Raw genomic sequence first — 89,427 nt, forward strand, 5'->3', positions numbered from 1 at the left:
CCGTACTGAGGTACTGTCTCGGTGCTGCTCGCTTGCCTTCGCGTTATCCTGCCAAAATAACGTTACTAAATTAATTCGTAATGAATTAACTGTTGTTCACTCTTCAAGACTTTAAAACGTATTTTTTGTGATACGGTCTTGTGAGTGCCCACACAGATTGTCTGATTAATTGTTAAAGAGCAGGCTGAAATAAAACGTGATATTCTCGTTCAGCCGGGCTGCGTATACTACGCCTTTCGCCCGCAGAGTCAAGCGCTTATTAGCTTTTTCTCTGCCCGACCTCACAATGTTTATCAGCGTTGTGTCGGTCAGTGGTGGCGCATTATAGGGCGTTCTTTGGCGCTGGCAATAATTATTTTGAAAAAAGTTAACGACCGATGATTATTTCATCAAATTTAACTTAAGTTATCAATTTTTCTAGTTTTGAAAATCCATACTCCTGCAAAACGGGGATTAATGCATCAGTATCAGCATTCACTTTCATACAATAAGCAAGACTATCTGCTGAAGTGCAAACAAGATTATTCTGATGTTTAACCAACCAAGCCGTTCTTCGAGCAATAGCAACACCAGAATCAATTAAACGCGTGCCATCAGGTAATATCTGAACTAATTCTTCTGCTAATAGTGGAAAATGGGTACAACCCAATACCACTGTATCAGGTGGTTTTTTCATTCTAAGCCACGGTTTCAGTATCTTTTTTAAAATATCGGAAGAAACCTTACCACCATGCAGTTTAATTTCAGCTAATTCTACTAATTCAGAAGAACCTATAGATTCAATCCTGCAACCTGTCGCAAACTTTTCGATAAGTTCTTTTGTATAGGAACGATTAACTGTTGCTCTAGTCGCCAATAATCCAACGACACCATTACGAGTTAACTTTGCAGCAGGTTTTATCGCTGGAACCACACCAACAACCGGAAAGCTGAACCGCTCACGTAGAGCTGGCAAGCTGACTGTACTGGCAGTGTTACATGCAATAACCACTATTGTCAGAAGGTGTTTTTGCTGAACAGCACCAACAATTTGAACGACTCGTTCAACAATAAACTCTTCCGATTTTTCACCATAAGGGAATGCTTCGTTATCAAAAACATATATATAATGGAGATCTGGTAATAATTGTCGGATCTCTTGGTAAATAGATAAGCCGCCTACCCCAGAATCAAACACTAAAACTGTTGGGCGTGCGGCTTTATTTAAATCAGAAGTTATAGCTCCCAGTGAGGTAGTATTCACGTCCTGGAATGCGATAGCCATAAACTGTCTCGTAATCTTTATCAAGCAGGTTGGCTATTCTAGCACGAATTGTCAGATAAGAAGTGATTGGATATGAAACTGTTAAATCCCAAAAGCTGACGCCACCTAATTTCACACTCTTAGCCGGGAATGTACTGAAATCCTTGTCATAACGCCGCCCTAGATATTGATAAGTTAACCCCCAATCAAAATCATATAACTGCCAGTCAAGTTGATATTTCACTTGCTGCTTCGCACGACGAACTAAAATTTCATTAGTTTCACTATTACGGGGGTCAATATACTGTATTGTCAATTGATGCTGAAATATGCCAGTGTCTATTAAGCTAGTCCACTCAACACCTTTAATTTTTGCTTTACCAATATTGTAGTAGCGACTATTTGCATAATCGATCAATTGCTCAATCTCATTGCGATATACAGTCAGACGCCAATTTAGCTGGCCTGTGACGCCTTCAATACCGCCTTCCCATTGTTTACTTTCTTCCGGCTTCAAATCATGATTACCACCAAAACCATACATCTGGCTAAGCGTTGGAGCCTTAAATGCCGTACCATAAGAAGCGATCAAGCGATAATCTTTAATAAACTCCCAACCTAAACTGGCTTGCCATGTAGTATTCCAGCCAGCTTCTGAATGTTTATCTGAACGAATTGCACCTTCTAAAATAAAATCTTTCAGCTGTTGCTGTGCTGTCAGATACATTCCTGTATTACGTACTGTTTTACTCTTCGGAATATAACTGGTTCCAGCTTCTATCGATTGTTCTTGGAAATCCACACCGGTACTGACCATGCCCTGATATAGCTGAAAAGTATTCCCCCATTGCAAGTTATATTGTTCAGAATCATTAAGGCTAGCAGACTTATCATAGCGTCCATATTGAGGATCAAAGTTATAATCTTTTGTATGACTATAACTGGTAATTAACTGGGATGAGTAGATCCCTTGGTTAAATCTGACTCCCATGTCATAGTGGCGACTATAAAGTTCACGAGTATCAGGTCTGGCATATGGATAGCTCCAATTAATATCCGCATCATAAGATGTTCTATTGTTATAGCCATAAGCTCGAACAAATCCACTGACTTGCTCATTAAATTTTTGATCGACTCCCAACCAAAGCATTTTGCTCATGAAGCCATCACGATCAGGTTGTCTAAAACCACCGGTATTACCATCAGCAACAACATCGTATCCTTTGGTATAAGTATAGTTGGCTGCTGCTGTCAGAACTGTATTTTCAGCTATCGTTTGTTGAGTTGCACCATCATAAGTTTGATAACCATGTGAGCCGATACCTACATTAAGGCTGGTTCCTAGTTTCTCTCTAGTAGTGATGATATTAATAACACCACCAATAGCATCAGAACCATAAACAGCGGAACGTGGCCCACGGATATATTCAATTTTCTGAACCAATGATACAGGTATTTGGCTTAAATCAGAGGAGCCACTGATGCCCGCTTGATTCAAACGTATTCCATCTATCAGTACCAATACATGACTAGCATGAGTACCACGTATAAACAAAGAGCTTAACTGCCCAATACCTCCATGCCGCGCAATATCAACACCGGGTAGACGACGCAAAATATCGGCTACACTATTTGACTGCCAACGATCAATTTCATCCCGTGTTACAACAGTATAAGCAGCCAGTATGCTTGATACCGGCTGTTTAAAACGACTCGCCGTCACAACCAATGAATCCTGCGACTCCACCGCAACAGAGGCTTGATTCCAACCAGAAATTACCATGATTGAAACAGTGGATAATAATAACCGCTTTTTATTTATCATGAGAGAAAACATCCCACAATTTATTGTTAGAAGGACACGCTACGATGAAGCGTTGAACCTATTCATAATAGTAAGCATAGACAGGATCGTGTATGAGTAATAAGAAAACTGGACATTCTTTGCTCTTCCCCTACAATTTTGCACGAAAATTTTTCTTACTACAGATATAAGAGAACAAACATAATGCAAAATCTCCTGCCAACGGAAAGCTATGAACAGCAACTGACGGAGAAAGTCAGCCGTTTAAAAAACATGATGGCGCCTTTCCAACCCCCGGGGCCAGAGGTTTTCCGCTCACCGCTATCTCATTACAGAATGCGAGCAGAATTTCGAATCTGGCATGAGCAGGATGATTTGTACCATATTATGTTCGATCAACAGACGAAACAGCGTATTCGCCTTGTTCAATTCCCTGTCGCCAGTAAGTTAATCAACAAAATGATGGTAGTATTAATTGACTCCATTAGATCTGAACAGATCTTGCGTCATAAGCTATTTCAAATTGATTATCTGTCTACTTGCAGTAATAAAATCCTTGTTTCTCTGCTTTATCACAAAAAATTGGGTGATGAATGGACACAACAGGCATTAAGACTGCGTGAAGCGTTAAGAAATAAAGGATTTGACGTTGAGTTAATTGGCAGAGCCGCTAAAACCAAAATCACATTGGATCATGACTATATTGATGAGGTTTTACCTGTTGCAGGCCGAAAAATGATTTATCGCCAAGTGGAAAACAGCTTCACCCAACCAAATGCTAGCGTCAATATTCATATGCTTGAATGGGCAATTAATATTACCAAAGATTCAAAAGGTGATTTACTTGAGCTCTATTGTGGTAATGGCAATTTCTCTCTGGCATTAGCTCAAAATTTTGAACGAGTATTGGCAACAGAAATTGCCAAGCCATCCGTTGCTGCCGCTCAATACAACATTGCAGCCAACGGTATTGATAATGTACAAATTATCCGAATGTCAGCAGAGGAGTTCACCCAAGCAATGAATGGTGAACGCGAATTTAATCGCCTTCAGGGAATCAATTTAAAAAGCTATCAATGTGAGACTATCTTTGTCGATCCGCCACGTAGCGGCCTTGATGAAAAAACGCTTGAGATGGTCCAAACATATCCACGGATTCTTTATATTTCCTGTAACCCGGAAACCCTTTGCCATAATCTGGAAACATTAACCCAAACGCATAAAATTAGCCATCTGGCTCTGTTTGATCAGTTTCCTTATACTCATCATATGGAATGCGGCGTGCTTCTGGAAAAATTAAACTGATACTTGACGAACATATAAAACAAAAACGCCGGCAGATAGATCTCTCCGGCGTTTTTCATCAATTAATGGCAATTTTCTGTAATTGCTTTGTTTTTACGAATTTTTACCTTTCTGTAAATCCAAAATACCAGTACGGTACCCATTACTGCGGGCAGAAAATTAGAGCCAATTTCAGGGTATTCAACTCTGATAATCGCACTATAACTAAATAATCCTAAGAGGAAACAGGCGACAACCAACTTAGGCATCCCATCTGGCATTGAGTAATTCAAATAGCGCTGGTGGATACAATAAATTGATAAAATCAATGTTATCAATGGGAAAACTGAAAAAGAAACAACTGAGCTAAAAACTGCTGAAAACGTTCCATTCGTTGCTAATCCGACAATAAAAGCGAGTAACAATGTACTTTTGTCCTGGCGATATTGTTCCATCATTTCGTTCTCCTCCTTCATAGTTATTTAAGTTTAGGGTTCGGTGGGTTCATTTCTTTGCGATACCAATAATATGCACCTTTAGCAATCATCCGTAGCTGCAAGACTAAACGTTCTTCTAAACGCTGTCTTTTCTCCAAATCAATATCCAGTGCTTCTGCACCTGCACTGAATACTATTGTTACCATTGCCTCTGCCTGCACTTCAGTAAAATGCCTCGGCATACAGCTTTCCTGTTCTAAATAGTCTGCCAGCTCAGCAATAAAATGTTGTATTTCCCGTGCGACAGCGGCACGAAATTCAGCAGAAGTCCCTGAACGTTCACGTAATAATAATCGGAATGCATTTGGGTTATTACCGATAAATTCCATAAAAGTTGAAACAGACGTACGGATGACACTGCCACCTTTAGCAATACGTTGCCGGGCTTGCCTCATTAACTGACGTAACATCAAACCACTTTCATCCACCATAGTGAGCCCAAGCTCATCAACATCGCGGAAATGACGATAAAATGAAGTAGGTGCAATACCTGCTTCACGGGCGACTTCACGCAAGCTAAGGCTGGTAAAACTCCTTTCGGCACTCAACTGGCTGAAAGCAGCTTCAATCAGTGAACGACGAGTTTTTTCTTTCTGTTTCGCTCTGATGCCGATAATGTTACTCACACGAATCCTGACTCTTTATCTGAACTACATGTTAGGAAATATACCAAATTTTAACGCGTTTGCCGTAATGATATGCTTGTCATGTCATTTATAATGATCCATGTCATTTTCTCAGCGCATTTTCTTATTAGATATTAAGATGATAAAAGTGACTACGCGTAGTCAGAAAATCATTAAGGGAGCATTCCCCCTTTGTTAATTCGATCGTTAGATAATTATTTTTTTTCCAAAAACTTCATGGTATTAGCATAGCGAGTAAAACTATGTTCAATTCACCCTAAACGATGACATAAACTCCTTATGAGGATTGGGTTATTAAGTCAACCGATGTTAATATAGCGTTGTAATTTTGTGTAAAAACAGGTATTTCCTCTATGCAACATATTCATTTTGACGCCATTGTCATTGGTTCTGGTCCCGGTGGAGAAGGAGCAGCAATGGGATTGGTGAAACAGGGTAAAAGCGTTGCTGTTATTGAACGCTATAATAATGTCGGCGGTGGTTGTACTCATTGGGGTACCATCCCGTCGAAAGCCCTCCGCCACGCCGTCAGTCGTATTATTGAATTTAACCAAAACCCTCTGTACAGTGATAATTCCCGCATTCTTCGCTCTTCATTTGCTGAAATCTTACGCCGTGCTGAAATGGTAATTAATCAGCAAACTAGAATGCGTCAAGGATTTTACGAACGTAATGGGTGTCGTATGTTTTCCGGGGAAGCAACATTCATTGATGACCACCGGGTGAGTGTGCGCTATGCCGACGATAACCACGATATTTTAAGCGCAGATAAAATTATTATCGCAACGGGTTCTCGCCCATATTGTCCGCCAGATGTCGATTTCACTCATTCCCGTATTTATAACAGCGATTCCATTCTGAAACTGGATCATGAACCACGGCATGTCATTATTTACGGTGCCGGAGTGATTGGTTGCGAATATGCTTCAATCTTCCGTGGATTAGGCGTAAAAGTTGATTTGATTAACACGCGTAATCACTTACTCGCTTTCCTTGATCAAGAGATGTCAGATGCACTTTCTTACCATTTCTGGAATAGCGGTATAGTGATCCGCCACAATGAAGAATATTCTAAAATTGAAGGTGTTGATGATGGTGTTATCGTTCACCTTAAATCCGGTAAAAAAGTCAAAGCTGACTGTCTGCTTTATGCTAATGGTCGAACAGGTAATACGGATACTTTAGGACTAAAAAACGTTGGTCTAGAAGCAGATAGCCGCGGTTTACTGAAAGTTAATAAGATCTATCAAACTAGCAACGAAAATATTTACGCTGTAGGAGATGTTATCGGCTATCCAAGCCTGGCCTCAGCTGCTTATGATCAAGGTCGAATTGCCGCCCAAGCGATGACGAAAGGAAACGCCGAAGTTCATCTGATTGAAGATATTCCAACGGGTATCTATACCATTCCTGAAATTAGCTCTGTAGGTAAAACCGAACAACAATTAACAGCAATGAAAGTGCCTTATGAAGTTGGACGCGCGCAATTTAAACATCTTGCGCGCGCGCAAATTGCGGGGATGAACGTAGGAAGTTTGAAAATACTGTTCCACCGGGAAACAAAAGAGATTCTTGGCATTCATTGTTTCGGGGAACGTGCGGCTGAAATTATTCATATCGGCCAAGCGATTATGGAACAGAAAGGTGAAAGTAATACTATCGAATATTTCGTCAATACTACTTTCAACTATCCAACTATGGCTGAAGCCTATCGTGTCGCGGCTTTAAACGGGCTTAACCGGCTATTTTGATTGCCCGTAATAAGTGCCCATTTTAGCTCTAATAGCCTCTGCTAGTTGCTCATAGCGACCACGCAGAGGTGAACCAGGACGATAAATCAAAACAACAGACCGCTTAGGTTCAGGGCTGCTACACTCCAGATAACAGACGCCATCACGTTTTTTCTCTTGTGGCACTGCCAGATCAGGCAATAAGGTTATTCCACTACCGGCAGCAACCATATTACGCAGGGTTTCCAAACTGGTTGCACGAAAATGGGTATCTTCCTTCGCGCCCGCCTGAAAACAGAACCCCATTGCCTGATCACGCAAGCAATGACCATCTTCTAACATCAACAATTTTTCACCTGCCAATTCATCCATAGCGATTTTTTTACGCTCTGCCCAAGGATGACCATCATAGATAGCTAGTTTCATGGGTTCTTCAAACAATGGCACTTCAATGAAAGCTCTTGTCTCCTTAACCATTGCCAGAATCGCACAGTCCAATTTTCCACTATCCAACTGGGCTAACAGACTTTGAGTCTGGGCTTCATATAGATACATTTCCAACTTAGGAAACAAACTATGAAGCCCAGGGATAATATGAGGCAACAGATATGGACCAACCGTCGGGATCAAACCAATATGCAGAGGACCAGACATGTTTTCCCCTTGAAGTGACGCCATTTCCTGCAAAATCCTCACCTCGCGGAGAACTGTTCTGGCTTGTTCTACTAATAACATCCCTTGTTGCGTGAACAAAACTTTACGGCTGGTGCGCTCCAATAACATGACACCCAGATCATCCTCAAGCTTACGAATTTGCCCGCTTAACGTAGGCTGGCTAACGTGGCAAGAATCAGCAGCATGGCGGAAGTGCCGATGCTCCGCAAGCGCCACAAGATATTCCAGATCGCGGATATTCATTCCCACCTCAACATATTTAATATAAATGATAGAAACTACCAATAGATAATTATATCAATGTGAGGAAAAGACTATCAGATAATCCTTAAGAACTTATATATAAAGCTCTCATTTATTTTATAGGGGATAAATTAATCCCCCTACTATTATGATGACTAACTTAATTTTAGCCTCTGTTTAGCCTCTGCAATCGCTTTCATAACCTGTTTTTGCGACACTCCCCCCTTTGCAAGGCGTTTGTCCAGACAAGATTGCAAAGACAAAATATCATATACATCTTCACTAATTGCACTACTGAACTTCTGCAACTCTGCCAATGACAACGCTTCCAATGCCTGCCCCTGGGCAAGCGCCATAATCACAATTTCCCCAACAATATGGTGAGCTTCTCGGAATGGAACACCTTTTGCAACCAAATAATCAGCTAATTCGGTCGCGTTAGCATAGCCCTGTTTAGCTGCTTCCGCACAACGTGAACGCCTGACCTGAATACCATCTAACACCAACGCGGACATATGTAAACAATCCAGCCAAGTATCCAGCGCATCGAATAGCCCTTCTTTATCCTCCTGCATATCTTTATTGTAGGCTAGCGGCAAACCTTTCAAGGTCATCATCATACCGGTCAATGCCCCCTGCACCCGGCCACATTTCCCACGAATTAACTCCAGTGCATCCGGGTTTTTCTTCTGTGGCATCAGAGAAGAACCGGAAGTGACTCGATCTGACAGTTCAATAAACCCGGCTTCACCGCTATTAAAGAAAATTAGGTCTTCCGCAAAACGGGAAAGATGGATCATACTGATACTGGCATTAGATAGCAGTTCCAATACATGGTCACGATCTGAAACGCTATCCAAACTGTTACGCGTCGCTGAAACAAAACCTAGCCATGATGCTAGTTGTTCGCGGTCAATATCATAAGCGGCTCCAGCCAATGCACCACACCCAAGCGGGCTGGTATCCAGCCGTTTCAAAGTATCCTGTAACCGACTTTCATCTCGGACCAACATTTCTACATATGCCAAGCACCAGTGAGCAAATGTGATAGGCTGCGCTCTTTGCAGATGGGTATAGCCCGGCATCACTGCATCCTGATTATTCTCCGCAGTAATCACCAATGCCTGCTGTAACTCCACAATTGCCTGATGGAGATGTGATATGTATTCTTTACACCAAAGTTTGAGATCTGTTGCCACCTGATCGTTACGGCTACGACCAGTGTGGAGCTTCTTACCCAAATCGCCAACTTTACTGATCAACTGCCCTTCTACCCAACTATGGATATCTTCTGCACCACTTTGCAAGATGGCTTGTGGGTTAGCCTGAACCTCATTCAACAATTCATTTAATGCCAGCTCCAGTCTTTGTTGTTCTTCAACGGTCAGCACACCAACCGTTATCAACGCTTTCGACCATGCAACTGAACCGGTAATGTCCTGTTCCGCCAACCGATAATCAAAGCGAAGTGAATCGTTAAATTGTTTAAACCGTTGATCTGCTTTCTGACTGAAACGCCCGCCCCAGAGTGCCATATTTTCGTTCCTGATTATCTGATGTCTGAGTGATTGATTACCTTTCATAAACAGCAATTTCATTCGCAACATGGAGATAATAGACTCGATAAATCAAATACAAGGATGAATTCACGATCTGGTCATTACCTCCATAACTACGAACGATGAAATTACTCTTTACTATTTAATGCTCGAATGCGCGAAGGGAGAGAATACAGACGGATAAATCCTGCTGCATGGCTGTGATCGTAAACCTCATCTTCACCAAACGTTGCAAACGCTTCAGAATAAAGGCTATTTGTTGATCTTTTCTGGATCGCTGTTACCTGACCTTTATAGAGTTTCAGTACTACTTCACCGCTGACATCCGCAGCCAACGTCTCAGCCGCGGCCTGAATAGATTGACGTAGCGGGGCAAACCAACGTCCGTCATAAACGACATAAGACATTTCTAGCCCAAGCTGCTGACGCCATTTAAAGCTATCACGGTCCAGAACCAGTTGTTCAACACCACGCAACGCAGCCATCATGATGGTTCCTCCCGGCGTCTCATAACAACCACGAGATTTCATTCCCACCAGCCGGTTTTCCACGATATCGATACGGCCGATACCATGTTTTACGCCCAGAATGTTCAGCGCTTCAAGGCATTGATATGGAGACATCACCTTGCCGCTAACCCCAACAACCTCGCCTTTCTCAATAGTGACACTGACCAATTCAGCTTCATCTGGTGCCTCTTCTGGATCGACTGTCCACACCCAACAATCTTTATTAGATGCATTCCAAGTACTTTCCAGTACGCCACCTTCGGTAGAGATATGCCACGCATTCTCATCACGGCTGTAAATTTTCTCCAATGTTGCGGTGGTTGGAATATCTCGCGCTTTCAGATAATCCAGCAACGCTTCACGGGAACGCAAATCCCACTCTCTCCACGGTGCAACTACTTTTAGCTGGGGGGCTAATGCCGTATAAGTGCTTTCAAACCGAACCTGATCGTTACCCTTACCTGTTGCACCATGAGCAAGTGCATCTGCTCCCACTTTCAGTGCCAATTCAACCTGTGCTTTAGCAATAATGGGGCGTGCCATTGAAGTGCCCAACAAATAGCTACCTTCATACAGAGCACCGGTTTTCAGTACCGGATAAACATAATCTTTAATGAATTCCTCACGCAGATCCACAACGTGACATTCTGATGCGCCAGAACGCAAAGCTTTCTGCTCCACGCCTTCCAAATCTTCACGGCTTTGCCCCACATCGGCAACAAACGCAACAACTTCACAGTTGCCATAATGTTCCTTCAGCCAAGGAATAATGGCAGAAGTATCCAGACCACCAGAATAAGCAAGAACGATTTTTTTAATATCTTTAGTATGCATGAAGTTACCCTTTGAAATTCCGTTGTTATTTATCAGCAAAGATTTGCCGAAAATTAATCAAACTTAATTTAAGCCAGAATACGAGTACCGACGGGAACACCGTTAAATAGATCGGTCAGTTGATCTGCATGACGCCAACTGGCGATATCTACCGGACGATCTAATGTTCTAGCTGCATCTAGAGCGGCATTCACCTTCACAATCATGCCGTCAGTAATGATGCCGTGAGCAATAAGTTGTTCTGCTTTCTCAACATTTATGTCAGGGATTCTCTGCCCTTTACCATCCAAAATACCACTAACATCAGAGAGCAATATCAAATCAGCACCTAGTGTCTGAGCTATCGCCGTTGCTGCCTGATCGGCATTCACATTCATCAGCTCCCCTTTATCCGTTACACCAATCGAGCTGATAATAGGCATATAACCCGCATCCAATAACATTTTCAGCAACTTAGCATCGCCCGGCATCGCTTTCCCCACATGCCCCAACTCTTCACTCAGTTGGGAAACCATGACCACATTACCATCTCCTAAATATAATCCAACTGATGCAAGTTGATATTTAGTCGCCCACGACAACAAGGTCTTATTGGCGATACCAGCCAATGCGCCAGTGATAATCCCAATCTGATCAGCGGGTGTTACTCGTAATCCTTGTTCCTTCACTATCGGTAGCTGCAACTTTTCCATCAGCTCATCCACCAGATACCCCCCCCCATGAACAATAACCAACTGGCGTTCGTGTGTTTGCCGATATTCCTGTAATGCAGTAAACACACGTTCCAATGCTTCTTCATTGTCCAGTAACACGCCACCTAACTTTATGACTAAAGGTTCCATCTGCTCTACTCCTTCACGTCAATAATTAAAATAATGCCTGAGTTTCTTCAAACCCAAAACGTATATTCATACACTGAACTGCCTGAGCTGCCGCGCCCTTCAAAAGATTATCCTCAGTACCCACAATAATCAGATGGTCACCCTGTACAACAAAACCGATATCACAGAACGGTAACCCAACAACGGATTTCAATGCTGGCACTCCTTTGCTATAAAGCCTTACCAATGGCTTATCTTTGTATGCTTGACGATACACCTCATCTATCTGTCCTACGGTAACACCCGGCTTCAACTTACAGGTAATTGTGGCAAGAATACCCCGCGCGAAATTGCCAAGATGTGGAGTAAAAACCACTTTGGTTCCCAGATGTTCCTCAATCTCCGGTTGATGACGATGGGTAAATATTCCATAAGGTTGCAAACTGATTTCGCAGAAACTGTTGGTCATGCTGGCTTTCCGGCCTGCTCCACTTACACCACTAGTAGCATTAATCACCGGCCAATGGCTGGTATCCAGCAAACTATTTTCCAACAACGGTTTTAGGGAGAGTTGAGAAACTGTTGGGTAACATCCCGGTACAGCAACTAATTGGGCCTGTTTGATTTTTTCAGCCTGCCATTCGGCAAGTCCATATACTGCTTGTGCTAACCATTCAGTATGCTTATGTTTGAATCCGTAGTATTGTTGATAAATCTGAGCATTTTGTACGCGGTAGGCACCGGAGAGATCGAATACAATGCAACCTGCTGCCAGAAATAACGGCGCAATGTCATGACTAACTTCATGGGCGGTGGCAAGGAAAACCACATCAATCCCTTTAGCAGCATTAATAATATCAGTCAGCGGTTGCAGCGGTAGATCAACAATGCCTTTATACTGTGGATGTAAATCTGAGAAGCATTTATCTGCATCAACGCTCTGAGCAGAAACCATGAGTCTAATCAGATTCGTATGCGGATGACGATGCAGATATGCTGCCAGTTCTGCTCCGGTGTAACCACTTGCACCAACAACCAACGTATTCAACATAGGATATCTTTACCTTATGCTCAGTATTCAAACGGGATAATGTATTTTTATTCAAAAAAAATGCATGAATATTGATACTATCATGAATAAAGGCTGTCAACAGTGAATATTAAATTACCTCCATTTATTGAGCTATTTCGGCAATTAATCGCGACGCCATCTATCAGCGCCACCGATGTCAGTATTGACCAAAGTAACGAGTCTCTCATCAACCTATTGGCAAGTTGGCTGAAAGAAATTGGTTTCGAGATTGAGATACAGCCCGTCCCCGAAGCCCTCGGAAAATACAATCTACTAGCAACATTGGGGCGTGGCCTAGGTGGATTACTATTGTGTGGACACACTGATACCGTACCCTTTGACGAAGGGCTCTGGACGAAAGATCCGTTCACCCTGACAGAACGCGATAACAAACTGTACGGTTTAGGTACAGCAGACATGAAAGGCTTTTTCGCCTTTATTATTGATGCGTTGCGGGACATTGATGTCAGTAAAATAACCCGTCCGCTGTACATTCTGGCAACCGCAGATGAAGAGACGACAATGGCGGGAGCCCGCTATTTTGCTGCAAGTACCACTATCCGCCCAGATTTCGCTATTATTGGTGAACCCACTTCATTGCATCCTATCTGTGCACACAAAGGACATTTATCGAACGCTATCCGCATTGTTGGCCAATCCGGGCACTCCAGTGATCCAGACCGTGGTATAAACGCCATTGACTTGATGCACGAATCTATTGGTCACCTGATTGAACTACGCAATACGCTAAAAGAGCGTTACAACAACCCGGCATTTACCATTCCACACCCAACCATGAACTTCGGCTATATTCATGGAGGTGACGCAGTAAACCGTATTTGTGCCCATTGTGAATTGCATATGGATATTCGCCCGTTACCGGGACTAACGTTACAGGATCTGAACGGACTGCTAAATGAAGCACTGGAACCAGTGAAGCAACGCTGGCCTGGCCGCTTAACTATCGATGAATTACATTCCCCTATTCCCGGTTATGAATGCCCAACTGATCACAAGATGGTTGACGTGATTGAGAAACTGCTAGGCCGCAAAGCTGAAACGGTCAACTACTGTACCGAAGCACCATTCATTCAGAAAGTATGCCCAACTTTAGTCCTTGGCCCTGGTTCTATTGAACAGGCACATCAACCGGATGAGTTCATTGATATGTCATTTATTAAACCCACCAGAAAGATAATTTCTCAGTTAATAGATCATTTTTGTCTAAGCAATGATTAATTGCTTTACTCGTCCCCCAAAAGTCAGGGGGACTCAAGCATCATAACAATTAACAAAAGTACTCTTCCCAAGCTTCCTGATACATAAGTAATACTTATAGACCATGACCTACCATTAAATTTTAGAAATTTCGCCCAAACTGATTATTTTCTGATATGAATATGAGGGCTTAGGGTCAATGCAACACTGTGGCGCCACAAAAAATAACTTCCCGCCACTTAAATAAAATTTTTCTACAGGAACAGAATCAACATTCTGCCAGCAATAAAGGCTAAGAGTCACATGAACCAACAATATTCTGCAATGCGTAGTAATGTCAGCATGCTAGGTAAGCTGCTCGGAGACACGATCAAAGAAGCTTTAGGGGAAGATATTCTCGATAAAGTTGAGACTATCCGCAAATTATCCAAATCGTCCCGCGCAGGTAATGAAGCACACCGCCAGCAGCTATTATCTACATTGCAAAACCTATCTAATAATGAATTGCTACCCGTTGCCCGTGCTTTCAATCAATTTCTCAACCTGACAAACGTCGCAGAACAATATCACAGTATCTCCCCGCATGGTGAAGCTGCCAGCAACCCCGTTGCGTTAGCGAAATTATTCACCCGCTTAAAAGAAAAAAATTTCAATAATGACGATCTGAAAAAAGCGGTAAATGAACTGTCTATTGAACTGGTTCTCACCGCTCACCCAACTGAAATCGCTCGTCGTACATTGATCCATAAACTGGTAGCCGTTAACACCTGTCTATCGCAACTCGATCACGATGATCTGGCGGATTATGAGCGTAATAACATTATGCGCCGCCTGCGCCAGTTAATTGCCCAATCATGGCATACCGATGAAATCCGCAAAATCCGTCCTACCCCAATTGATGAAGCGAAGTGGGGGTTTGCTATGGTGGAAAACAGCTTGTGGGAGGCTGTGCCAGCATTCCTGCGTGAATTCAATGAACAACTGGAAGAGTCAATTGATTACAGCCTGCCAGTTGAAGCGGTACCTGTCCGCTTTACTTCCTGGATGGGCGGCGACCGAGACGGCAACCCGAATGTCACCTCTGAAGTCACTCGTCATGTATTACTGCTTAGCCGCTGGAAAGCAGCCGATCTATTCCTAAAAGACATTCAGGTTCTGGTTTCTGAGCTATCCATGTCTGAATGTACACCAGAAGTTCGTAAATTAGCAGGTGGTGATGAAATTCTAGAACCTTACCGAGAAATTGCTAAAAAGTTGCGGACACAACTCAGCAATACATTGACCTATTTGGAGAAACAACTGAAAGGAGAACAAGTTCTGCCACCAACTGATTTGCTGGTGGATAACGAACAGCTTTGGCAACCACTTTACGCCTGTTATCAGTCACTAAAAACCTGCGGGATGGAAATCATCGCCAACGGTCAATTATTAGATATCTTACGCCGTATCCGTTGTTTCGGCTTATCGCTGGTACGTATTGATGTACGCCAAGAAAGCACTCGCCATACAACTGCCGTTTCTGAACTGACGCAATACCTAGAATTAGGTGACTACGCCAGTTGGTCAGAAGAAGAAAAACAGGCTTTCCTACTGTATGAACTGCACTCCAAACGTCCATTGATCCCACATAACTGGCAACCAAGCGCTGAAACGCAAGAGGTTTTCGCAACCTGTAAAGTCATTGCCGAGTCACCTCAAGACGCTATCGCCGCTTACGTTATCTCAATGGCTAAAGTACCTTCTGATGTATTAGCGGTTCACTTGCTACTGACAGAAGCCGGTTGTCCGTTCACTTTACCCGTTGCCCCATTGTTCGAAACCCTTGATGACCTGAATAATGCCGAAAATGTCATTCAGCAATTAATGAATATTAAATGGTATCGCACTCTGATTCAGGACAAACAGATGGTGATGATTGGCTACTCTGACTCGGCAAAAGATGCCGGGGTGATGGCTGCGGGATGGGCGCAATACCGCGCACAAGATGCACTAATCAAAGCTTGTGAAAAAGAAGGCGTCACGCTGACCTTGTTCCACGGTCGCGGCGGTACCATTGGCCGTGGCGGCGCACCAGCACATGCTGCTCTGCTTTCCCAACCACCGGGAAGCCTGAAAGGTGGCCTGCGCGTGACTGAACAGGGTGAAATGATCCGCTTTAAATTCGGTCTGCCACAGGTCACTATCAGTAGCTTAGCCTTATATGCCAGTGCGATTCTGGAAGCAAACCTCCTACCACCGCCGGAGCCTAAACCAGAATGGCATCAGGTGATGGATACCCTGTCTGATATTTCCTGCAAGATGTATCGCGATTATGTACGTGAACAGCCCGATTTTGTACCTTATTTCCGTGCGGCAACACCAGAACAGGAATTAGCTAAACTGCCTTTAGGTTCTCGTCCAGCCAAACGTCATCCGGCGGGTGGAGTAGAAAGTTTACGCGCTATCCCGTGGATTTTCGCCTGGACACAGAATCGCCTAATGTTGCCAGCCTGGTTAGGTGCAGGCACCGCGCTACAACAAGTTATAAATGATGGGAAACAGGATGTATTAGCAGAAATGTGCCGTGATTGGCCTTTTTTTACCACTCGGATTGGTATGTTGGAAATGGTCTTCGCCAAAGCTGATTTGTGGCTAGCGGAATATTATGATCATCGTCTGGTAGATAAGAACTTATGGCCGTTAGGTCAGAAACTGCGCGAGCAACTTTCCGCAGATATTAAGACGGTATTAACCATTTCTAAAGATGAACACCTGATGGCAGATCTACCATGGATTGCAGAATCAATCGCCCTACGTAATGTTTACACTGATCCACTCAACGTCTTACAGGCAGAACTATTACTGCGTTCCCGTCAGCAGCAACATCCCGATCCTCAGGTTGAACAAGCGTTGATGGTCACCATTGCCGGTATCGCAGCAGGAATGCGAAATACAGGTTAGTTGCTGTCAGGAGGAAACAACCTCCACGCGATTATAGTGACACTATTGAGCACAGTACTGGAATCTTTCCCAAACAACCCAGCACAAAATGTGCTCAATAGACAACGAAAAAGGAGTTATTTCTCACCAGGCGAAGCAATTAAAGAAAAACTCCTTATTATTTGTCCACCTTTGTTCCTCAGTGAGATAAGCAAGCAAACAATAACCCCCGCAAAAATTTCGATCATTACATAAATAAAATTTAATAATGTGATTTTCGCCCACTTCCCTAGAATTGTGCTTTTCCATTTCTAAGAGGATTCAGTCGTGAAGAAAAATAAACTTGCCATGTTGTTATCTCTTGCTTCCTTGTTTGGCGTTAATGCCTATGCCCAAACAGAGCAACCGAAGGAGGTCCCTACTGCTCAAAATGCCTTGGCAGCTCAACCTCAGCTACTGCCTAACCCTGAAAGCCCCATCCGAGCTGAAGAGAAGGAGCTCAACACTAAGTCTGAGGTAGCTTACGTCGCCGCACCTCCGCTAACCAATATGTGGGTCTATGCCGTTGGCTCGACGAATTGCGGATGGGAATACACTTCCAACTTGCCGGTGACAAACTGCAATCACGGAGGACAACAGCTCCGCGCCGCCGTTCTGGAAATTGGCTACGGCTACAATTCCTTTGCTTGGATGAACGGCGCTACACTGCCATACTCACTGTACTCTTCTACACCAGTTTGCATTACAAACGGGCACTACAATTGGCCATGTGCTGCGGGCCAAATTGTGGTTGGCTTCCTGAAAGAATACAGCCTCGATGGCTACCAGAATGGTATCTTCAGTTACCAGAACACTTCTGCTAATTGGCCTCGAAATACCATGTCAACGCAGATCAGCATTCTTTGACCTGCTAAAACCCATTTAGGCGTCTATTAAGAGGGGCGGGAAACCGCCCTTGTTTATTTTTACGTACAGGTATCGACGCCGATGGTTTAGCCTCGTAATTAGGCAAATATATAAAATTAATTTAAAAGTTTACCTAGGTGAATTTCTCACAAATTATTTCCGTTAGGCTCCCTCTGTAGGAGTGCCTGTACCCAGTAATAAAGTCATTAATCAACGAATGGTATAACGAATGCACAAAATAATATCGCTCGTGGCTTGCAATAATACACCTGATTAATCTCTTAAAGCTTCTTAAGGTTTTTCACCTAAACTTTGTACCACGAACTCCCTTGAATACTTAACGGCGGCCACTCTTGGCTTTCAGTGATAGGCGCCGTAGCCGTAAGGTCCCTGGCTTGCTGTAACATCCGCTCGACCAAGTTGGTCAACAGCTCAGCATCCAGCCTCTCCAACCATTCACGGCTCCAAAGCAGAGTCTCTCCCTCACCACTACGGCTCAGTTGCAATGTTGGCCAATCGGCCAGTGTAGCCAACGAACAAAGTTCGACATCACCTAGTGGAATAAACAAAGTTACCAACTCATCGCGTTGGCGGATATGCAAACTAAAAGGGCCGAGAGGTAGATCGAGCCCCTCCGAATGCAGAGACTCTTCGGTCTGCCCAAGGCGTCGGCACAGTTCCGATAATAAGGCATTGAACATAGTTACCCTGGTTACCTTTTATGGTTGTCAAACACAGATTCAGTCGGCGGCCACAGGTTAGCGATCGGAGGATTACTCGACGTGCCTTGCAGTTTACCACCTATGGTCGCAGCCCAAGGATCGATGACATATGCCTGGGAGCCCCAAGTTTCGGGTTTGCTGAGCTCACTATTGGGATCACGACCGACCACCACGAAGCAGTGGGTCTGGCTATGCCCCTTGGCGCCACGATGAGCGACTACCTCAATGCGCTGCTGGTCATCTTGATTGTGCTTCATCAGTTCGGCTGCCGCAGAGTAGGCTAAAGTGGTGCAACAACCAGCCTGAGCTTGAGCGACCCGGGCGGCGATAGATTGCAGTTGGTTGAAACTGACGTTGCCTTGTCTAGCGGCGATAGCCGCCATGTTGGACATCATATTGGCCTGGCTGTTACCCCTCAGGCGGTCCGGGTTGTCATTGAATAACCTCAATCTCTCCATGATTTGCTGATAATGAGGATTCTGCTTGCTAACGAAAGTGCCGGCATCAGTGCATGCGTAAGTTCCCATCTTCTGTAAAGCTGGCATAGCCTGCTGCAACATCGCTTGGGGACCGGCCGTCATCACCTTTGGCTGGAGAGTGCGCACCACAGCGCCTTGTTCTGCCAGAGCCTGTTTAAGCTCGGTAAGGCGGGAGCTACGGGCCGCCACCTCTTTAGGGTGGTGGTTCTCCCAGTGCTGGATAGCATCCTGCACCCGTTGGGCTTGCGCACTGTTGGGAGCACTCTGCAATTGGCGCAGTTCGGTGATCAAATGCTTGAGATCCGAACTCTGGAAATGCAAAGGACCTCGCCGAACAGACTGTTCGAACAAGCGGTTACCTTGTTCGAGTAGAGGAGAAGATGCCGTGTGCTGAGGAGCTTGCGTTTGGCTAAGCGGTGTATGGCCGCCAATATGCTGAATATGCATTATTCTTTCCAAAATAGGTTGAGTTGATTAAGAGTATCTTAGTATTTCTCCTACCCTGCTTATGTAAAAAAGTGACCCGATTTTTATCTATTTTAGGTGTCAGAAGAGAAGGGTTATCCGGGGATAGATGCCCAGAATTATTGAACCACAACAGTTCATACTGGACGAAGGATTATGGCGAACTTTACTTATTAAACCGAGATGATCTAACAATGATAATGTAGTGTGGGGATACAAACTCAATATTAAAACTTGCTTACTCAATTTTTATACAGAAAAATACCGTATACGTTAATTTGCCGTATTTAAAGAGGAATGATAATGACTGCTATCGCTCGATTTGATTTAAAGATGGACACAGATGAAAAGGAAGTTATTTCTCGCGCCGCAGCTTTAATGGGCACAACAATGGCTGCATTCGTGCGCACAGCAGCTAAAGAGAAAGCACGTGAGCTATTAGATAGAGACTCTCGCATAACAATGACAGTCCAGGATTTTCAGGCATTCACAACCGCTTTGAATGACGCTTTCGCTCCCAATGCTGCTTTACAAAACGCAATAAATGCTGCGCGCAAGGTGAAACGTGTTTGAAAAGCAATTCCTTGATCCAAGCTAAGTAAATCAGTAAATTTTATGCAATAATATATTAATTTCAACTTATTTTAATTAATTTATCCGGTAGATTCACATAATAAGAATTCACTCTTTATAACAATACTGCGAAAAAAATATGCTCTTACTAAGCAACATTTCTTAATAAGAGCCAATGATTAAGGACGAACACCCAAAGTATGACAAATTGCATAACTCAGTTCTGCACGGTTTAAGGTATAAAAATGAAAATCCTTCACACCTTCGCGGCTTAAAATCTTCACCATATCCATTGCGATAGAAGCACCAACTAAATTTGCGCTTTCAGGATCATCATCCAGTCCATCAAACATTCTGGTCATCCAACTTGGAATACGCACATTGGTCATTACAGCAAAACGTTTAAGCTGACGGAAATTGGATACCGGCAAAATTCCCGGTACAATTTCCACATCAATCCCGGCAGTCACACAGCGGTCACGAAAACGTAGGTAACTTTCCACATCAAAGAAGAATTGAGTAATAGCACGGTTCGCCCCCGCATCAATTTTTCGTTTCAGGCTAATCAGGTCAGCCTGAGAACTTTTTGCCTCAGGATGCACCTCAGGGTAAGCCGCAACGGAAATATCAAAATCAGCTTCTTTCTTAAGTAATTCAACCAGATCAACTCCATACATTTTAGGTTTTTCACCGTTTTCCGGTAAATCACCCCGCAAAGCCACAATATGGCGAATACCATTTTTCCAATAATCACGGGCAATTTCGCACAATTCATCGCGACTGGCATCAATACAAGTAAGGTGCGGAGCCGCTTCAAGGCCGGTTTTTTCTTTTATTCCCTTGATTATGCTATGGGTACGATCACGCTCGCCAGAGTTAGCACCATAAGTAACAGAAACAAATTTAGGCTTGAGGGTGCTCAGACGACCAATGGATTTCCACAGGGTTTTTTCCATCTCGGCTGTACGCGGTGGAAAGAATTCAAATGAAACACGGATCTGTCCTTCCAGTTCAGCCAGATTCTGATTCAGCGCCTCGCGCTGATTTGCGTGAAAAAAACTCATATCCTGCACCTCGTTAACAAACGGAATAATTTCCCATCTTAATAATTTGCCAGTTACTTTTATTTGCACATCTAAACACCTATACGTTTAGACGTCTAAATAAAATGAGGGATCGGCATTTTTTAGTCAACAACAAAGTTGAGTTAAATCGGTGAGGAATATTCACCCTGAATCGGAAAAAAATTCATCGAGGAATCTTTAGTAGATCGATGCCTAAAACAGCAATGAGGAAAGATGCCCTGTTCAGAGCATCCACCCTCTCGTTACCTCAAATATCAAGCGAAGGAAATCACATTTGATCAATCAGTGGAGGCTAGAAAGCTTAAAGCAGTTGTGACAAGCGGTTAAGATCAGACTGAATCGCTCCGGCGGTCACGTCACGACCAGCCCCCGGCCCACGGATCACTAACGGATTATCACGATACCAACGGCTCTCAATCGCAAACACGTTGTCGCACGGTAGCAAAGACGCCAATGGGTGATCAGGACGTACCGCCTCAACACCCACCTTTGCCTTACCATTCGCATTAAAACGGGCAACATAACGCAGCACCATGCCCATTTCCTGCGCCGCGGCTAATCGCTGCACCATCTGCTCATTGATAGCACCGCTATTATCAAAGAATTGTTCAATAGAGCCTGACTCTGCGTCTTTCGGCACCAGTGACTCAACACGCACTTGCTCTGGCTCAATCTCATACCCTGCTTCACGGGCAAGGATAATCAATTTACGCATCACATCCTGACCAGACAAATCAATGCGCGGATCAGGTTCTGTCAATCCCTGTTGCCACGCCTGTTCAACTAAATCACTAAACGGCACTGAACCATCAAATTGCAGAAACAGCCAAGATAATGTGCCGGAGAAAATGCCACTAATGGACAAAATGGTATCACCACTCTCCCGTAAGTCCCTTACGGTATGATTGATAGGTAAGCCAGCGCCAACTGTTGCATTGTAAAACCAATGGCGACCTGTTTTGGTAAATGCATCACGAATGAAACGATAATCACTGCTATTGGAAGCACCCGCAATTTTATTGGCACTGATAACATGGAAACCATAGCTGGCGAAATCGCTGTAACATCGAGCTAGTTCTTCACTCGCCGTCACATCTAGGATCACCAAATCGTCATAAGGATGCGCTCGCATCCACAGAAATAATCCATCAACATCATATTCTGTCGCTTCGTCATCAAAAAAAGCTAATGCTCGACTAGCATCAATCCCTTGATAGTCGAGTAAACTCCGGCGACTATCCGCCACACCGGCCAGAACAAATTCAAAATCACTGCGAGCCGAAATGTTTTTCTGCTCACGAGCGAATAACTCCAACCAACGAGAGCCAATATTTCCTTTACCAAACAAAATCAGACCAATCCGCTTTTCAGCCCGGAACAAACTCTGATGCAACCCCTGAATCACATGTTCAGTCTGATTAGTCCGCAACACAGCGACAAGACTGATACCATCCTCCGCATGCCAGATAAATTCTACCGGCTGATCTTTAAGTTGCTGATAAAAACGGTGGCAATGTAATGGGTTCTTGCATACACCAGCTCCAACCAGTGCCACCAGCGCCAAACCTTCTCTAAGGGAAAGTTTCCCCGGAAGCGTAGCATCTTCCAGCACACCCAATGCACTATTCACCACTTCGGAAGTGTAACAGAGCTGAATCAAATTACAGTCTAGATGGATACCTGTCGCCAATGGACGAATTTGTTCTCGCTTTAGCAACAGATCAATATCTTTGTATATCTGTTTAAAATCATGATGAGCGGCCACATGCAACTCAATTAGGCAAACATCATCATGACTAGTAACAATTTTTGCGCCAGTCCCAGAAGCCAAAACCCTTTCAATACGCGTTGATCCTTGCTCCGGTTGGTAGCTGCAACGTAGTAGCAAATCAATATCACTGAAGGAAACAGGCTGTAAGGTACGAGCATGCAACACGGGTGCGGCAAGACGAGCAAGTTCGCTAGCTTCATCTAAGCGTAATAATGGTAACAAACAGGCATCTTTGACTTTTCTCGGATCAGCACTGTAGACACCAGCAACATCACTCCAGATGGTTACCCGCCTCGCCCCTGCCAAAGCCCCAACCTGAGTTGCGGAGTAGTCACTGCCATTTCGCCCCAATAACACCGTTTCTCCATCATGATTACTGGAGATAAAACCGGTCACCACCAGTCGTTTATTTAGGTTTTGTGTTAACAACTGATTTAGCAATGGTTGGGAAAGGGTAACATCAATTTGCGGCTGAGCTGCCCGTTCCGCGCGTAAAAACTGGCGAGCATCCACCCAAGCGCTAGGAATACCCTGAACTTCAAGCACAGCCGACATCAAACGCGCGGACCAGATCTCTCCGTGCCCCACCACTTCTGCATAAGTCACATCACTAACGGGTTTATCCAGTAATGCACTTAGCTTTTCAAGATCGGCAATAAAACGCTTCACCAACTCTTCAGCAACAGTTTCAGGTAGCAAACCTCTAATCAGATCCTGCTGATAACGGCGCAGAACCTGCTGTACCTGATGGGCAGAAATACGGTCGCTCTGGCTAAGTTTAAGCCAATTAATTAACTGGTTAGTCGTGCTGCCTGCCGCGGATACCACCATTAAATCACCGGGTTGGCTGTAATTAGCCATAATCTTGGCCACCCGTTGATAACATTTCACATCCGCGAGACTACTTCCACCAAACTTATGTAATTGGCGGTCATTTTCCGCCGTTGCAACTACCAGTGTACTCATGGTCACTCCTTTACTACTGCCTGAAATGCATTTTCCAAATCAGCGATTAAATCCTGACTATCTTCAATACCCACAGAAACACGCAATAGTGAATCCGTAATCCCCGCTTCCGCCCTTGCCTGTGCTGACATGCCAGCGTGAGTCATGGTAGCCGTATGAGAAATTAAGGTTTCCACACCGCCCAGTGATTCCGCCAAAGTAAATAACTTTAACTCAGACAGAAAACGGCGTATCGCCTGTTCACCACCATCGAATTCAAAGCTTATCATTGCGCCAAAACCAAATTGTTGCTTACGAGCAATTTCATGCCCAGGATGATCTTTCAAAGCAGGATAAAAAAGTTTTTTCACTAACGGTTGCTGTTGAAGATAATTGACGATCTCCAATGCATTCTTTTGCTGTAACAGGACCCGTGGCGATAAAGTGCGCATGCCGCGCAACAGCAGGTAGCTATCAAACGCCGCACCGGTCACACCAATATTATTCGCCCACCAAGCGAGTTCCGTTGCAACCTCTTCATCTTTTGCAATAATAGCTCCGGCAATCACATCAGAATGTCCATTAAGATATTTAGTACAGGAATGCACAACCAGATCTGCCCCCAATTCCAACGGCTTCTGTAGTACAGGGCTCAGGAAAGTGTTATCAACAATGACTGTCGCCCCTACCTCATGGGAAAGCTGGCATATATGAGCAATATCGACAATACGCAATAAAGGATTACTGGGCGTTTCAATCAATACCAACTTTGGTTTTTTGGACAAGACTTGCTTTAATGCCTGTTCATCACTCTGATCGACAAAAACCACGTCATAAGCACCGCGTTTAGTCTGGCTGTCAAATAAACGGTAACTGCCACCATAACAATCATGAGGCGCAACCAACAGATCGCCAGGTTGAAGGAAAACCGTGCATAACAGGTGAATGGCTGACATTCCACTGCTGGTCATGATAGCACCCGCTCCCCCCTCCAGCTCAGCTAATGCCTGTTGCACCATATCTCGACCCGGATTACTCCTGCGGGAATAATCATGTGTCCTTGGCTGATTAAAATCAGTAAAATTATATGTGCTGGAAAGATATATAGGCGGAACAACACAACCATACTGTTCATCATTATTCAGCCCATTGCGAACTGCTATTGTTGCCGGCTTGCGTGTCATATCAGCTACCACTATCTGTCATAAATTAAGTCAGGGAAGAATATCCGCTACCACAGTAGACGTCAATACATCTAGACATCCAAACCTCTTTACGGTTAGATTAGACAATGGGATAATTATTCATCATAACTAATGGTGCTTTATTTATTAGTAGCCATTAGTTTATCGCATATACTATAACTGTATAATTGATAAGGAAATCACGATAAAATGGCAATATGTCACAACGAAAGCTGGTGCTGTTATCTGGCTTAATTTTATGATTTTACGACTATTTAAGGTACCCCATGGCTGAGTGGAACGGTGAATATGTCAGCCCTTATGCTGAACATGGCAAAAAAAGCGAGCAAGTGAAGAAAATCACAGTTTCAATTCCTTTGAAAGTGTTGAGAATCCTCACTGATGAACGCACTCGTCGCCAGGTCAATAACCTGCGTCATGCAACTAATAGTGAATTGCTGTGCGAAGCATTCCTGCATGCATTTACTGGACAGCCGCTGCCCGATGATGCTGATTTACGTAAAGAGCGTAATGATGAAATCCCAGAGGTAGCCAAAAAAATCATGCGGGAATTAGGTATTGATCCTGATACCTGGGAATATTGATAGTAGCGAAAAAAACTCCTGTAAAAATTCAGGGATTTTTTATTTTGGCTAAAATGCAAAACGCCCGATGCAAAACACCGGGCGTTAGTACCAGTCGGCCTGTCATCATGGACAGGCTCAATTCTGCAACTATTTGCTGACACCTGGAACATTGAAACGTTTCTTAAAGCGATCAACACGACCACCAGTAGCAACATCACGTTGTTTACCCGTATAGAATGGGTGGCATTGGCCGCATACGTCTAGGTTCAAAGCGTGACCAGCGGTAGATCTGACTTGTATTACATTACCGCAAGAGCAGGTTGCAGTAATTTCTTCATATTTAGGATGAATACCTTTTTTCATGGGATAACCTCTGTTAAGGCCGTGTCGCTATCCAGCCCTGTTGCCGCCAGACACCACACGTCGTGTTGATAAAATGAGTTTGGTATCTTCCATACCAAAGGCGGCGGATCATACAGAAGATCTGCCTATCTCGCAATGAAATCCACTCAACACCTATGGTACTCTGTAATCAATTTTTGATTACATTCTAATTTACCCATTGATTTTACGGAATAATTTTATGGTTGTTATTCAGGTTGCTCTGCCTGTCCCTCTTACCCGCTCTTTTGACTATCTGCTACCCGCAGAAAGTCAATTACCCGTTGCAGGAATGCGGGTAACAGTCCCTTTTGGCAAACGTAAAGCGATTGGTATCATCACTGGGATAACTGACAACAGTGATATTCCGGCAGAACAACTGAAAACCATAGAATCTATTCTCGATACTCACTCTTTATTTCCAGAAAACCTTTGGCAATTATTGCTCTGGGCATCCAATTATTACCATTACCCCATCGGTGAAGTCCTGTTCCATGCATTGCCGGTGCTGCTTCGTCAAGGAAAACCCGCGGAATCAACTCCACTATGGCAATGGCAAGTCACGCCAACAGGCGCTGAATTACCGCTAGCGCAACTGAAACGCTCGCCAAAACAGCAGCAAGTACTGGCAACCCTACGCCGTAAAGCAATATATCGCCATCAGATTACAGAACTGGAACTGAGCGAAAGCGCTTTCCAATCGCTCAAAAAGAAGTCACTTATCGATTTATACCCTGTGCAACCTGAATCTGAGAACTGGCGAAATCACTTCCAAATCACCGGCGAACGCCTGAAATTGAATACCGAACAAGCCACAGCAGTTGGTGCTATCCGTGCAGAAGACCAGCAATTCTCTCCCTGGTTACTGGCGGGCATCACCGGATCAGGTAAAACAGAAGTTTATCTCAGTGTGTTGGAAAATATTCTGGAGCAAGGTAAACAAGCGCTGATACTTGTACCGGAAATTGGCCTGACACCACAGACCATCCGTCGCTTCCGTGAACGTTTCAACGCACCGGTTGATGTTCTTCATTCAGCCCTGAATGACAGTGAACGTCTTGCTGTATGGCTACGAGCGCGACAAGGTGAAAACGCCATTGTCATCGGTACACGCTCAGCCCTATTTACCCCTTTCGCCTGCCTTGGCATCATCATTATTGATGAAGAACATGACAGCTCTTATAAGCAACAGGAGGGCTGGCGTTATCATGCCCGTGATTTAGCGGTATTCAGAGCAAAAAAAGAGAATATCCCGGTGATCATGGGCTCTGCGACCCCAGCACTAGAAACACTTTACAATGTGCAACAAGGCAAATACCGTACGCTAACATTGTCCAAACGGGCAGGTTATGCTCAGCCAGCGACTCAGCATCTGTTGGACTTAAAAGGCTTACCACTCAAAATCGGGTTATCTCAACCACTAATAAAACGTATTGAAGAACATCTACAAGCCAATAATCAGGTCATACTTTTCCTTAACCGCCGCGGTTACTCACCTGCCCTACTCTGCCATGAATGTGGCTGGATTGCAGAATGCCAACGCTGTGACCATTATTACACGCTGCATCAATACCATCGTCAGTTACGTTGCCATCATTGTGACAGCCAGCGCCCCGTTCCCCGTCAGTGCCCGCAATGCGGTTCTACTCATCTTCAACCTGTTGGCCTTGGCACAGAACAGCTTGAAGACGGTATTTCAGCCCTATTCCCTAATGTACCCGTTACCCGCATTGACAGGGATACCACTAGCCGCAAAGGAACACTGGAACAACAACTGGCTGACATTCACGCCGGAAATGCCCGTATACTGATTGGCACCCAAATGCTGGCAAAAGGTCACCATTTTCCTGATGTCACACTGGTCGCGTTACTCGATGTTGATGGTGCCTTGTTTTCAGCAGATTTTCGGGCAGCAGAACGTTTCGCACAACTTTATACACAGGTTTCTGGTCGGGCTGGTCGGGCTGGTAAACGGGGAGAAGTGGTTCTTCAGACTCATCATCCTGACCATCCATTACTGCAAATTTTGCTCAATAAAGGCTACGATGCTTTCGCTATTCAAGCTATGGATGAACGCAAAAGTGTGTTTTTACCACCATTTACCAGCCATATTATCTTACGCTCAGAAGATCACGATAATCAGCAAGCACCTGCTTTTTTACAACAACTGCGCTTGCTTTTTGAACACCACCCTTTGCGGGATGATAACTTATGGATCATGGGCCCGGTTCCTGCATTACAGTCAAAAAGAAGTGGTCGTTATCGTTGGCAACTATTAATTCAACATCCATCCAGAACTGTTTTACAAAAAATCATGGCACTGGTTTATCCACAGATAACAGCTTTACCGCAAACCCGAAAAGTGAAATGGAATATCGATGTTGATCCAACTGACAGTTAGTAATTAATCGCCTCTATTTTAAAACACATAACCTGAGCAGATTAAACATACTCTTATTTGCTATTTAAAAAATCACACCCAACAATCCGTAACCAATGAAAAATTACTCACTAATTTGCGAGCCATATCGAATAAATGATTTATATCACACTTTTTTACAAACTAAGGAATAAATGAATTTGCCAAACTGTTTAGAATGATCCCTTAATAACATTGTCATAACCTTAAACCGCATGTCGTTACTTTCCTTAAAGTCACTGACGGTTTCCCGGCAACCAGAAAATGACAATCATTTAACTAATCAGTCAGGAAATGAGGAGTGAGTTTTGGAGCAGAAAAAGAATGGCACCTCCGCAACAATGAAAGATGTCGCTGAAGTGGCTGGCGTTTCTACCGCAACAGTATCGAGAACACTCATGAATCCAGAAAAGGTTTCTTCCCAGACCCGACAAAAAGTGGAACAAGCTGTACTGGCTGTGGGCTATTACCCAAATAATTTATCCCGTAATCTTAAACGCGGTGAGTCAAAAACTATTTTAGTGATAGTGCCAAATATCAGCGATCCCTTTTTCACTGATGTGATTTGCGGCATTGAAGAGACAGCGGAACAACATGGCTATCTGGTTTTAATCGGTGATTGCCAACATCAGCAAAAACAGGAACACGCGTTTCTCAACCTGATTGTCACCAAACAAATTGATGGTCTGTTGCTACTGGGTTCGAATATCCCGTTTGATGCCAGCAAAGAAGAACAAAAAAACCTACCACCAATGGTAATGGCAAACGAATTTGCACCAGAGCTAGAACTGCCGACTATTCATATTGATAACCTGACCGCCGCATTCAATGCGACTCATTATCTACAAACATTGGGACATAAACGCATTGCCTGCCTCTCCGGTCCAGAAAATATACCGATTTGCCGCTATCGCCGTCAGGGATATATCCAAGCATTGCGTCGCTCTGGTGGGACAATTCGTGAAGATTATATTGTCCAAGGTCACTTTACCCATGAAAGCGGCGCAAAGCTGACTGAACAGTTGCTCTCTCTGCTGGATCCCCCTACAGCCATCTTCTGCCACAGCGATGTTATGGCAATTGGCGTGATGTGGCAGGCTAAAAGAATGGGCTTAAAAATACCGGAAGATTTATCAATCATTGGGTTTGATAACTTAAGTCTCGCCACGTACAGCGATCCGCCGTTGACAACCGTTGGACAGCCCAGTTATCAAATTGGTCACAAGGCAATGTTACTGTTGCTAGATCAAATCCAGGGTCACACAACTTCAGGCGGTTCTCAGTTACTGGAATCGGAATTAATTATTCGGCAAAGCACCTGTTCGCCTAAAAGCTAGGCAAATAACCGCAGGTTAAGTAACATATCGTTTATTTTCTTTTATTTAAATTACTCAGCGAATTAGACAGTGGCACAACGAGATTATGTGAGTCGCGGGCGTTCAAACACCCGCCGTAAAAATACCGATAAGAAAAAACACCAAGCCCAGGGGCTGCCAAAAGCAACGCTGGTCATCGCGATAGCCTTAGTCGTTATCTTTATTGGTGGCCTTTACTTTATTACCCACAATAAACAGAAAAGCGAACCAGAAATACTGCCAAAACATTCTCAGCAAAACAATGGATTACCACCAAAACCAGAAGAACGTTGGCGCTATATCAAAGAATTGGAAAATCGCCCCGTTGGCATCGAGACACCACGTGATCCCTCATCCGGGGGGCAAAGCAATTCACAAACTCAGCTGACCGCAGAGCAACGGCAGTTACTTGAACAAATGCAGGCGGATATGCGCCAACCGGCGACTTCACTACCAGAAGTGCCATACAATGGCGTTCAAGTGCCGCGTTCACAAGTGATCATCAAGCCATCAACGGAAACACAAAAACCGCTGGAAACAAGGCCACAACCTCAACAAACGTTACCACAACAACCCATGCAGACTCAGCCAGTTCAGCCACAAACTCTACCACCGGCTGAAACCAGTAAACCTAAGCCCGTAGAAAAGGCACAGCGTATGATTTTACAATGTGGTTCATTCCGCAATATGGACCAAGCTGAATCAGTACGTGCCAATCTGGCATTTGCGGGTATTGAAAGCCAGATCACAACGGGAGACGGCTGGCATCGTGTTGTTCTTGGTCCCTACAGTAAAAACACCGCAGAAAAAATGCGGGAACGTCTGAAAGGCGCTGGCGTATCAGGTTGCATTCTCCGTGTTACTGGGGGTTGAAAAATGATAATTCTCCCCCATCTATACTGCTAACACCGTGCACACGGTATTTTCGATAGCCGTATACCCTATGGGAAAGTACCATGCGTCACATTTATCTATTTTTGTAACCAAGGGCTTACTCGTGACTACAATCGTAAGTGTTCGCCGTAATGGCCAAGTCGTAATCGGTGGTGATGGACAGGCAACGATGGGTAATACCGTCATGAAAGGCAATGTCCGTAAAGTTCGCCGCCTCTATAATGACAAAGTAATCGCGGGTTTTGCCGGCGGTACAGCAGACGCTTTTACTCTGTTTGAACTGTTTGAACGTAAACTTGAAATGCACCAAGGGCATCTGACCAAAGCAGCGGTTGAGCTTGCTAAAGACTGGCGCACTGATCGCATGCTACGCAAACTGGAAGCTCTGCTGGCAGTCGCAGATGAAAATACCTCCCTGATCATTACAGGTAACGGCGATGTCATTCAGCCAGAAAATGACCTCATTGCCATTGGTTCCGGTGGCCCATACGCCCAATCTGCCGCACGAGCAATGCTGGAGAATACCGATCTCAGCGCCAGACAAATTGCAGAGAAAGCGTTAACCATTGCCGGTGATATCTGCATTTATACCAACCATAATCACAACTTCGAAGAACTTCCTTCAAAAGCGTAAGGGTAGATAGTATGTCTGAAATGACTCCACGCGAAATTGTCAGCGAACTTGACAAACACATTATTGGTCAGGACAAAGCGAAACGCGCTGTAGCTATCGCACTCCGTAACCGCTGGCGTCGTATGCAGCTAGATGAAACGCTGCGCTACGAAGTAACACCTAAAAATATCCTGATGATTGGTCCGACTGGGGTAGGTAAAACCGAAATCGCCCGTCGCCTGGCAAAACTGGCAAATGCGCCGTTTATCAAAGTCGAAGCGACAAAATTCACCGAAGTTGGCTATGTTGGTAAAGAAGTCGATTCTATCATCCGTGATCTGACCGATGCCGCGGTTAAAATGGTCCGCCTGCAATCCATCGAAAAAAACCGTTATCGGGCAGAAGAATTGGCAGAAGAGCGTATTCTGGATGTCCTGATCCCACCAGCCAAAAATAACTGGGGACAAACGGAGACGCAAGTCGAGCCATCAGCCGCACGCCAGGCATTCCGTAAGAAACTACGTGAAGGTCAACTTGATGATAAAGAAATCGAGATTGATGTTGCTACCACACCTGTGGGCGTCGAGATCATGGCGCCTCCGGGTATGGAAGAGATGACAAATCAGTTGCAATCTATGTTCCAGAACCTTGCCGGTCAGAAACACAAATCTCGTAAGCTAAAAATCAAGGATGCTTTCAAGCTACTGATCGAAGAAGAAGCCTCTAAACTAGTTAACCCGGAAGAATTGAAACAACAGGCTATTGATTCCGTTGAACAACACGGTATTGTCTTCATTGATGAAATCGACAAAATCTGCAAACGAGGCCAGACTTCAGGCCCTGATGTTTCCCGTGAAGGTGTTCAGCGTGACCTGTTACCATTGGTGGAAGGTTGTACAGTATCCACTAAACACGGCATGGTAAAAACAGACCACATCCTGTTTATCGCCTCAGGTGCATTCCAGGTTGCCAGTCCTTCCGATCTGATCCCTGAATTACAAGGGCGTCTGCCAATCCGAGTGGAGTTACAGGCACTCACTACAAAAGATTTTGAGCGTATTCTGACTGAACCGAGTGCATCCCTGACGGAACAGTACAAAGCACTGATGGAAACGGAAGGTATGATCATCAGTTTCACGGATGATGGCATTAGCAAAATTGCAGAATCCGCATGGCAGGTAAATGAATCGACCGAAAATATCGGGGCCCGTCGCCTACATACTGTGCTTGAGCGGCTGATAGAAGATATCTCCTTCGAAGCCAGTGAACGTCGTGGTCAGTCAGTTGATATTGATGCCGACTATGTTAAAAAGCATCTAGATGAATTGGTTGCAGATGAAGATCTGAGCCGCTTTATCCTATAATCGGTATATACGATTTCTGATCCGCTATACCCTATGGATTTCAAGATGCATCGCGACGGCAAGGGAGCGAATCCCCGGGAGCATAGATAACGATGTGACCGGGGTGAGTGAGTGCAGCCAACAAAGAGGCAACTTGAAAGATAACGGGTATATAATGAATGATGGGAGGCATGCCTCCCATCATTCATTATAAATTTACAGGAATAAGTGAACTCAGAAATGAACTCATCAACTTCCATCAGTCAAACTCAAGCATGGCTGGAAAGTTTGCGTCCTAAAACGCTACCACTCGCCCTTGCCGCCATTATTACTGGCTCAGCCCTTGCTGCCTGGACAGGGCATTTCAAGCTACCGGTCGCCTTACTAGCACTATTAACAGCAGCCATACTGCAAATTCTGTCCAATCTCGCCAATGATTACGGTGATGTTATCAAAGGCAGTGATACTGAAAAGCGTATCGGGCCACTACGTGGTATGCAAAAAGGCATTATTACCATCTCACAGATGAAAAAAGCGCTGAAGATTATTGTCCTGCTAACTTGTCTGTCTGGTAGCGCCTTGATTGCCGTTGCCTGTGAAGAACCTAGCGATATATTCGGTTTTTTGGCACTTGGCCTGCTAGCAATTATTGCCGCAATTACCTATACAGTCGGTACAAAGCCTTATGGCTATATGGGACTTGGCGATATTTCAGTACTGATTTTCTTTGGCTGGTTAAGTGTTGCCGGTACTTATTATCTTCAAGCAGGTTTTTTTGATTCAGTTGTCATACTCCCGGCGACAGCCTGTGGTCTTCTCTCTGCTGCTGTTCTGAATATCAATAACTTGCGTGATATTGAAGATGACAAACGGCATGGCAAAAATACCCTGGCCGTCCGTCTCGGCCCTAAAAAAGCCCGTTATTATCATGGATGTTTAATAATCACAGCAATACTCTGCTTGGTATTATTCACCATACAAAACCCGTCTGGCTGGTCAAGCTGGTTGTTCTTGCTCGCTCTGCCTTGGTTGTTCAAACATATGTGGTATGTACTTAATGAACCCACACCGGAAGGAATGCGACCAATGTTGGGACAGATGGTTAAGACGGCATTATTGACTAATATTCTATTTTCAGTTGGTCTTATTTTTAATTAGACAATATTTGTGCTGTTTTTCCGAAGGTGTTGTAACTTAATCATTCTGGATACCTGTTAACAATATCAATTTAATAATTGATGATTTTGCTAACATCGGCCTGAAAGGGATATACTGACTGTTCCATACCTTAACCAGACGTAAATCCTATGAAATATGATACTTCCGAGCTTTGTGACATCTATCAAGAAGAAGTAAATGTGGTAGAGCCTATGTTCTCCAATTTTGGCGGGCGTACTTCATTTGGTGGTCAAATCATCACGGTTAAATGCTTTGAAGACAACGGATTACTTTACGACCTGCTTGAAGACAACGGTCATGGACGCATTTTACTGGTAGATGGTGGTGGTTCTGTACGCCAAGCATTAATTAACGCTGAACTGGCACAACTCGCTGTGCAAAATGGATGGGAGGGTATTGTTGTTTACGGTGCTGTACGTCAGGTTGACCAGTTAGCAGAGTTCGACCTCGGCATTCAAGCTATAGCCGCTATTCCTGCTGGCTGTCGTGATGAAGGGACCGGCGCAAGCGATATCCGGGTGAATTTTGGTGGTGTCACCTTCTTCTCTGGCGATTATTTGTATGCCGATAACACCGGTATCATTTTGTCTGAAGAACCACTGGGACTTGATGATGAAGAAGATGAGATCATCTGATGATAATGTATGATAAAACTAAGGGCGATTTTTCAGATCGCCCTTCTTTTGTCTGTTGGAAATTTTAATTACTGAACATCTTCCATTTTGCCTAACAAGGCACGCAAACGTTCTTGCCATACTTGCTGCTCTTGTTTTAATTGCTCATTCTCATGAGCCAGAGACTCACGGCCGCTGGTTGCATTCTGGATCTCCTGAGACAAAGCTCGATTTTTTTCTTTTAATTCTTCAATTTCCATTTGTAGCAGGGTAATAGTATCAATCGCCTGCTGAACCTTGGCTTCCAGCTTTTCAAAAACTTCAAATGACATTCTCGGTTCCCCCTTATAAGCAATTGTCTGATTGTATGTAGCCAAAGCTCCCCTGTCTAGCAACATCCCCAACACATGAAAAATAACTACCAAATAAAAAGCTCAAAATGTCTCCCACTTTAATTTTTAGCAAAATAGCGGATAAATGCGGATTCGCTCATTTTGTTGACACAACACACACATTTTAATTTCGCTATTTCTCGTTTCCGCTCATTAACGATAAATTTACATAATCTCCTTTTCAATTTCTGAAAGGTGACAATAATAATTACGCCTCTAAAATCTTCTTTGTAGGATAGAACATATGAGCCAAACCACTAGCACGACATTAACCGGACAATGTATCTCTGAGTTTCTTGGTACCGCACTATTGGTTTTCCTTGGAGTAGGCTGTGTTGCCGCTGCACGTATTGCCGGCGCACAATTAGGCTTATGGGAAATCAGTATTATTTGGGGTATGAGCGTTGCGTTGGCTGTTTATCTCACCGCAGGTGTTTCCGGTGCTCACCTTAACCCAGCAGTGACGATTGCCTTATGGTTGTTTGCCCGCTTTGATGGCAAAAAGGTTATCCCTTTCATTATTGCCCAAATGATTGGTGGCTTCATCGCTGCCGTTCTCATTTACATGATGTACTACAGCGTATTCCTTGATTACGAACAAGTACACAATATCATTCGTGGCACGCCTGAAAGCCTGTTTACAGCAGGTGTATTCTCTACTTACCCAATGGCGCCACTGTCCATTTCTCAGGCTTTTATGATAGAAGTTATCATTGCCGCCATTCTGCTCTGTTTGATTCTATCGCTGACTGACGACGGTAACGGTATTCCCCGCGGTCCTCTGGCCCCGTTACTGATTGGTATTGTGATTGCCGTTATCGGCGGTGCATTTGGCCCATTAACCGGTTTCGCGCTGAACCCGGCCCGTGACTTTGGTCCCAAATTAGTTGCTTATCTGGCCGGTTGGGGAGATATTGCCCTGACGGGTGGGCGTGAAATCCCTTACTGTCTGGTTACTCTGACCGCCCCCATTATCGGCGGTATTGTGGGAGCATTTGGCTACCGCAAACTTATTGGTCGTAATTTACCATCTGATGTTCATAAGACTGAAGATCAGAAGAAAAAGAAAGCCTAAAGTAGAGCATTACCAGAACAGGTTATTATCATGACAACAGAAAATATGATTGAGAAAAAGTATATTGTCGCTCTTGATCAGGGAACCACCAGTTCCCGAGCAATAATTCTTGATCACGACGCCAATATTATCTCAATTTCCCAAAGAGAGTTTACGCAAATTTATCCTAAACCGGGTTGGGTAGAACACGATCCAATGGAAATCTGGGCAACCCAAAGCTCAACTTTAGTAGAAGTATTGGCGAAAGCGGATATTAGTTCTGATCAGATTGCCGGTATTGGGATTACCAACCAACGTGAAACAACGATTATTTGGGAAAAAGAAACCGGTAAACCTATTTACAATGCCATCGTTTGGCAATGTCGCCGTACCGCAGACGCGTGTACTAAACTCAAACAAAAAGAGGGATTAGAAGAATATATTCGCCAGAATACAGGGTTGGTAGTAGACCCTTATTTCTCCGGCACCAAAGTAAAATGGATCTTAGATAACGTCGCAGGCGCCCGTGAACGAGCTGAAAAGGGTGAGCTCCTATTCGGTACTGTGGATACTTGGCTGGTATGGAAAATGACTCAAGGCCGTGTCCACGTTACCGATTTCACAAACGCCTCCCGAACGATGCTGTTCAATATTCACAATCTGGAGTGGGATCAACATATTCTTGATGAGTTACAAATCCCGCGATCCCTACTGCCTAGCGTTCATTCATCTTCTGAGATTTATGGTCAGACCAACATCGGCGGTAAAGGCGGCACCCGGATCCCTATCTCAGGTATCGCAGGTGATCAGCAAGCTGCTCTATATGGTCAACTTTGTGTCCAACCGGGTATGGCGAAAAACACCTACGGGACAGGCTGTTTCCTACTGATGAACACGGGTACAGATGCCGTACGCTCCAATCACGGCCTACTAACAACCATTGCCTGTGGTCCTCGCGGCGAAGTGAACTATGCACTTGAAGGTGCGGTTTTCGTTGGTGGTGCCTCTATTCAGTGGTTGCGTGATGAACTGAAACTTATTGCAGATGCGGCTGACTCCGAATATTTTGCCACTAAAGTTAAAAATAGTAACGGCGTGTATGTGATCCCTGCTTTTACCGGCCTTGGTGCCCCCTATTGGGACCCCTACGCCCGAGGGTCAATTTTCGGCCTAACCCGCGGCACCAACAGTAATCACATCATTCGTGCGACGCTGGAATCTATCGCCTATCAGACCCGTGATGTACTGGACGCTATGCAAGCTGATGCAGGCACCCGGTTGCAAGCACTACGGGTAGATGGCGGAGCCGTTGCCAATAACTTCCTGATGCAATTCCAATCAGATATTCTTGGCACCCGTGTAGAACGCCCTGTGGTGCGTGAAAGCACTGCATTGGGCGCAGCATTCCTCGCAGGATTGGCAGTTGGCTACTGGAAAGACCTGGATGAAGTGAAAAGTAAAGCCACCATTGAAAAAGAATTCCGTCCAAGCATTGAAACCACTGAACGTAATTACAAATACAATGGCTGGAAAAAAGCAGTTGCCCGTGCGCAGGATTGGGAAGATAAAGGTTAATTAATATAAAGAAAGGGTGAAATTACCACCCTTTCTTTACTATATGATTAAACGACATATCCCTAGCGTTGCATTCTATACCCGTTATCTTTCAAGTTGCCTCTTTGTTGGCTGCACTCACTCACCCCGGTCTCATAGTTACCTATGCTCCCGGGGATTCGCTCCCTTGCCGTCGCGATGCATCTTGAAATCCATAGGGTATATGTGCCAATGGTAACCAACAAAGCAAGATCAAAACTGACGTAAAGAACATATTCCTGCACCAAAGACAAAAGTAGTGCATAATTTTATTTTCAGAAAAAATTGCAGTCAATTACGCCATATATGACAACAAATATGCACATATAAACCAAATATTAATAAAATTATGGTTAATTTTTCTATGACACAGAATCGATAATGGTATTTATCCCTATAGGACTAAAATAGCGACGTAAAAACAAACTGTTCGGAGATTTCTTTCGGGATAGGAGATAAATTCCAATGGCAAACTGGGTTACAGGAAAAGTTACACAAGTTATTCACTGGACGAATACCTTATTCAGCATCAGGATACATGCACCGGTTGAAGAATTTACTGCGGGTCAGTTTGCAAAACTGGCGATGGAAATAGATGATGAACGGGTGCAACGGGCCTACTCTTATGTTAATGCCCCGATAGATAATAATCTTGAATTCTACTTAGTCACGGTTCCAGAAGGCAAACTCAGCCCACGGTTAGCAGCTCTGCAACCGGGTGATGATCTCTTAGTAACAGAACAAGCCGCAGGCTTTTTTATTCTTGATGAAATACCTGATTGTGAAACATTATGGATGCTTTCAACAGGGACTGCCATTGGCCCTTATCTGTCAATCCTCCAGCAAGGAGATCATCTGGATAGATTCAAGAACATCGTATTGGTGCATGCAGTCAGACTAACACAAGATTTAAGCTATCTGCCCTTAATGCAGCAATTAGTTGAACGTCTCAATGGCAAGTTACGAATTCAGACTATCGTCAGTCGTGAACAAAACCCCGGCTCATTGACTGGTCGTATCCCAGCATTGATCGAGAACGGCGAACTTGAGTCCGCTGCCGGACTTACGATGAACAGTGACAACAGCCATATTATGTTATGCGGTAACCCTCAAATGGTGAAAGATACCCAGCAACTGCTAAAAGAGCGGCGTGGAATGACAAAACACTTACGCCGCAAACCGGGGCATATCACCAGTGAGCAATATTGGTAGTTTCAATCATCTTTGACAGAAATAAAATCCACTTTCTCTGTCGCCTCACCAAACCGGTTTGGCCCATCCGTACCACGGAATACACCGCAATCAAGCACCATCATTACAATGATCAATGTGGGGATAAAACGGCCAATCCCCCATTGCCAGAACGGTGCCATGCCACCCCAGTCAACAGCAATCAACAGCCCTGCCAGTAATAAAAGCAGCGACCAGCCTCCCCGCTTATTTCGATCATGCAGACGCTTAACCATCATTGCCGCTACGGGATACATCACCAAGACAAGTGCAAAAACAGCATAGTGCATGGTCAAAGAATTCATTCCCTGAATAGTCAAGATAACAAACATCAAAGCCAAGCAAACACCAATGCCAATCCAGAATTCACACCGCCCAATTCGTCCTTTGAATGAAAAACCCCATTGTTGTAATGTCATCTATTCTTTTCCAATCGTGTATTCTGTTTCTCTGCGCAGTTTAACCTAAGCGAGCGGCAACATGAAAATGGACGTTAATAAATTTCTAGCCATAATATTAGCGGCAAACAGCGTCGGTTTGCCATTGGTAGCCCATGCTGATAAATCCACAACCACAGAACCCACAGTACAAGCGACCTATCTTCTGCCGAATGCCCCCTCTTTCGATGAAACTATCCCGCGATTTCGCGAAAAATATAATCGCCACAACCCGACATTGCCACTACGCGAGTATCGGGTAATCATAAGTAAAAACATTTATCCGCCACTGACACGAGCTGCCAGTAAAATCAATGAAAAACTCTATTCTTCCGCCGTACTTGAGCGAGGAAGCGAAAAAATCAAAAGCCTGCAACTGACATTACTACCATCAGAAAATACCGCTGAAACTCAGCAAAACCAAATGCTGGCAGAGCAGTACATGATCGCCCTAATGCGCCACTTTAACCCAACGCTTTCACAGGAACAAAGCAAAGAGAATATTGATAACTTACTCATAAACAGCAAAAAATCGCCATTTTACAGCCACAACATCGGCGCTATTCGCTATATTGTGGTAAATAGTAGCGAAAAAACGCTTACTTTCGCTATTGAACCGATTAAGCTATGGTTATTTGAACCCGATAACTAATCAAATTTAGCAATAAAAAAAAGCTATTGTCGGCAATGATCACTATACTGTGGAGCGCCGATCTACCGAATCGATCTTAAGAATGAATTTCATTCAACTCACTACTTAAACATTCTCTGGTTGGAGGAAAAAACATGCGACATCCATTAGTTATGGGTAACTGGAAATTGAATGGCAGCACCCATATGGTTAACGAACTCATCACTGGCCTGCGTCAAGAATTAAGCAGTGTTACCGGCTGTGACGTCGCTATCGCGCCACCAGCGCTTTATCTCTCTCAGGCTAAACAAGCACTGGCTGGCAGCCGCATTGCTCTAGGTGCACAGGACGTTGACGTTAACCTGTCTGGTGCATTTACCGGTGAAACTTCCGCCACAATGTTGAAAGACATTGGCGCAGAATACATTATTATCGGCCACTCTGAACGCCGTACTTACCACCAAGAAAGTGATGAATTCATTGTGAAAAAATTTTCCATTCTTAAACAACAAGGTCTAATCCCTGTTTTGTGCATCGGCGAAACTGAACAGGAAAATGAAGCCGGCCAAACTGAAAGCGTATGTGCAAGGCAAATTGATGCGGTTCTGAACATATTGGGAGTAGAAGCATTCCAAAATGCGGTCATTGCTTACGAACCTGTTTGGGCAATTGGTACAGGCAAATCAGCAACACCGGCACAAGCTCAGGCTGTGCATAAATTCATCCGTGATCATATTGCGCAGAAAGATACAGCAATCGCACAACAAGTCATTATCCAGTACGGTGGCTCTGTGAACGCAGATAATGCCGCTGAACTATTCGCTCAACCAGACATTGACGGTGCATTAGTTGGCGGTGCATCTCTAAAAGCGAATGCTTTCGCTGTTATCGTAAAAGCCGCAGCCACTGCGAAAAAAGCCTAATTCATATTTCAACGATAATTGACCGCCGTACACCTACGGCGGTTACTCATTTTTATCGCTGAATAATCTCATCAAACACACCGCCAGTCGCAAAATGCACTTTTTGAGCTTCACCCCAACCGCCGAATATCTTATCGACAGTAAATAATTCCAACGCAGGAAAAGAGGAGCGGTACTTATCAGCAACCGCTTTATCACGTGGTCGATAATAGTTTTTAGCCGCTATCTCCTGCCCAACTGGCGAGTAAAGGTATTGCAGATATTCTGTTGCTAGCTCACGGCTATGACGTTTATCAACAACCTTATCAACAACAGAAACCGTCGGCTCAGCCAGAATTGACAGACTAGGTGTCACAATTTCGAATTTATCTTTATCAAGCACATTAATCGCTAATAATGCCTCATTCTCCCAGGCAATTAATACATCACCGATTCCACGCTCGACAAAAGTACTGGTCGCTCCTCTTGCGCCAGAATCGAGCACTTCAACATTCTGGTAAAGGGCTTTAACAAACGCTTTCGCTTTGTCCTGTTCCTGATTGTTATGAATCAACCCATAACCCCATGCAGCCAAATAATTCCAGCGTGCACCGCCCGATGTTTTTGGATTAGGTGTCACAACAGATACTCCTGGACGAACTAAATCTGACCAGTCTTTAATTTGCTTTGGATTACCTTTCCGCACTAAAAAAACAATGGTTGAAGTATAGGGGGCAGAATTCTCTGGCAAACGCTTAATCCATGCTTTCGCTATCCGGCCACGTTCCGCAATGGCATCCACATCATAGGCCAAAGCCAGTGTCACCACATCCGCCTCAAGGCCGTTGATAACAGAAGTTGCCTGTTTACCCGAACCACCATGAGATTGCCGGATTATCACTTTATCCCCTGTCTTCTGTTGCCAATAATCGCTAAAAGCCTGATTATACTGCTGATATAACTCACGGGTTGGATCATAGGAAACATTAAGAAGTTGAAGATCTTTTGCCCAGACGCTGCTATTGGTAATCAATAGTAACGCCAATGCCACACGCCATCTGACTTTCATTTGAATCTCTCCACAAGCTGTTTTAACTGTTATGAAATTCAAGGCTGACAGAAAGCGTTATCACTCAGAAATAATTAAAAGCATTTATTTATATGTGAAAGGAATATCTAAAGATAAATTACAGCCTCCAACGAGGCTGCAACGGATTTAGATTTGCCGGTATTGACGTGATCAATACAACTTTTTCGCGGTTTCCAACCAATCCTGTTTAAACACACGTTTCATATTTTGCACTGCATCAATGATGTCATGATGAACAAGTTTCTCGTTTTGAATACCAACACAACGACCACCATAACCTTCCAACAGCAATTGAATGGAATATGCCCCCATACGGGAAGCCAGAATACGATCATAGGCAACCGGGGAACCACCACGCTGAACATGGCCTAAGACTGTGGCACGGGTTTCATGATGCGTCTCTTTTTCGATATGTCTCGCAAGTTCATAAACATCACAAACATGTTCGGTAATTGCAACGATGGCATGGCGTTTGCCTTTATCGATACCCGCTTTAATTTCCGCTACGAGCTCATCACAACTAAATGAGACTTCCGGTAGAACAATAAACTCACAACCACCTGCAATAGCGGCTGACAAAGTGAGATCACCACAATAACGTCCCATGACTTCAACAATGGAAATACGTTTGTGGGAAGTCGAGGTATCACGCAGACGGTCAATCGCTTCAACCACAGTTTCCAGCGCCGTGAAATAGCCGATGGTATAGTCGGTACCCGCCACATCATTATCAATAGTGCCCGGTAGACCAATGCAGGGGAAACCCGCTTCTGTCAGTTTTTTCGCACCAAGATAGGAACCGTCACCGCCGATAACGACCAGAGCATCAAGACCGTTTTTTCTCATGTTCTCAATAGCGACAGTACGAACCTTCTCATCCCTGAACTCTGGGAAACGGGCTGAGCCTAGAAAAGTACCACCACGGTTAATCATGTCGGACACACTAAAACGGTCAAGTTTCTTCATGCGGTTTTCATACAAGCCAAGATAGCCATCATAAATACCGAAAACTTCCAACCCTTCGGTTAATCCCGCACGAACCACACCACGAATAGCTGCATTCATACCCGGCGCATCACCGCCACTCGTTAAGACACCGATTCTTTTGATCTCATTGCTCATGACGACCTCTGACTTGTAGATGTAATAATTGCAAACCCGCTAACGGCGGACTCCGTATGCGATCACTTTGCCTGAGAAATCTGCCTTTTTAACCTGCTACCACCCGGCGTACTGAAACAATCAAGCTGAATTGATTCAACTTTTCATATAATACGGTAAAAAACCAAGTCTGCATTAACAATAAGTCCCTTTTTGAGATCAAGTTGGCTAAAAAACCATTTAATTATGCTCCTATAGCTCTTAAGGTCATCAACCAACCTCCGAGAAATCCTATCCTTATATCCCCGCTCGCACTGGACAACTGTCTTGAGCGACAATTTATAAACCAAATCTCCGGCCCGTTTACCAATAGCAATGACGAGCAAGATAATCTCATTGTCGTTCACCTCATAAACCAAGTGGTAGCCAGAAGACCGCACCGGTTAACTCGACCACTTAGTCTTGCTGACGGCACATGAGGGGATAGTAAGCGAATAATTCAGGCGGCACACAATAAAACGCTGGTTCATTTCGGTTTAGGATTACGATAGCCTCACCTTTTCCCTGTAAATATGTTCCCATAGGGTTACGTTTCAGATCGGTAATACTCGCCGCTGTGTTTGTTAAGATTTGATATGCCATACACCACCTCATACAATTATATAATTCAACACTAGATCATTTATACTCAAGATACTTCAAAGTGCATGTTTGAAAAACGATTATGTTGTTGAATTTAAATGTTTTTATATCTGACAACTCAAGCATCTTGAAGTTCATTCGGTATAAGAGCACTACAAAATGATCTTTTATTTAATCTTTATGTATAAAAATAACGTGTCAGATGGAAAAAGACTGGGGCGGCAAAACACAACGAATCGATCCTATCTAACATGCCGCCATGACCTTCAATCATTTCACCGAAATCTTTAATGCCACTATCACGTTTTATCGCCGACATACACAAGCCACCAATAAAGCCCATCAGCGTAATCGCTAATGACATCAAACCTGCCTCCCACGGAGAAAATGGCGTTACCCAATAAAGTGACATTCCTAATAACACTGAAACCAAAATGCCACCAACAAAACCTTCAACTGTTTTATTTGGACTCAATTTAGGCACAATAGGATGTTTGCCAAATAATTTACCAAACACATATTGCAAGACATCTGACATCTGCACCACAATCATTAAAAACAACAATAACTCGACATTCTCCCCCTCATAACCTGGAATATCTAACATCAATAAAGCGGGGGCATGGCTAATACAAAATACAGCAACTAACATACCCCACTGTATTTTGGCTGTCCGTTCCAGAAAGTTCGTTGTATCTCCAGCCAATGCAATACGAGCAGGTAAAAACAGGAAAACATAAACAGGAATGAAAATAGAAAACACGCCATACCACTCAATACCAACGGCAACGTATTGCAATGGCATGAAAATAAAGAAACACCAGAACATGGCCTCATGGTCACTTCGTCGTGTTGGTGTCAAAGTGAAAAATTCCCGCAAAGCGAAAAATGACATACTCGCAAATAATAACACCGAACCGATTGGCCCAATAATCACCGACAACACACAAATAATACACATCCCCCACCAGCCACGGATGCGGGCATTCAGATTATCGATTGTCGCATTACTGTTATCCCTTGAATATTTGGAGGAAAGTATTGCACCAACAATACTGGCAATAATTAACGGCACGAACATACCTCCCAACAACAGGAGTAGTTTATTATTAAGCATAGTCATAATATTAACGCCTCCAATGCCTGACGAGCTCTCTGTAAAAAGTCAGCTTTTTCCTCTTTTGCACCTAACTTTTCCAAAGGTTGTCCAAATGTTGCCGAGCAAATAACAGGAACAACAAGTGCCGAGCCTTTTGGCAAAACCCTGTTTAAATTTTCCAGATAAACTGGAATAAGCTCAATATCAGGATATTTCTTCGCTAAATAATATAGCCCCCCTTTAAACTTATTGATTTGTTCCCCACTCCCTCGCGTTCCCTCCGGGAACAAAATTAAAGATTCCCCTCGTTTTAATACATCCTCCATGGGTGTCAGGGTATTTCCCTTTAAACAATCCTCTCCTTTACGATCAATAAGCACAGCCCGAAAAACTTTATTAATAAAATATCTGCGCAGATAAGTTTTACTCCAATAATCACGTGCAGCAACTGGATGCACCCGAGAACGTAACACCCGAGGAAATCCAGCCCAAATAACTAATCCATCCAGATGACTGCTATGATTAGCATAATAAATTCGGGAAACTACCGATGGCTTACACCCAATCCAACGAATTCTCACTCCTGTTAATAAACGGCAAAGCCCAGACAGAAACGAACCCATACCTTTACTTACCAATGTCACTTCTTGTGGTTTATACCCTATGGATTTCAAGATGGATCGCGACGGCAAGGGAGTGAATCCCCGGGAGCATAGGTAACTATGTGACCGGGGTGAGCGAGTGCAGCCAACAAAGAGGCAACTTGAAAGATGACGGGTATATTCATTACAAGCATCCTTCTCTTGTAATTCATTCAATATGACTCTGGTTCGCCGAACACATGTCCAAAGACAACCCAATGTGATAACGACTAATACCGCCAATAAAAGATACTGGCTCCATAACTGAGGTAAAAAAGCGGCAACAATTGAACTAACGGTAATTAATGCCATCCGATGCTGTTTCGCCATCGGACCGAGGAAACGCTGAGATAAACCACAAGTCCCACCTAACAAACGAATATAAGCGGTCAAAACAGCTAATAATGCAGCAATACAGCCAAGAGAAATCGCAAATGGAAAAAGCGTTAAACCATACCCTACCCCAATCAGAATAAAAGAATCAGCAATACGATCAGGAAGATCATTAAAAACAGTACCGGTAGCCGTCTTCAATCCCCCCTCAACAGCAACCATGCCATCCAATAAATTACACATTAGTCGGCCTTGAATAAGCAAGGCACCAATAATCAATAAAACTGAAGTCAACCAAGAAGACTCGACTAAAAAACATACGGCAAAACACACGCCAGCTAATACAGCAAAAACAACGCTGGCAACAGATATGCCATTTGGTGTCGCCCCTTTATATTGCAACCATTTAGCCATCTTACTGGCCCACACTGCATTGCGTGTCTTGATCGGACGCCGATCTTTTACCTCGTTACCAGACATACCTTTTCCCTTTTTGAGCACAAATGAACAATCAAATCTACTTAAGTTAAATGAAATAAGATAAACAGGATTGGTTAGAATAACAACAATAAAAAAACCTGCCGGTGGGAAGCGGGAAAACGAAGATGGCGTTCATTTTTACAACGCAATACTATGTAATAAAAGGATTTAAAAACAAAAATGTCCACACCGTGACCACATCGATATATAAAAAAGCCCTTCGCATGCCGAGGAGCTTTTTTATAATTCAGTTTACTGTCAGACAAAGAAATGCTCCCAGTTATCTGGCTGGAATATTTTTGAGATTCACCTCAAAGTTTTTTACTTAAAAAAGCCCGGTTATTCTTCTGGAGGTGTGCAATATTCTGAGAATTTTTATATTTTCTATATCCTCATCGTAACGGTAGAACATGATGAAAGGAAAATGAGGGACAACGAGTTTTCTATAACGTTCATCTGGGCCGTTACGAGCCTTTATGCCTGCATATGGGCTAACTTTCAGAAGTTCAGCCATTTCCGAAAATTTTGTATCAACTTTATCAGCCAATAACAGCCCAGCCTGTTCAAAGAAATAGAGATAAATTTGCTCCCGGTCAGTTTGGGCGGTTTCTTCCCATGAAATACGTATCACTTTATCCCCTGCTCAGCTTATTACGCAGTAGAGCCATCCGACGATGACTTTCAGAATCATCGATAAAATGAGCCAAGCCGTTTTCACATCGGTCAATTGCTTTCTCAATTTCCGCTTCTAACCAGTGAGCATGGGTATTTTTTTGATACTCACGTTCTTCATTCGCCAACTCTTCGGCTTTTTGTCTCATTAACTTTGTTAAGTCTGTCTGATGGCGTTTGGCAGCTTGCATGGCTAAGCGTTTGGTTTCTTCATCAATACGAAAATGAATCGTCTCCATTCACCCTCCTTCGTTCACTATTGCCTCAAAGCGTGTTGTCATTTGTGTTGTCATACTAGCACAATAGCCTATAACAACAATGTTGTTTTCAAAGAAAACAAAAAAATGATAACCCGCCATATCTGGGAGGCCAGTAAAGAGCAGGCCAGAGAAAACCGATTAACCCTATGGGGAAAAAAGATCTACAAACGACGAAAGGAGGCGATAGAGCGCGGTTTTGCGGATGCGAAGCAACATCACGGACACCGTTATACCCGTTTTCGTGAGTTGCACGAGAAATGAAAATAACGCCCTGGCGGGGGATTAGACCGGGTTAATGAGGAAAATGGAGACATTAGAAACAAACAAACCCCGTTATTTTCAACGAGGTTTGTCAGCGGTCTGAGCCCCGATTTTTTCGGGGCTTCAGAACGTTGGTAATGCGGCCTGATTTGCCGTACACTTGATGTATTAACTATTAATACATTGGTGAGATATGAGAAAAATTACTACTGTCAGTATGGGCGAACAGCTTGACAGGTTCGTACAGAATATGATTGAAAGTGGCCGTTATGGAAATGCCAGTGAAGTTATGCGTTCGGCGCTGCGTTTGCTGGAGCAACAAGAAGCTTACGATGAGATTGTACGCAAGGCGGTTATTGCTGGCTTGGAAAGTGGGGAAAGCTCGCTGACCCTACGGGATATAGCGGAACAACGGAAACGCAGACATAATGTATAAGCTCACGGATCAGGCTGCTGAAGATTTTGCTGGGATTTATGATTATACACTTTTGCAGTTCGGTGAAGCTCAGGCTGACCACTATACGGAGGCACTGGAAGCATTTTTTGACACGCTAGCTGAAATGCCACATATAGGGAGGGAATGCTCATCTGTCCCAGGTGTCATGCGGGTTGAGTTTCACCGCCACACGGTTTTCTATACTATCCGGGATACCGATATTCTGATTGCGCGTATCCTTCATCAACAGATGAATCACCCCCGTTATCTTCTTTAAGCGGGCGGGGGGCTACGTTGTGCTGTGCATCAAGCCAGCGTAGCTATCTCGTCCTGCGAGCTGCCATTGCTAATCGCAATGCTTTGTTGTTTTTATTTCTGGAGAACAAGCATTTTATTGCAGGAGAAGTGAAAATAACGCCCTGGCGGGGGATTAGACCGGGTTAATGAGGAGTTATAAGCCCTTTGCGGGAGAAATTTTTAACAAAGCCCTCATGGGAAATTCCCCAAGCAAGCTGTTCAATGTTGACTACATAAATTTCTGCAAGATCTTACATGTAGTAAAGCCCGACTTACCAAAGGGCACGCCAGCATAATCCAAACAATGGTCTATGCCCACCTTGCCCCGGACTATTTGCAACATGCCATTACATTAAACCCTCTTAAGGGTGGGATAGAAGTAGAATAAAGCTAGAGAGTGTGGCGAACGTCCAACAAGCGTCCACACTCAAAAACTTTTGTATACATTCCAACCCCTTTATACTTTTTTATGTTGTTGTTTTACAAAGAAATACGTTGTAAGTGACTGAAAAAAAAGGCCCTAAAAAGGGCCTGAAAGACAGGGATGGTGTCTATGGCAAGGAAAAATTCTCGTTTGCTACTACTTTGCTTCTATGGGTACTACAAATCAGTTCGGTAACTGAGACATACGCTGCCGATAATGTTGTTCCAATTGTGCTTGTTGCTCAGGTGTCAACAGCTGGTACATCTGGTGATGGATTCGTGCCATTTCAACCTGGTGTTCCACATTACATCTGACCATCCTTTCAATCAGAGCCTTTACTGCCACTCCATCAAACTCCTTCGCAGTGACCAGCTTACGCATCTCTTCTCGCTCTGTCGGACTCATTGACATCGATGAGCGCGGTTGATGTTTCTGCCCTACCAAATCACGCATCTGTTGACGCTGTTGCTCAGTTAAAGTGATACCGCTAAACATATGGTCGTTATCACCAATATCGTTATTATTACGATAATGATAACTTCCTACATTTTTATACTCACAAGGTGCACAATGACCAGGTACCGTAGCAGCGTGCATTGTACTTGCTGTTCCAGCTAAAGATGCAGCCGAGCTAAGAACAAATATTGACGCTAAAACTAACGCTGCTATGTTACGCATTAAACAATTCCTCGTTTCCCCGAACGATGCTATTAGGTCCAATGTGGACAACTATACCTACGTGGCTGCAAACTAGCGTCAAAGGCTTGTAAAAGAACGTAAAGTCGTGGAATAGCAAAGTTTGTTATCGTATTTTTGCTCTTGGAGGAAGTAATCAATGCATAAAATCCTATTAGTTGATGATGACCGTGAACTGACATCACTATTAAAAGAATTACTTGAAATGGAAGGATTTAACGTTGTTGTCGCTCATGACGGAGAGCAGGCATTAAAATTCCTTGACGATTCTATCGACTTATTACTACTCGATATTATGATGCCGCGTAAAAATGGCATTACGACATTAAAGGAGCTTCGTCTACACCATCAAACTCCAGTCATTATGCTGACAGCGCGAGGAAGTGATTTGGATCGTGTTCTGGGACTAGAATTAGGGGCAGATGACTATCTTGCCAAACCATTTAATGATCGTGAGCTAGTGGCACGTATACGTGCTATTCTTCGCCGCTCAAACTGGAGTGAACAACAGCAAACCGACAATGGCCCACCCACGCTTCAGGTCGACAATCTACAATTGAACCCTGGCCGACAGGAAGCCAACTTTGCTAATCAAATTCTCGATTTAACCGGTACCGAATTTACTTTGCTCTATCTATTAGCTCAACATTTAGGTCAAGTTGTCTCCCGTGAACATTTGAGTCAGGAAGTATTAGGTAAACGGCTCACGCCATTTGACCGCGCAATTGATATGCATATCTCTAACCTACGCCGTAAATTGCCTGAGCGGGAAGATGGACTCCCCTGGTTTAAGACCTTACGTGGCCGAGGATATTTAATGGTTTCTGCGACATGATAAACAGTTTGACGGCACGCATCTTCGCAATTTTCTGGTTTACTCTGGCGTTAGTCCTAATGTTGGTATTAATGGTGCCGAAACTGGATTCCAGACAACTGACCTCTCTGCTGGAAAATGAATACCGGCAGGGAGTCATGCTGGAACAACATATCGAAGCTGAATTAGCTCAAGATCCCGCTAACGATTTACTTTGGTGGCGCCGTTTATTTCGCGCGATTGAAAAATGGGCCCCCCCAAGTCAGCGCCTAATACTGGTCACCAGCGAAGGGCGCGTTATTGGCGCACAAAGAAGTGAAATGCAAGTTGTCCGTAACTTTATTGGACAATCAGATAACGCTGATCATCCTAAAAAGAAAAAATATGGCCGCTCTGAAATGCTAGGGCCCTTTTCCATTCGAGATGGAGAAGATCATTATCAACTTTATTTAGTTCGTCCCGCGAATAGCCCACAATCGGATTTTATTAATTTGATGTTTGACCGGCCACTATTATTATTAACTGCCACCATGTTAATCAGTGCGCCACTCCTATTATGGCTGGCATGGAGTTTGGCTAAACCTGCCCGTAAATTAAAAAATGCCGCAGACGATGTTGCTAAAGGTAATTTACGCCAGCATCCAGAACTGGAAGCCGGCCCACAAGAATTTCTGGCCGCCGGTAACAGCTTCAACCAGATGATCAGTGTATTGGAAAGAATGGTCACCGCACAACAACGGTTAATTTCCGATATCTCCCATGAACTACGCACGCCTCTCACCCGCTTACAACTTGCAACAGCATTACTTCGCCGCCGTCATGGTGAAAATAAAGAATTGGAAAGAATAGAGACAGAAGCCCAACGGCTAGACAGCATGATTAACGATCTGTTAGTCCTCTCCCGCAGTCAGCATAAAAATGAACTGTTGAGAGAAAACATCAAAATGACAGATTTATGGAACGATATTCTTGACAATGCCCGCTTCGAAGCTGAACAGATGGATAAAACCCTTGAAGCAACCTTACCACCGAGTTCCTGGGCAATTTACTGCAACCCATTAGCACTTGGCAGTGCTTTTGAAAATATCGTGCGTAATGCCTTACGCTACTCCCACCACCATATTGCGGTCGTATTTCACGCCGATAATCAAGGGATCACCATTACCGTTGATGATGACGGCCCGGGCGTCAACCCGGAAGACCGCGAACACATATTCCGCCCTTTCTACCGTACAGACGAAGCCCGCGATCGAGAATCCGGTGGCACTGGCCTTGGCTTAGCCATTGTTGAAACCGCTATTAACCAACACCGTGGTTGGGTTCGTGCTGAGGACAGCCTACTCGGCGGCTTACGCTTGGTTATTTGGCTACCACTTCATGGCCGGTAATACAGATTTCTGCTAAGCTTATTCTACAAATTTATTAAATAAATAAATTTTATTTATGCTTGACCCGATGAGTCTGACGGTTTAACCTCCCCCACTATTCATTAAAAAAAATTATATTTAATTGCTTTTCTATTACGGCAGACAAAAGCATTAAAAAATCAAAACAGTAGATAAAATTATAACGTTCTATGGAGTTCTGGGAGCCAATAACCTAGTGCGGTAGCTTTGTTATTACCTTATTTATTATTTCAATAATATATCTTACACAACCTATTTAAAAAACTTGTTAAACTTTCACCTGCCAAATAAAACTTATGGAAATAGATAGCATCCTATTAAAAACAAAATGTAATTTATTTTCACAATTTCATTTTTAAGTCATCATCTTAAAAGGCAAAATATGTCCTCACTCAACATTCTCACCGAGAAATTTGATAATAAAACCGCCACCATTGCCATTGTTGGCCTGGGTTATGTTGGCTTACCGCTCATGCTCAGGTATAACGATATTGGTTTTAAAGTGATTGGTTTCGATATCGATAAAGAAAAAACAGATAAACTCAATCAAGGCCAAAGTTACATTGAACATATTCCCTCCGCCAAAATCAGTCACGCGATAAAGACCGGTTTTGAAGCCACCACGGATTTCACCAACATCGCTCAATGTGATGCCATTATTCTTTGCGTCCCAACGCCGTTAAATAAATACCGTGAACCCGATATTAGTTTCGTGATTAACACCACAGATAGGGTAAAACCGTATTTAAGAACCGGGCAAGTCCTCTCGTTAGAAAGTACTACTTATCCGGGCACCACCGAAGAAGAGTTACTCCCCCGGGTTGAAGAAAATGGATTAAAAGTGGGTGAAGATATCTTTCTGGTCTATTCACCCGAACGCGAAGACCCCGGTAACCCTGATTTCGAAACCCGCACCATTCCTAAAGTCATCGGCGGCCACACGGAAAACTGCTTAAAAGCCGGTATCGCCGTGTATCAACACGCCATTGACCAGGTTGTTCCCGTCAGTTCAACTAAAGCGGCGGAGATGACAAAACTGCTGGAGAATATTCATCGGGCGGTCAATATCGGCTTAGTTAACGAAATGAAACTGGTTGCCGATAAAATGGGGATTGATATCCACGAAGTGATTAGAGCCGCGGCAACCAAACCTTTCGGCTTTGTTCCCTATTATCCCGGCCCCGGATTAGGCGGCCACTGTATTCCCATTGATCCCTTCTATTTAACCTGGAAAGCCCGAGAATATGGTATTAATACCCGCTTTATTGAACTCTCCGGCGAAGTCAATTCCTCCATGCCCGATTATGTGGTCACCAAAACCGTATTAGCGCTGAATAAAGCGAATAAATCCATTAATGGCAGCCGCATATTAATCCTCGGCATCGCCTATAAAAAGAATGTGGATGATATGCGAGAAAGCCCCTCAGTTCATATTATGGAAAAATTAAGCGAACTGGGCGCAAATATCGAATATTCAGATCCACATGTCCCGATCTTTCCGAAAATGCGGGAACACCATTTTAATTTAATCAGCCACCCTGTGACTGAAAATAGTCTCAAAACCTTCGACTGCGTTATTTTAGCCACCGATCACGATAAATTTGATTATGAATTAATTATCAATCACGCCAAATTAGTCGTCGATACTCGTGGTAAATACTCTCCCAATCACACAAACATTATCAAAGCTTAACTTAGGATAAGATTATGCTGAGCACGATCAACGACAGAAAGATAAGATTTGCTTTAGTCGGTTGTGGACGGATCGCTAAAAATCATTTCAATTCTCTGGAAATACATCAAGAAGCGGCCGAATTAGTCGCCGTCTGTGATAACGATCAAGACGCATTAAACGCAGCAGTAGAAAAAACCGGCGTCCCGGGTTTCAGCGACTTAAACACGATGCTGGATAACATCACGGCCGATATCATTATCCTGACCACCCCATCCGGCCTTCACCCAGCACAGGCGATAGCCTGTTTTGATAAAGGCTTTCACGTCGTCACCGAAAAGCCGATGGCCACCCGATTAGCTGATGGAGAAAACATGGTTAAGGCGGCGGATAAAGCCGAAAAACACCTCTTTGTCGTCAAACAAAACCGCTTAAATGCCACCCTGCAATTACTGAAACGGGCAGTCAGCGAAAAACGATTTGGCAAAATCCACCTAGTCCACCTCAATGTTTTCTGGACCCGTCCCCAAGCCTATTATGACCAGGCCGCCTGGCGGGGCACCTGGGAATTTGATGGCGGTGCCTTTATGAATCAGGCGAGCCACTATGTTGATTTAATTGAATGGCTAATCGGCCCGGTCAAAGATGTTCAGGCCATGACCTCGACCCACTTAGATATCGAAACGGAAGATACCGGGGTACTTAATATCCGCTGGCGGGATGGCACATTAGGCTCGATGGCTGTCACCATGTGCACTTATCCGCAAAATCTCGAAGGTTCAATCACCATCTTGGGGGAAAAAGGTACAGTCAGAGTGGGAGGTTTAGCCGTTAATGAAATCCAGGAATGGCATTTCGCTGACGAAAAAGAGTATGACCAACAAGTTAAAGCCGCCAACTACGAAACCACTTCCGTTTATGGCTTTGGTCACCCGCTTTATTATAAAAATGTCATTGAGGTGATGAAAGGCGACGCCAAACCGATAACCGATGGCCGGGAAGGCTTAAAATCCTTAGAACTGCTTATTGCCGCCTATTTATCCGCCAGAGATAATAAAACCATTTCTTTACCTTTAACCTATTAAATCAATGGAATCGGTCTCATGTCAGCAGAACACGTAATGATACATTCCAGTGCCATTGTTGATGAAGGAGCGCAAATCGGGAAAAACAGCCGTATCTGGCATTTCACCCATATCTGTTCTGGCGCGCAAATTGGCGAAGGTTGTTCCTTAGGACAAAATGTCTTTATTGGCAATAAAGTCACCATCGGCAATCACTGCAAAATACAAAATAATGTCTCGGTTTATGACAATGTTCATTTGGAAGATGGGGTATTTTGTGGCCCCAGCATGGTGTTCACCAATGTCTATAATCCCCGTTCATTAATTGAAAGAAAAAGTGAATATCGAAATACGCGGGTAAAAAAAGGCGCCACCTTAGGCGCCAACTGTACCATTATTTGCGGCACGACCATTGGCGCTTATGCCTTTATTGGCGCCGGCGCGGTAGTGAATAAAGATGTCCCTGATTATGCCCTGATGGTAGGTGTGCCGGCTAAACAAATTGGCTGGATGAGTGAATTTGGTGAACAACTCGATTTACCGCTGCACGGACAAGCTACCGCCATTTGTCCACACACTCAGCATATTTATCAACTCAATAACCATATTGTCGTGCGAATTAAATAAACAAGGATAAAAGCATGCAATTTACCGATCTGGCAGCACAGCAACTTAAAATTAAAGATAAAATTGACGCGAATATCCAGAAAGTATTAACACACGGAAAATATATTTTAGGCCCCGAAATCGACGAATTAGAAGCAAAGCTGATTGCCTACACCGGAGCGCCATATTGTATTACCTGCGCCAATGGCACCGATGCCTTGCAAATAGCCTTAATGGCGATTGGCATTAAACCCGGTGACGAAGTGATTACCCCCGGCTTTACCTACATTGCCACCGCTGAAACCGTTGCGCTACTGGGCGGGATTCCGGTTTATGTTGACGTCAAGCCTGCGACGTATAATTTAGATCCGGCGCAACTCGAAGCCGCAATTACCCCGAAAACCAAAGCGATTATTCCGGTTTCCTTATTTGGTCAATGTGCCGATTTTGACGAAATTAATGCCATCGCAGCAAAACATAACCTGACCGTAATAGAAGACGCGGCCCAAAGTTTTGGCGCGACTTATAAAGGCAAACTCTCCTGTAACCTGACCACAATTTCCTGTACCAGTTTCTTCCCCAGCAAACCGTTAGGTTGTTACGGCGATGGCGGCGCTATTTTCACCCACGATGAAGAACTCGCGAAAATTATTCGTCAAATAGCCCGTCATGGGCAAGACAGACGATACCATCATATCCGGATCGGAATTAATAGCCGCTTAGATACCCTGCAAGCAGCTATCCTGTTACCCAAACTGGAGATATTCGATGAAGAAATGGCATTACGTCAGCAGGTGGCAGAAAACTACAATAACGCATTGAACGGCATCGGTATCACGACCACGCCCTATATTGAGCCACACAATCTTTCGGCCTATGCGCAATATACTCTCCGCATTAAAAACCGTGATGAATTACAACGCAGATTAAAAGAACAGGGTATTCCCACCGCCATTCATTACCCGATCCCGCTAAATAAACAACCCGCGGTGGCCAGCAATATTGCTCTGCCTATAGGAGACGAAATCGCACAAGAAGTCATTAGCTTGCCGATGCATCCTTATTTATCCATAGATACAATTAATAAAATTGCCAGTTCAATTTACTGCCTATCTCAATAGGGCTATTTTATTTGCCCTTCTTTGCCATAAAGAGCGAACCTGGGCAGTGCTCAAAATCCTCACGTACTACGTGTACGCTCCGGTTTTTCCGCGCTGTCCGTGTTCACTGTTCATTGATAAGAATGGCCTGCAACAATTACGCCTATTGAGATAGGCTCTTAAAATCCATGAATCATAAATTATTGAGGAATATATCTGGCTTATTACTCTCATCATTATTCAGCCAGATATTATTATTACTATCAACACCCGTATTAACAAGACTATTTTCACCGGAAGAATTAGGTATTTACGCTTCATTTTCATCGCTTTTAAGTGTTTTTGCCGTAGGTGCTTGTCTTCGATATGAATTTTCAATAAGTTCATCAGGGAAAAGTCGTGAAATTAACTCATTAGTCACATTATCTTGCATTATTCCAATAACCATTAGCCTAATCGTTATCACTGTTTTTGCAATATCTAACACACCAGAAAAAATAATTATAGGAAACTATATATACTATATCCCGCTAGGTATTATCACTTATGGATTTTATCGAGCAGTGAGTTTCAATAGTATAAGAGAAAAACAATACCATGCACTCTCTATCACTAAAATAACGCAAACAGTTGCCATGATTAGCACCCAAATTATTGGCGGCATTGCCCATTTAGGCGCAAGCAGTCTCATCTTAGGTCAAATATTAGGTCAATCATTAGGTATCCTATTTTTAAGTAAAAGATCCAAATATCGTTTAATTATCAACAAATATGAACTTAGAAAAATAAGACTACTGGCTAAGAAATATTATCGATTTCCCGTTTATGATTTTCCTGCGGCTTCAATTAACACGTTTAGTAATGAGCTGCCCCAATTATTTATCATGTCCACCTATGGGCTAAAATCGGCAGGGTTTTATTTAATTGCATCCAGAATATCTGGCGCTCCAATTATGCTATTAACCCAAACTGTTTCGTCTATATTACAAGGATATTTAAAAGACACACTTATATCACCTTTCTTAAAGATAAAAAAAACATTTTATTGCCTAACGCTCATTGCTATTTTATTTGCCATAGTGACCTACTTCGCGGGCATACCCATCATAAGCTTTATTTTCGGTGAAGAATGGCTTGAATCAGGTAAATATCTATTATGTTTAATACCGCACTTATGCGGACAAATAATATATTCATCGTTATCGATATATTTATCCATTTATGAACACCAGAAAAGCAATTTATTTATTCAAACAATATCGATTATATTAAGATTAATCGCCCTCCTTGCTGGATATCTATTAGGTGATATTTACCTTACCCTGTTATTATTTTCACTCACCAGTTTTGTTCTTTATATGACAAGTACGACTTATATTTTAAAATTATCTTTCATGCATAAAGAAGGTTAATATGAATAAAATCATAATAAAAATAATTCCCTATATCATTATCGTGATGATTGTCAGCTATACATTCAATAAATATGCTTATGAGCTAGACGAATTCAATGGCAATGTGAGAAACCTGGTCATGAAAGGGAAATTCACTCAACGCGAATTTAATAACAATGGTTTTCCTTTATCTCACTCACCTCATATTCCAGAGCCATTCTTATCCCCATTTTATGTTGTTCACTATGGCCTGATATACTCTTCTTTAGGCTTAAATAGTAAAGATAACACCAATATATTATGGCGAACCGATTCATCCTTACCGGGATGGAATGTACCGCCACCTCAATTCAATCAAAATGAATTAATGACTAATTTTAAATTTTCAGCCGATTGGTTATTTAATAATATAAAATCATTTCATGGTGAAAGTCATTACTTATATGATTTTGATTGGTCATATAAAGGCTACAAAAATAATAAACTCTATGCCCCTTGGTGGTCTGGGCTAACCGATGCCTATGCCATTATTCTCTTATTAAGAGCTTATGACTATTTTAGTGATGATAAATATTTGCTGACGTCGAAATTACTATATCAATCATCACTCGCGCCTATCCATAAAGGCGGAAGTTTAACAACATTAGATAATATGCCCTGGATTGAAGAGTATGTTGATCCTCAAGCCAATTCGGATCAATTAGCTTTTGTATTAAACGGCATGGTCTACTCTACTTATGGTATTGAATCCTTTGAAAATTATCTAAATATAGATGAAAACACCAAAATATCCGATAAATTATATCAATCAATCAGTCATAATATATTTAAGTTCGACATAAAAAATGAATGGTCCAGCTATGATTTAATTGGCAATCCAAGCAACATTAAATATCATAAAATACATACCCTTCTTTTAAAAGATCTGATAGATAGAAATCAAAATTTTAAAAATAAAGAAATAATAGACTTATATAACAACTGGAATAACTCCGCCGCTAATAGCGGGTATTATTACATAAAACATGGCCCTACGAGTTGGGCATACTATCAATTCATCACTATGTATTTCCTGTCTATCTTAGTATTATCATCCATTTACTTTTTCATCAGCAAAAATGCAAAATAATATTAAAATAATCCTGAAAATATTTATCTATCAGGTTATTATCTACCTGAATTCAGTGCTTATATTAGATACATTCCATGAGGTAAGAGGCTACAATATTACCCCACAAGGTTACTTAAGTATTCTTTTCTGTTGGATATCATTTTTACCACTCATTTTACTCAACAACCAAAAAAATCCCGTGATGGTTTTTTTATGGTTAATTTATATCACTTACATTATACCGGTATCAATTATATTCCCACTGATTAATTCAGCTTCTGTCTATTCAATCATTTTCGTATGCACAATAAACATATTATTTTTCTCATCTATATTATTCTTTCGGATAATAGATAGAATAACCATGCCGAAACTAAAAATCCCGTGGGATTTATATAAAATACTGATAATAGGATGTGGTATTATTGTACTCTTATTCGTCATGAGTAATCCTGGATTAAATTTAATACCGCCTAATATATTTAAAGTTTATTCCGTGAGACAGCACTTTAAAGACAACACGCCGCTACTCACTATGTACATCATCACCAATGGGGGATATGTTATCTCACCATTACTATTATTAGCTTCACTCTATATCAGAGGTCCGATAAAATATCTCCTCATTACAATAAGCATTACGATTTCCTATTTAATCTATAGCTCCTCAGGATTAAAAAGTATAGCATTCATGAATCTCGCCGTTATCATTCTATTCTTCTATATAAAAGGAACAAGATCGATAAGTAACTCGGTGATAAATATCATTCTCTATTTATTCCTTGCTGCCGGGATATTATATTTTATTTTCGATTTTTATGACCCACTGATACATTGGCTACGCAGAGTATTCTTCACACCAACATTAAATACCTATTACTTTTATGATTATATCTACAACAACAATAGTGAATTTACGACAGAAGCGCCTCAAATAGTTTCTCAAATCTATTATGGTACCTCAGGTTCAGCGAATACTGGCTTTATTGGCGACGGTATCGCCAGATACGGTACACTGGGTTTAATCATAAACTTTTTTATATTTAATCTATTAATCTTTGCCATGAACCTGAGCTCAAAAAAGGTTCCATTTGAATTTTCAACGACACTCTATCTACCCTTTGTATACACAATATCAAACTCAGCAATTACAGCACTGCTACTGACCTATGGGCTGCTGGCATTAAGCATATTATTATTTTTATTCCCTACAAAAACTAACAAAATATCCTTATGAAAATTACACACATGACCTCGGTACATTCACGTTTCGACATCCGTATTTTCCTAAAAGAATGTTCCGCCTTACAAAAAGAACATGAGGTCTCGCTTATTGTCGCAGATGGTAAAGATAATGAAATCAAAAATAACATTACTATCATTGATGTCGGTATATTACCCGGCCGATTAAATAGAATATTTAAAACAACCGATAAAGTTTATAAAAAAGCATTAGAATTAGACGCTGACTTATATCATTTTCATGATCCGGAACTCATCCCTATTGGATTAAAACTGAAAAAGAAAGGTAAAATAGTCATTTTTGATGCCCATGAAGATGTCCCTAAACAAATTTTTAGCAAACCTTATTTAAATAAATTTACCCGAGTGATTATCTCTAAATTATTTACCCTCTACGAAAAGTATTCTGCACCTAAATTTGATGGCATTATTACCGCCACACCATCAATAAGAGACAAATTCTTAAAACTCAATCACAACACCATAGATATTAATAACTATCCCATATTAGGTGAGTTACATAATAAGCATGCCAACTGGCATGAAAAAGAAAAACAAGTCTGCTATGTCGGCGGCATTTCCGACATTAGAGGTATAGCCGAGATGGTTGAATCCCTCTCTCACCTCACGACGAATACAAAAATGAAATTAGCGGGCAATTTTTCTGACACAGATTTAGAAAACAAAATAAAAAACATGAAAAATTGGCACAAAATAGAGGAACTGGGATTTTTAAATCGCATAGAAACCAAGGAACTTTTATCTAAATCTATTGCGGGTATCGTTCTATATCACCCACTCCCCAATCATATTGATGCCCAACCCAATAAAATATTCGAATATATGAGTGCCGGCATCCCTGTTATCGCTTCAAATTTCACATTATGGAAAGATATTGTTGTAAAAAACCATTGTGGCATTTGTGTCGATCCATTAAACCCTAAGCAAATAGCTGATGCGATAGATTACTTATCAAATAACCCTGATATAGCAGAAGAAATGGGTAACAATGGTCTCTTGGCAGTCAATGAAAAATACAATTGGGATATTGAACAAAATAAACTAACCAAATTTTATCAACAAATTGGACGTTAATCGATATGAAAAAAATCATCACCGTATTAGGCGCCAGACCACAATTCATTAAAGCAAGCTCTGTTTCTCTTGCCTTAAAAGATAATAAAAAATTTAAAGAAATTATCATTCATACAGGTCAACATTTTGACACTAATATGTCTGATGTATTCTTCAATGACTTAGCCATTCCCAAACCGGATTACACGCTCAATATTCACGGTGGCTCACACGGTGAAATGACAGGTAGAATGCTCATCGAAATTGAACAAGTACTTATCATAGAAAAACCGGATGCCGTTATGGTATATGGTGATACAAACTCGACTTTAGCGGGCGCATTAGCCGCATCTAAATTACATATTCCCATTATCCATGTTGAAGCCGGTCTGCGTAGTTTTAATATGCAGATGCCCGAAGAGATCAATAGAATATTAACCGATAATGTGAGTTCAATTCTCTTTTGTCCAACAGACACTGCCGTCAATAACCTACAAAAAGAAGGCTTCGGTTCAAAGCCCGTTAATATCAAAAAAGTCGGTGATGTGATGGAAGATGCCGCCTTATATTTTAGCCAAATGGCGAAAAAACCTGATGGGCTGGATGCGATACAGAACTTTATATTAACCACGCTCCATCGTGCTGAAAATACCGACAATCAGGCACGTCTAACTGAAATAGTAAACGCTTTAAATGACATACATGAAAGAATTGCTACTGTTGTTATGCCAATTCACCCAAGAACTAAAAAAATGTTAGCACAATACAACTTACATTTAGATGTTCATTTAATTGAGCCAGTCGGATACTTAGAGATGATCTGGCTACTTAAAAACACCTCCCTGATTATTACCGATAGCGGTGGACTCCAAAAAGAGGCTTTTTTCTTCAAGAAACCTTGTGTGACCGTGAGGGATCAAACTGAATGGGTAGAATTAATTGCAGCGGGCGTAAATAAACTCTCGGAGGCGGAAAATAAAAAAATAACCCAAGCCGTGCATGACATGATTGGAATTAATATGGACTCGATTCAATCCATGTATGGTGGTGGTATCGCTGCGACAAGAATTGCTGACGAACTAGAAAAATTACTATGAATATCGTCTATATAAACCACTATGCCGGCTCACCGGATCTTGGGATGGAATTTCGCCCATATCATTTAGGACAAGAATGGGTTAAATCGGGACATAATATTACCCTACTCGCAGCCTCTTATTCTCATGTACGGACCAAACAACCCAAACTAATAGATAATAAAAAAACCACCGAAAATATTAACGGATTAGAATATATCTGGTATCCAACCCCGAACTACAACGGAAACGGATTATCCAGAGTCAAAAATATTTTCTCTTTTTTACGGCAAATTTGGCTTGATAGCCATAACTTAGTCAAAAAATATCGACCAGATGTTGTTATTGCTTCAAGTACATATCCAATGGATATCTGGGTGGCAAAACGGCTTGCCAAAAAAGCCAATGCAAAATTGGTTTTTGAACTCCATGATTTATGGCCTCTCTCACCCATAGAACTAGGTGGAATGTCACCTAAACATCCATTTATTCAATTATGCCAACTTGCTGAAAACGCGGCTTATAAATATGCGGATATAGTTATTTCCATGCTTCCTAATGTACAAGAACATACGAAAGCACATGGATTAGATCTCAATAAATTACATATTATCCCTAATGGCGTGGTTGTAGAGGATTGGATAAATCAACCTACTCCGTTAAACAGTTCACTCGAAAAACTTATCGTAACTGAAAAAAATAAAGGGCATAAAATTGTATGCTATAGCGGCGCCCACGGCCGCCCAAATGCACTAGAAAAATTACTCAAAACCGCTTCACTTCTTCATGATCAACCGATGACATTCTTATTAGTCGGCACGGGCCTTGAAAAGGATAATTTAATTGAGGAATCTAAATTACTAGGCATAAATAACATTATATTCTTTGATCCGATCCCCAAAACTCAAATCCCAACACTACTCAATAAAATTGACATTGCCTATATAGGATTACAAAAGCAATCATTATTCAGATTTGGCATCAGCCCCAATAAACTTATTGATTACATGATGGCAGGCAAACCTATTTTATGTGCAATTGACGCCGGCAATGATCCCGTCTCTGACGTGAATTGCGGTATTACAATTAAATCAGATAAGCCAGAAGAGATTGCTCAGGCTTTATTAAAACTCAGTGAATTATCCACTGACGAATTAAACCAAATGGGGCAAAAAGGTAAAATTTACGCTTTAGAAAATCACGCTTATTCCGTATTAGCTGACAATTTCATAAAGGCCATAATCAATCATGAATAATAAATTCCTTCCTTTTGCATTACCTGAAATTGGACAATCCGAAATTGATGAAGTCATTGACTCACTTAAAACCGGCTGGATAACCACCGGACCTAAAGCCAAAAGATTTGAACAAGATTTTGCCCAATATTTAGGTTCTGGTGTTGAAGCAATTTCTGTAAATTCAGCAACGGCGGGATTACATTTAGCATTGGAAGCCATTGGTATCCAGCCGGGAGATGAAGTCATTGTCCCTACCTATACCTTTACGGCAACAGCAGAAGTTGTCCGTTATTTAGGAGCTCACCCTGTTTTTGTTGATTCTTTACCTGACAGCCTGAATATTGACCCAATAGCAATAGAAAAAGCCATAACCGCCAAAACTAAAGCAATTATGCCAGTACACTTCGCAGGTTTATCCTGTGATATGGATGCCATCATTGCAATAGCTAAAAAATTTAATCTACGAATAATTGAAGATGCCGCCCATTCATTTCCGACTTTATACAAGGGAAAGAAAATTGGCACGCTAGACACCGATGTCACCGTATTCAGCTTCTACGCGAATAAAACCATGACGACAGCAGAAGGAGGCATGTTAGTCTCCAGAGATCCAGATATCATAAAAAGAACAAAAATAATGCGTCTCCACGGCATTAGCAAAGACGCTTTTGATAGATATCAATCTAAAATACCCGCCTGGTATTATGAAGTTATTGAACCGGGCTATAAATATAACATGCCAGATATTTGTGCATCCATCGGTATCCATCAATTACAGAAAATAGACGCTTTTCAAAAGAAAAGAGAGGAGATGGCTAAACTCTATGATAATGAATTAAAAGATCTGCCGATTATCTTACCGACTAAACCTAAAGAGCCTAATAGCCAACACGCCTGGCATCTATATACCATTAGATTAAATGATGAAGTCAAAATATCCAGAGATGACTTTATCATAAAAATGGCAGAAAAAAATATAGGCTGCTCTGTCCACTTTATCCCACTGCATAAACAACCCATCTGGAAAAACACCTACTCTCTTGATGAAAACAACTTCCCAGTCGCAGAAGAAAATTTTAAAAGAATTGTATCTATCCCTTTATATACAAAAATGACAAAAGAAGACCAAATCTACGTTATCAACACAATTAAAGAGATCTTGGCATAAATGATGACATATTATTTAGCTATAAAAAGGCTTTTTGATTTTACCTCTTCTCTCATTGGGCTCATTCTATTATTCCCTATTTTAATAACGATTGCTATCTGGATAAAAATGGATTCGAAAGGACCTATTTTTTTCCGACAAAAACGGGTAGGCCAATATAATCACGATTTCTATATTCACAAATTTAGGAGCATGACCACAGGATCAGAGCAAAAAGGACAACTCACTATTGGTAATGATCTCCGTATTACCAACTCTGGAAAATTTATCCGCAAATATAAAATTGATGAATTAGCTCAACTGATTGATGTTGTTCGAGGCAAAATGAGCTTAGTCGGGCCAAGACCTGAAGTACCACAATTTATGGACAAATATCCAGATGATATCAGAAACAAAATATTATCGGTAAAACCCGGCATAACAGATTTGGCTTCTATAGAAATGATCGATGAAAACCAGATATTAAGCCAATATAAAGATCCTCATCAAGCTTATATCGATATTATTATGCCGATAAAAGCCAAGTACTATTTAGAATATATTGATAAACAGTCATTTTTCTATGACCTGAAGATTATTTTCAAAACAATCTACAAAGTAGTTTTTAGGTAATTAACCATTATGAACAAGAGAATATTTTTCAACCAAGATAGATTAATTAAAACCATCGTTCTTCTGATTGTAGATATATTTATTATCATTATTTCATACTGGCTAAGCATGTGGCTACGTCTTGATAGAGAAGTGCCAATTTTCAGCTTACAACATTGGTTAACGATTATATTCATCATACCTTTCACACTATTTATTTTCCTAAGAATTGGCTTTTACAGATCGATATTAAAATATGTCAACATGAGTATATTGAAATGGGCCATTATTGGTTCATTTCTATCTACTCTACTATTGACTGCAATTTCCTTATACCAACAAGCATTTTTACCCAGAACCGTACCAATTATCTACTTCTCTTTTCTGGTTATCTCACTCTGCGGTACAAGATTTGTCTATAGAACACTACGTAATTTATTAAAATATAAAGGCACGCCTGTTATCATATACGGAGCAGGAGAATCTGGCCGGCAACTCTTACCCATATTAAGAGAGCACAGAGAATTCAACCCTATTGCTTTTGTTGATGATAACATTAAATTACACAATTTATCTATTCATGGGGTTTATGTCTTTTCTCCAGAGAGAATAACACTGTTAGTTGAAAAATATAATATAAAGAAAATATTATTAGCCATACCCAGTGCATCTATATCTGATAGAAAAAAAATACTTGAGAAACTACAAAAAGAGCATTGTGAAATCCTCACCATCCCAAGCTTCAATGATCTGGTTGAAGGAAAAGCGCAAATAAACTCACTGAAACGCGTTTCCATTAACGATCTACTTGGAAGAGAACAGGTTAACCCATTACAAAATTTACTCAGTAAAAACATCAAAAACAAAAATGTGCTTATTACTGGCGCCGGAGGTTCAATTGGCTCAGAATTATGCAGGCAAATCATTACTCAATCCCCTTCGCAACTGGTCTTATTTGAATTAACCGAATATTGCCTTTATTCAATAGAAAAAGAGTTACAAAAGATAAACTCAGATAAAGATTTTAATATAACGATTACTGCAATTCTAGGTGACATAAAAGATTCAGACAAAATAAACAGAATAATCAATAAATTTAACATTAATACCATATACCACGCTGCGGCATATAAACATGTTCCACTGGTAGAAATGAATACCATAGAGGGCATTAATAACAATATTTTTGGTACCCTCTCACTCGCTAAAGCAGCAGTTAATCAAAAAGTTGAAAAATTTGTATTAATCTCTACCGACAAAGCCGTCCGCCCGACAAATACCATGGGGGCAACAAAAAGATTTGCTGAGCTTATACTACAAGCTTTCGCTAAAGAGAACAGTTACACAAAATTCTCAATGGTTCGCTTTGGCAACGTCCTTGGCTCATCCGGTTCCGTTGTCCCCCTGTTCGAGAAACAGATAAAAAGTGGTGGACCGATAACCCTCACTCACAAAGACATTACCCGTTACTTCATGACGATTCCAGAAGCCGCCCAATTAGTCATCCAGGCAGGAGCACTGGGCAATAATGGCGATGTTTTTGTTCTGGATATGGGAGAATCAGTAAAAATTTATGATCTCGCCCGAAAAATGATCCACCTTTCCGGCCTGACCGTGAAAGATGAAACCAATCCTCATGGTGATATCGAAATCAAAATTACCGGATTAAGACCTGGTGAAAAACTTTACGAAGAACTCCTAATTGGTGATAACGTTTCTGGCACCAATCACCCAAGAATAATGACTGCCAATGAAGTTTTTCTGACTTGGGATAAATTAAACCCATTATTAAATGACTTAAAAACATCTTGTGAAAATTACGATTTTGAACATATTAGGCAGATCCTTATCAATGCGCCTATTGATTTTCATCCTAAGGATTATATTTACGATCTTTTAAAATAAACATTCATGTCATGAAGCTGGCTGAAAATCATATTACCGACATTAGCCTTCTGGACAAATAATAATCCTATGAAATTTTTAACACACGAGCAATTAAAAATAAAATAATTCGAAAATTAAAATAACAAGCCAACAAAAACCTCATTATTAGATATACCCTATACATTATACTTCCTTCATTTCTTCCTTCAACAAAGGAGAATGATTAAACATCTGGAAATTATGAAGCTAGCCTTTTAATATGAGCCTATAAATTTATGAAAAAGTACCAAAATAGCTATGTTCACAAGCCGTAAAGTAACAGCTAACGCTTATGGATTATCCTCTGGTGTTTTCTGGGGGCTAAGCGGCGTACTTTTCGCATTATTATTAAAAAACACTACTCTTTCCTCTTACTTTTTCATTCCCATCATACTCGCTTTCCTGAATGATACGATCTCATGCGGATATATGTTTATATATCTTATAGTTAAAGGAAAATACCGAGCGATACGCCTTATCCCCAAAAACAAGAAAAATGGCATAATTGTACTGGCGGCTATATTTGGTGGCCCAATGGGCATGTCTTGTTATATCTTAGCTATTCAGTATATTGGTATTAGCTACACAGCCACTATTTCAGCAACCTACCCGGCTATTGGCGCGCTCATTTCTTTTTTTCTACTTAAAGATCGCATTCACCTTATCGGCATATTGGGACTAATACTGGCCGTTATATGTACCATGATACTCGGCTATTCGGCATCAACTCAAACAATATCTGGCTGGATAGGCTTTCTCTTCGCTTTTATATGCGCACTAGGCTGGAGTTCCGAAGTTGTTATCAGCTCTTACGGCATGAACAAAGATATACCTGCTGATATTGCTTATTTCATCAGGCAATTATCATCCTCAGTGGGCTATTTAATCATGATCATATTATTCATTCACTCTTTTCCTGGAATTACACATATTTTTTCAAATATAGAATTATACTCCTTATTATTTTTCACCTCTCTGGTCGCCACACTATCGTACCTCTTCTACTACAAAGCAATCTGCATGCTTCAACCCATCCGTGCGATGAGTTTAAACATCACCTATGCTATCTGGGCAGTCATCTTTGCTTATTTTCTGGTAGATGAACCCATCTCTATAAAATTATTACTCCTATGCGTAGGCGTCTCTGCCGGTTCATTCCTAACTGCCGTAAATCCACTTAATATCAAAAAATTGATTCTGACGCTTAAATGAATGTGATTCTATTCACAACAAGTTTAAATTCGTTTTAATGTTATAGTTAAAGAAAACCACTAAAACTCTGCTGACCACCAATAATATATTACCAAGTCCCCCGAACCTACACTAACCACTCTTCCTCACTAATCACCATGCTAAATAAGCATGATGCCACAATTAAACTTTACTATTGGATACGGATATCACGGAAATACTGCCACATCCCGAAGCGAATGGAATAGCAGTAAACCTGTTGAAAAACAAGGCACATAGTACGTTGTTGGTAAAATCTAACCGCCATTCCATGAGCAGTAATACAGATTTCAGCTAACTGTATTCTACCAATTAGTTAAACAAGTGGTTTGTTAAACTTGACCCAGAAGAGTTTACAGTCTAATCTCCCCCCAACTAGTTACAAAATCTTATCCCCCATTACTTTTTGTTAAGACAGACAAAAGTATTGGAAAATCAGTGCAATAGATAAGATTTCCGAATATTACAGGCACTCTGGGGGCCAAAAACCTAGTGCGGTAGCATTTGTTTAAGGCGTTGGGATATGGATAGCTAAATGGCAAAGTCCTCCTTTCGCTTGGGAGGTTGGATGCCACATAAACATTAATGCCAAACGCTAATATCATATTCTTAGAGCTCGAAACAATACTACAACTGGGCTGAATATGAAACTGGACTTGAGCAACGGAGAAACCTGATGCTCTGGATAACCCCGGAGGCAATTCAACACTGGACTGTCGCAGCACGTACCACGCACCGGCGGGCGATGTCGTTAGCCCCACTGCCAATGTTTATGCCTGAAGGGCCGTTAGACATCCTGATTGACAACACAGGGCTTCAGGTCTTTGGTGCTGGCCAGTGAGCACGGCGCAAAGTCCCGATGGGGTTAGCGTAAGCTGCATACATCTGTCGGCGGCTGATATGGCAAGCGGGCGCTGGTCAAGGCCATGATAGCGTGTTACAAGACGCTGATTAGCCCGCGCTTGAGTGCACGGAGTTTTGCAACGTAAAAGACGGAAGCGGCGCCATCGGAATGGTCGTGCTCAATCGGCTGTTAGCCGTTACACGCCCGCATTCTACCCGCAAGGTGGTAAAGAAAACCGCCTGACCCGTTGGGAAAAGGGGGATTTCTAACCACTACCTATCCATGCAGCACCAACGCCATTTAAAATATGATATTAGGAAGTAAAATGCGTAAGTCTACAACCTTTGGAGCCGTGTCAATCTTGGCACTATGGTTACTTGCCGCGCTATTTTTGTACAAATACAACCTTGGAATGCCATCATATGAAGGGCACTGGAACAAGAGATGGGTAAACGCTGAAACATCAGCTCACTTTTTCAACACACTCAAACGTTATGATACGCGACCATTCAACGAACACTATTTCGCAATAACTTTCGCTCGCGCTTGCACAGATCTAGTTAACCCATGCGTGGATGCCCAGATTCCACACGTTCCTGGTAGCGCACAACTGCCATCCCCCCGGATAAACAATGAGGCGATATACACATCGTTTCCACCAGGTTCAATGATTATTTCCTATGGTGTGATAAAGATGGCTTCATTATTATCAGGAATACCTATTTCATGGGAAATGTTGCAATGGGTAGATATGCTGTTCTGGATTATATCTATTCTTCTTATTTACTTCGCTATATCAATTATCACTAAGGCATCTAAGTATAGCACCGCTATTTCTTTCTTATCAGTGGTGCCCATGTTATTTGCTTTAGAGCCAATGCATTCACATCAAGTTTCAATGTGGGCACATCAAGCATTCCAGGTATTTGCCGCAGGCGCATTCCTCCTGTTAGCAATTGGAATAAACAGAAAAACCGTTATAGCTCTTGGCATTGTGTCAGCTCTTGCCTGCTGGGTTGAGTGGACGGCATACCTGATGTGTATTGCATTATTCTTTATTGTCTTAATCCATGACATAAAGAACAAGTCAGGTTACAAAAGTACGATTATTTATTCATCCATCTCTATTATTGGTGGCTTAACTCTGCTTTTGTATTATTCATTTATGGTTGGTCTTGGGCCATACTTTAAAGAATTATCAATCAGAGCTGGGGCAAGAGGTCTTGAAATAACGTATGTAACATGGAAAGACTGGTGGATGTCCATTTACTACTCCTACGGACCATGGTTGATCTCTGCAATACTGCTTCTAACCACATCATTAACAGTCAAGAAAAGCGATAAGTTTGATAAAGAAGACTACACAAAAGTTTATGCACTAATTGCTATCATCTGTTTTATGCTCATTGAGAACGTCGCGATGTTTGAGCATGCAATAACTTATACGTTTGACCGGTTAAAGTTGGGATTCCTTATTTCATTTATTATTGCTTTATCTGCGATGAGAATGGAGAAATCAGGTAAGCAAACATTACTTCTAATTGCGGTTATCTGTGTTGTTTCATCAGTATTCAGCATAAGCGAATTGCTAGATATCTACCCAAGATACTGGAAATAAGATATAGCGGGCCGTTGGTGCATGGATGGTCAAAATATGGCAAAGTCCTCCTTAATCTCTTGGGAGAGGCTGGATGCCACATAAATACAACGCCAAACACTGACATCATATCCCCAAAGCCCGATACACCATTACCAACCGTGCTGAATATGAAATCGGACTTAAGCAGCGGGAAACCTGATGCCTTGGATAACCCCGGAGGTGATTCAATGCCGGATTGCCGCAGCGCGTACCACGCCCAGCTGGGCAATGTTTATGCCTGAAGGGCCGTTATACATCCTCATTGGCAGCACAGGGCTTCAAGTCAGTGGTTGCGGACAAGCACGGCGTAAGGTCCCGACCGAGCTAGCGTAAGCTGTATCTGTTGGTAGATGTCACGACGTTTTCCTTGGTGGCACATACGCTGACAGAGCAGAATATGGATGACCCATCACTGGTTGTGCCCCTGCCCGACCAGATTGAGGCACCAATAGCCTAGGTGCCTATGATGGTACGCCCACGTAGGCGGAAATCGCACAACGGGACAGCCAGATACGGATAGTTATCCTGCCGCGGCCAACGGCAGCCCCTGGCAACACAGACCCAGTCAGAAAAACCGGCGCTTGGTGCGTATCCGGGAACAGGGGTAGCTAGTATGGCAAGCGGGCACTGGTCGAGACCATAATAGCGTGTTACAAGACACTGATTAGCCTGCTCCTGTGTTCGCGGAGTTTTGTGACGCAAAAGTATGGAAGCGGGGCTATCGGAGTGGCTGTACTCAATCGGCTGTTAGCTGTTGTACGGCAGCATTCCGCCCGCAAAGTGGAGAAAGCCGCCTGACCCATTGGAGAAAGGGGGGGATTCTAACCACCGCCTATCCATGCACCAACGCCTACACAATAGCGAAAACTCGTTGATGCAATCAGAATATAAATTCATAGGAACATCATCGGCGATTTTAAAATAATATTCGTCATATTGGATATACGCCCACATCCGAGGCAAAAAATTGAATACTAAGATAGTTGTTCCTCTCTGTTTGGTAATTTTTTTTGTTAAACTCTATTTAGATGCAATCTTATTTCCTGGATTCACCGTCGATAGTTGGACATATTACGATCTATCCAAAGTTGTTTTTACAGGATATGAACCATCATTTATTAGACAATATCAATATAATTCTTTGCATAGTCCATCATTTCCATTTTTTTACCCATTATTAATAGGATTCATGGATAACATCCTAAACATAGGAATTTATTCATCTGTAATTCTAAATATTATTTTACTAAGTTTATGTGCTATTCTCTCAGCCAAATTACTACAAAGGCTAAGATTACAAAGAGTATATTTTATAGTTTTTGCATTCTTACTATTATACCCCCCATTTTTTCAAGAAGTTGTTTATGGAAGAGCCATTCCTCTGGCAACTCTTGAGCTATTACTAATTGGATATATATTCCTCTCTCAACAGCATTTAAACAATAATAAACTATTATTACTTGGATTTGTATTTGGCTTATCCATATTAACCCGATTTGAATTTTTAATCATTTTTCTAATATTTAATCTATGGGTCGCATTTAAAGAGAAAACTTCAATAGGAAAATTACTCTTTATGATTTTCCCTCTGATTTCAATTGTAATCTGGACATTTTATTCAGAGTATTACTTCAATACATTGTGGGTTACGGAGAACTCAAAACTGCTAGTAATGCCCCCTCATATTAGTATATTAGATTATAAACCAAACTTAGAAGAGAATACCTACTTAGAAATAATTAAAAACATCATTACAAAAGAACTAAGGACCATTACTGCATTTACTGTATGGGGTGTATTTACACCACTGCCCATTATTTTTTTCTATCTAACATTTAAGAAAATATCAAAAAAAACAAATGCATCATCAATAAAAATAAATTCCCAAAAAAACAATAAGTTAGCCTTTTTTATACTTGCCATCATCTCAGTCGTTCCGGTTATAGGACTAACTGGATATACTGACGGTCGCTATTTCTTTAATGTGTATTTATTTATTATTATTTTTTTACTTAACATAATGAAAGGCAATATCAATAAACACAACAAAGTAAAAATAGTTAAAATTTGTTTGATATATATTATCTTAATCAGTTCAGCCTGGACGATTGGAAGAACAATGAAGAAAACAACTGCTGATAATAATACTCCTGAGTATATATCAGAGATTGATAGACAAGGAATAGCTAAATGCATAACAACACGAAATATAAAAAGAATACTTTTTATAACTAAGAATGGATTTGAGCAAGTTTCAGTTTCAGAAAACGCCATTAACAGTAAGGCATTATTTTTCTTATCTCCATCGAATATCGATTCAAATAATATAGATGATTTTGTAAAGCAGCATGCCATTGATGCAATTTACACAAAAGAACCAATATTAATGCACTCAAATACTACTCAATGTAACAATAATCTGTATATCCTTATCAAATGAAATTTTTCATATCACTTTTAAGTGGCAGTATGCTCTCCCAGGTATTAGGGATAGCTATTATGCTAGCTCTTGCCAGATGTTACTCGATAGAGGCATTTGGTATCTATGCAAATATCATGGCATGGTCCGGGGTGGTATCTTATGTTGGTGCATTACGATTAAACCTTCGGTTCATTACCAATAATGAAGATAATAAACCTCTAATTTACCGGGCATGTCGGTTTCTATCCTTGAGCACAAGTATAATTTCTCTATTGATAATTTCTGGCTGCATAGCATTCTTTAGCCTATCAGTTATTTATCTATTTATACCGATTATTATCTATTGCTTTAGTTCTTATGAAATTTTATACGACTACCATACCTCAATGGGAAACCATCGAAAACTGAATATCATTCAGCTAAATCGGATTATATTTGTTGGGATCGCTCAATTATCACTGATAAAATTCGAATCAGGTCTTATTCTTGGAACAGTTATTGGTTCAATTATTGTTTTATTCATCCATAAAACTAATCTGAACAACGATAATAACAATGAACCTTTAGCACAAGTCTTAAATTTAATTAAAAAAAATACTAAATTTATAGCTATACATACAACATCGTCAATTATCCCTTCGATAGGCACACATCTACCGATAATATTTATCTCCAGCGTCTTTGGATATCATGCCTCAGCATTATATGCTATTGCTGAGAAGATAACTACTATCTTTGTAGTATTGACCAATTCAGTTATAAGTCGCTCCGTGCTATACAGTTTTTCGAATAGAGAAAATGGTGTCTTGCTAAAATATAATTTAATTAGCATAGCTCTCGGGCTTATATATATTACCTCTTCGTATCTAATATTGCCTTATATTATTTATTTAATTGGTGAAAAGTGGGAAGGAAGTGTTGCACTTTTACAAAGCCTATCATTTTGGTTCGCAGCCATACTCATATTATCTCCAAATTATAATCGCACAATCTTTACGACTGCGACAAAGGAAATTTATCTTATCGACTTTTTCAGATATGGATTAAAACCTATTCTTTATGTATCCCTTGTCATTATGGACGTTAGCTTATATCATATTGTGTATTTAACTTCGATTAGCATGTATATTTTAGCAATCGTGATGTTTATATATATATCTTTAAGGTGGAAAGATGTCTCGAATAGCTTTCATTAAAAATAACTTAGAGTACCTTCCCGAAGTTGAAGTCTATAAGAATTATTTTTTGAATAAAGGTTGTGATGTATCAGTTGTTGAGCACCCTAGCGATAGGCTGAATGCTGATGTGTATTGGTTCTTCATGGGCGTAGAATATCGAAAAAAAGTACCCGGAATACATATTCACGAATATGCATCACTCGCCACTCCTCCATTCGGACTTTTGAAAGATAGAATAAAAAAGATAATCAATATCATACCCGATGGCAGAATCTACCTAAATGAAACAATAAAAACAAAAACACTGCTTGATGACGTTGTTCCTTATATATATAGGGATATGGGTGTTGGTGATTTCTTTTATAAGAAAGATCATCTGGTTAAAAAAGAATATGACTTTGTATATATAGGGAGCCTCTCCGCAAAAAGGAATATAAGAACATTACTCAGTTCGTTTAGCACTAAATATTCGCAATATACGTTGCTTATTATCGGCGAATATCCGGATGAGATCTATCATGATTTCAAAGGGTTTTCAAATATTATTTTCTCCGGACGAGTCAGTTATGACGAGATTCCCGATTTAGCCTGCAAAGCAAAATGTGGAATAAATTATATTCCCAATATATATCCATACAAATATCAGACATCAACAAAATTACTTGAATATCTGGCGATGGGATTAAATGTATGCTCTACACGAACCCAATGGGTTAAATCATTTTCATTAAAAAATAATATCGAAAACATTCAATTTTTTAATGAAGATTTAAATGATTTTAGACCAGAGAATTATTTGTCTACTAGTAAATATTGGGATGGTATTGAAAACTATACATGGAATAAAATAGTGGAAAAGGCAGATTTATTAGGTTTTATGCAGTCTATAATTAAGAACCTATCCCAAAAAAAATTATCAGAACGTAAAAGTAACAGACAATTCTTGAGGTAAAAATATGGTAGGCCGCAAGGTGACGAGTTAGTGATGAACTCTGGGAGGAAATTATTCCATATGTCCCTGAACACAAGACTAATCACCCTCTGGATACGCACCGTAAACGTGTTGATAACCACGCCACCATGGATACCATCTTCTTTGTACTCAGAACCGGCTGTTAGTGGAATTCCTTGAATGCAAACAGGGATATGTTCCTCCAGTTCCGCTCACTACTGCTTTCAGGAATGGCGTGATTTTGGCGTTTTTGAGTGCTTCTGGCAGAACGGAATGGTTTACTGGCCTGCAAACATCTGAACGGCATCGACTGGTCTTAGTTATCAATGGATGGTTGCATGACCAAAGCTCCATTAGCAAGGGCAAAAAACAGGTTGAAATCCCACAGACAGAGGGAAACAAGGAGTAAAAAGGAGCCTTATGACCGATGCGAAAGGACTCCTACTTTCACTAGTCGTCGCTGCGGCAAATACCGTTGGGAAAAGAAAGTCGAAAATTATGAAGCAATGCTACATCTGACTTGCGGGATCATTGTCTGGAATAAAATCCTATTGGGATAAGCTTTAAAAAAACAGGAGAGCTGATGAATAGAGTAAACGATTCTATCGTCATTGGTGGGGGGTTTTTTGGCGTTTATATTGCTAACTATTTAGCCTCTCAAGGACATAAAGTCATTCTTTTCGAAAAAGAATCATCGTTGATGGAGCGCGCATCATATGTTAACCAGGCACGTGTACACAATGGTTATCACTACCCGCGCAGCCACCTTACAGCACTAAGGTCACGGGCTTCTTTCCCTATTTTTTGCAATGACTTTAAAGAATGTATTGATGATGAATTTGATAAATTTTATATGGTTGGCCGCGTACTCAGCAAGATAACAGCTAGACAGTTTCAGGTATTCTGCCAAAGAATTGGGGCTTCTTGCGATATCGCTCCACATTGGATAAGAGATTTAACAAATAAAAATTTAATTGAAGAAGTTTTTACAACTAAAGAATATGCTTTTGATTCTCGAAAACTTCGTTCAATTATGCTCTCTCGATTGGAAGAAAATGGTGTAACTATAAAATATGAAACAATAGTTGCAGGCATACAAGAAGATGGTTCAGGTTGTTTAAGAGTAAAGACTCAAAATGTTAATAATGTAGACGGTACATCGGTTGAATACCACAAAACAAAACAAGTATTCAACTGTACCTATTCCATGACAAACTTTGTGCTGCACGAATCCGGAATTGAACTTATACCTCTAAAACAAGAGCTGACAGAAATGTGCATTGTGAAAGTTCCCGATGTCTTTAAAAAAACAGGAATTACAGTTATGTGCGGTCCTTTCTTCTCAGTGATGCCTTTCCCATCAAAAGGGTTACATTCATTTAGTCATGTGCGGTATACGCCTCACCATGAATGGAATGAAGGCGACGAAAATTATTTTCCCTCGCATCAACATTTCAATGAAATACAAAAGAATACTCTTTGGCGGAAAGTTATTTCTGATGCCAGCCGATATATACCTGCATTATCTGAATGTCAATATAATGAATCTATTTGGGAAGTTAAAACTCTTCTTCCAAGAAGTGAGACCGATGATTCGCGCCCAATTCTCTTCAAAGCCAATCATGGTATGAAAGGATTACATTGCATAATGGGTGGAAAAATTGACAATGTTTATGATGTTATCACAGTAATTAATGAGTTAGGGTTGAACAAATGAATTTAATCAGTGGTACAAAAAAAGATATTTTTGTCTCCGTTGTGCTGTCATGCAAAGATCAAGTAGAAGATTTAAAAAATAAAATAAGACCTATATATGATACTTTAGCAAAAAACTATGTAGACTTTGAAATTGTAATTATCGACAATTACTCATTCGATAATACGGAAGCTTATATTACTTCCTTACTTAGTAAGCTAGAGTCTATACGATATATTCGTCTTTCATCCGAAGTATCTTCCGACGTGTCTCTGTCAGCTGGCTTAGAAAATGCAATAGGCGACTTTGTTGTGCTATTTGATATTAGCACAGACCCTGTTTACGTTATTACAAACGTTGTCGATAAATCACTCGCAGAAAGTGATGTTGTTATTGGGGTCGCCAAGCAGAACTCATCCCTCACTTACTCAATAATCCGATCAATAATGAATCGTTCCTTAAGCCTGATTGGTTACAAGCTGCCAAGAAATGCAACAAACCTACGGTGCTTAAGCCGAAGAGCAGTCAATGCGGTGACGGCTAATGGGCGTTTTCATCATAAGATGATGGTGCGGATATCGAATACAGGATTCTCATCTACAACGGAAGCCTACGAACTAACACAAGTTAACGAAAAAAAAGTCCTCCTTTCAGGGATCCGGGATACCATAAAAGTCATGATCTTCAATTCAACGAAACCATTGCGTTGGATGAGTTTACTTGGCATTTTTGGTAGCTTCCTTGCGTTTATTTTCAGCTTATATAGCCTAATAGTAAGAATGATAAATAATCATGTAATCGAAGGATGGACAACACAAATCATATTTATGTCTATTCTCTTTATGCTGCTTTTCACTATGTTAGCCTTCTTTGGTGAATATCTGGGGCGACTGCTTGATGACCGTTCTGAACATTCTGACTATAACATCATTTATGAAAAAAACAGTTCAGTAATGATAGATTCGCATCGTGTAAATGTGTTAACAGATTCTACTCCAGATATTGTTAATTTAGTACAAACAGGGCGTAACAAGTAATGAATAATAAATATGCCTGGGAAGTTCCTGAATATACACAAACTAATGTTAAACCTAAACAACATGACTACTGCACCCTAATATTTGTCATAAACGAAGGAGAAAAATTAATAAAACAGTTATCTCGCATGGATAAAGCCAGGGCCTGTACAGATATTGTTATCGCAGACGGTGGTAGTACTGACGGTTCAACCAGCTTTGATAACTTAAAAAAATACGGCGTAACCAGTCTTTTGGTCAAAACAGGCTATGGAAAATTGGGTAGTCAAATGCGAATGGGATTTGCTTGGGCCCTTTCACAGGGCTATAAAGGCGCTATTGTCGTTGATGGTAATAATAAGGACAGCGTTGACGATATCCCTAACTTTGTCAACCAGTTAGAAAATGGCATGGATCATGTTCAGGGATCTCGCTTTATCCCTGGTGGAAAACATATAAATACGCCTAAATCTCGCCTTATTGGATTAAAAGTTATCCATGTACCACTTATAAGGTTATTTTCTGGATTTAAATATACTGATACTACAAACGGTTTCCGTGCCTATAGCGCTAAATTCTTAGCCGATGAAAAATTAGCCGCATTCAGAAATATATTTATCGGTTATGAATTTCATTATTACCTTGCAATACAGGCAGCCAAGTTAGGTTTCAATTGCATTGAAATACCTGTCATGCGAACTTATCCTAAACATGGAAAAATCCCGACCAAAATAAGTCCTATTCAGGGGAATCTGCAAGTTATTATTAAATTGCTAGAGGTATGCTTGGGTAAATACAACAAGAAATAGAAAATAGTTAATACATTCTATTTCCTTCTAAATAGCTGTTATATACCAACCATATATTTAGCTTGGTTTTCTATACATGATTGTGAGTTATTATGAAAAACGCTCTAATTGGATATACAGGTTTTGTCGGCGGAAATCTACTACAACAGTATAAATTTGATTATCTTTATAATTCTAAAAATATAAATGATGCTAAAGGAAAGCATTATAATAAATTATTTATAAGCGGAGTTCCTGCAGTAAAATGGTGGGCTAACCAACATCCTATTGATGACTGGAAAAATATAAATAGCCTAATTGAAATCCTAAAGACAGTTACAGCCGAAGAGGTCATTCTGATTTCGACTGTTGATGTATACCCTAACCCGATCGATTTTGATGAAGATGGCAAGCTATCCAGAGATGTTGGGCAGCCATACGGACTACATCGCCTTAAGTTTGAAGACTTCATCAATAATAACTTTAAAAATGTTTATACACTTCGTCTTCCTGGACTGTTTGGTCAGGGGTTAAAAAAGAATATTATTTATGATTTTTTAAATAATAATCAGATTGAAAAAATTGACACACGCAGTTCATTCCAATTTTACTGCCTTAACTGCCTAAAAAGCGATATTAGTCGAATGATTGAAAATGATATACAACTTCTTAATGCTGCTGTTGAACCTGTTCCAACATTTGATATTGCAAAAATGGCGCTTGGCTATACTTATGAAAATATAACTAATACATTACCACCCCGCTATGATATAAAATCAAAATATTCTTCACTCTGGGGTGGTCAAAATGGCTACCTTTACAGCAAGCAAAATTGCCTTATTGAACTAGAAAAATTCATTGGGGATCATAAACGTGAAGATTAAAGGGTTAGCAATATCAAATATTGCTTGGAACAATAACGAAAGTGATGCCGTACTAGATATATTAAAAAAGCACGGCATCAATGCAATTGAGGTTGCGCCAGCAAAGGTAGTAAATGACGCCCAAATTTTTTCTGATGATGAAGTTATCTCATATCGGAAGAAAATGAACGATGCTGGTATTTCAGTAAGTTCAATGCAGGCATTACTATTCGGTGGGCCTTCAGGAAATATCTTTAGCAACGAGAATGAGAGCAATGTTATTCAATCCCATCTGAGTAAAATTATTCATATGGCGGGGCTTCTTGGCGCGGATAAACTGGTCTTCGGTTCACCTAAAAATAGACTTCGAAATGATATCCCCTTTAACCAGGCTATCGATATTGCGGCAAAGTTTTTCTATCCGTTAGCTGTTCAAGCCAAAAATGTTGGCACAATGCTATGTGTCGAGCCAAACCCTACTTATTACGGATGTGACTTTGTAATAAATTCGAAAGAAGCACTTGAACTGAAAAATCATATTAACCATCTTGGATTTGGTATTCATTTAGATTTAGCTGGTTTAAGGCTATCAAATGAGGATATATATAACACCATATTAAATCTAAATGAAAAAATAGAACACTTCCACATAAGTGAAAAAGACCTGGCACCTATCGGCATCGATATAGAAGCACATAATTTGGCCTGCCGCGCATTACAGCATATACAGTATCAAGGCTGGCTCTCCATTGAGATGAAAAGAACTGATATGCCATTGCAGGATATTGATTCAAGTATCTCTTTAATAAAAGAAATATATAGGCCTGTATTATGTTGATTTTTGTTATTGTTTTTAGCATATTTTTTTCATCGTCATCCCAACTTTTACTGAAGAAAGGTGCGGCCCAAGTTTCAATTCCTCCTCAGATAGACTTTGCAAATCTCACGAGGCTATTGGGAGAACTTGTTTTTAACGTTTATCTGGTTTCTGGTGTTATATTTCAAGTTATTGCGTTATTAAGCTGGATTTATATTTTAAAAAAAGTTGATGTGAGTTTTGCTTATCCTTTTATTTCATTAGGCTTCATCTTTGTTATGTTTATGGGTTACCTGCTATTTAATGAACCCTTAACGCTAATGAAAGTAATAGGAACATTAGTTATTATACTTGGTGTCATTATTATGGGGAAAGCGTAACAAATGAAAAAGTACATATCTCTCGCAAAAAAAGCTTTTTTATCTGAAAAATGGTTGAATATATATTCAATTGTTATGATTCTTCTTTCATTGACATGCGTTAGCATAATATATTTTAATTCAGTATTGTATTTCAACCGAGAACCATGGGATGGCTCTTTTCAAACGCTATTCCCGTTAAGGAATATGGATAAAGGGCTATACCCTGCTATAGATTTTTCTTATTTTCATGGTAACGGGATACCTTACTTGATTTATCCGCTTTACTACTTTTTCCATAGTGTATTAAGCTTTGGAATTATTATTTCTGCTTTAAATAGCACATTTATTGTTAATTGCGCATTTTTGTATTTACCTATTTATTTCATGATGCGAAAAATAAGCAATTTTTCTACAGCAGTTCTTTCCACCTTATTTATCTCTGCGTTGTTTGATTTCTTGCCATATATAGGATCATACTTCTCACCTTTGTTTTTAGGTGCCCCAATGGCTGTGCGCTTTTCTCCTCATATCCTATTAGCGATATGCTTTTATAATCTTATTTCTAGTTATGAACTTTGTGATAAGCGGCAAGTAATCAAAACGGTTCTTATTACTTTGTTTGTTGCTGCAATTTCTCCATTGTTAGGCGCAGAACAGGGATTTTATGCAATTGCCGCATTTTGTTTAACTATATTTAGTTACTTATTCTTTTATAAGAAAAAATATTTTAATGCTTTAATATATTCAGTATTTTTACTTATACTGTCTATATTAGCTCACATAGCCATCCTGCTGGTTTTCTTCCAGAGTTTAGAGTCCATCAGGGCTATAACTACAATTTCAAATGATCAAATTTGGGTTTTCGGTGTTTTCCCTAACTCATTTTTCTCTTCATTTAGTGAAGTGTTCTCCCTTGATAATATTAATGCTGTTGTTTCCCAACTTATTACGTTAACTGCTATTATTTATACAATATTTATTACATTCATATATAGAAGATACAATCTTAATTCAAAATACTTCTATGCTTGTCTGGTTATGTTTTGGGGTGGAGTTTTATCATGGGCATCTAATTTAGGTTATATCGGTGCACACCAAGCTCCGCTTGAGATAAGATATATAACATTATCGTTATTCCCGATTCTGTTTTTATTTTCAATGACATGTGAACATAAAAAATGATTAATATATTAAGAAATAAAGTTTTTATTCGAGTCTTTATTTTATTTGTTTCTATTCTTTCTTTTTCTTATTGGTTTGCATATATGAACCTTGCTAAGAAAAGTATCCCGATTGACAAATATAGTCAATCCTACATGGAAGGAGTGAAACTATCTAAATATCATGATCTGAGAGGGATCGTCGGGTCGCTTAATCAGATGCATCAGTATAGTGATTATTTATCTGAAGCCAGCTATTATATTTCCAAAACGACTAATAAGCGTTTTTTGCCAGAGAATATTATCTACCCTAATTGGTTAAGATATGTTAACAATGATAAACCAGTGTTATCGTCAGCATCTATTCTTCCTGTATGGTCGGACGATTTTATTTTAGGATTTTATAACAAAACTACGTTCAAAATTTCCGAGAACAACATCCAACTTGAGACAGGTGCGCTACCAAAAAATGTTATCGTTGGTAAAACAGCCATTTTACGAAATGATGATGCTAACTTTTACGTTACAATCACAGATATAGGAGATTCAGGTAGCATAACCGTACAAGGTTATATTCCTTATGACTTCTTCCCAAAGAGCATACTTATTCCGTCAGGGGTAAAAAAGAACAAAAAAATGATGTTTGAGACTGACAGCATGGGATGGGTTCGCGGCGGGCGTTTTTCACTCGATCCTACTGGTCATACTAATGTTATTCGTCACTTGCCTTCACTCGGGTTATCTAAAACTGTATTGGAGACGGGCGACAGCTTATCCTGGGAAGGGATGAACGGTGTCAATACGGCAAAAATTGTATCCGTCAATAATTTTAACGGTACCTTTATTGTTAAGCTTGACAAGAAGTTCCCACCGTACTTCGATTTCCGTAAAACCATCATAAATGTCACGCGAAAAAAAAATAACGATGAAAAACAAGAAATGGTATTCAACGTTGATACGGATTTAATCAATGATGAGTTCTTTCTTGGTAAAAAACGCAAAACGAGTTTTGTTGTTTATTCTAGTAATGATATAACTCCTGGAAGTATAGTTGTTGCGGAGGGAACTAATAGTCCGCTGTTTGTTTCGAATGTTTCAAAAAATGATAACATCGTAACTATCGATCTCTTCAACAGTGCAATAGTAAAAAAATGTTTACGTATCGTCTCCAAGGAAAACTACAACAATTGTATGCAAAAACTTGAATCGTCAAAATTAGAATCTGGCGATCTTAAGTGGGCAATGCATAACCTGATGAAATCTGAAAAACGTGATGTGTTCGGCCCTCTGGAATTGTGGAACAGAGGTGGTGATCTGAAATTGCAGTTTGTTTCAGATAAAAATAAAGAGATTACTAAGCCTGCACTTGTCACATCTACGAAAAACAATGATACCTCAAATCCTGGTGTAGCATCTAACGGCTTGATTTGGGAGATATATCCAGGCTCACTGCTGAACATATTTTATAGTTCCTACAATCCAGCACCGACAGAAATGCTTATACACGTTCTAGGTCGGGAGGCGAGAGATCAGTACTATTCTTCTTTTGTCAGAATCAAGCCTGAATACATTTCGTTTGCAAAACCGGAACGATTCACGCCTTGGATACTGAATTGGCACTGGCCATTCTTTAGAAATATGATTAACAATTACGATTTAGCCGTAAATAAAAGTGAGTTTTCTTTATGGCATATAAATAATAATAACAATTGGGATACCTTTGGTCCTGTGCATTTGAAGTTACAAGGTGATTTCCCGATTAATAAATCAATACAACTTTATATCAGCAATAACCAAAGTAGCTCCTGCGATATAAAGCTAATGACTGCCGTAGTTAAATACGAAATAAAAAATCCAATGTCATCTATTCCATTGATGGGAAAGTTACCACGCCACTTATTGGAAATTGAGAATACAGGTCTTCCTTCAAACTTACCAGTGAGTTTACCTTGGAGTGAAAATACATTCTCTTTCCCAATATTTTATCGTGATGGATTTAAGCCTGTTATTACACCTCGTATTCTGGCAAATTTCCTTAATTTGACCTCAATGAATATTAAAGAAATTACACTTTATGAAGAGAATGTGGATAATCATAATATATATAATTTATATTATGATTATCCTGCTGTTGGAGATGCAGCAAAATACAATTGCAAAGAGACTGTTCACTAAGATTACTTATATGTAACATTCAAAATGTCTTTATTCATTGTCTTAAATTATTAAAGCGGCGTTGGTGCATGAATGGCTAAAGTTGTATCATCAACGCCAGCCAACTCTGAAATTGTATTTACGATGCCGCATAAACACGACGCCAAAAAGGTTCTGTCGCATTAAGACGTCGTCGGGTAATGTATTGAGTTACCCAACGATGCCTCTGATACGAAAAGCCTTCAAACGCCTGCATTATCCCACAGATATGATTGCCCAGTGTTGTTCGCTGGTATCTGGATTACGCCCTGAAGTTTTGCGTAATCTTGAAGAAATAACGGCCAAGTTGAGGATTGACGTCGACCATGCCACCATTTCTTGCTGGGTTCATTTATAGGAATTTCAAACCCAGACCGACTAATAATTAACCATAAAAAGAGCTTTTCTCACTCGGTCAAAGTCTGGGATTAACCGGATATATCTGTTGATAATGCTTTTTCCGGTGGCTTTATAAATAACTGAGTGTTTTTTATACCAGATACTGATTTCCGGGCAAATCTTCCCTGCTAACGCTGATTTTACCATCGCCCATACGCGCCAGATGATCATGGCACAGTATCAGCTCCGGTAGTCTCAGCCCGCATTTCATTCCTGCAAAGTGCATTTCAGCGGACAACTCTTAGCAGCTTCTGATACATCGCTCGCCACTGAGATTCTGTGAGGACATGTATCACATTCTCCAGCATGTCCTTCTTTCTGGGCTTAGAAATCCGTAATAAAGGATATTATTGAAGTACTTATCCTGCATATGGTACTTGAAGCGGTCAAAATTTCATCGAATCTCATTCTTTTCTTCCCGCTTAGTCCGATGACTTTTAATAGCGCAAGGTGATATTATCCTGACCGGCATAGTGTTCCAAACAACTCAGTAATACCGGCCTGTCGACAGATTTCTAAAATGACATCAGCCACGGCGCGGCTCATCTCCGACAGCAGCGCCTACGGTTATGGATAACGATAAGCCAAAACTCACTGGGCATGGTGAAAGTAATGTGCTGGAATGACGCATCCGACAAGTGAGCTAACGGTCTATATCCAGAGCAAGCTGGCTTTTATACCGCAGTGGAGGCAAGAGCGGCTTCTGCAAATGAAAGCGACTGTCTTTTCATGCCTGCAACACGTATCCGGGCAGCGCCAGCGCATGTCGCCCATCAGTGAGGTGCCGCAAGCCATGACTTTCGTGATGATTTCGACAACCACATCGCGAACAAAGCCGGGAGGCTGCCGCTGGCACCAGAGCAGCCAACGGAAGTTAAATTGAAAAACATGTCTATGAAGTCTCTGATAGGCATAGCAGACATGGAAACGTTGTCGCCGACAATGTTTGTGATGTATTTGTTTTATCTTCTTTATACGAAGAGTTTGGAATAGTTCTTGTTGAAGCTATGTCTGCTAAAAGATTTGTTATATCAACAGATTTTTGTGGTGCTTGCTGTGTAATAGGGAAATTCTGCATGATTATTGAAAACCATAATAAAAAGGAATTAACTAATGCAATGTTAAAATCAATAGGTATGAGCAAAGAACAGAAGCTTAAAATAGTAGAGATAGAATTAGCCAGATAGCATGTTATAAAAAATTTCTCATTAGATTCAATAGGATAGCGTCGGATACAGATATATGGTAACTAATTATATGAAAAATTTAGTTTTTGTTATTACTAAGTCTGAGATAGGTGGTGCTCAAACCTGGATTTATGAATTAAAAAATTTATTAAAAAATCATTATGAAATTTATTTGATTACTTCAGATAATAACTGGTTAACAAAAAAATCTAATGACGAACACATAGCAATCATTCCAGAGATTGCCAATATGAAGAACCCTATTGCAATCTTGAAAATAGCATCCTCATTAAAAAAATTTAAAGCTGACGTGGTCATATCAAACTCAGCAAACGCTGGAATCTATTCACGACTTGCTAAATTATTTTATAAGCATAGGCATATCTATGTTTCTCATGGTTGGTCTTGTATATATAATGGAGGTAAATTTAAAAAGGTTTTTTGTTTTATTGAAAAAATTTTATCATTATTAAGTGATAAAATTCTGTGTGTTTCTTTAACAGATAAAAATAACGCTGTAAATATTATAGGTATAAATTCAAACAAACTTATCGTTATTAGAAATGGTGTTACTCCCATGCCTAAAAAGGATATAATAAATAATAAGAAAAAAATTCTTTTTGTTGGAAGAATGGTTCATCCCAAACGTCCTGACTTGTTGGTCACTGTCGCAGATAAACTTTCCTACGCTGATTTTTATTTCGTTGGCGATGGTACCATGAAAGCTAATTTAGTTACGAGTTATTCACGGAAAGAAAATGTGTTTTTTCTTGGTGAAATTAAAAATTTCAATTCGTTTAAGGATTATGATATTTTTGTACTCTGTTCAGAAAGTGAAGGTTTGCCCATGTCCGCTTTAGAAGCTGCATCTGCTGGAGTTCCTATAGCATTAAGCAATGTAGGAGGATGTAGCGAATTGATTTTTTCAATAGCTTTAAATAAAACCAATGGTGTCTTATTTTCAAATAATGTCGATGACTTATATGAAAAATTAAATATGATACTTGGTAACTATAATGAGTATTACAGCACAGCTCAAATAGTTAAAACAAGATTTGACATAAACCACTTAAAAGATAAATATATTGGTTTAATAGAAGGTAAGTAATGAAGTTAGCAATTATTGGCGGCTCTGGATTTATTGGTTCTCGCCTGGCAACAATTATAAATGAAGAAAAGTTTTGTGATTTTGTTCTTATTGACAAGAATAAAAGTACTTTATTTCCAGAACACTGGTTGTACGGTGATGTGACTGTTCCTGACTCCTTAATCGAGCCATTAAGCGGTGCTGATATCATAATTAACCTTGCCGCTGAACATAAAGATAACGTTCAACCAATCCATCTTTATTATAATGTTAATGTTGATGGCGCTAAGAATGTTTGCAACACAGCCGAGAAGTTAGATATCAAACATATCATATTTACATCGTCTATAGCAGTTTATGGTTTCGTTACAAAAGAAACTGGAGAAGATGAAACATTTTCCCCTTTTAATGATTATGGCAAATCAAAGATAGAGGCCGAATATATTTATGATGCTTGGCAAAGCAAGGAGTCTGATCGGACTTTAGTTACTATAAGACCAACAGTTGTCTTTGGTGAAAATAATCGCGGAAATGTATATAACTTATTTCGCCAAATCACTTCAGGGCGTTTTCTAATGATTGGTTCAGGTGAAAATCAAAAATCTATGGCATATGTAGAAAATGTTGCATCTTTTCTAAAATTTTCTACTGGATTTAAGGTTGGCAGACATGTATTCAATTATATTGATAAGCCAGATTTTACAATGAATGAACTAACAGACATTATATGTAAATCATTAGGTAAGCAAAAATCAAATATACGTATCCCATACATTATCGGAATATTAGGTGGATATTGCTTTGATATTTTGTCAAAACTCCTAGGAAAAGAGTTTCCCGTCAGTAGTATCAGGGTAAAAAAATTTTGTGCTCGTACACAATTTAAATCGAATTTTATATCTGAAACTGGTTTTATTCCTCCAGTGACTTTAGAACAAGGAATTAAAAATACTGTTCGTTATGAATTTAAGTAAGCATAATTATAGTAACTAATATGTTTTTTTGATGAAGCATAGTTTAAACTAACCTGAATTCTGGATAAGAAATTGACATGAAGCCTGTTCCAGGAGCAATGTTTTGGTGCATGCCGAAACAGCTCCGGGGAGGAACAGGCTATGAACAACTTAGTTGAAATTTTCTGTGATGTCGACGATTTTTGCCGTTTTTTCATCCTGCAATGGGAACAGTTTTGCCTCGATAACGGATACCGCCTGCGCCGCCGACAAGGTCACATGTATCCCAGTGAAATCATGACCATTTTGATCCTCTTTCACCTGTCACATTATCGTCATTTTAAAGCCTTCTATTTGGAATGCCTCTGGAAATATCACCACAACGATTTTCCCACCTTGCTCAGTTATACCCGTTTTGTCAGTGTCGCCCCTTCCGTTTTGGTGCCACTGTGCAGTTACCTGACTCAATTAAAAGGGAAACCCACTGGAATTGCTTTTATTGATTCCACCCGCTTGCGTGTTTGTCATAACATCCGTATTCCCCGTCATAAGAGTTTTGAGGGGATAGCAAAACGAGGAAAAACCTCAATGGGGTGGTTTTACGGTTTCAAGTTACACTTGGTTGTTAACCATTTGGGCGAAATTCTGGCGCTGAAAGTGACTGCCGGTAATGTGGATGATCGGGAACCGGTTCGCGAATTAACAACAGAATTAACGGGGACTCTTTACGCCGACAAGGGGTATCTCAGTCAGGAGCTCGCTGACGATTTAGCCAAAACCGGTGTCACTTTCATCACGAAAAAGCGCCGAAACATGAAAGCGTGTATGCAAGCTGAGTGGGATAAGATAATGTTATCAAAGCGTTTTATCATCGAAACAATTAATGGACAATTAAAAACCATTTCTCAAATAGAGCATTCGCGCCACCGAAGTATAAAAGGATTTATGTTGACCGTTTTAGGCGGTTTGATTGCTTACTGCCTCAAATGGAAGAAACCATCACTGAAAGTTTTCTACTCAGAAGACGATTTTTCAGTGACGATTTAAACAGAATTCGGGTTAAACTAAGTTTTGTACTATGGGTAATGACGTTATTAATGTATTAAACATCTAAAATAAATCATTCAGAGCATATAAAATTTTCTTTTATTTTTCTCGGCGTTGGTGCATGGATGGTTAAAATATGGCAAAGTCCTCCTTTCACTTGGGAAGCAGGATGCCACATGAACACAACGCCAAACGCCGACATCATATCCCCAAAGCCCGATACACCATTACCAACTGGTCTGAATATGAAACCGGACTTAAGCAACGGAGGAGCCTAACGCTCTGGATAACCCCGGAGGCGATTCAACTCTGGGCTACTGCGACTCATGCCACGCCCGGCGGACAATGTCATTACCCCCACTCTGCCAATGTTTATGCCTGAAACATCCTCATTGACAGCACAGGGCTTCATATCTTTGGTGCTGGTCAATGGTTGCAGGACAAGCACGGCGCAAAGTGCCGAATAAGCTGCATCTGTCGGTAGATGCCACGACGTTTTCCTTGGTGGCACATACGCTGACAGAGCTGAATGTGGATGGCCCGTCACAAGTTGCGCTCCTTGCTCGACCAGATTAAGGCACCAATAATCCAGGTAACGGCGGATGGTGCCTATGATGGGGTGCCAGCGTATGCGGAAATCGCACAACAGAACAGCCAGATACGGGTAGTTATCCCGACGCAATCAACGGGAGTCCCCGACAGCACTGACCCAGCCAGAGAAACCGGCACCTGGCGTGTATCCTCCATTCCGCACCTAATTCAGGAATAAACCGCTTTATATTGTGCGCCTAATAAACTCAAAAGCTCATGGTGGTAAGATTGCATTCCTGTCACCATTTTATGTTCTTGAAATTCAAAGGTGTTGATCCCT

The 89,427-nt window shown here is 41.2% G+C and carries 82 protein-coding genes and 6 pseudogenes; 59 read left to right on the top strand and 29 right to left on the bottom strand.

The genetic code is table 11. The features are described from left to right. Positions 1–400 precede the first annotated feature (400 nt). Positions 401–1,264, bottom strand: a complete 864-nt coding sequence (murI, locus tag AAC155_RS14225; RefSeq protein WP_112878932.1) for a glutamate racemase — start codon at positions 1,262–1,264, stop codon at positions 401–403. Then, a complete protein-coding gene (gene btuB, locus AAC155_RS14230) occupies positions 1,209–3,068 on the bottom strand; it encodes a TonB-dependent vitamin B12 receptor BtuB (protein ID WP_113042951.1) in 1,860 nt (619 codons plus the stop codon). Before btuB ends, murI begins: the two co-directional genes overlap by 56 nt. Before the next feature lie 183 nt (positions 3,069–3,251). Here btuB and trmA point away from each other — a divergent pair, with 183 nt between their 5' ends. After that, the gene (gene trmA / locus AAC155_RS14235; protein WP_223121506.1) at positions 3,252–4,352 is read left to right on the top strand and encodes a tRNA (uridine(54)-C5)-methyltransferase TrmA; all 1,101 of its coding nucleotides are present in this window, start codon (positions 3,252–3,254) and stop codon (positions 4,350–4,352) included. Between the two features lie 62 nt (positions 4,353–4,414). On the opposite strand, the gene AAC155_RS14240 is transcribed toward trmA, so the two are convergent. Next, a complete protein-coding gene (locus tag AAC155_RS14240) occupies positions 4,415–4,786 on the bottom strand; it encodes a YijD family membrane protein (RefSeq protein ID WP_113043069.1) in 372 nt (123 codons plus the stop codon). A 23-nt stretch (positions 4,787–4,809) separates the two neighbouring features. Next, positions 4,810–5,454, bottom strand: a complete 645-nt coding sequence (gene fabR / locus AAC155_RS14245; protein WP_011148806.1) for an HTH-type transcriptional repressor FabR — start codon at positions 5,452–5,454, stop codon at positions 4,810–4,812. Between the two features lie 374 nt (positions 5,455–5,828). Between fabR and sthA the strand changes: the two genes are divergently transcribed. Continuing rightward, positions 5,829–7,226: a Si-specific NAD(P)(+) transhydrogenase gene (sthA, locus tag AAC155_RS14250; protein WP_113042952.1), complete on the top strand. Its 1,398-nt coding sequence runs from the start codon at positions 5,829–5,831 to the stop codon at positions 7,224–7,226. Here sthA and oxyR read toward each other — a convergent pair. The 5 genes from oxyR to argC form a co-directional block, all read right to left on the bottom strand. Further along, positions 7,218–8,123, bottom strand: coding sequence for a DNA-binding transcriptional regulator OxyR (oxyR, locus tag AAC155_RS14255; protein ID WP_113042954.1), 906 nt, complete (start codon positions 8,121–8,123; stop codon positions 7,218–7,220). The two genes, sthA and oxyR, sit on opposite strands and share 9 nt — an antisense overlap. Positions 8,124–8,278: 155 nt before the next feature. Beyond that, positions 8,279–9,658 carry an argininosuccinate lyase gene (argH, locus tag AAC155_RS14260; protein WP_113042956.1) on the bottom strand — a complete coding sequence of 460 codons (1,380 nt, stop codon included), beginning with the start codon at positions 9,656–9,658 and terminating at the stop codon, positions 8,279–8,281. A 152-nt stretch (positions 9,659–9,810) separates the two neighbouring features. Further along, positions 9,811–11,025, bottom strand: coding sequence for an argininosuccinate synthase (locus tag AAC155_RS14265; RefSeq protein ID WP_113042958.1), 1,215 nt, complete (start codon positions 11,023–11,025; stop codon positions 9,811–9,813). Positions 11,026–11,093: 68 nt separating this feature from the next. Beyond that, positions 11,094–11,867, bottom strand: coding sequence for an acetylglutamate kinase (gene argB / locus AAC155_RS14270; protein ID WP_113042960.1), 774 nt, complete (start codon positions 11,865–11,867; stop codon positions 11,094–11,096). 25 nt (positions 11,868–11,892) lie between these two features. Beyond that, positions 11,893–12,897, bottom strand: coding sequence for an N-acetyl-gamma-glutamyl-phosphate reductase (gene argC / locus AAC155_RS14275; protein ID WP_113042962.1), 1,005 nt, complete (start codon positions 12,895–12,897; stop codon positions 11,893–11,895). 102 nt (positions 12,898–12,999) lie between these two features. Between argC and argE the strand changes: the two genes are divergently transcribed. The 3 genes from argE to AAC155_RS14290 all read left to right on the top strand — a co-directional run bounded on the left by argE (position 13,000) and on the right by AAC155_RS14290 (position 17,961). After that, positions 13,000–14,157: an acetylornithine deacetylase gene (argE, locus tag AAC155_RS14280; RefSeq protein WP_113042964.1), complete on the top strand. Its 1,158-nt coding sequence runs from the start codon at positions 13,000–13,002 to the stop codon at positions 14,155–14,157. Positions 14,158–14,439: 282 nt separating this feature from the next. Beyond that, positions 14,440–17,076: a phosphoenolpyruvate carboxylase gene (gene ppc, locus AAC155_RS14285; RefSeq protein WP_113042966.1), complete on the top strand. Its 2,637-nt coding sequence runs from the start codon at positions 14,440–14,442 to the stop codon at positions 17,074–17,076. A gap of 306 nt (positions 17,077–17,382) precedes the next feature. Then, positions 17,383–17,961 carry a YolA family protein gene (locus AAC155_RS14290; RefSeq protein WP_113042968.1) on the top strand — a complete coding sequence of 193 codons (579 nt, stop codon included), beginning with the start codon at positions 17,383–17,385 and terminating at the stop codon, positions 17,959–17,961. A gap of 305 nt (positions 17,962–18,266) precedes the next feature. Here the strand turns inward: AAC155_RS14290 and AAC155_RS14295 are convergent, their stop codons facing one another. Together AAC155_RS14295 and AAC155_RS14300 are read right to left on the bottom strand one after the other, a co-directional pair. Next, entirely contained in the window at positions 18,267–18,662 is a 396-nt protein-coding gene (locus AAC155_RS14295) for a type III secretion system chaperone (protein WP_113042969.1), read from the bottom strand. 11 nt (positions 18,663–18,673) lie between these two features. Next, complete coding sequence (locus AAC155_RS14300; RefSeq protein ID WP_113042971.1) at positions 18,674–19,609, bottom strand: hypothetical protein; 936 nt, start codon at positions 19,607–19,609, stop codon at positions 18,674–18,676. 321 nt (positions 19,610–19,930) lie between these two features. Between AAC155_RS14300 and AAC155_RS14305 the strand changes: the two genes are divergently transcribed. Then, positions 19,931–20,200 carry a type II toxin-antitoxin system TacA family antitoxin gene (locus AAC155_RS14305; RefSeq protein ID WP_158536575.1) on the top strand — a complete coding sequence of 90 codons (270 nt, stop codon included), beginning with the start codon at positions 19,931–19,933 and terminating at the stop codon, positions 20,198–20,200. Positions 20,201–20,379: 179 nt separating this feature from the next. On the opposite strand, the gene metF is transcribed toward AAC155_RS14305, so the two are convergent. The 3 genes from metF to metB all read right to left on the bottom strand — a co-directional run bounded on the left by metF (position 20,380) and on the right by metB (position 25,185). After that, positions 20,380–21,264 carry a methylenetetrahydrofolate reductase gene (gene metF / locus AAC155_RS14310; protein ID WP_113043071.1) on the bottom strand — a complete coding sequence of 295 codons (885 nt, stop codon included), beginning with the start codon at positions 21,262–21,264 and terminating at the stop codon, positions 20,380–20,382. A 322-nt stretch (positions 21,265–21,586) separates the two neighbouring features. Continuing rightward, positions 21,587–24,022, bottom strand: coding sequence for a bifunctional aspartate kinase/homoserine dehydrogenase II (locus AAC155_RS14315; RefSeq protein WP_113042976.1), 2,436 nt, complete (start codon positions 24,020–24,022; stop codon positions 21,587–21,589). A 2-nt stretch (positions 24,023–24,024) separates the two neighbouring features. Next, positions 24,025–25,185 (bottom strand): cystathionine gamma-synthase, encoded by a 1,161-nt coding sequence (gene metB, locus AAC155_RS14320; protein ID WP_113042978.1) that lies wholly within the window; start codon positions 25,183–25,185, stop codon positions 24,025–24,027. A gap of 287 nt (positions 25,186–25,472) precedes the next feature. On the opposite strand from metB, the gene metJ reads away from it, so the two are divergent. Then, positions 25,473–25,790: a met regulon transcriptional regulator MetJ gene (gene metJ / locus AAC155_RS14325; protein ID WP_113042979.1), complete on the top strand. Its 318-nt coding sequence runs from the start codon at positions 25,473–25,475 to the stop codon at positions 25,788–25,790. 129 nt (positions 25,791–25,919) lie between these two features. On the opposite strand, the gene rpmE is transcribed toward metJ, so the two are convergent. Beyond that, complete coding sequence (rpmE, locus tag AAC155_RS14330) at positions 25,920–26,135, bottom strand: 50S ribosomal protein L31 (protein WP_112878949.1); 216 nt, start codon at positions 26,133–26,135, stop codon at positions 25,920–25,922. A gap of 220 nt (positions 26,136–26,355) precedes the next feature. Between rpmE and priA the strand changes: the two genes are divergently transcribed. From priA to rraA, 7 genes are all read left to right on the top strand, one after another. Then, positions 26,356–28,554 carry a primosomal protein N' gene (gene priA / locus AAC155_RS14335; RefSeq protein ID WP_113042981.1) on the top strand — a complete coding sequence of 733 codons (2,199 nt, stop codon included), beginning with the start codon at positions 26,356–26,358 and terminating at the stop codon, positions 28,552–28,554. A gap of 326 nt (positions 28,555–28,880) precedes the next feature. Beyond that, on the top strand, positions 28,881–29,909 hold the full coding sequence (cytR, locus tag AAC155_RS14340; RefSeq protein ID WP_113042982.1) for a DNA-binding transcriptional regulator CytR: 1,029 nt from the start codon (positions 28,881–28,883) through the stop codon (positions 29,907–29,909). 69 nt (positions 29,910–29,978) lie between these two features. Beyond that, positions 29,979–30,800, top strand: a complete 822-nt coding sequence (gene ftsN, locus AAC155_RS14345; protein WP_113042984.1) for a cell division protein FtsN — start codon at positions 29,979–29,981, stop codon at positions 30,798–30,800. A gap of 124 nt (positions 30,801–30,924) precedes the next feature. Beyond that, a complete protein-coding gene (hslV, locus tag AAC155_RS14350; protein ID WP_036780122.1) occupies positions 30,925–31,455 on the top strand; it encodes an ATP-dependent protease subunit HslV in 531 nt (176 codons plus the stop codon). Positions 31,456–31,466: 11 nt separating this feature from the next. After that, positions 31,467–32,798, top strand: a complete 1,332-nt coding sequence (gene hslU, locus AAC155_RS14355; protein WP_113042985.1) for an HslU--HslV peptidase ATPase subunit — start codon at positions 31,467–31,469, stop codon at positions 32,796–32,798. 219 nt (positions 32,799–33,017) lie between these two features. Next, entirely contained in the window at positions 33,018–33,935 is a 918-nt protein-coding gene (locus AAC155_RS14360; protein WP_113042987.1) for a 1,4-dihydroxy-2-naphthoate polyprenyltransferase, read from the top strand. 149 nt (positions 33,936–34,084) lie between these two features. After that, positions 34,085–34,591, top strand: coding sequence for a ribonuclease E activity regulator RraA (gene rraA, locus AAC155_RS14365; protein WP_113042989.1), 507 nt, complete (start codon positions 34,085–34,087; stop codon positions 34,589–34,591). 68 nt (positions 34,592–34,659) lie between these two features. On the opposite strand, the gene zapB is transcribed toward rraA, so the two are convergent. After that, positions 34,660–34,902 (bottom strand): cell division protein ZapB, encoded by a 243-nt coding sequence (gene zapB, locus AAC155_RS14370; RefSeq protein WP_113042990.1) that lies wholly within the window; start codon positions 34,900–34,902, stop codon positions 34,660–34,662. Positions 34,903–35,206: 304 nt separating this feature from the next. On the opposite strand from zapB, the gene AAC155_RS14375 reads away from it, so the two are divergent. After that, positions 35,207–36,037: an MIP/aquaporin family protein gene (locus AAC155_RS14375; protein WP_113042991.1), complete on the top strand. Its 831-nt coding sequence runs from the start codon at positions 35,207–35,209 to the stop codon at positions 36,035–36,037. 30 nt (positions 36,038–36,067) lie between these two features. Next, complete coding sequence (gene glpK, locus AAC155_RS14380; RefSeq protein WP_112895294.1) at positions 36,068–37,591, top strand: glycerol kinase GlpK; 1,524 nt, start codon at positions 36,068–36,070, stop codon at positions 37,589–37,591. A gap of 62 nt (positions 37,592–37,653) precedes the next feature. On the opposite strand, the gene AAC155_RS14385 is transcribed toward glpK, so the two are convergent. Continuing rightward, positions 37,654–37,863 carry a hypothetical protein gene (locus tag AAC155_RS14385; RefSeq protein WP_146748101.1) on the bottom strand — a complete coding sequence of 70 codons (210 nt, stop codon included), beginning with the start codon at positions 37,861–37,863 and terminating at the stop codon, positions 37,654–37,656. 211 nt (positions 37,864–38,074) lie between these two features. On the opposite strand from AAC155_RS14385, the gene fpr reads away from it, so the two are divergent. After that, positions 38,075–38,821 carry a ferredoxin--NADP(+) reductase gene (gene fpr / locus AAC155_RS14390; protein ID WP_113042993.1) on the top strand — a complete coding sequence of 249 codons (747 nt, stop codon included), beginning with the start codon at positions 38,075–38,077 and terminating at the stop codon, positions 38,819–38,821. 2 nt (positions 38,822–38,823) lie between these two features. On the opposite strand, the gene AAC155_RS14395 is transcribed toward fpr, so the two are convergent. Continuing rightward, positions 38,824–39,258 (bottom strand): DUF805 domain-containing protein, encoded by a 435-nt coding sequence (locus AAC155_RS14395; protein WP_112878960.1) that lies wholly within the window; start codon positions 39,256–39,258, stop codon positions 38,824–38,826. Positions 39,259–39,325: 67 nt separating this feature from the next. On the opposite strand from AAC155_RS14395, the gene AAC155_RS14400 reads away from it, so the two are divergent. Both AAC155_RS14400 and tpiA read left to right on the top strand, forming a co-directional pair. Beyond that, on the top strand, positions 39,326–39,928 hold the full coding sequence (locus tag AAC155_RS14400) for a YiiQ family protein (RefSeq protein WP_387491436.1): 603 nt from the start codon (positions 39,326–39,328) through the stop codon (positions 39,926–39,928). A 134-nt stretch (positions 39,929–40,062) separates the two neighbouring features. Continuing rightward, positions 40,063–40,830: a triose-phosphate isomerase gene (gene tpiA, locus AAC155_RS14405; RefSeq protein WP_113042996.1), complete on the top strand. Its 768-nt coding sequence runs from the start codon at positions 40,063–40,065 to the stop codon at positions 40,828–40,830. Positions 40,831–40,882: 52 nt separating this feature from the next. Here tpiA and AAC155_RS14410 read toward each other — a convergent pair whose 3' ends face one another. The 7 genes and pseudogenes from AAC155_RS14410 to AAC155_RS14440 all read right to left on the bottom strand — a co-directional run bounded on the left by AAC155_RS14410 (position 40,883) and on the right by AAC155_RS14440 (position 47,106). Beyond that, positions 40,883–41,878 carry a sulfate ABC transporter substrate-binding protein gene (locus AAC155_RS14410; protein WP_113042998.1) on the bottom strand — a complete coding sequence of 332 codons (996 nt, stop codon included), beginning with the start codon at positions 41,876–41,878 and terminating at the stop codon, positions 40,883–40,885. Between the two features lie 171 nt (positions 41,879–42,049). Continuing rightward, positions 42,050–43,021 (bottom strand): 6-phosphofructokinase, encoded by a 972-nt coding sequence (pfkA, locus tag AAC155_RS14415; RefSeq protein WP_113042999.1) that lies wholly within the window; start codon positions 43,019–43,021, stop codon positions 42,050–42,052. A 465-nt stretch (positions 43,022–43,486) separates the two neighbouring features. Then, a pseudogene (locus tag AAC155_RS14420) lies at positions 43,487–43,642 on the bottom strand (plasmid stabilization protein); the annotation flags it as partial. Between the two features lie 178 nt (positions 43,643–43,820). Continuing rightward, positions 43,821–44,765 carry a phosphatidate cytidylyltransferase gene (locus AAC155_RS14425; RefSeq protein ID WP_191214902.1) on the bottom strand — a complete coding sequence of 315 codons (945 nt, stop codon included), beginning with the start codon at positions 44,763–44,765 and terminating at the stop codon, positions 43,821–43,823. Beyond that, positions 44,762–45,364: a lysophospholipid acyltransferase family protein gene (locus AAC155_RS14430; protein ID WP_113043072.1), complete on the bottom strand. Its 603-nt coding sequence runs from the start codon at positions 45,362–45,364 to the stop codon at positions 44,762–44,764. The genes AAC155_RS14425 and AAC155_RS14430 overlap by 4 nt, the downstream gene beginning before the upstream one ends. A gap of 1,156 nt (positions 45,365–46,520) precedes the next feature. Further along, positions 46,521–46,826, bottom strand: coding sequence for a type II toxin-antitoxin system RelE/ParE family toxin (locus AAC155_RS14435; RefSeq protein WP_113043002.1), 306 nt, complete (start codon positions 46,824–46,826; stop codon positions 46,521–46,523). 1 nt (position 46,827) lies between these two features. Continuing rightward, complete coding sequence (locus AAC155_RS14440; protein ID WP_113043004.1) at positions 46,828–47,106, bottom strand: damage-inducible protein J; 279 nt, start codon at positions 47,104–47,106, stop codon at positions 46,828–46,830. Between the two features lie 27 nt (positions 47,107–47,133). Between AAC155_RS14440 and AAC155_RS14445 the strand changes: the two are divergent. From AAC155_RS14445 to AAC155_RS14460, 4 genes and pseudogenes are all read left to right on the top strand, one after another. Then, a pseudogene (locus tag AAC155_RS14445) lies at positions 47,134–47,376 on the top strand (transposase); the annotation flags it as partial. A 205-nt stretch (positions 47,377–47,581) separates the two neighbouring features. Beyond that, a complete protein-coding gene (locus AAC155_RS14450; RefSeq protein WP_113043006.1) occupies positions 47,582–47,824 on the top strand; it encodes a type II toxin-antitoxin system ParD family antitoxin in 243 nt (80 codons plus the stop codon). Further along, positions 47,817–48,101 (top strand): type II toxin-antitoxin system RelE/ParE family toxin, encoded by a 285-nt coding sequence (locus AAC155_RS14455; protein ID WP_113043008.1) that lies wholly within the window; start codon positions 47,817–47,819, stop codon positions 48,099–48,101. The genes AAC155_RS14450 and AAC155_RS14455 overlap by 8 nt, the downstream gene beginning before the upstream one ends. 193 nt (positions 48,102–48,294) lie before the next feature. Beyond that, a pseudogene (locus AAC155_RS14460) lies at positions 48,295–48,509 on the top strand (site-specific integrase); the annotation flags it as partial. Positions 48,510–48,728: 219 nt separating this feature from the next. Here AAC155_RS14460 and cpxP read toward each other — a convergent pair. Beyond that, positions 48,729–49,223, bottom strand: coding sequence for a cell-envelope stress modulator CpxP (cpxP, locus tag AAC155_RS14465; RefSeq protein ID WP_113043010.1), 495 nt, complete (start codon positions 49,221–49,223; stop codon positions 48,729–48,731). 157 nt (positions 49,224–49,380) lie between these two features. Between cpxP and cpxR the strand changes: the two genes are divergently transcribed. The 19 genes from cpxR (at position 49,381) to AAC155_RS14560 (ending at position 70,769) form a co-directional block, all read left to right on the top strand. Further along, complete coding sequence (gene cpxR / locus AAC155_RS14470) at positions 49,381–50,076, top strand: envelope stress response regulator transcription factor CpxR (RefSeq protein ID WP_112877772.1); 696 nt, start codon at positions 49,381–49,383, stop codon at positions 50,074–50,076. Further along, positions 50,073–51,443 carry an envelope stress sensor histidine kinase CpxA gene (gene cpxA, locus AAC155_RS14475; protein ID WP_113043012.1) on the top strand — a complete coding sequence of 457 codons (1,371 nt, stop codon included), beginning with the start codon at positions 50,073–50,075 and terminating at the stop codon, positions 51,441–51,443. Before cpxR ends, cpxA begins: the two co-directional genes overlap by 4 nt. A gap of 400 nt (positions 51,444–51,843) precedes the next feature. After that, complete coding sequence (locus AAC155_RS14480) at positions 51,844–53,154, top strand: nucleotide sugar dehydrogenase (protein ID WP_113043014.1); 1,311 nt, start codon at positions 51,844–51,846, stop codon at positions 53,152–53,154. Positions 53,155–53,168: 14 nt separating this feature from the next. Further along, positions 53,169–54,218: a Gfo/Idh/MocA family protein gene (locus AAC155_RS14485; RefSeq protein WP_113043015.1), complete on the top strand. Its 1,050-nt coding sequence runs from the start codon at positions 53,169–53,171 to the stop codon at positions 54,216–54,218. Between the two features lie 18 nt (positions 54,219–54,236). Next, complete coding sequence (locus tag AAC155_RS14490) at positions 54,237–54,824, top strand: acyltransferase (RefSeq protein ID WP_113043017.1); 588 nt, start codon at positions 54,237–54,239, stop codon at positions 54,822–54,824. A gap of 14 nt (positions 54,825–54,838) precedes the next feature. Then, complete coding sequence (locus tag AAC155_RS14495) at positions 54,839–55,924, top strand: DegT/DnrJ/EryC1/StrS family aminotransferase (protein ID WP_113043020.1); 1,086 nt, start codon at positions 54,839–54,841, stop codon at positions 55,922–55,924. 167 nt (positions 55,925–56,091) lie between these two features. After that, positions 56,092–57,315 carry a lipopolysaccharide biosynthesis protein gene (locus tag AAC155_RS14500; RefSeq protein WP_113043022.1) on the top strand — a complete coding sequence of 408 codons (1,224 nt, stop codon included), beginning with the start codon at positions 56,092–56,094 and terminating at the stop codon, positions 57,313–57,315. Position 57,316: 1 nt separating this feature from the next. Then, entirely contained in the window at positions 57,317–58,426 is a 1,110-nt protein-coding gene (locus AAC155_RS14505; RefSeq protein WP_113043025.1) for a D-glucuronyl C5-epimerase family protein, read from the top strand. Between the two features lie 346 nt (positions 58,427–58,772). Further along, positions 58,773–59,645: a hypothetical protein gene (locus tag AAC155_RS14510; RefSeq protein WP_228902726.1), complete on the top strand. Its 873-nt coding sequence runs from the start codon at positions 58,773–58,775 to the stop codon at positions 59,643–59,645. 11 nt (positions 59,646–59,656) lie between these two features. Next, the gene (locus AAC155_RS14515) at positions 59,657–60,745 is read left to right on the top strand and encodes a glycosyltransferase (RefSeq protein ID WP_229015567.1); all 1,089 of its coding nucleotides are present in this window, start codon (positions 59,657–59,659) and stop codon (positions 60,743–60,745) included. Positions 60,746–60,750: 5 nt separating this feature from the next. Beyond that, on the top strand, positions 60,751–61,821 hold the full coding sequence (gene wecB, locus AAC155_RS14520; protein ID WP_113043032.1) for a non-hydrolyzing UDP-N-acetylglucosamine 2-epimerase: 1,071 nt from the start codon (positions 60,751–60,753) through the stop codon (positions 61,819–61,821). Between the two features lie 44 nt (positions 61,822–61,865). Continuing rightward, a complete protein-coding gene (locus tag AAC155_RS14525) occupies positions 61,866–63,056 on the top strand; it encodes a glycosyltransferase family 4 protein (RefSeq protein ID WP_240002842.1) in 1,191 nt (396 codons plus the stop codon). Next, complete coding sequence (locus AAC155_RS14530; RefSeq protein WP_113043038.1) at positions 63,049–64,206, top strand: DegT/DnrJ/EryC1/StrS family aminotransferase; 1,158 nt, start codon at positions 63,049–63,051, stop codon at positions 64,204–64,206. The genes AAC155_RS14525 and AAC155_RS14530 overlap by 8 nt, the downstream gene beginning before the upstream one ends. A 3-nt stretch (positions 64,207–64,209) precedes the next feature. Further along, positions 64,210–64,818, top strand: a complete 609-nt coding sequence (locus tag AAC155_RS14535) for a sugar transferase (RefSeq protein WP_228902732.1) — start codon at positions 64,210–64,212, stop codon at positions 64,816–64,818. A 9-nt stretch (positions 64,819–64,827) separates the two neighbouring features. After that, a complete protein-coding gene (locus tag AAC155_RS14540) occupies positions 64,828–66,702 on the top strand; it encodes a polysaccharide biosynthesis protein (RefSeq protein ID WP_113043042.1) in 1,875 nt (624 codons plus the stop codon). A gap of 279 nt (positions 66,703–66,981) precedes the next feature. Beyond that, positions 66,982–67,935: a DMT family transporter gene (locus tag AAC155_RS14545; RefSeq protein WP_223121457.1), complete on the top strand. Its 954-nt coding sequence runs from the start codon at positions 66,982–66,984 to the stop codon at positions 67,933–67,935. A 996-nt stretch (positions 67,936–68,931) separates the two neighbouring features. Next, positions 68,932–69,066 (top strand): hypothetical protein, encoded by a 135-nt coding sequence (locus AAC155_RS14550; protein ID WP_262405165.1) that lies wholly within the window; start codon positions 68,932–68,934, stop codon positions 69,064–69,066. A gap of 56 nt (positions 69,067–69,122) precedes the next feature. Next, positions 69,123–70,415, top strand: a complete 1,293-nt coding sequence (locus AAC155_RS14555; protein WP_229015566.1) for a hypothetical protein — start codon at positions 69,123–69,125, stop codon at positions 70,413–70,415. A gap of 180 nt (positions 70,416–70,595) precedes the next feature. Then, positions 70,596–70,769: a hypothetical protein gene (locus tag AAC155_RS14560; protein ID WP_158536576.1), complete on the top strand. Its 174-nt coding sequence runs from the start codon at positions 70,596–70,598 to the stop codon at positions 70,767–70,769. 120 nt (positions 70,770–70,889) lie between these two features. Here the strand turns inward: AAC155_RS14560 and AAC155_RS24520 are convergent, their stop codons facing one another. Beyond that, positions 70,890–71,138, bottom strand: coding sequence for a hypothetical protein (locus AAC155_RS24520; RefSeq protein WP_205068564.1), 249 nt, complete (start codon positions 71,136–71,138; stop codon positions 70,890–70,892). A 265-nt stretch (positions 71,139–71,403) separates the two neighbouring features. Here AAC155_RS24520 and AAC155_RS14565 point away from each other — a divergent pair, with 265 nt between their 5' ends. From AAC155_RS14565 to AAC155_RS14620, 12 genes and pseudogenes are all read left to right on the top strand, one after another. Beyond that, a complete protein-coding gene (locus tag AAC155_RS14565; RefSeq protein ID WP_223121456.1) occupies positions 71,404–72,876 on the top strand; it encodes a hypothetical protein in 1,473 nt (490 codons plus the stop codon). A 1,155-nt stretch (positions 72,877–74,031) separates the two neighbouring features. Then, complete coding sequence (locus AAC155_RS14570; RefSeq protein ID WP_113043047.1) at positions 74,032–74,988, top strand: glycosyltransferase; 957 nt, start codon at positions 74,032–74,034, stop codon at positions 74,986–74,988. 50 nt (positions 74,989–75,038) lie between these two features. Then, positions 75,039–75,462: pseudogene (locus AAC155_RS14575) on the top strand (transposase); the annotation flags it as partial. A 109-nt stretch (positions 75,463–75,571) separates the two neighbouring features. Continuing rightward, positions 75,572–76,705, top strand: a complete 1,134-nt coding sequence (locus tag AAC155_RS14580) for an FAD-dependent oxidoreductase (RefSeq protein ID WP_113043049.1) — start codon at positions 75,572–75,574, stop codon at positions 76,703–76,705. After that, positions 76,702–77,721 (top strand): glycosyltransferase, encoded by a 1,020-nt coding sequence (locus AAC155_RS14585; RefSeq protein ID WP_113043050.1) that lies wholly within the window; start codon positions 76,702–76,704, stop codon positions 77,719–77,721. Before AAC155_RS14580 ends, AAC155_RS14585 begins: the two co-directional genes overlap by 4 nt. Beyond that, on the top strand, positions 77,721–78,509 hold the full coding sequence (locus tag AAC155_RS14590) for a glycosyltransferase family 2 protein (protein ID WP_113043052.1): 789 nt from the start codon (positions 77,721–77,723) through the stop codon (positions 78,507–78,509). The genes AAC155_RS14585 and AAC155_RS14590 overlap by 1 nt, the downstream gene beginning before the upstream one ends. Before the next feature lie 92 nt (positions 78,510–78,601). Next, complete coding sequence (locus AAC155_RS14595; RefSeq protein ID WP_113043053.1) at positions 78,602–79,372, top strand: NAD(P)-dependent oxidoreductase; 771 nt, start codon at positions 78,602–78,604, stop codon at positions 79,370–79,372. Then, positions 79,362–80,189 (top strand): sugar phosphate isomerase/epimerase family protein, encoded by an 828-nt coding sequence (locus AAC155_RS14600; RefSeq protein ID WP_113043055.1) that lies wholly within the window; start codon positions 79,362–79,364, stop codon positions 80,187–80,189. Before AAC155_RS14595 ends, AAC155_RS14600 begins: the two co-directional genes overlap by 11 nt. Beyond that, on the top strand, positions 80,183–80,548 hold the full coding sequence (locus tag AAC155_RS14605) for an EamA family transporter (RefSeq protein WP_113043056.1): 366 nt from the start codon (positions 80,183–80,185) through the stop codon (positions 80,546–80,548). The genes AAC155_RS14600 and AAC155_RS14605 overlap by 7 nt, the downstream gene beginning before the upstream one ends. A 3-nt stretch (positions 80,549–80,551) precedes the next feature. Then, positions 80,552–81,712 carry a hypothetical protein gene (locus tag AAC155_RS14610; protein WP_113043058.1) on the top strand — a complete coding sequence of 387 codons (1,161 nt, stop codon included), beginning with the start codon at positions 80,552–80,554 and terminating at the stop codon, positions 81,710–81,712. Next, a complete protein-coding gene (locus tag AAC155_RS14615; RefSeq protein WP_113043059.1) occupies positions 81,709–83,865 on the top strand; it encodes a hypothetical protein in 2,157 nt (718 codons plus the stop codon). The genes AAC155_RS14610 and AAC155_RS14615 overlap by 4 nt, the downstream gene beginning before the upstream one ends. Positions 83,866–84,064: 199 nt before the next feature. After that, positions 84,065–84,232 (top strand): annotated as a pseudogene (locus tag AAC155_RS14620) (IS6 family transposase); the annotation flags it as partial. Between the two features lie 141 nt (positions 84,233–84,373). Here AAC155_RS14620 and AAC155_RS14625 read toward each other — a convergent pair. Next, a pseudogene (locus AAC155_RS14625) lies at positions 84,374–85,146 on the bottom strand (transposase zinc-binding domain-containing protein). Between the two features lie 14 nt (positions 85,147–85,160). Between AAC155_RS14625 and AAC155_RS24525 the strand changes: the two are divergent. From AAC155_RS24525 to AAC155_RS14640, 4 genes are all read left to right on the top strand, one after another. After that, on the top strand, positions 85,161–85,469 hold the full coding sequence (locus AAC155_RS24525) for a glycosyltransferase family 4 protein (RefSeq protein ID WP_113043060.1): 309 nt from the start codon (positions 85,161–85,163) through the stop codon (positions 85,467–85,469). Positions 85,470–85,539: 70 nt separating this feature from the next. Further along, entirely contained in the window at positions 85,540–86,577 is a 1,038-nt protein-coding gene (locus tag AAC155_RS14630; RefSeq protein ID WP_113043062.1) for a glycosyltransferase, read from the top strand. After that, entirely contained in the window at positions 86,577–87,530 is a 954-nt protein-coding gene (locus AAC155_RS14635) for an NAD-dependent epimerase/dehydratase family protein (protein ID WP_113043063.1), read from the top strand. Before AAC155_RS14630 ends, AAC155_RS14635 begins: the two co-directional genes overlap by 1 nt. Positions 87,531–87,671: 141 nt before the next feature. Further along, positions 87,672–88,556 (top strand): IS982 family transposase, encoded by an 885-nt coding sequence (locus tag AAC155_RS14640; protein ID WP_113043065.1) that lies wholly within the window; start codon positions 87,672–87,674, stop codon positions 88,554–88,556. A gap of 274 nt (positions 88,557–88,830) precedes the next feature. On the opposite strand, the gene AAC155_RS14645 is transcribed toward AAC155_RS14640, so the two are convergent. Then, positions 88,831–89,103 (bottom strand): hypothetical protein, encoded by a 273-nt coding sequence (locus AAC155_RS14645; RefSeq protein ID WP_146748102.1) that lies wholly within the window; start codon positions 89,101–89,103, stop codon positions 88,831–88,833. Between AAC155_RS14645 and AAC155_RS14650 the strand changes: the two genes are divergently transcribed. Further along, positions 89,092–89,325: a hypothetical protein gene (locus tag AAC155_RS14650; RefSeq protein WP_146748103.1), complete on the top strand. Its 234-nt coding sequence runs from the start codon at positions 89,092–89,094 to the stop codon at positions 89,323–89,325. The two genes, AAC155_RS14645 and AAC155_RS14650, sit on opposite strands and share 12 nt — an antisense overlap. The last annotated feature ends 102 nt before the right edge of the window (positions 89,326–89,427 follow it).

It is taken from the genome of Photorhabdus sp. HUG-39, assembly GCF_963878365.1.
In the GTDB taxonomy this organism is placed as follows: Bacteria; Pseudomonadota; Gammaproteobacteria; order Enterobacterales; family Enterobacteriaceae; genus Photorhabdus; species Photorhabdus kayaii.

Excerpts from the sequence above, each read along its gene's own strand:
- AAC155_RS14525 (WP_240002842.1), top strand. The coding sequence starts at position 61,866 with ATGGAATTTCGCCCATATCATTTAGGACAAGAATGGGTTAAATCGGGA.
- cpxA (WP_113043012.1), top strand. The coding sequence starts at position 50,073 with ATGATAAACAGTTTGACGGCACGCATCTTCGCAATTTTCTGGTTTACT.
- AAC155_RS14510 (WP_228902726.1), top strand. The coding sequence starts at position 58,773 with ATGCCGAAACTAAAAATCCCGTGGGATTTATATAAAATACTGATAATA.
- pfkA (WP_113042999.1), bottom strand. The coding sequence starts at position 43,021 with ATGAGCAATGAGATCAAAAGAATCGGTGTCTTAACGAGTGGCGGTGAT.
- argB (WP_113042960.1), bottom strand. The coding sequence starts at position 11,867 with ATGGAACCTTTAGTCATAAAGTTAGGTGGCGTGTTACTGGACAATGAA.
- AAC155_RS14400 (WP_387491436.1), top strand. The coding sequence starts at position 39,326 with ATGGACGTTAATAAATTTCTAGCCATAATATTAGCGGCAAACAGCGTC.
- ppc (WP_113042966.1), top strand. The coding sequence starts at position 14,440 with ATGAACCAACAATATTCTGCAATGCGTAGTAATGTCAGCATGCTAGGT.
- AAC155_RS14450 (WP_113043006.1), top strand. The coding sequence starts at position 47,582 with ATGAGAAAAATTACTACTGTCAGTATGGGCGAACAGCTTGACAGGTTC.
- fpr (WP_113042993.1), top strand. The coding sequence starts at position 38,075 with ATGGCAAACTGGGTTACAGGAAAAGTTACACAAGTTATTCACTGGACG.
- zapB (WP_113042990.1), bottom strand. The coding sequence starts at position 34,902 with ATGTCATTTGAAGTTTTTGAAAAGCTGGAAGCCAAGGTTCAGCAGGCG.
- AAC155_RS14515 (WP_229015567.1), top strand. The coding sequence starts at position 59,657 with ATGACCTCGGTACATTCACGTTTCGACATCCGTATTTTCCTAAAAGAA.
- AAC155_RS14295 (WP_113042969.1), bottom strand. The coding sequence starts at position 18,662 with ATGTTCAATGCCTTATTATCGGAACTGTGCCGACGCCTTGGGCAGACC.
- AAC155_RS14360 (WP_113042987.1), top strand. The coding sequence starts at position 33,018 with ATGAACTCATCAACTTCCATCAGTCAAACTCAAGCATGGCTGGAAAGT.
- rpmE (WP_112878949.1), bottom strand. The coding sequence starts at position 26,135 with ATGAAAAAAGGTATTCATCCTAAATATGAAGAAATTACTGCAACCTGC.
- AAC155_RS14630 (WP_113043062.1), top strand. The coding sequence starts at position 85,540 with ATGAAAAATTTAGTTTTTGTTATTACTAAGTCTGAGATAGGTGGTGCT.
- AAC155_RS14315 (WP_113042976.1), bottom strand. The coding sequence starts at position 24,022 with ATGAGTACACTGGTAGTTGCAACGGCGGAAAATGACCGCCAATTACAT.
- AAC155_RS14540 (WP_113043042.1), top strand. The coding sequence starts at position 64,828 with ATGAACAAGAGAATATTTTTCAACCAAGATAGATTAATTAAAACCATC.
- AAC155_RS14375 (WP_113042991.1), top strand. The coding sequence starts at position 35,207 with ATGAGCCAAACCACTAGCACGACATTAACCGGACAATGTATCTCTGAG.
- AAC155_RS14440 (WP_113043004.1), bottom strand. The coding sequence starts at position 47,106 with ATGGAGACGATTCATTTTCGTATTGATGAAGAAACCAAACGCTTAGCC.
- AAC155_RS14500 (WP_113043022.1), top strand. The coding sequence starts at position 56,092 with ATGAATCATAAATTATTGAGGAATATATCTGGCTTATTACTCTCATCA.
- AAC155_RS14560 (WP_158536576.1), top strand. The coding sequence starts at position 70,596 with ATGCCTTGGATAACCCCGGAGGTGATTCAATGCCGGATTGCCGCAGCG.
- AAC155_RS14580 (WP_113043049.1), top strand. The coding sequence starts at position 75,572 with ATGAATAGAGTAAACGATTCTATCGTCATTGGTGGGGGGTTTTTTGGC.
- AAC155_RS14495 (WP_113043020.1), top strand. The coding sequence starts at position 54,839 with ATGCAATTTACCGATCTGGCAGCACAGCAACTTAAAATTAAAGATAAA.
- AAC155_RS14640 (WP_113043065.1), top strand. The coding sequence starts at position 87,672 with ATGAACAACTTAGTTGAAATTTTCTGTGATGTCGACGATTTTTGCCGT.
- argH (WP_113042956.1), bottom strand. The coding sequence starts at position 9,658 with ATGGCACTCTGGGGCGGGCGTTTCAGTCAGAAAGCAGATCAACGGTTT.
- AAC155_RS14610 (WP_113043058.1), top strand. The coding sequence starts at position 80,552 with ATGAAAAAGTACATATCTCTCGCAAAAAAAGCTTTTTTATCTGAAAAA.
- AAC155_RS14615 (WP_113043059.1), top strand. The coding sequence starts at position 81,709 with ATGATTAATATATTAAGAAATAAAGTTTTTATTCGAGTCTTTATTTTA.
- AAC155_RS14535 (WP_228902732.1), top strand. The coding sequence starts at position 64,210 with ATGACATATTATTTAGCTATAAAAAGGCTTTTTGATTTTACCTCTTCT.
- cpxR (WP_112877772.1), top strand. The coding sequence starts at position 49,381 with ATGCATAAAATCCTATTAGTTGATGATGACCGTGAACTGACATCACTA.
- btuB (WP_113042951.1), bottom strand. The coding sequence starts at position 3,068 with ATGATAAATAAAAAGCGGTTATTATTATCCACTGTTTCAATCATGGTA.
- metB (WP_113042978.1), bottom strand. The coding sequence starts at position 25,185 with ATGACACGCAAGCCGGCAACAATAGCAGTTCGCAATGGGCTGAATAAT.
- glpK (WP_112895294.1), top strand. The coding sequence starts at position 36,068 with ATGACAACAGAAAATATGATTGAGAAAAAGTATATTGTCGCTCTTGAT.
- argC (WP_113042962.1), bottom strand. The coding sequence starts at position 12,897 with ATGTTGAATACGTTGGTTGTTGGTGCAAGTGGTTACACCGGAGCAGAA.
- priA (WP_113042981.1), top strand. The coding sequence starts at position 26,356 with ATGGTTGTTATTCAGGTTGCTCTGCCTGTCCCTCTTACCCGCTCTTTT.
- AAC155_RS14505 (WP_113043025.1), top strand. The coding sequence starts at position 57,317 with ATGAATAAAATCATAATAAAAATAATTCCCTATATCATTATCGTGATG.
- AAC155_RS14570 (WP_113043047.1), top strand. The coding sequence starts at position 74,032 with ATGTCTCGAATAGCTTTCATTAAAAATAACTTAGAGTACCTTCCCGAA.
- sthA (WP_113042952.1), top strand. The coding sequence starts at position 5,829 with ATGCAACATATTCATTTTGACGCCATTGTCATTGGTTCTGGTCCCGGT.
- AAC155_RS14395 (WP_112878960.1), bottom strand. The coding sequence starts at position 39,258 with ATGACATTACAACAATGGGGTTTTTCATTCAAAGGACGAATTGGGCGG.
- AAC155_RS14595 (WP_113043053.1), top strand. The coding sequence starts at position 78,602 with ATGAAAAACGCTCTAATTGGATATACAGGTTTTGTCGGCGGAAATCTA.
- AAC155_RS14635 (WP_113043063.1), top strand. The coding sequence starts at position 86,577 with ATGAAGTTAGCAATTATTGGCGGCTCTGGATTTATTGGTTCTCGCCTG.
- oxyR (WP_113042954.1), bottom strand. The coding sequence starts at position 8,123 with ATGAATATCCGCGATCTGGAATATCTTGTGGCGCTTGCGGAGCATCGG.
- hslU (WP_113042985.1), top strand. The coding sequence starts at position 31,467 with ATGTCTGAAATGACTCCACGCGAAATTGTCAGCGAACTTGACAAACAC.
- metF (WP_113043071.1), bottom strand. The coding sequence starts at position 21,264 with ATGAGTTTTTTTCACGCAAATCAGCGCGAGGCGCTGAATCAGAATCTG.
- trmA (WP_223121506.1), top strand. The coding sequence starts at position 3,252 with ATGCAAAATCTCCTGCCAACGGAAAGCTATGAACAGCAACTGACGGAG.
- cpxP (WP_113043010.1), bottom strand. The coding sequence starts at position 49,223 with ATGCGTAACATAGCAGCGTTAGTTTTAGCGTCAATATTTGTTCTTAGC.
- AAC155_RS14585 (WP_113043050.1), top strand. The coding sequence starts at position 76,702 with ATGAATTTAATCAGTGGTACAAAAAAAGATATTTTTGTCTCCGTTGTG.
- AAC155_RS14530 (WP_113043038.1), top strand. The coding sequence starts at position 63,049 with ATGAATAATAAATTCCTTCCTTTTGCATTACCTGAAATTGGACAATCC.
- wecB (WP_113043032.1), top strand. The coding sequence starts at position 60,751 with ATGAAAAAAATCATCACCGTATTAGGCGCCAGACCACAATTCATTAAA.
- metJ (WP_113042979.1), top strand. The coding sequence starts at position 25,473 with ATGGCTGAGTGGAACGGTGAATATGTCAGCCCTTATGCTGAACATGGC.
- AAC155_RS14305 (WP_158536575.1), top strand. The coding sequence starts at position 19,931 with ATGACTGCTATCGCTCGATTTGATTTAAAGATGGACACAGATGAAAAG.
- murI (WP_112878932.1), bottom strand. The coding sequence starts at position 1,264 with ATGGCTATCGCATTCCAGGACGTGAATACTACCTCACTGGGAGCTATA.
- AAC155_RS14300 (WP_113042971.1), bottom strand. The coding sequence starts at position 19,609 with ATGCATATTCAGCATATTGGCGGCCATACACCGCTTAGCCAAACGCAA.
- AAC155_RS14605 (WP_113043056.1), top strand. The coding sequence starts at position 80,183 with ATGTTGATTTTTGTTATTGTTTTTAGCATATTTTTTTCATCGTCATCC.
- AAC155_RS14490 (WP_113043017.1), top strand. The coding sequence starts at position 54,237 with ATGTCAGCAGAACACGTAATGATACATTCCAGTGCCATTGTTGATGAA.
- AAC155_RS14545 (WP_223121457.1), top strand. The coding sequence starts at position 66,982 with ATGTTCACAAGCCGTAAAGTAACAGCTAACGCTTATGGATTATCCTCT.
- AAC155_RS14430 (WP_113043072.1), bottom strand. The coding sequence starts at position 45,364 with ATGGGTTCGTTTCTGTCTGGGCTTTGCCGTTTATTAACAGGAGTGAGA.
- tpiA (WP_113042996.1), top strand. The coding sequence starts at position 40,063 with ATGCGACATCCATTAGTTATGGGTAACTGGAAATTGAATGGCAGCACC.
- AAC155_RS14650 (WP_146748103.1), top strand. The coding sequence starts at position 89,092 with ATGGCCCGTCACAAGTTGCGCTCCTTGCTCGACCAGATTAAGGCACCA.
- AAC155_RS14455 (WP_113043008.1), top strand. The coding sequence starts at position 47,817 with ATGTATAAGCTCACGGATCAGGCTGCTGAAGATTTTGCTGGGATTTAT.
- AAC155_RS14265 (WP_113042958.1), bottom strand. The coding sequence starts at position 11,025 with ATGCATACTAAAGATATTAAAAAAATCGTTCTTGCTTATTCTGGTGGT.
- AAC155_RS14425 (WP_191214902.1), bottom strand. The coding sequence starts at position 44,765 with ATGACTATGCTTAATAATAAACTACTCCTGTTGTTGGGAGGTATGTTC.
- AAC155_RS14555 (WP_229015566.1), top strand. The coding sequence starts at position 69,123 with ATGCGTAAGTCTACAACCTTTGGAGCCGTGTCAATCTTGGCACTATGG.
- AAC155_RS14410 (WP_113042998.1), bottom strand. The coding sequence starts at position 41,878 with ATGAAAGTCAGATGGCGTGTGGCATTGGCGTTACTATTGATTACCAAT.
- rraA (WP_113042989.1), top strand. The coding sequence starts at position 34,085 with ATGAAATATGATACTTCCGAGCTTTGTGACATCTATCAAGAAGAAGTA.
- AAC155_RS14480 (WP_113043014.1), top strand. The coding sequence starts at position 51,844 with ATGTCCTCACTCAACATTCTCACCGAGAAATTTGATAATAAAACCGCC.
- AAC155_RS14240 (WP_113043069.1), bottom strand. The coding sequence starts at position 4,786 with ATGGAACAATATCGCCAGGACAAAAGTACATTGTTACTCGCTTTTATT.
- AAC155_RS14590 (WP_113043052.1), top strand. The coding sequence starts at position 77,721 with ATGAATAATAAATATGCCTGGGAAGTTCCTGAATATACACAAACTAAT.
- AAC155_RS14485 (WP_113043015.1), top strand. The coding sequence starts at position 53,169 with ATGCTGAGCACGATCAACGACAGAAAGATAAGATTTGCTTTAGTCGGT.